Consider the following 113,994-nt stretch of genomic DNA (forward strand, 5'->3'; position numbering starts at 1 on the left):
ATACCAGGTTTCAAAAACATCGGGGGTCATTGGTTTGGCAAAAAAATAGCCCTGAACTTCATCGCAGCCCAGCTTTCTTAAAATATCAACAGTACTGGCTTCCTCGACTCCTTCGGCCAGAACGATATAGTCGAGTTGCTTGAGGAGGGTGATAACGTTGCGAACAACGATGCGGCTTGCCTTGTCGTGGGCAACCTTACTCACAATAGAGCGGTCAAGCTTGATGATGTCCATCGGGATTTGTCGCAGGTAATTAATGTTGCTGTATCCCGATCCAAAGTCATCCAGAGAAATTTTAAACCCGCGTTTTTTGAGCATGTTTAGTCCGTTTAGCGCGGTCGGACTTTCAAGCATCTTCTCTGTTTCCAGACACTCCAACCCCAGCAGCGCCGGGTCAAGAGACGCATTCCGCAGTTTCTGTTCAAGCTCCTCAGCGAAATCGGGCCGAGAAAAGTCACTGGCGGCCAGATTAATTGACACTGGCAGAGTAAGTCCCTGGTCCCGCCACTCGCTCAGCTGCGCGATAGTACGATCGATAACCCAGGCCGTGAGCTCACGCATCAGGCTGGTTTTTTCGACCAGCGGGATAAATTCGCCGGGCAGGACTTCGCCGTTGGTCGGATGCTTCCATCTGACCAGCGCTTCAGCACCCGTCACGCGCCCGGTCGCCAGTGAGATTTTCGGCTGATAGACCAGATATAAGCCCTGGTTTCCCTTCAGCGTTTGTCTGAGTTCGGTCAGCAGGCTGAAATCTCTCTTTTTGCGGGTATCCAGGGCGTCATTATAGGTGGTAAAACGATGCCCCTGGCTTATCGCCTCATGCAATGCGCTCACCGCACGACGCAGAATTTCATTCGGCGTCAGGGTGCTGTCGCAAAGCCCGGAGTCACCCATGTGAATATCCAAATCCAGGGGAACTTCCGGGCCAATCCTGGCCTGGGTTCCCTGAAGGTTTTGTGCAATGTTTTTCAGTGACAGGGCCGTAGGTTCAGGCGTAAAAAAAGCAAATCGTCCGACCGCCACGGCGTAAAGCTGGCCCGCCATGGGAAGACGTGCCTGCAGTTCGACGGTCATGTCCCGAAGTAAGTTTTCTACGGCAATCATCCCCAATGAGCGGGCCATCTCGTAGGCAAAGGGCATATCAATGCAGTCAATGATGACCAGCCGGAAGGTGCTCGCCGCCGACACCTCAATGTCCTTCAGCAGGCGCTGACGATTGGGTAATAGTGTGACGACATCGGTATAGCCTACCGAGTGCCAGGAGGCCAGGAAATCTGATATAAGCCCTGCCATCTTTTCAAAAAGATCGAGCTGCTTGTCTGAAAGTTCCCTGGGTTGAGTATCGAAGATACACAAGGTTCCTATCGGTACTCCATCCTGAGTTTTAAGTGGACACCCTGCATAAAAGCGAATGAATGGATCTTCTTTTACCGCCTGATAGTCATGAAAGGTAGGGTGCTGATGAGTGTCATGACAAATGAATGTTTTACTCTGTTTCAGGGGCTGTACGCAAAATGCCTCGCTCAGGCGGGTTTCCGTGGTGGCGATATTTTGAGCGGATTTGATATATTGCTTTTCTTCATCGAGAATAGAAACAAAGCTCATCGGCATGTTCAGCAAGTGGCATATTAGATGAGTATATTTTTTTAACGCATCATCCCGACCTTTGTCAGGATTTTTCAACAAGTCGATAGCCGCAAGTCTTTTACTTTCATCTCTACTGAGATTAGTCAACATGGTAAGACATCCTCCGGTGCAGTAGGCTTTTGGTTGTTCCACACTCGCAGGTGGCATGGATCATTCTTCCAATGGCATGTGGTAATACATACTCAGTGACCCGCCTAAACTCTCACATTAAAATGTTTCCCATTGATTGTCTCCCGGAAATGTCTCCCCAGGGCTGTCCGGTAATTCTGCCCATCAGTCAGACACTGTCATCTCACATGCTTAATGCGAGATATTTGACTAGCAGCTATGAGCGAAAAGACGAAATGAACACTTCGTATCACCAGACTACGTCGTACTAGTCAGACTCACTTTAACAGTAATCGTATTCCCAAAAAGGCCATAAAGCCTCCGCTGAGTTTATCTATAAAATGACGATATTTAATGTAAGCCTTACGTGGCCGTCAGTTGATAATAAGCATGCAACGACTGCATACCAGAGCACATCAATAACGAATGCCATTGCGGGCAGGATGATGTACATAACAGGCTGAATATTTTTGCTCAACGCTGCGGAAAAAATACTGGCAAATACCAGCGCAGTATGGGGATTGCTGATTTGCGTAAAAAAGCCAGTCATAAAAGCTTTCGAAACGCTTACTTCCTGTGTACCGGCAGAATTATTAAAATGATTTGAAGGACGACGAAACATTTTCAACGCCAGCCATAAAAGATAGCAACCGCCTGCAACCTTAAGTCCTGTGTAAAGTGATGGGATCAGAGTCAACAGGGTGTGGAGACCTGCTAGCGCTATTGCAGCAAAAACAGACGCACCAAAACCCATACCTGCAGCAACAGATAAAGCCGTCCGTCTCGAACTGGACATTGCCATTCGGGCAACGAGAAGAAAGCTAGCTCCCGGGCTTATTGCACCAAACAGGATAGCTACGCCAATAGCAGAAACCGCGATCAAATCACCGGTCATTCATGTTTCCATCTTTAATCAGTGCCAGACAGCCCCTCATTGTGCGAACCGCATACCTAATGAACTGCTACTGGGAACAATATAACACTGTGCAAACAAAGTCCGCTATTGGCACAGACTGTGTGAAAACCCTACCTAAAAACCGAAGTGCGTGAGGTTATGCAAAATCTGGAGTCGATCGACTGGTCAACCTGCGTCAAATTTACGTAGGAGCGCATTTTTCGACTCTGTTCTACACTCTTTCTACGATCATTAACGTTTTCACACAGCCTGGGCACGAAGCGGACGAGTTTGCAGGGTTGAAAGTCCGCTGTGAGCGCAGGCTGTGTGAAAACTCATAGCTTTGAGTAGCCAAAAAATATTTCTCATCTGTGTTTTGAGAATGCTGTTTAAGTTGACGAGTTAATCTGTGATTTTATTCGGGTGTTTCAGAGATTTTTATTGCGGGAAAGAGCCTAATATTTGTTTCTGGAGGATAAAACGGCCGGAACCGTTAGCCGTATTGTTCCTGAAGCTGAAATATCAATCCTGTAGTACCCCATATCGATATCATCCTTTTCTGGTTATAAGCCAATATATGTAGACTTATTTCCGTACTGACATTTTTAAATTTCCGCATCAGGAAGTGCGTTGCACCCATCCACATTTTAATTGTCCCAAACGGATGTTCTACCGTTTGCTTTCGCATGACTACCGCCTGAGGAAATGACTCAAGCCTCGCATGCATTTCTTCCATTTCAGCTTCATGAACCCAACGGCGTATACGCCTTGGATCGCGTTTCGATGTAGTGCACCTGGAGCGCTGGCTGCAATCGCGACAGGCAATATTGTTAAAGTATAAATGTTGCTCCAGTCCGTCCTCTATTGAGATAAATCGATTCTGAAGCTCATTGCCCATTGGGCATACATAAACATCTTTTTCCCTGTTATATCTGAATATTGAGCGATTATAGAGCCCCTTACGTTCAGCACCAGAGGTATCTCCTTTTGGCACTAACGCCACGGCTCCGCTATCCAGAACTGTTTTAATATCGCTGCGACTGTAATACCCTTTGTCGGCAAGTACTGTTATGTCCTTCCGGCCAACAGCTTTCTGAGCCAGTGTTGCTACTGAACCAAGTTGCCCATTATCTGTTGTGTTGGTAACTTTATGCGCAACAATCAAGTGGTTCTTCGTATCCACAGCTGTCTGAACGTTGTAGCAAACTTGCCGATTCATATTATTTGTTTTCATCAACCGGGAGTCAGGGTCGGTTAAAGAGAGTTGTTTATCTGGCTGTTGTGCGACTGCTTGTTGGATCTCCTGAAGCTCACGTAAACGCTTTTTTAGCCAGGCCAGTTTAGTGGCAGTTAACTTTGTGTTTGCATCTGGCTCAGTATTCTTGTCGGCTTCATCCAGCTTGTTTAAATAATAAGTAATACTTTGCTCAACGCGCTCAATATGGTCTTTGGCTTTCTGAGATGTGAAGTTGTTGGGTTTGCTGTTTACTGCTTTAAATTTGCTGCTGTCGATGGCAACAACGACATCAGTGAACATTTGCATTTGCCGGCACAGGCCAATAAAGGCCCTACAGGCATTCCTGATACCTTCACCGTTATCTTTTCTGAAGTCTGCAATGGTTTTAAAATCAGGCGTTAATCGTTCAAGTAACCACATCAGTTCAACGTTCCGATGGGCCTCTTTTTCCAGTCTGCGGGAGGACTGAATTCGGTTGAGATATCCGTAAATGTACAACTTCAGTAGGGTTGCAGGGTGATATCCGGGTCATCCGGTTCGCTTTGCATCAACTCTTCTGAAACCAAGAGAATCGAGCTTTAGTCCATCAACAAAGATATCAACGACTCTGACGGGGTTATCTTCAGTGACAAAATCATCCAGTGCATCAGGGAGTAATGTCACCTGGTGCCTGCCTTGTCCTTGAATGTGATTGGCCATGTCGGTATCCGCAGTATTCATTCGTATATTTCTAATTTTAATGAAAAAGTCAGTTCGTCGCATGGGTTTATCAAGAATGGTTGATCATATGAAACCATCGCTTAGACCAAGAAGTGATCAGGAGTTTTCACACAGCCTGAGCGAGGTGCGGACATTACATCCCCGATAAAGCCAAGGATCAGGGTTGTCCCATTATCTGTTCCAATGTGGTGATTTTTCAGGCAGCATACTTTATTCTGGTTAAACTCCCTTTGCAGGATATAACCATGATAACAGTAGAGAAATCAGATCCATTTTCTTCAGAATCCCATCGCTTAATCGAAATGCTGTCAGCTGAACTTGCCGCTATTACTGGCGATAATGGCAAAACCAACTTCACCGTTGAAACTATGAACAATGACAAAGCATTATGGGTATTGGCAAAAAATGCACATGGCGATGCGATAGGATGTGGTGCAATCCGCCCATTAACACAAAACATAGCTGAGCTTAAAAGAATGTTTTCGGACCGAAGCGAGCCAGGCGTGGGTAGTGCATTACTTACTTTTCTGGAAACCTCTGCAAAGCAAATGGGATATCGAGAACTTAAGCTGGAAACCCGACATATCAACCTCCGGGCCGTCAATTTTTACGAGAAAAATGGATATGTTCGTATTGATAATTATGGCCCATACGTAGGCCGGGAAGAGGCTGTCTGTTTCTCAAAGGTATTGTGCTGATTTTATTTATCAGACCTCACTTCCGCTCCTGGCACATAGCAGAAGCGCCACCAAACACTTCATGAGCCACGGGTGTGAATCCCGGCGTCGCTTTGCTCGGCCGGGCTACGACCATCGCTAGAGTTTACCGCCCAACTTCCTGCGCTTAATAGCCGGAATCTCTCCGGTATCATTCAGCGCCCCCGGAAAGGTTTTCAGCCATGCCTTTACTTTTCGCTGATTGATATAGGTTGCGCTCATACCTTCAAGACAGCCCCAAAGCTCGCGAGTATTTTGCGGGGTAATCACAATACAATCTTTCATCACGCGAATTTTAACCGGCATCCCGTTAACAAATCCGGCTTGAGCCATCCACTCGCCGTATAAAGGGATCGCGCGTGCTTCAACATGGGAATAAAACTCGCAGTCGGTAAAATCTGGAACGGTGTCTGGGGTGAGGGGTGTTGCCATGGGGCAGCCTCCGATGAGTAGGGTGTTATTACCACCACCGGAGAGGCTAATCTCGTGGGTGGTGGAACCGAACAGAGTTAGCCTTACCGGCCTCATCGCACCGGCGCATCTTGCGATGCCCCCGTCCGGCCCACCATTGAGGTGTAGCAGTACGCACGACACAAAAAAAGCGCTAACGCGCAAGTGTCGCCGATGAAGTTAGGTCAGGAGGCTAATCCCGGTACCTGATTTTGCAGGTACAACAATACGATACAGCGCTTACCTACGCTGGGCAATACCGTTTGCTGGAAGGCGGCTCGCAGAAATGAGCGAAATACAACGGTAACGCAGCGGTCTTTGAACTATTGAGGTGTTTTAATCAACGGGGACAGGTCAGGGATGCTGAGGACATAAAAAAACCGCCGCAGCGCTGAGGTATCCCCAGTAAATTTTTATAATTTAACGAATAGGCTAATGTATTGCTCTGAAAGGGAAATTCGCACTGTTCGGTTCCCTCGCCCCTTTGGGGAGAGGGTTAGGGTGAGGGGCTGGCTGGATCTGAAAAGGAAATAAAATTCACTTTAATAACCGTGCATTAACCCTCACCCCAGCCCTCTCCCTTAAAAAAGGGAGAGGGGGCACGCCGTGCCTGACCTTATTTCAGGGGATACCTCAGCGCCGCAGCGGGTCATCGAAATCTTTCATTAACGCAACAGGCTTTGCGGAACGTTTATGCAAAGTTCCTTCTCTGCTGGCACGCTCAAAGGAGGCTTTAAGTTGGCGCATGGCTTCTTGCTTGCCCTCTGCAACAGTCATTTTCTTAAGTTCGGAAACATTGGGTTTGTATGGCATAACCTCGCTCCTCCTCTCCAACATCTTTGATTACTCTGGATACTATATTAGCCAGGGGAGATCCCCAAACATACCTCGCCCCCCTAAAACAAAAAAAACGGCGCTAAACCCGGGGGGATTTATCGCCGTTCAGCCCTCAAATCACCTTACTTCTTCTTCTCCCCCAGCGTCGGCGTCTCGTCAAAGAAGTTCCACGGTTTCAACAACGCATGCGCCCACTCGGTTGGCATAATCGGCCACTCTTCGGCGCGCGCCACGTGGGTAGTGCCGGTAGTGATCCACACCACGTCATCATGGTTGTCCAGTGATTCGTCATCTTTCGCGTACTGGCCGAGGCCGGTGTCGTGAATCGAGCGGTTAGGATATTTACCTTCCGGGAAGCGCTCGGTTGGATGGTAGCGGGTGACCCACAGCTGTTTATCCATAAAGCTCAGGCGATGGTAGATCCACTCGTCAGGGGCAAATTTCGCGCCGGTCGCCACCGGGTGCGTGCCGCCTGCGTAAGGGATAATTTGATACGACACCGGGTTGCCCACGCGGTTTTCTTTCGTGGTATTGCTCAGCAGGCGAATGGTGCCGGGGTCAAATTTCTGCGCCGCTTTCTGCTCGCTATCAATGGTGTACTGATTGATCTGCATGGTGCTGGTGCGCGGGCCTCCGGCGGTATTCGGCTTCACTTCCGGGTCCATCGCCACCAGGCTGTTATTTTCGCCATCGACGTCAAGGTCCAGGCGGAAGTTGTAAATGTGCTGGTGGGTGGTGCCGACGATATTATGGTCGATAAGCGTACCGTAGCGGGTATCGTCTTTGGCGCTCGGGTCGTGCATGGTTTTCGCCAGCACGCCTTTCACCGCTTCAATGCCGGTAGCGCCGGCGTCGATGCCGATGGTGCCGTTCTCGTGGAATACCCAGTCAAAGATATAGTCGTAGTTGCCGACGGTGCTTATCCAGCGTACCACCAGTTCACGGCGCTCGGTGCTGACGTTCGGCTTGCCCATCTCCTGGTGTTTATACTCAGGCCCAGCGTAGCGCTCAAAGATGGCGATGGCGCGCGGAATAGTCGAGGGCGCGCCGGTGTAATCGGCGATGGTTTCATCCAGCAGCACGGCGTTAGACGGCGCATCTTTACCGCGCACGATTGGCGAGGTCAGGGTGCCCATACCGTAATCGCCGGAATCCAGATACGCTTTGAAGTACCAGCCCACGTCCGGGTCGCCGTAAGGGACGATCATCCCGCCGAGCGATCCTTCGTACATCACCTGACGTTTTTTGCCGTTGTCGTTATAGGTGACGGTTGAGAGAATCGGCCCGACGCGTGAGTTCAGACGCAGGTGGAAATCCCAGTTCTGCCAGTGCACCATATCGCCGGTGATGGTGTAATTTTTGCCTTCAGGTTCGATGATTTCCAGCGGTTTCACCGATTTTGCCACGCGGTCGCGGCCATCGTATGGGCGGGATTGCATCGGCACCGGGATCACCGGGCCTTCTTCAATCTTGATGATTTTCTTCTGCTCAAGATCAACCACCGCAACAAGGTTTTCAATCGGATGTGCCCAGTAGTTGCCATCGCCGGTATCGAGGTAGCTGACCACTTTCAGCAGGCGCGCGTCTTGCTTGAGGCCATCTTTACCGTCGAAATAACCGACGGTCAGCGGGGTGGTGACCACTTTGGTAGTGTCCTGAATGCCGTGTTTTTTCAGCACGTCAGCAAATTCGGTGCTGGTGTTAATGATGTTCTGTACGCTGACGAAATCGTCAATCAGCACCATGCCGTGCGCGTCTTTAATCGGCGTCCAGGAGAGGATCTTTTTATTTTGCAGATCGACCACGGCTTCAATCACGTGCTTGCCGTCGAGCATCACCACGTCGGCGGTGCGCGGGGCGTTAACCGGCGTGCCGTTGAGGGCAAAATCCCACACCGCTTTTTTATCCGGTTCGTGCAGGGAAATTTCGGTGAAGCGCGTGTTGGCCTGGAACTCTGGCGCGGCTTTAACAATAGTGACCGCTTCGCCAATCTCTGCTGATGACAGCGAGTTCAGCGGGTGAGGGACTTTTTCGACCTGGAAGGTCTGATCAAGGCCGGACTGGAAAACGTCGTTGATAAAGGTGTCAGAAATCCACGCTTTGCCGTCTTTCATCACCACCGGCACCTGTAAGCTCAGCGACTTGCCGTTGAGGATCGCGGTTTTCGCGCCCGGCTTCACCTTCACATAGGCACCGTCTTTAATCAGCGTAAACACCTGCGCGTAGTCGTCCCATTGAACATCAGCGCCAAAGTCTTGCAGCGTTTTGTCCATCGGGACCATATGCGCTTCGCCACCGTGGGCGAACGCCGGGCCAGTCCCGACGCAACACAGGGCGATAGCCAGCGCCAGTGCGGTTTTGCGTGTCTTTTGAATCAAAGCGTTAGACATTGTGACCTCATCTTATCGTTATGTTGTGCCGTGCCAGGCTTTTCGGTTCCAGTCTCTTAACCTAACAGCCAAACGTCACGACACGTTTGCTCACGCTTGCCAGGTTATTGGTCAGTTATGCCAGTTACAAAAAATGCCTCCGCAGAGGCATTCAGGTGATTGTGTCGATGTTTCTGCCGGATAAGGCGCTAGCCGCCACCGGGCAATCGCACGGAGCTTACGCCGGGAAATCCCCTTTCTGACGCGTGACTAGTGTCAAAATGGAGTACAGCGCCACCGCCTGCTGGTGCTGGTTGAAAATCTCCACCGCCCATTCCACCACGCCGGTGGCTTTCTCCTCGGCGCTGCGCTGGCGTTTCACCGTTTTGCGCTTGCAGGTCAGGCGCACCTGGATGGTATCGCCCGGCTTCACCGGCTCGATAAAGCGCAGGTTTTCCATGCCGTAGTTGGCGATCACCGGGCCGACGCCCGCGTCAACAAACAGCCCGGCGGCGGCAGATATCAGGAAGTAGCCGTGCACCACGCGTTCGCCAAAAATCGACTCGGCGGCGGCAATTTTGTCCATATGGGCGTAGAAGTGATCGCCGCTCAGGCAGGCAAAATTGACGATATCCGCTTCGGTCAGCGTGCGGCGCGGGGTCAGCAGGCTGTCGCCCGGCTGGATCTCTTCAAAGTATTTGCGGAACGGGTGAATGCGGTCTTCCGCCACCTGCGCGCCGCGCACCCATTGCTGGCCGACGGCGGCGAGCATAGTCGGGCTGCCCTGAATCGCGGTGCGCTGCATGTAGTGTTTTACCGCCCGCAGACCGCCCAGCTCTTCGCCGCCGCCCGCGCGTCCCGGGCCGCCGTGCACCAGCTGCGGCAGCGGGGAACCGTGGCCGGTGGACTCTACCGATGACTCTTCGTTCAGCACCTGAATACGCCCGTGGGCACGTGCGGCACCGAGAATAAACTGGCGGGCCAAATCACCCTTCGCCGTCACTAAGGTTCCCGCCAGGCTACCTTCACCGGCACGTGCCAGCGCCATCGCGTGCTCGCAATTCTGATACGTCATCAGCGTGGCGACCGGGCCAAAGGCTTCAATGGCGTGTACCGCCGGAGTCTCGTCCGGCTGCGGGCAGAACAGCAGGGTCGGCGGGAAGAATGCGCCGACAGCGTTGAGATCCGCGCGACCTCCCAGCAACACTTCACATCCGGCTTCGATCAGTCGATTTACATTATCCTGTACGTCCTGACGCTGCTCGCTATTGACCAGCGCGCCCATCTTCACGCCTTCCTGCGCCGGGTCACCGACTACCACTTTTTGCAGGCGAGTAACCAGCGCCTCGCGCACCGCGTTGACCTGCGCCTGGGGCACGATAATGCGGCGAATAGCGGTACATTTTTGTCCGGCCTTGGTGGTCATCTCGCGCACCACTTCACGAACAAATAGCGTAAATTCAGGCTGTTCCGGCGTCACATCTTCGCCCAGTACGCAGCAGTTCAGCGAATCCGCTTCCATGGTGAAGGGAACCGACTTTTTGACCAGATTTGGATGCACCCGCAGCTGCTGCCCGGTTTTTGCCGAGCCGGTAAAGGTCACCACGTCCTGATGGTCAAGCTGGTCGAGCAGGTCGCCCGCGCCGCCGCAAATCAGGCTAATCGCGCCGTCCGGCACCAGCCCGCTGTCGACAATGGCTTTGACCATTGCCTGGGTGAGCTGCGCGGTGGCGGTGGCCGGTTTGATAATCGCGGGCATCCCGGCAAGCCAGGTGGGCGCCAGCTTTTCCAGCATGCCCCAGCAGGGGAAGTTAAAGGCGTTGATATGCACCGCCACGCCGGATTTTGAGGTCAGCACGTGACGTGCGGCAAAGCCGCCCTGTTTGGACAACGGGATCAGCTCATCTTCCGGCCACAGGGTGTCGTCCGGCAGCTCGCGGCTGCCGAGGCCTGCGTAGGTGAAGAGGGTGCCAATACCGCCTTCAATATCCACCCAGCTATCCGCACGCGTCGCGCCGGTCTCGGCGGAGATGGCATAAAAATAGGCCTTCAGTTCCAGCAGATGTTTCGCCACCGCTTTTAACATCGCGCTACGTTCAATAAAGGTCATCGCCTGTAATGCTTTGCCGCCGCGATCGATGGCGAAGCGGCGCGCCTGCGCCATATCCAGCCCCTCGCTTGTGACTTCCCACAGCGCTTCGCCGCTGATGGCGTGATGAATGGTGCGGGTGCGGCCCCGGCCGGTCTGCCAGGCGCCGGATAAATAGCTGGCTAACTGCTGCATGGTTATTCTCCAGATATGTTACGTAATCTCGCTATAAATAGTTCTTTTCTGAATCATAAAATGCAAGCCTGATTTTAATAATTTATTAACAATGTGATCGCGGGTGAGTTGCGTGATCGTTATATTGATTTGATTTAATTGATTTTATTAAAAGTATTTGCGGTATGCATCACAAAATACACAAACAAAATTTGTGGTTTTATTTAACTTGAATGTAACTTTTATAAAACAAAGTGATTCGCAAAAATTGATTTGTTGAATTTATCGGAATCATAAGGTGATGACGTGACAGAAGAAAAACGCTTTGACCAACGCATTGCGCAGGAGACGGCCATCGAACCGCAGGACTGGATGCCGGATGCCTACCGCAAGACGCTAATCCGCCAGATTGGCCAGCACGCGCACTCGGAAATCGTCGGCATGCTGCCGGAGGGCAACTGGATCACTCGCGCCCCAACGCTTCGCCGCAAAGCGATTCTGCTGGCGAAAGTGCAGGATGAAGCCGGGCACGGCCTGTACCTCTACAGCGCCGCCGAAACCCTCGGCTGCGCCCGTGAAGATCTGTATCAAAAGATGCTCGACGGGCAGATGAAGTACTCCTCCATTTTTAACTACCCAACCCTGACCTGGGCAGATATCGGCGTTATCGGCTGGCTGGTCGACGGTGCGGCGATCGTCAATCAGGTGGCGCTGTGCCGCACTTCCTATGGCCCGTATGCCCGGGCGATGGTCAAAATCTGCAAAGAAGAGAGCTTCCACCAGCGCCAGGGTTTTGAAGCCTGCATGGCGCTGGCGGTAGGCAGCGAAGAACAACGTCAGATGTTGCAGGACGCTATCAACCGCTTCTGGTGGCCTGCGCTGATGATGTTCGGCCCGAGCGACGACAACTCGCCGAACAGCGCCCGCAGCATGGCGTGGAAAATCAAACTGCACTCCAACGACGAACTGCGTCAGCGCTTTGTCGACAACACGATTCCGCAAGTGGAAATTCTCGGCATGACCGTACCGGACACCGACCTGCAGCTTGATGAAGCCGCGGGCCACTATCGCTTTGGCGCTATCGACTGGCAGGAGTTTAACGAGGTCATCGCCGGGCGCGGAATTTGCAATCACGAGCGTCTGGCAGCTAAACGCAAGGCCTGGGAAGAGGGGGCATGGGTGCGTGAAGCCGCGCTGGCTCATGCCGAAAAACAGCAGGCCCGCAGCGCCGCCTAAGGAGAATAAAGATGAACAAAACATACTGGCCGTTATACGAAGTGTTTGTCCGCAGCAAACAAGGTTTGTCTCACCGTCACGTCGGCAGCCTCCACGCCGCCGATGACCAGATGGCGCTGGAAAACGCCCGCGATGCCTACACCCGCCGCAGCGAAGGTTGTTCGATTTGGGTGGTGAAGGCGAGCGAAATCGTCGCCTCGCAGCCGGAAGAACGCGGCGCGTTTTTCGACCCCTCTGAGAGCAAAGTCTACCGCCATCCGACGTTCTACACCGTGCCGGACGGCATGGAACATATGTGAGGCAACGATGAATAACCTGAATCCCGTTGCAACCTATGCCCTGCGCCTCGGCGATAACGGTCTGGTGCTGTCCCAGCGTTTAGGCCAATGGTGCGGTCATGCGCCGGAGCTGGAGATTGATCTGGCGCTGACCAATATCGCCCTCGATCTGCTCGGTCAGGCGCGCAATTTTCTCAGCTATGCCGCCGAGCTTAACGGCAGCGGCGACGAAGACACGCTGGCCTTTGGTCGCGATGAACGCCAGTTCCGCAATCTGCTGCTGGTGGAACAGCCGAACGGCAACTTTGCCGACACCATCGCCCGCCAGTTCTTTATCGACGTCTGGCACGTGGCGCTGTTCAGCCGCCTGGTCAACAGCCGCGACGCGCAGCTTGCCGCCATTGCCGCCAAAGGGTTGAAAGAAGTGCGCTATCACCAGCGCTTTAGCCGCGGCTGGCTGGAGCGTCTGGGCAACGGCACCGAACTCTCGGCAAATCTGATGCAGCAGGCGGTTGATAGCCTGTGGCGTTTTACCGGCGAGCTATTCCTGGCCGATGAGCTGGAGATCGCACTGATTGAGCAGGGGATCGCCGTCGATCCGCGTGAACTACAGGCCCAATGGCAGGCGACGGTACACACCGCGCTGCTCGATTCCGGTTTGCAGATCCCGCAAGAAGCGGCGTTTCGCAGCGGCGGCAAACAGGGCCTGCACAGTGAACATCTTGGGCCAATGCTGGCAGAGATGCAGTACCTGCAGCGTGCTTACCCCGGTCAGCAGTGGTAAACGGAGGTCGCTATGAAACGTCTTGCCGCCATCGCGCCCGCTGAGGTGCATACCGTTTGGGGATTGCTAAGCGCTATCCCCGACCCGGAAGTCCCGGTGCTGAGCATTACCGACCTCGGCATGGTGCGCAGTGTGGATCGTCGCGGTGATGGCTGGGTGATTGGCTTCACGCCAACCTATTCCGGCTGCCCGGCAACCGAACATCTGCTGGGTGAGATCCGCGAGGTGATGAGCGAACACGGTTTTACGCCAGTGCACATTGTGCTGCAGCTTGATCCACCGTGGACCACCGACTGGATGCGCCCGGACGCCCGCGAACGCCTGCGTCAGTACGGCATCAGCCCGCCGCAGGCCCACGCCTGTCACGCCGACGAGATGCCGAAGGATGTGCTCTGTCCGCGCTGCGGCAGCACCCACACTTCGCTTATCAGCGAATTCGGTTCTACGGCCTGCAAAGCGCTGTATCGCTGCGACAGCTGCCGTGAACCCTTTGATTACTTTAAATGTATTTGAGGCTGCGATGACAACATTTCATTCGCTTACCGTGGCAAATGTTGAGCCGGAAACCCGTGATGCGGTGACCATCACCTTTGCCATTCCCGACGCGTTGCGTAATGAATACGCGTTTCGTCCGGGCCAGCATCTGACGCTGAAAACTCGCCTTGGCGGCGAAGAGCTGCGTCGCTGCTACTCCATCTGCCGCAGCCGCTCGCCGTCTGAAATCAGCGTGGCGGTGAAAGCCATCGACGGCGGGCGTTTCTCGCGCTTTGCCCAGAGCGATATCCAGCAGGGTATGGCATTTGAGGTGATGGTGCCGCAGGGCCACTTCGGCTACCAGCCACAGGCTGAACGTCAGGCCGAATATCTGGCCATTGCCGCCGGTTCCGGCATCACGCCGATGATGGCGATTATCGACGCGACGCTCGCTACCGAAGCAGCCAGCCGCTTCACCCTGATTTACGGCAACCGTAGCAGCCACAGCATGATGTTCCGCCAGGCGCTCGCTGACCTGAAAGACCGCTATCCGCAGCGTTTACAGGTGATTCATCTGTTCAGCCAGGAATCAATGGACAGCGACCTGCTACAGGGGCGCATCGACGGCGACAAACTTCGCGCGCTGTCTGAACATCTGCTCGATTTCAGCCGCTTTGACGATGCCTTTATCTGCGGCCCGTCGGCGATGATGGACGAAGCCGAAGTGGCGCTGCGCGAACTGGGCGTGCCGGAAAAAGCCATTCACCTCGAGCGCTTCAATACGCCGGGAACCAGCGTCAAGCGCGCCACCGGCGTACAGGCTGAAGGACGCACGGTGACGATTCGCCAGGACGGTCGCGAAAGAACCATTGCCCTGAGCGCGCAAGACGACAGCATTCTCGACGCCGCGCTACGCCAGGGTGCCGACCTGCCGTTTGCCTGCAAAGGCGGCGTCTGCGCCACCTGTAAATGCAAAGTGGTACGTGGCGAAGTGGCGATGGCAGCCAACTACAGCCTCGAAGCCGATGAACTGGCGGCGGGTTATGTGCTGAGCTGTCAGGCGCTGCCGACCAGCGGCGATGTGATAGTCGACTTTGATGCGCGGGGGATGGCATGAGCGAACTGCTGATAACCCGTCACGACCGCGTTTTACAGCTAACCCTGAACCGTCCGCAGGCGCGTAATGCGCTGAATAACGCGCTGCTGACGCAGATTGCCGAGGCGCTGGAGAGTGCTTCTGCAGACACAAGCGTTAGCGTCTGCGTGATAAGCGGCAATCCGCGCTACTTTGCCGCCGGTGCCGATCTTAATGAAATGGCGGAAAAAGACCTGGCCGCCACTTTCGACGATATTCGCCCGCGCTTATGGGCGCGGATCGATGCCTTTAACAAGCCGCTGATTGCGGTGGTCAACGGCTACGCGCTGGGTGCGGGCTGCGAGCTGGCGCTGCTGTGCGACCTGGTGATTGCCGGGGATAACGCGCGCTTTGGTCTGCCGGAAATCACCCTTGGCACCATGCCGGGGGCGGGCGGCACCCAGCGCCTGATTCGCAGCGTCGGGAAAGCGCTGGCCAGCCGGATGGTGCTGAGCGGTGAAAGCATCGACGCGCTGCGGGCACAGCACGCCGGGCTGGTTAGCGATATCCATCCGGCCAACCTCTCTGACGAATACGCGCTGAAGCTGGCGGCGACCATTGCCCGTCACTCACCGCTGGCGCTGCGTGCCGCCAAACAGTCGCTGCGTCTGGCGCAGGAAGTGAGCTTGCAGGCCGGGCTAATGCAGGAGCGCCAGCTGTTTACCCTGCTCAGCGCCACCGAAGACCGTCGCGAAGGCATCGCTGCCTTTTTAGAAAAACGCACCCCAGCTTTCAAAGGACGTTAACCGTGGACGCATTCATTCTTAGCGATATCGACCAGGGCGTGATGACCATCACTCTGAACCGCCCGGACAGGCTCAACAGCTTTAACGACGCCATGCACCAGCAGCTCTCCGAGTGCCTGAAGCAGGCTGAACGCGACGATACCATTCGCTGCCTGCTGGTAACCGGTGCCGGACGTGGTTTTTGCGCCGGACAAGATCTGAACGACCGCAACGTCGACCCGAGCGGTCCCGCGCCGGATTTAGGCATGTCGGTGGAGCGTTTTTATAACCCGCTGGTGCGTCGCTTAGCCGCGCTGCCCAAGCCGGTGATTTGCGCGGTCAACGGTGTGGCGGCAGGTGCCGGTGCCACGCTGGCGCTGGGCTGCGATATCGTGCTGGCGGCGCGCTCCGCCAAATTCGTAATGGCTTTCAGCAAGCTCGGTCTGGTGCCGGACTGCGGCGGTAGCTGGGTGCTGCCGCGCGTCACCACCCGCGCCCGCGCCATGGGGCTGATGCTGCTGGGCGACAGCTTAAGCGCCGAGCAGGCCGCGCAGTGGGGCCTGATCTGGCAGTTGGTTGACGATGCCGAACTGAAAGACACCAGCCTGACGCTGGCGCGCCATCTGGCTTCCCAGCCCACCTACGGTTTAGGGCTTATCAAAAAAGCGTTGCAGCTGGCGGAGACCAACACTCTTGATGATCAGCTTGACGTTGAGCGCGATTTCCAGCGCCTTGCCGGGCGCAGCGACGACTATCGCGAGGGCGTCAGCGCCTTCCTCGGTAAACGTCCTCCACAGTTCAGCGGGAAATAAGCCATGACGCAAACACTCCACACCGTGGCCGTAATTGGCGGCGGCACCATGGGCGCGGGCATTGTTGAAGTGGCCGCCAGCGCCGGGCATTCGGTGCTGCTGTATGACATTTCCGCCGACGCGATTACCCGTGCAATCGACGGTATCGCTCAGCGTCTGGATTCCCGCGTCAACCGTGGAAAACTCCGCGCTGAGCAGGCGCAGACGCTGCTGGCGCGCATTACGCCTGCTGCCGAGCTGAATCAACTTGCCGACGCACAGCTGGTGATTGAAGCCGCGTCCGAACGCCTGGAGATCAAACAGGCGCTGTTTAGCCAGTTGGCGGAGATCTGCTCCCCGTCGACGCTGCTGACCAGCAACACCTCGTCCATTTCTATTACCGCCATTGCCGCAGGCATCAAACATCCTGAACGTGTTGCCGGGCTGCACTTTTTTAACCCGGCGCCGGTGATGAAGCTGGTCGAAGTGGTCAGCGGGCTCGCCACCTCAGCCGAAGTGGTTGAGCAGCTGTGCCTGTGCGTGAGCGCGTGGGGCAAACAGCCGGTGCGCTGCCGTTCAACGCCGGGCTTTATCGTCAATCGCGTGGCGCGTCCTTATTACGCCGAAGCCTGGCGGGCGCTGGAAGAGCAGGTGGCAACGCCTGAAGTGATTGACGCCGCGCTGCGCGACGGCGGCGGTTTCCCGATGGGGCCGCTGGCGCTGACCGACCTTATCGGCCAGGACGTCAATTTTGCCGTGACCTGTTCGGTGTTTAACGCCTTCTGGCAGGACCGTCGTTTTCTGCCGTCGCTGCTGCAACAGGAGCTGGCTATTGCCGGGCGTCTGGGTAAGAAGAGCGGTCATGGCGTTTACCGCTGGCCTGCTGAAAATCAATCAGAAGTAGCGCTGGCTGCGGTGTCAGCTGCGAGTGCTGCAAAGCGCATTAGGCGTGACGTTGTCACTGAATTGGATGAGGTGCTGCTGCTGGAAACCGCTGGCGAAACCGCGCTGGCCTTAAGCGTGCAGCACAACCGCCCGGTAGTGGTGTACGACTACACGGCGGGCGACACGGTGGTGCTGGCAAGTGCCGCCACCAATCCGCAATCCGCCACCGACAAAGCGGTTTATTTCTTCCAGCAGCAGGGCAAAAAAGTGCTGCGCATTGCCGACTACCCAGGACTGCTGGTGTGGCGCACGGTGGCGATGCTGGCGAATGAAGCGCTGGACGCGGTGCAAAAAGGTGTCGCCAGCGCCGAGGATATCGATACCGCCATGCGGTTGGGCGTCAACTACCCGCACGGCCCGATTGCCTGGGGCGAAACGCTGGGCTGGGGGCGCGTGCTGCGCCTTTTAGAAAACCTGCAACAGCACTACGGTGAAGAACGCTATCGCCCGAGTGCGCTGCTGCGTGAAAAAGCGCTACTGGAGATGCGTCATGAGTAATGAAGCCTGGCGCAACGCCCGCGCCATGTACGAGAACGATACCTGTGCCAAAACGCTGGGCATCAAGATTATCGAAATGGATGAAGGCTATGCGCAGATGACTATGGCCGTGACGCCGGACATGCTTAACGGTCATCACACCTGCCACGGTGGACAGCTGTTTTCACTCGCCGATACCGCGTTTGCCTACGCCTGCAACAGTCAGGGGCTGGCGGCGGTGGCGTCTGCCGCCAGCATTGATTTCCTGCGTCCGGCCTTTGTTGGTGAGCTGCTGACCGCCACCGCGCGGGTCAAGCAGCAGGGTAAGCTGACCGGCGTCTATGACATTGAAATTATCAACCAGCAGCAAAAAATCGTGGCCCTGTTTCGCGGCAAATCGCACCGCATCGGCGGCACTATTACAGGAGAAGTCTAATGCGTGACGCGTTTATTTGTGACGGCATTCGTACCCCGATTGGCCGCTACGGCGGGGCGCTGGCCGGTGTGCGCGCCGACGATCTGGCCGCTATCCCGCTGCGCGAGCTGCTGAGTCGTAATCCTAAGTTCGACCCGGCATCGATTGATGATGTGATTTTGGGCTGTGCTAATCAGGCCGGGGAAGACAACCGTAACGTCGCGCATATGGCGACGCTGCTGGCGGGCTATCCGCACTCTGTGCCGGGCACCACTATCAACCGCCTGTGCGGTTCCGGTCTGGACGCGATTGGCTTCGCGGCCCGGGCGATTAAAGCCGGTGATGCGGACCTGCTGATTGCTGGTGGCGTGGAGTCCATGTCCCGTGCGCCGTTTGTGATGGGCAAAGCCACTACGCCATTCCAGCGTCAGGCGGAGATGTTTGATACCACCATCGGCTGGCGTTTTGTGAACCCGCTCATGCAGCAACAATTTGGTACTGACAGCATGCCGGAAACGGCGGAGAATGTAGCTGAATTGTTAAATGTCAGCCGCGAAGACCAGGACGCCTTTGCTTACCGTAGCCAGCAGCGTACTGCCAAAGCTCAGCGCGACGGTATTCTGGCGCAGGAGATCGTGCCGGTGCAGATTACCGGTAAGAGGGGAGCGGTGAGCACGGTACGTGATGATGAGCACCCGCGTGCGGAAACCACTCCCGAACAGCTTTCTCAACTGAAAACCCCGTTCCGCAAAGGCGGCGTGATCACCGCCGGGAACGCGTCCGGCGTGAACGACGGTGCCGCCGCGCTGATTATCGCCAGCCAACAGCAGGCGGTGGCGCAGGGCTTAACGCCGCGGGCGCGTATTGTCGCCATGGCGACCGCGGGCGTTGAACCGAAGTTTATGGGGCTCGGGCCGGTTCCGGCGGTACGTAAGGTGCTGGAACGCGCCGGGCTGAACATTAACGATATGGACTTGATTGAGCTGAATGAAGCCTTCGCCGCTCAGGCGCTGGGCGTGCTCAGGCAACTGGGGCTGGCGGATGACGCCCCGCACGTAAACCCCAACGGCGGCGCCATCGCTTTAGGCCATCCGTTGGGCATGAGCGGCGCGCGGCTGGCTTTAAGCGCCAGCCTGGAGCTGCAACGACGCAACGGGCGCTATGCGCTGTGTACGATGTGTATTGGCGTGGGTCAGGGCATTGCCATGATCCTTGAGCGAGTGTGAGCTAATTGACCTGCGAGTACCCTAAAATGATAACTACTACAAAATTAGATCCGATTGAAACCGCATCGCGTGATGAGCTACAGGCCCTGCAAACCCAGCGTCTGAAGTGGACCCTCAAGCATGCGTACGACAATGTGCCGATGTATCGCCGCAAATTCGACGCTGCGGGCGTTCACCCTGACGATTTTCATGAACTGAGCGATCTGAGCAAGTTTCCCTGCACCACCAAGCAGGATCTGCGCGACAACTATCCTTTTGATACTTTCGCGGTGCCGATGGAGCAGGTAGTGCGTATCCACGCCTCATCAGGCACTACCGGCAAGCCGACGGTGGTGGGCTATACGCAAAACGATATTGATAACTGGGCCAATATTGTTGCCCGCTCCCTGCGTGCGGCGGGCGGCTCGGCGAAAGATAAAATTCACGTCGCCTACGGCTACGGCCTGTTTACCGGCGGCCTCGGCGCGCACTACGGCGCGGAGCGTTTAGGGGCGACGGTCATTCCGATGTCCGGCGGGCAAACGGAGAAACAGGCTCAGCTTATCCGCGATTTTAAGCCGGATATGATTATGGTGACGCCGTCCTATTGTCTGAACCTGATTGAAGAGCTGGAGCGCCAGATGGGCGGCGACGCCAGCGGCTGCTCCCTGCGCGTGGGCGTATTTGGCGCGGAGCCGTGGACGCAGGCGATGCGGGCGGAAATCGAGCGTCGTCTGGGGATCTCTGCGCTGGATATTTATGGTCTGTCAGAAGTGATGGGGCCGGGCGTGGCGATGGAGTGTCTGGAAACCGCCGACGGTCCAACCATCTGGGAAGATCATTTCTACCCTGAAGTGGTGAATCCGGATAACGGTACGCCGCTGGCGGACGGTGAACACGGCGAGCTGCTGTTCACGACCCTGACTAAGGAGGCGCTGCCGGTGATCCGCTACCGTACTCGCGACCTGACGCGCCTGCTGCCGGGCACCGCCCGCACCATGCGCCGGATGGACCGTATCAGCGGGCGCAGCGACGATATGCTGATTATCCGCGGCGTCAACGTCTTCCCGTCGCAGCTGGAAGAAGAGATCCTTAAATTCGAACATCTGGCGCCGCACTACCAACTGGAAGTGAACCGCCGGGGCCATCTTGATTCACTTTCGGTGCGCGTGGAGCTTAAAGAGAGCGGTCTGGCGCTGAACCACGAGCAGCGCTGCCAGATTTGCCATCAGCTGCGCCACCGAATCAAGTCGATGGTGGGGATTTCCACCGACATCAGCATTGTTAACTGCGGCAGCATTCCACGCTCAGAGGGTAAGGCCTGCCGGGTGTTTGATTTGCGTAAAGCTGCCGCCAACGGTTAGCACCTTCCCCCGGAGGCGGCGCGTTGCGCCTGTCCGGGCTACCCGATGTCTCAAGCCCGTAGCCCGGACAGGTGCGTAGCACCGCCTCCGGGATTTCCTGTGCTATGATTCAAAAAGGATATAAATAACAACAGAATGAATCAGATGAGTAAACTCGACACCTTTATTCAACAGGCCACCGAAGCGATGCCCATTAGCGGCACTTCGCTTATTGCTTCTTTATACGGAGACACCCTGCTCCAGCGCGGCGGAGAGGTCTGGCTCGGTAGCGTGGCGGCGCTGCTGGAAGGGCTTGGATTCGGCGAAAGATTTGTACGCACCGCGCTGTTCCGTCTGAATAAAGAAGAGTGGCTCGATGTGGTGCGCATTGGCCGTCGCAGCTTCTATCGCCTGAGTGATAAAGGTCTGCGCCTGACGCGCCGCGCTGAGAATAAAATCTATCGCGCCAGCGCCCCGGAGTGGGATGGTACCTGGCTACTGTTGTTATCGGAAGGGCTGGAGAAAGCCACCCTCGCGGAGGTCAAGAAACAGCTGTTGTGGCAGGGCTTTGGCGCGCTGGCGCCGAGCCTGCTGGCTTCGCCATCGCAAAAGCTGGCGGATGTGCAATCTCTGCTGCACGAAGCGGGCGTGGCGGAGAACGTTATCTGCTTTGAGGCCCATTCTCCGCTGGCGCTCTCCCGGGCGGCACTGCGCGCTCGCGTTGAGGAGTGCTGGCATCTTACCGAACAGAACGCGATGTATGAGACGTTTATCAATCTGTTTCGTCCGCTGCTGCCACTGCTTCGCGACTGCGAACCCGCAGAACTTACGCCCGAGCGCTGTTTTCAGATCCAACTACTGCTGATTCACTTTTATCGCCGGGTGGTGCTGAAAGATCCGCTGTTACCTGAAGAGCTGCTCCCCGCGCACTGGGCCGGGCAAACCGCGCGCCAGCTGTGCATTAACATCTATCAGCGCGTTGCGTCCGGTTCGCTGGCTTTTGTCGGTGAGAAAGGCGAAAGCTCGGTGGGGGAACTTCCCGCGCCGGGGCCGCTCTACTTCCAACGCTTCGGCGGGCTGCCGGGCGTCTAAGGAGACTCCATGCCCATTTATCAGATTGACGGTATGACGCCGGTGGTACCGGACGAGAGCTATGTTCATCCCACCGCCGTGCTTATTGGCGATGTGATCCTCGGCAAAGGGGTTTACGTTGGCCCGAATGCCAGCCTGCGCGGCGATTTTGGCCGCATTGTGGTGAAAGATGGCGCAAATATCCAGGATAACTGCGTGATGCATGGCTTTCCCGGCCAGGATACGGTGGTGGAAGAGGACGGGCACATCGGCCACGGTGCCATTTTGCACGGCTGCGTTATTGGTCGCAACGCGCTGGTAGGAATGAGCGCGGTGATTATCGACGGAGCAGTCATCGGTGAAAACAGCATTGTCGGCGCGTCGGCATTTGTGAAAGCGAAAGCGGAAATGCCTGCCAATCATCTGATTGTCGGCAGTCCGGCGAAAGCGATCCGCACCTTAAGCGAGCAGGAAATAACCTGGAAGAAGCAGGGGACGCGGGAGTATCAGGTGCTGGTCGAACGCTGCCAGCAGACTCTGCATCAGGTGGAGCCGTTGAAAGAAGCGGAACCCGACAGAAAACGGCTGGTGTTTGATGAAGACCTTAAGCCCAAATCGCAGAGTTAAAAAACATCCACGCCGGGCAAGGGAAATGCCCTGAAAACATGGAGTAATTCTGAAACTGGCGTTGTTGCAGCAAGTAGAGTGGCGGTCAGATACGGGTCTGATGCAGTATGACCTTTTGCATTTATCAGGGAATGATAATGACGCTCTACGACATAAAGCCCCTGTTCCAGGCGCTGTTGCGTCCGCTAATGTTTTGGCTGGCGAAGAAGCAGGTTACCCCTAACCAGATTACCCTGGCCGCGCTGATATTCTCATTGCTCACCGGTGGCCTGCTGTTGCTGTTTCCTCGACCTGAATTGTTCTGGCTCCTGCCGGTTGTGCTGTTTATCCGTATGGCGCTAAATGCGCTGGACGGCATGCTGGCCAGGGAATGCCATCAGAAGACCCGGCTCGGCGCGTTGCTAAACGAGTTTGGCGATGTCTTATCCGATATCGCGCTCTATCTTCCCTTTATATTATTGCCTGGCAGCAGCCCGCTGCTGGTGCTGTCGATGTTATTTTTCACCGTTTTCAGCGAATTCGCCGGGGTTCTGGCGCAGGCGATTAACGGCGTGCGCAGCTATGCGGGCCCCATGGGTAAGAGCGATCGCGCGTTGGTGTTCGGTGCCTGTGGGCTGGCGCTGAGCGGCTGGCCAGGGTTGATCGCGTGGTGCAATGTCGCGTGGGGGATTGTCACGCTGCTATTGATCTGGACCATCATCAACCGCTGTCGCAGCGTGCTACCGGGGAATCACCCATGATGCTGCTGGAAAAATCGTTGGTCGCGGTCTTCGCCGTGCTGCTGCTGGCGACGCTGATTAACGGCCTGCTGGTTTGGTGCAAACCGAATAAAGACTGGCGTGAGCTGACCCTACGCATCCGCACCTGGTGGGTGATTGTCGTTCTCTTCTCTCTGGCGCTCATCAGTCCCCGCTGGCTGGCGTTAACCTTCTTTGCATTGGTGAGCGTGCTGGCATTAAAGGAGTTTCTGACGCTGGTGCCTGCGCGCGATGCCGACCGGATGCCCGTACTGTGGATGTTTATCGCTATCCCCATTAACTACGGGTTAATCGGCATCGACTGGTACGGACTGTTCATTATTTTTATTCCGGTTTATGCCTTTCTCTTTTTGCCTGCCCGGATGGTGCTGGTGGGCGAGACTCAGGGCTTCTTACACAGTGCGGCTCAACTGCACTGGGGATTGATGACCACCGTTTTTGCCGTGAGCCATGTCGCTTTTTTGCTAATACTTCCCGCCGACGGCCTGCAAACCGGCGCGCTGCTGGTGCTATTTCTTGTTGGGCTCACCGAATTTAACGATGTCGCGCAGTATCTGTGGGGCAAATCGCTGGGGCGCATTAAGGTGATGCCAAAAGTGAGCCCGAATAAGACGCTGGCCGGGCTGCTGGGCGGGATCGGCTCTACGATGCTGGCCGCGCCGCTGTTGGGGCCGCTAATGACTCCGCTCGGCTGGGGGATGTCGCTGTTAGCGGGGGTAATCATCGGCGTCACCGGTTTTTGCGGTGATGTGGTGATGTCGGCCGTGAAGCGCGATATTGGCGTGAAAGATAGCGGCACGCTGCTGCCGGGCCACGGCGGCATTCTTGACCGACTTGATTCACTGATTTTTACCGCACCGGTGTTTTTCCACTTTATTCGCTATTTCTGCTACTAACGCTACGGCACTCACAAGGAAAAAAATCTCATGGTTGAGACTCGCATTGCGCAGGAACACTACTTTGCTACCAGCGACAACACGTCGCTGTTTTATCGCTACTGGCCGGCCCTTGCTGCGGGAGCGCCGCGCAAAGTTATCGTGCTGTTTCACCGCGGGCACGAACACTCCGGGCGTTTGCAGCATATTGTTGATGAGTTAGCCATGCCTGAGGCCGATTTTTACGCCTGGGACGCACGCGGTCACGGGTGCTCCCCAGGTGCGCGCGGGTTCAGTCCCTCGCTGGCGCGCTCGGTGCGCGATGTCGATGAATTTGTTCGCTTTGCGGCGGCGAATTCTCAGGCTGACATGCTGGACGTTACGGTGATCGCGCAAAGCGTTGGCGCGGTGCTGGCCGCCGCCTGGGCCCATGATTATGCGCCGCATATTCGCGCCCTGGTGCTGGCTTCGCCCGCGTTTAAGGTCAAGCTCTACGTCCCGTTCGCGCGCGGGTCTGGGATTGATGCACAAGCTGCGCGGCCTGTTTTTTGTTAATTCCTATGTAAAAGGAAAATACCTGACGCACGACCCGCAGCGCGTGGCGAGTTTTAATCAGGACCCGCTGATTGCGCGGGCGATTGCGGTCAATATTTTGCTCGATCTCTACCGCACGGCGGAGCGGCTGGTGAGCGATGCGGCGGCAATCACCTTACCGACGCTGATGCTGGTTTCCGGTGCGGATTATGTGGTTCACCGTAAGCCGCAGCGTGATTTTTACCAGCGTTTGCGTCACCCGCTGAAAGAAATGCATGTGCTGCCCGGTTTTTATCACGATACCTTGGGTGAGCGCGACCGCGCGCTGGCATTCGACAAAATACGCGCGTTTCTTGACGTGCTGTACGCGCAGCCGCCGCAGCCTTTCGATTACTCTCAGGAAGATCGCTGGAGTCCGGGGGCGGATAGCTGGCGGCAATTGAACGGCGGCCCGGAGCCTTACTCTTTCGACGATTTTGCTTACCGTGGTCTGCGTTATGTGATGAGGATGCTGGGGACTCAATCCGACGGTGTACGTCTGGGTTTTACAACCGGTTTTGACTCTGGCAGCACCCTCGATTACGTCTACCGTAACCAGCCGCAGGGCAGCAGTTGGCTGGGGCGAAACATCGACAAAAATTACCTGAATAGCGTTGGCTGGCGCGGTATTCGTCAGCGTAAGGTCCATCTCCAGCAGTTGATTCAGCAAGCAGTGGCGCAACTCTCAGCACAAGGCATGCCGGTGCGAGTGGTGGATATCGCCGCCGGACATGGGCGCTACGTGCTCGATGCGCTGGAGGCAGAAACGACTGTAAGCGACATTTTGCTGCGTGATTACAGCGAGCTAAACGTTGAGAAGGGCCAGCAGATGATCGCGGAACGCGATATGTCAGCCCGCGCGCGCTTTGAGCAGGGCGATGCCTTTAACCGCGCGGAGCTGGCGGCGCTGGAGCCGAAACCGACGCTGGGCATTGTCTCCGGGCTGTACGAGCTGTTCCCGGAAAATGCGCCGGTGCGTGAGTCGCTAAAAGGCCTTGCGCAGGCTATCCCGCCTGGTGGGGTGCTGATTTACACCGGACAGCCGTGGCACCCGCAGTTAAAAACCATCGCCTGGTCGCTGACCAGCCATAAAGATGGTAAAGCGTGGGTGATGCGGGTGCGTACCCAGGGCGAAATGGATGCACTGGTGCGCGAAGCGGGCTTTGAGAAATGTACGCAGCTGATTGACGAGTGGGGGATTTTCACCGTTTCCATGGCGGTGCGCCGTGATGACTGAACGTCGTAAGGTCATGCTGCAGGCGGTTGGCTGGTTACTCTTTTTGGCTCCGTTTTTCTTCTTCACCTACGGCAAGCTGAATCTATTTACCGCCTTTCGCGATGCTCAGCATCATGACGTGGGTAGCATCGTGTTTGGTTGGGAGTCGGCGATCCCCTTTATTCCGTGGAGCATTATTCCTTACTGGAGCCTGGATCTGTTTTACGGGCTGTCGCTGTTTGTCTGTGCGACGCGTTTTGAGCAGCGGCGGCTGGTGCATCGCCTGGTGTTAGCTTCGGTACTCGCCTGTGTCGGATTTGCACTTTTCCCCTTGCAGTTTAGCTTTACGCGTCCGCCGGTTTCCGGCGCGGCGGGCTGGTTGTTCAGCCAACTTGAGCAGTTTGACTTACCGTATAACCAGTCGCCATCGCTGCATATTATTCTCTGCTGGCTGCTGTGGCGTCATTTCAGCCGCCACCTTTCCGGCGGCTGGCGCAGGCTATGTAGTGGTTGGTTTTTACTGATTGCGGTTTCGGTACTGACCACCTGGCAGCATCATTTCATTGATATTGTGACCGGGCTTGCGGTGGGGATGTTAATCGACTGGATGGTGCCTTATCAAAGCCGCTGGCGCTGGCAGCAGCCGGATATAGCCCACTTCAGGCTGCTGCGGTATTACGTGCTGGGGGCAACCTTTTGCATGGTTGTCGGGGCGCTGCTGGGACCGTGGTCTTTTTGGCCACTACTGGTGCTGTTCTGGCCGGTGCTGGCGCTGCTGATTGCCGGACGCGGTTATGGCGGGTTTGGCGCGGCGACCATGGGTAAAGATGAAAAGGGGCGATTGCCGCCAGCTGTGTACTGGTTGACGCTCCCGTGGCGCGCTGGCATGTGGTTGTCGATGCGTTGGTTCACTCGGCGTCTGCCGCCGGTGAGCGCCATCGCTGCGGGCGTTTACCTCGGCAGCTATCCGCGTCGCCCGCCTGAACAACATGCGGTGCTGGATCTGACCTGCGAATTTCCGCGCAGCCGCGCCACGTTATCGCGCACCTATTACTGCGTACCGATGCTGGATCTGGTGCCGCCGGAGGAAGCCGAGCTGCGGCTGGCGGTGGCGATGCTGGAAACGCTGCGCGAGGAGCAAGGCTCGGTGCTGGTTCACTGCGCGTTGGGATTGTCGCGTAGCGCGATGGTGGTCGCGGCATGGCTCTTGAGCTACGGCCATGCGGCGACGGTAGAGCAGGCGGTTTCGTTACTGCGCAGAAGTCGGCCGCAGGTCGTGCTGACGGAGGAACATCTGAAGAGGCTACAGCAATGGCAGCAGAAAGTGACGGCGTAACAAATTCGCAAGTTCTTCGGCGTGATTTACTTCAACACACGTTGGCCAGTTGGCGCTACTTCTTACTGTTTGCCATTCCGCCTCTGCTGTGGGCGATATTTATCGCGCCGCCGGGGGTAATGCGCGGCGTTATTGTATTGCTCTGCGGTAGCGTCTTTTTTGGCTGCTGGCGGATATGGCTGGATGCGCGCTATTTCACGCTCATTACGCAAGAGAACAACGACCAGGCCGGGGAGGCGCTATTTTTTATCTGGCGGCGCGCAAGGTTGCGCGAACTGACGTTAACCGAGCGCCAACAGGGCGCACTTAAACAGCTTCGCCTTACGTTGGTGGCTGTCGCCGCAACGTGGGTGATGTTGATACTGGCATTAGTAGCTTGATATAACAATCTGGTTGGGAATGAATCCCGGAGGCGGCGCGTTGCGCCTGTCCGGATTACGGATCGGTGCGCTGGTTTTGTAGCCCGGACAGATGCGCAGCATCGCCTCCGGGGAAATACCTGCTGACCATCGCCAAAAGATGGCGGCGGTGGCGTGGTGGGGGATTTGCGCGACGAGAAAAGGTGAAACGTTCCTCCCGCCGGGAAGCGGGAGGAGTACGGTCTTATGCTGCAACCACGCTATCGATAGCTGCTTTAGCGTCAGACTGCGCTTTAGATGCCACTTCCGGACCGTAGGCGATACCTTCAGCGAACACGAAGTTCACGTCGGTGATGCCGATAAAGCCCAGGAAGGTAGACAGGTATGGCGTCACCAGATCGGTCGGGGTATCTTTATGGATACCGCCACGGCTGGTGACAACCACCGCACGTTTACCTTTCACCAGACCTTCCGGTCCTTTCTCGGTGTAACGGAAGGTCACGCCAGCGCGCGCCACCAGGTCGAAGTAGTTTTTCAACTGGGTCGGGATGTTGAAGTTGTACATCGGCGCGGCGATAACAATCACATCGTTAGCCTGCAGTTCAGCAATCAGTTCGTCAGAAAGCGCCAGCGCTTCCTGCTGACGAGGAGTCAGCGGCGCATCGCTCGGACGCAGAGCACCAACCAGTTCGCCATCCAGTACCGGAATCGGATTTGCTGCCAGGTCGCGCACGGTGATAACGTCTTCAGCGTGCTTTTCACGCCATTGTTCAACAAAATAGTCGGACAGCTGACCGGATTGCGAGTACCCTGCCAGAATACTGGATTTAAGAACTAATACTTTGCTCATGGGTGTTTCCTTTTTAATGTGATTGACGGGCCTGTGCCCTGGTGCTTGATGACACTGTATTCACAATCATGCCACAGAGAAAGCGCAATAAATCGAACTCTGTGTTCAGTTTTTTTGAACAAGGCACGAAATGCGCGGATGTGATACTCTAACGCGATACTTCAAAAGAGATTTTTCCCGGCAGTGCACTGCCCGATAACGCTATGACAGAACAACAAAAATTCACCTTCTCACAGCTCTTTCAGCAGCTTGATGGCTTGATGCTGCGCGATAAGCCGCGCTTCGCCCGTCGCCTGCACGGCGTGAAGAAGGTTAAAAATCCTGAATCCCAACAGGCCATTCTGCAGGAGATGGCGCAAGAAATTGAACAGGCGGCAGGGAGAGTCCTGCTGCGCGAAGCCGCTCGGCCTGATATCACTTATCCGGAAAACCTGCCGGTTAGTCAGAAAAAACAAGAGATCCTCGAAGCCGTGCGCGACCACCAGGTGGTGATTGTGGCGGGGGAGACCGGCTCCGGTAAAACCACTCAGTTGCCGAAAATCTGTATGGAGCTGGGGCGTGGAATCAAAGGGTTAATTGGCCATACGCAGCCGCGTCGTCTGGCGGCGCGTACCGTTGCCAACCGTATTGCCGAAGAGCTGCAAACGGAGCCTGGCGGCTGCATCGGCTATAAAGTTCGCTTTAGCGATCACGTCAGCGATAACACCATGGTGAAGCTGATGACCGACGGTATCCTGCTGGCAGAGATCCAGCAGGATCGGCTGCTGATGCAGTACGACACCATCATCATCGATGAAGCGCATGAGCGCAGCCTGAATATCGACTTCCTGCTCGGCTATTTGCGTGAGCTGCTGCCGCGTCGTCCGGACCTGAAGGTGATCATCACCTCGGCGACCATCGACCCGGAACGCTTCTCGCGCCACTTTAATAATGCACCGATTATTGAAGTGTCCGGGCGTACTTATCCGGTGGAAGTGCGCTATCGGCCCATCGTTGAAGACGCCGATGACACCGAGCGCGATCAGCTGCAGGCGATTTTCGACGCCGTTGATGAACTGGGGCGCGAAAGCCCCGGCGATATCCTGATCTTTATGAGCGGTGAGCGGGAAATTCGCGATACCGCCGATGCGCTCAATAAGCTGAATCTGCGTCATACGGAAGTGCTGCCGCTGTATGCGCGGCTTTCCAATAGCGAACAGAACCGCGTGTTCCAGGCTCATAGCGGGCGGCGGATCGTGCTGGCGACCAACGTCGCTGAAACTTCGCTGACCGTGCCGGGCATCAAGTATGTCATCGATCCCGGTACCGCGCGTATCAGCCGCTACAGCTTCCGTACCAAAGTGCAGCGTTTACCGATCGAGCCGGTTTCACAGGCCTCCGCTAACCAGCGAAAAGGCCGCTGCGGTCGCGTGTCGGAAGGGATCTGCATTCGCCTTTATTCGGAAGATGATTTCCTGTCGCGCCCGGAGTTTACCGATCCGGAAATTCTGCGTACTAACCTGGCGTCGGTTATTCTGCAAATGACCGCCCTCGGGTTGGGCGATATCGCTGCCTTCCCGTTTGTCGAAGCGCCGGATAAGCGCAATATTCAGGACGGCGTACGCCTGCTGGAAGAGCTGGGGGCGATTACTACCGACGAGCAGCAGACTGCGTATAAGCTGACGCCAATGGGCCGCCAGCTCAGCCAGTTACCGGTCGATCCGCGTCTGGCGCGGATGGTGCTGGAGGCGCAAAAACACGGTTGCGTACGCGAGGCGATGATTATTACCTCGGCACTCTCTATTCAGGATCCGCGCGAGCGGCCGATGGACAAGCAGCAGGCGTCCGATGAGAAGCATCGCCGCTTCCACGATAAAGAGTCCGACTTCCTGGCGTTCGTTAACCTGTGGAACTACCTTGGCGAGCAGCAAAAAGCCCTCTCGTCGAATCAGTTCCGCCGCCAGTGCCGGGTCGATTTCCTTAACTACCTGCGCGTGCGCGAGTGGCAGGATATCTACACTCAACTGCGTCAGGTGGTCAAAGAGCTGGGGCTACCGGTCAATAGCGAACCCGCGGAGTATCGCGAAATTCACGTTGCGCTGCTGACCGGCTTGCTGTCGCATATCGGCATGAAAGACACCGATAAGCAGGAGTTTACCGGCGCGCGTAATGCGCGCTTCTCCATCTTCCCCGGCTCCGGGCTGTTTAAAAAGCCGCCGAAATGGACGATGGTCGCCGAGCTGGTAGAAACCAGCCGCCTGTGGGGGCGCATTGCCGCGCGTATTGAGCCAGAATGGGTCGAACCTGTCGCCCAGCATTTGATTAAGCGCTCATACAGCGAGCCGCACTGGGAGCGTGCGCAGGGCGCGGTGATGGCGACCGAAAAGGTCACCGTTTACGGTTTGCCGATTGTTGCGGCGCGCAAGGTGAATTACAGCCAGATTGACCCGGCGCTGTGCCGCGAGTTGTTTATCCGCCACGCGCTGGTGGAGGGCGACTGGCAGACCCGCCACGCCTTCTTCCGCGACAACCTGAAACTGCGCAACGAAATCGAAGAGCTGGAGCATAAATCGCGTCGCCGCGACATTCTTGTCGATGACGAAACGATGTTTGAGTTCTACGACCAGCGCATCAGCCATGACGTTGTCTCCGCGCGCCACTTTGATAAGTGGTGGAAGCTGGCGAGTCGCGAGACGCCGGATCTGCTCAACTTTGAGAAGAGCATGCTGATTAAAGAGGGGGCGGAGCAGGTCAGCAAGCTGGACTACCCGAACTTCTGGCATCAGGGCAATCTTAAGCTACGCCTGAGCTATCAGTTTGAACCAGGAGCAGATGCGGACGGCGTAACCGTGCATATTCCGCTGCCTTTATTAAATCAGGTCGAAGACGCCGGGTTTGAATGGCAAATCCCCGGTTTGCGTCGCGAGCTGGTTATTGCGCTGATTAAATCGCTGCCGAAGCCGGTTCGCCGCAACTTCGTCCCCGCGCCCAACTATGCGGAAGCGTTTTTAGGCCGCGCGACGCCGCTGGAGCTGCCGCTGCTCGACTCCCTGGAGCGCGAGCTGCGGCGGATGACCGGGGTGACTATCGACCGCGAGTCCTGGCAGTGGGATCAGGTGCCCGATCACCTGAAAATCACCTTCCGGGTGGTGGACGATAAAAACAAGAAGTTGCAGGAAGGGCGCTCGCTCCAGGATCTGAAAGATGCGCTGAAGGGCAAAGTGCAGGAGACGCTGTCTGCGGTTGCCGACGACGGTATTGAACAGAGCGGGCTGCATATCTGGAGCTTTGGCACGTTGGCTGAGAGCTATGAGCAGAAGCGCGGCAACTACAAGGTGAAAGCCTGGCCCGCGCTGGTGGACGAACGCGACAGCGTGGCGATTAAGCTGTTCGATAATCCGCTGGAGCAGCAGCAGGCGATGTGGCGCGGCCTGCATCGTTTACTGCTGCTGAACATTCCGTCGCCAATTAAGTATCTGCATGAGAAGCTGCCGAATAAAGCCAAACTGGGGCTCTACTTCAATCCGTATGGCAAGGTGCTGGATCTGATTGATGATTGTATTTCCTGCGGCGTCGATAAGTTGATCGATGAAGCGGGGGGGCCGGTGTGGACGGAAGAGGGCTTTGCCGTACTGCATGAAAAAGTGCGCGCCGAGTTGAACGAGACGGTGGTGGAAATCGCCAAACAGGTCGAGCAGATTCTGACCGCGGTATTTAACGTCAACAAGCGTCTGAAAGGCCGCGTGGATATGACCATGGCGCTGGGGCTGTCGGATATCAAATCGCAGATGAGCGGGCTGGTCTATCGCGGTTTCGTCACCGGCAACGGTTTCCGCCGTTTGGGCGACACGCTGCGTTATTTGCAGGCGATTGAAAAACGCCTGGAAAAAATGGCAATCGACCCGCATCGCGATCGCGCGCAGATGCTGAAGGTCGAAAGCGTTCAGCAGGCGTGGCAGCAGTGGCTGAATAAGCTACCGCCGAATCGCCGCCAGGATGACGACGTGCAGGAGATCCGCTGGATGATCGAGGAACTGCGCGTCAGCCTGTTCGCCCAGCAGCTTGGCACGCCGTACCCGATATCTGACAAGCGAGTGCTGCAGGCGATGGACGCAATCGTGGTCTGATGTCGTGATAATGGCGTTTTCATTCTCTTTTCGGGGAGTGAAAACGCCATGCCGACCTGATATTATTTTTTATTACATCTATTAATGTGACTGCAAGAAGCAAAATTACGATATTAGATCATTGATTTTATCTATAAGGAAATAGATTACATATGAATAATAAATTAATAGGGCTTATTACAAGTTTAGCCGCCGCATTCTGTGCACCAGCCTTAGCCGGGCCCGGTTGCCCGGCAGAACTGCTGGCAATTAATAATTCAAATTATATTATTCTGACAAAAATGCCGCCAATGATGCCAGACAAAGATTCTCTTACCGTGCAGTTTTCTGGCCGTGGAAAGCTTTATGATTATGAGTCATCCGGCTCCATGTCTCTCTCCCGCTGCGGAAGATTGGAAAATCGCGCTGAAACGGAAGAACGTGATATTGGTGATAATAAAACAATGCGAACGACAATTCATATTACGCGTGATAAACGGCAGGGATGGCTAATGGAGATAGCGCTTAACGGTTTCTATAAAGACAGGTCTAGTGTCGATACCCGGCATTACTATACCGATAAATTAGGCAGGATCATTCGTGCAGAAGGCCAATATCGCACGGGTGAAGATCTAGCGCCGCCCACGACCTGGCAATATCTATATGATGATCATAATCGCGTGATTCGCGAAGTGATGAAACATGCAGATTTCCCGGCTGATATCCTCATCGACTATTACTACGATATCAATGGGCGCTTAGCGCATATTACCGAAGGGTCCCGCACCCGCTTGCTGCGCTGGGATGAACAAGGGCGCTGGTTGTCCAGTATGCTTCAGGGGAATGCGGCCAGTAATACGATGCGGTTTGAGGATAAATGCACAAGGTGGGATGTTGTAGGAAACTGTACGGTAATCAATATGTGGGAAGCGGATGCAAATCGCGCAGGAAGTGAGCGGGAAATGCAGGTGAATTATCAAATTCACTATCAGCCGAATAGCGCTGAATAATATTTTTACAACTAACAGGGAGGTGGACATTTTATGCGAAAAAAAACACTCACTATTGTGACGACGCTGGTCGTCGTAGCCTGCGCTGGGGCATACACGCTATGGAAATGGTACAACAACTCCGACTGCAATAAGGCGCAACTGGCCATCAACGAAACGAACTTTTTTATTTTGACCAGAATAGCGGCGTTTACGGGAGAGCTGCGTAGCGTGCAGATTTCCGGCGAGGATAATCAGTATCACACCAAGATGATCTTTTCCCGCTGCGGTATGTTGGAAAGTCGTGTATCTACACGGGAGAGTGATTTTGGTGGTGGTATGACATCAAGCAGTAAAATCAAACTTAGCCGAAAGAGCGAGGGTGATGGCAAAGGGTGGGTACAGGAAATCATGATTGTCATTGATAGCGATAAAAAAGAGACTACCTTAACGACAAACCGTTATTTCCATACCGATGAATTGGGGCGGATCGCCTGGTCAGAGGAACACAGGACGGGGAAGGGGAAACCGAACGACATAACAACCTGGCGCTACCGCTATGACGACCAGCATCGACTGGTTCGGGAATATGACGTTGATTCACCGCAGAAGGTTTTCACCGATTTTAGCTATAACGAAAATGGTCGCTTAAATCGCGTTGCTTCCACTGCTTACGTCCGTCAGTCTCGCTGGGACCGTAAAGGACGCTGGTTATCTGATGAGGCTGAGTACGGCAATGCCAAACTGATTCTGGAAAATGTGTGTACAGCATGGGACAACATCGGAAACTGTACGCTGACTGATATTATTACGAAAATACGTTCAGCGGATGGGGGATATGTGGAAAATGGGCAACGGCTACAGCGGAAATATCAGTATGAGTATCAATAAAAGTTTCATCTATAGAAAACTGGTGATTGATGATAAAACTCAGCAGGTGTTGGCCGCGCATGGCTGTGATTGTTATGGCTATGGGAAGAATACCGGACCTTACTATGTGCCTGTTAATAATTTGCAGGGTAGCATTCACCCGAAAAATAAAACGCAAAACAACAGCGCAATTTTGTTCTTCGATAAACCGTTTGCCGTTAAATTTTATAAAAAAAATGGTCTTTCAGCGGCCCGTTTCCTTTACCCGGTCACCGTCGCCGTCGATGTTGTTACATCTCCCCTGCAATTACTGACCCTCGCAATAATGGACCCGAAATTGCGCTGAGAACACCCCAGAATTTTTTCATTGTGAGTTTTCCCCGGAATCGCCTTTACCGTGGCGATTCCGGGGAAAACTCTCCCGATACTACGCGTTCACCCACGCTAGCGTAAAGCCATCCCAGCCTTTGCTGCCTACCGTTTGCAGCGCCGTGACCGTCAGGCGCGGATCGCTGCCCATCATCTCGATGAACGCTCTGACGCCCTGAACGCGATCGTCCGTGCTGTCCGGGTTAGTCACTTCACCGTCGCGCACGACGTTATCGCCAACAATCAACGTCCCCGGACGGGAATAATGCAGAGCCCAGCGCAGATAGTTTGGGTTATTCGGCTTATCCGCATCAATAAAAATCAGGTCAAACGGCGGGCAATCGCCCAGCTTTTCGAGGGTTTCCAGCGCCGGGCCTTCCAGTACCTTAACCTTGTTATCAACGCCCGCCAGCCGGAGGTTTTCCCGCGCTACGGCGGCATGATGGGCGTCGGCCTCCAGAGTGAGTAATTCGCCATCAGTGGGTAATTCTCGGGCCATCCAGATGGTGCTGTAGCCGCCGAGGGTGCCGATTTCCAGCACTCGTTTTGCGCGGGTCATTCGTACCAGTAGGGCCAGAAACTGCCCCTGGTTGGCGGCGACATCGATAGCCGGAAGCCCGGCGCGCTGGTTGTTAGCGAGAACCCGCTCCAGTATCGGATCGCTGGGGATTAATGCTTCAACGAGATAATTATCTACTGCCGTCCACTTTTGCTGCATGTCAGACTTCCCGTATTACATCCCTGATGAATCAGACCAGCCGCCTCCCAGCGATCGGTACAAATCAATTTGTGCCAGCAGCAGGTTATTTTTCACCTGTACCACGCTGAGCTGGGTGGAAAACAGCGTACGCTGGGCGTCCAGCACGTCTAAATAGGATGAATAGCCGTTGCGATAGCGGTTCTGGGCGATACGCAGCGTCTCCTGGGCGACTTTTTCCTGCTCTTGTAGCTCCGCCAACTGCTCGCCGTAGCGGCCAATCGCATCGAGGCTGTCGTTCACCTCCTTAAACGCACTGCGCACCGTTTTCTCATAGCCGTACAGCGCCTGATTGCGCTGGGCCATCGACACATCCACCTGAGCATTTAGCGCCTGGCGGTTGAGGAGCGGTGCCAGAATACTGCCGCCAATGCTCCATAAGCGTAGCGGATTATCGAGCAGATCGGGGAGGGTGCGGTCCTGCAGGCTGCCGGAGGCGATAAGGTTAATTGACGGCAGCAACTGCGCCTGCGAGGACGCCAGCGTGGCGTCGGCGGCCACCAGTTGACGCTGGGCCTGAACGATATCCGGGCGGCGGTTAAGCAGCGTTGACGGCAGCTGTGAGGGGAGTGCCAGCGGCGTGAGTTGAGCAAACTCGTTACGCTTAACGGCTCCTGGGTTAGACCCGATCAGCAGGCTAAGCGCATTTTCTTGCTGGGCGATTTGGTGCTGTAAGGGTGGGATCTGCGCCCGCGTAGAGCGCAGTTCCGAATCCGCCTGCATCAGTTCAAGGCGCGAGGTGTAGCCGGTCTCAAACTGACGTTTTGCCAGATTAAACGCGTCTTCCCGCGATTTCAGAGTTTGCTGCGTCACCCGCAGCTGTTCATCCAGGGAGAGCAGGGTAACGTAGCCAACCGCCACCGAAGAGGCGACGGTCAGATTCGCCGCAGCGGCAGCGGCCTTTTGCGCTTCCAGGCTGGCCTCCGCCGCGCTGGCGGCGCTGCGGTTTGCCCCCCAGAGATCAACATCGTAGCTGGCGGTTAGCGCGCCTTTATACACCGTACTATGGACAGGAAGGCCGGTCGCTGCCGACTGCGAGCGCGCGCGGGTGCCGGTTAGTCCGGCGTCAAGAGAGGGAAACAAGCTGCTGTCGGCGGCATAAACCCGCGCCTGATACTCGTTGACTCGTTCACGGGCGATCAGTACGTCGCTGTTATAGCGCAGCGCCTGGTCGACATATTGATTAAGGTTACTGTCGTGAAAGTTGCGCCACCACACGCCCTCGACCGGGCTGGTGGGGCCAATATCCGCACGCCAGGCTGCGGGGATTTGTAACGTGGGGGCGGCTTGCCGGATGTCGGCAGACTGACAGCCAACCAGCACGAGAATGACGGCGAGGGTGAGCGGGCGGATCATTGTTTCTCCTCCCCGCGCGTATCAATGGTGACCTGCACTGACATTCCCGGGCGCAGGCGCTGGCTGTTTTTCTGTCCCTCATCCACGGCGATACGCACCGGAATACGCTGGGCAATTTTAACGAAGTTGCCGGTGGCGTTATCCGGCGAAATGGCGCTGAACTCAACGCCGGTCGCCGGGGAGATACTTTGTACGGTACCGGTGAATTTTTCGCTGTTCAGCGCATCGACGGTGAAAGTCACCTGCTGTCCCACACGCACCTGCGCCAGCTGGGTCTCTTTGAGGTTGGCGATCAGCCAGTGTTGTGGCGGCACCAGCGAGGTCAAATGCGTCCCGGCGGTGACGTAAGCACCCAGTCGGACGGAAATCTGTCCCAGTTGGCCGTCAGTCGGAGCGACTATACGGGTGTTTTGCAGATCGATCTGCGCCAGCTCCAGCGCCGCTTTGGCACTGGCGACGTCGGCCACCAGCGAATCACGGTTAACGATGGTCGATTGCAGATCCTGGCGCGACATCTCAAGCGTTGCCTTTGCCTGTTCAATATCCGCATTGCCCTGCGCCGCGCTGGCGCGGGCAGAATCGCGTTCACGAATGGAAAGGGAACCGTCGGCGGTCAGTTCCTGAACGCGTTTCAGATCCGCCTGGGTTTTAAGATTCTGCGCGCGGGCGTTTTGCAGCGCCGCTTCGTTACGCGCGATCACCGCCTCGGCGCTTTTACGCTGTTGCTGGTTATTCTTCAGCGCCGCCTCTTTCATCGCCACCTGAGCTTCTGCCTGGTGAACGCGCTGGTGATAAATGCGATCGTCAATCTGAAACAGCACGTCCCCGGCTTTTACCTGATTGAAGTCCTGCACCTTTACCTGAGTGATATAACCGTTAACCTGCGGGCTGATAAAGGTGGTCTGCCCACGCACATAGGCGTTATCGGTAAACTGGCTTTGACGGGTAAACGGCGGCAGCTGCCAGGCGTAGAGAATCACCAGTACGCCGACGATACCAATCGCTGCTGCGGTAAAGATGGAGACGACGCGAATATTGTTACGGGTGTTGGCCTGCTGTTTGGCCGCATCCTGCTGACTCATAAGAACTCCAGAGTGAAAATTTTATTTGCTGCCCGTGGCGCGTTTCAGCGCGATACGGGCGGTAATACGCAATCTTATTAAGCGCCAGAAAACCCAGACCAGCGTGGCGGCAGAAATCGCCGCCGTCAGCAGATACGTGTCATTGTAGGCGAGAATATTGGCTTGTAGCGTGGCGGCGTTTTGCAGCAGCGTGGTGGCCTGAACGTTCAGCAGCGTGCTGTCGCCAATCTGGCTTTGGTACATCTGGCTGTATTGCTGTAAGCGTTCGGTGATCAGCGGATTAAGCGTGGTGAGCTGGTCGGCAAGCTGGCTGGAGTGAAACTTCTCCCGCCAGGTCTGGAAGGTGCCGAGAATGGCGGAACCCAGCAGGCCGCCAATATTCTGGCTCATGCCGAACAGCACCGAAAAACTGACCAGGTTGCGCTGATCGGCAATCACGCCACCGATCCCCGCCAGCATCGCCGGGGCGAGGAAGAAGGCGCTGCCGAAACCGAGCAGGAACTGGCTGAACATCAGCTGTTCCGGGCGCGTGAGGATCGTTGACTGACTGTCGAGCAGCGAGGCAACCATAATTAACGCCAGCGCCGTGGCGGTGGGCCAGTAGAGGCGCTGCGGATTGAGCGTCAGGCAGCTGGCGACAATCCCGCAGACGATCCCGGCAAAAATAGACCACGCCAGATTGGTCATCTGCTCATTTTGCAGCCCGACGTACTGCAACCAGCCGATCACCCCCGTGTTCTGTTCCGCCAGTACAATACGGATCAGCAGCATGATTAATCCGAGGCGTAAAATACTGCCGCTGGAGAGCCATTTGGTGTTGAGCAGCGGGTTGCTGCGGTTGTGCTCAAAAGCGATAGCGGAAACAATCAATACCACCGCACCCGCCAGCGCCCAGCCAATCCACGGCGCTTCAAACCACCAGTCCAGACGCCCCAGCGACAGCACCGCACAGACCAGCGCCATCCCCGGCGCCAGCAAGCAGAAGGTGAGGAAATCTTTCTTCTCAAACACTTTTTTACGATCGCTTGGCGGCAGCTTCAGCGCCATTACGCAGGCCAGCGACACCAGCGCCAGCCCTAGCTCAAAAAAGTATAGCCCGCGCCACTCATCAATTTGCAGCAATTCGGTAGAGAAAAGGCGGGCAAGCGGGATCGCCAGCGAGGAGCCGGTGATGCCGATAGTTAACGCCTTTAGCCGATGGCGGGCAGGCCAGGCCTGCACCTGGTAATAAATCCCTAATGAGCTGAGTGCTGCCGCCACCATGCCGTGGGCCGCGCGCACCATCAGGGCTGAGCTGAGGTCGTTAACAAACAGGTGGAAAAAAGTCACCAGCACGTAGAGCACCAGAAAACCTTCGGTAAAGGCGCGCAGGCCAAACTGCTGGCGGAATTTTACCAGCAGCAGGTTGATGGAGACGTTGGTCATCACGTAGACCGCCGGTAGCCAGGCGATCTCTGTCGACCAGGCGGCAAAGGTCCCCTGCAACAGTTGCAGATTGGCGGTCACTACCGCATTGCCTAGCGCCCCGGTCAGGCACACCAGCAGCCCGACGATTCCGTAGGCAATACGTTTTGGCGTGCTGTGAATAGGCGTTGAAGGTGAGCCGAGAATGGCCGGTTTTTCGTGCGGAGCCCAGTCATGGGGAACGTAGGGGTTACTTTTACGGCGAGGCATTATTTTTTCTCCACCTCGCGCAGCAGTTTTTCCAGCACCCGCTGGGTCTGCCGTTGTTCCTCAGGCGTGATGACGGTGAGGATTTCTTCACGCAAATCATCGGCTACCGTTTTGACTTGCTCATAAACCTCAAGACCTTTAGCGGTGGCGATGAGCAGCCGTTTACGCTTATCGTGCTCGGTTTTTACCCGTTCAACCAGGCCGAGATCGACCAGCCGATTGAGCAGCGGCACGAGGGTGGCGCTTTCGACGCCCAGCTCCTGGGCCAGTTCGCTTTGCGACAGCGGCTGTTCATTGCGCGCAATGGCGGCAACGGCGACCCAACTGGCCTGGCTCATGCCAAGGTTTTTGAGGCGACGGTTGACCGCCAGCCGCCAGTGGTGGGCGGTCAGATATAAAAGATGGGAGAAGTTAAGCTGTCGGTTATCCATAGGCCAGTCTGCAATATCGTTAGAGCTCTAACGATTTTATGCCTGACAAAAACGACAATTCAAGCCTGATTGATAAAAACAGGTTAACAGTATGTGCGTTTATTGTAGGGGGATAAAAACAGAACCGGTTAGGCTAAGAAGGTGTTGCATTGCCCGGCGCCGCTGCGCTTGCACGGGCCTACGGGAGGATGCATAACATGTTGATACCGTGGGTTTGTAGGCCGGGTAAGGCTTTAGCCGCTACCCGGCGGAAATACCACCAGCAGATTCAAGCCCGGCATAAACCGGGCTGAGAAGGTCAGGTTATCCGGGATAGATACCGCGATCTTTACGCGCCATCAGGATTCGCTCACAGGCCACGATATAGGCGGCGGTACGTAAAGAGCACTCTTTCTCGACCGCTTTTTCGTACACGTGAACGATAGCATCGGTCATGATGCGGTCCATTTTGGCGTTGATCTCCTCTTCGCTCCAGAAGAAGCTGGCCATATCCTGTACCCATTCGAAGTAGCTCACGGTGACGCCGCCGGCGTTACAAATTACGTCCGGCACCACCACGATGCCGCGCTCGGCCAGCACATCATCTGCTTCCGGATAGGTCGGGCCGTTCGCGCCTTCTAGCACCAGTTTGCAGCTGATGGTTTCGGCGCGTTCACGGGTGATCTGACCTTCCAGCGCCGCCGGGATCAGAATATCCATCTGCGTGGTCCAGAACTCCTCTTTGGCAATTTCGCGCGCGCCAGGGAAACCGGCAATCTGTTTATTTTCTGCCTGCCAGGCGGTCAGCGCGGCCATATCAATACCGCCTTCGTTAAACAGCGTTGCGGTATGATCCTGAATCACCACGATACGCGCGCCGACGCCCGCGAACAGGCGGGCCGCTTCGCTACCGACGTTACCAAAACCCTGCAGCGCGACTTTCGCGCCTTCAATTTCGATCCCGCTGCGGCGAGCCACTTCGCGCCCGGTAACGAATACGCCGCGACCGGTGGCTTTTTCACGGCCCAGGGAGCCGCCGAGATGGATCGGCTTGCCGGTCACCACCCCGGTAATGGTGGTGCCGTGGTTCATGGAGTAGGTATCCATCATCCAGGCCATCACTTTACCGTTGGTGCCGACGTCCGGTGCCGGAATATCTTTTTGCGGCCCGATAATAATGCCGATTTCGCTGGTGTAGCGACGGGTCAGACGCTCCAGTTCACCTTCAGATAATGAGAACGGGTCGACGCGGATCCCACCTTTCGCGCCGCCGTAGGGAATATTGACTGCGGCGCACTTAATGGTCATCCAGGCGGAGAGCGCCATGACTTCATTCAGGTCGACATCCGGATGGTAGCGCACGCCGCCTTTACCCGGCCCGCGCGAAAGGTTGTGCTGAACGCGATAACCTTCGAAATGACGGATAGTGCCGTCATCCATTTGTACCGGAATATCAACAATCAGCGCGCGTTTCGGGTGGCGCAGGGTTTCAATCCAGTAGGCGAGATCGCCGAGGTAGGGCGCGACGCGGTCGATTTGGCGCAGGTAGGTGGTCCATGGAGATGTACTACTTTCAGAAGCGTAAGATAACTTTTCCATAAGAGTCCTGTTTTGCAGTGATAATTATTTTGTTAACCGTGGAAAGAGATAGCGATAAACTCTGTAACGAGAATGTTATCACCAATTTAATGGGCCGGTATTTGGCAAAAATGCAGAATATGCTGTCGTTACCGTTGGGTTTGAGTTTTTTATGAATAAAAAAACGAAAAATAACGCTGACTGTGGATGAATATGCACCTTTGCGCATTAAAGCCGTAGTTGCGACTATTTCCTCCTATTTATTAGAATCTTGAACCTCTTCAAAAAGTGAATAAAACGCTGCGTTTGTGTGTTGACTTTGTTGCTTAAAAAGCATCGATAATCCGGTCGCACTTTATTACCCAAAATAAGATGCACAGTCTAAGATAGGCACCGGTAACTTAAGGCTGAGAATGCCAACAGGAGAGAGCATGTCAGAACATTTTCCATCGCTGCCGGAGGCGACATTAGACGCGGCAAATCGGCTGGGGGCCTGGCTGGCACAGGATGATTTGCCGCAGGATCCGCAACCAGATGTGGTGGTGCTGGCGGGCAATGCGGTGATCCCGACCATTGATTTTGCCTGCCAGTTGGCGGCGCGTCAGGCTGTTCCGCTGCTGATCAGCGGCGGTATCGGCCACTCCACCTCATTTTTATACGACGCAGTGTTGAGCGACTCTCGCTATCGCACGCTGACGGTATCGGGGCGCGCCGAGGCGCATATCCTCGCCGATATCGCCCAGCAATTCTGGCATATCCCGCGTGAACGTATTGTGGTGGAAGACCGTTCCACCAACTGTGGCGAGAACGCGCGCTTTACCCGACAAATGCTGGAGGAGAGGGGCATTGCACACCGTACGGGCGTGGTGATTCAAGACCCGACGATGCAGCGCAGAACGATGGCGACGTTTGCCCGCGTCTGGCAAGGGGAGGAGACCGCTGCGCCGCAATGGTACAGCACGCCGGGCTGCTCGCCTGTGCTGTGCAATAGTGATAACGGTTTAACCTTCAGTGGTGAGCAAGAGGGTCTGTGGCCGGTTGGGCGCTATCTGGCGCTGATCCTCGGCGAGCTGCCGCGGCTGGCGGATAATCCGCAGGGATACGGTCCGCTGGGTAAAGGGTTTATCGCTCATGTGGATATTCCGCCGAAGATTGTGCAGGCGTGGGAGACGCTGCGCGATGACCGACTGCTGTCCGACGCGCTGAACGCGCGAACGCTGTCCTGAATCAGCAAAATTGCCCGTTTGAGTCAGAGTTATCGCAAACGGGCATGTTTTGTTATCGGATTGTGATTTTTATGCGTAAAAACCATCTATTTTTATGAAATATCTCACAAAAACAAGCACCCGGACTGTCACTTTGCCTTGCAGAAGATAGTTTTTAACATCTAGTTCACTTGCTAAAAACAATAATCCTACAGGAGCAAACCATGACGGCACCCGTTCAACACCCTATGTATATTGATGGCCAGTTTGAATCAGGCCGCGGTGATGCATGGATTGACGTAATCAATCCCGCGACAGAAGCGCTACTTTCGCGCATTCCCGATGGCAGTGCAGAAGACGCGCAGCGGGCGATTCAGGCCGCTGAACGCGCACAGCCAGGTTGGGAAGCGCTACCGGCGATTGAGCGTGCGGGATGGCTACGCAAAATTGCCGCCGGTATTCGCGAGCGGGCTGATGAGATTGCCGCGCTGATTGTCGCTGAAGGCGGGAAAATCCAGCAACTGGCGGCGGTGGAAGTCTCATTTACCGCTGATTACCTCGACTATATGGCCGAATGGGCACGCCGTTATGAAGGTGAAATCGTACAGAGCGACCGCCCGGGTGAAAATATACTGGTATTTAAGCGTGCTCTTGGCGTAACGACCGGTATTTTGCCGTGGAACTTCCCGTTCTTCCTGATTGCCCGCAAACTGGCTCCGGCGCTGATTACCGGCAATACCATTGTGATTAAACCGAGCGAGTTTACGCCGAATAACGCTATCGCCTTTGCACAAATCGTCCATGATATCGGCCTGCCGAAAGGGGTCTTTAATCTGGTGCTGGGCCGCGGCGAAACCGTAGGCCAGGAGCTGGCAGGTAATCCGAAAGTGGCGATGGTCAGCATGACCGGCAGCGTGGTGGCCGGTGAGAAAATCATGGCGGCGGCGGCGAAAAACATCACCAAAGTGTGTCTGGAACTGGGCGGAAAAGCGCCAGCCATCGTGATGGATGATGCGGATCTTGAGCTGGCGGTAAAAGCGGTCGTCGATTCACGGGTGATCAATAGCGGGCAGGTGTGCAACTGCGTTGAGCGCGTCTATGTACAAAAAGGGATTTATGACCGTTTCGTTAACCGACTGGGCGAAGCGATGAAAGCAGTACAGTTTGGCGACCCGGTGTCACGTGACGATATCGCCATGGGGCCGTTGATTAACGCTGCCGCGCTGGCGCGCGTCGAGGAGAAAGTCGCTAAAGCGGTTGCTCAGGGCGCACGCGTTGTCCTTGGTGGTAAGGCGGTATCGGGCAAAGGCTATTTTTATCCACCGACGCTGCTGCTGGACGTGCGCCAGGAGATGGATATCGTTCATGAAGAGACCTTTGGCCCGGTACTGCCGGTGGTGGCGTTTGATACGCTTGAAGAGGCGCTGGCAATGGCCAACGACAGCGATTACGGGCTGACTTCATCAATCTATACCCGCGATCTGAACGTCGCCATGAAGGCGATTAAAGGGCTGAAGTTCGGCGAAACCTACATCAACCGCGAGAACTTCGAAGCGATGCAGGGCTTTCACGCCGGATGGCGTAAATCGGGTATCGGCGGTGCTGATGGACGTCATGGTCTGAATGAATACCTGCAAACCCAGGTGGTCTATTTGCAGGCTTGAGTTAGCAGAGGATGAACGCGTTTCCCGGAGGCGATGCTGCGCATCTGTCCGGGCTACCCAACCTTCCGACCGCACGAATTTGTAGCCCGGGCAAGGCGCTTTGCGCCGCCCCCGGGGAACGTTCAATGCTATGGGATACCCCGTGAGGCTGATCCCTGCCTGGTGGGCACAATAGAAGGCGGGAAACGAAGTGGGCCGCTATTTTGGCCCACATTATCAACGGTCAGGCACCCGCTGTTCCAGACTCAGCAAACGCGGCTAAGGCCTCGCCATCCATGCGATAGCGTACCCATTCGCTCTGGGGAAGCGCGCCAATGCTCAGATAAAAATCGATGGCTGGCTGGTTCCAGTCGAGAACGCTCCATTCCAGACGACCGCATCCTCTTTTCACCGCTAGCTGGGCGATGGTTCTCAGCAGCGCTTTTCCAGCGCCATTGCCGCGAAAATCGGGGGAGATATACAGGTCTTCCATATAGATACCATTGCGGCCAAGCCACGTTGAGTAGCTGGTAAAGAACACCGCGTAACCTGCAACCTGGTTATCAATTTCACATATCAATGCTTCCGTTTTGCTGTCGTTGGCGAAAAGCGATGATTTGATTTCATCTACCGTAGTGACGACCTGTTCCGGCGCTTTTTCATAGACTGCAAGCTCGTAAATCATGTCGTAAATTGCTTTTGCGTCTGCCGGAGTGGCCTGACGAATGGTCATACTCATTTGATTACCTGTTGTGCCATCGTGAATTGATACCGCCAAGCATAAACGTTAAGGTTAGAAGAATTAAGTGCAATGAACTCACTAAATGATGAATATTATGCATCCGGTGCTTCGCCGTCTTGATTTGAACCTCCTGCCGGTGTTTGACGCTATCTATCGATATCGCTCGGTTCGCCTGGCGGCGGAAGAGCTGGCGATGAGCACGTCGGCGTTAAGCCATGCGTTATCGAGATTGCGCACGGCGCTCAATGATCCGCTGTTCTATCGGGAAGGGCATCGTATGTGTCCCAGCGTGTACGCCACCCAGCTCGCCCCTTCGATTGCTTCGGCATTAAAGTTTTTAAACCAGGAACTCGCCCCGCAGCCGAGGTTTGTAGCCTCTGCCAGTACCGACTGCTTACAAATAGCCATTACGGATTTCACCGCCCTGTGCGTATTCCCGACGCTCATGCAAAATCTGCAGCATCAGGCGCCCGGTCTTCGTTTCGAGCTGCGTTACCTGGCGCATAGTCCGGCGCTGACGGAATTACTGGCCGGGGAGGTGGATCTTGCTTTGGGCTTTAGCGCCATGGATGAAGCAGAGCACCCTGAACTGGATGAGATTAGCTGGCTGAAGGATGATTATGTCGTTATCAGCAATATCAACCGGACCCGGCTCACGTTGGCTGACTATCTTGCAGCCCGACATCTGGTGGTGACACCGTGGAATGAAAGGCAGGGTGTTCTCGACGTTCAGCTTGAGAAAATGGGCTTTTCTCGGCATATCACCATCAAAACCCCATCGATGCTGAGTGCGCCGTTTATCATTGCAGAGAGTGAGCTGCTGATGGCAATACCGCGCTCTGCTGCTGCAAAAATGGCCGGGTCGGTGAAGCTAAAGGTATTTGAATTACCGTTTGCGGTTCCGCCTTTTGAGGTGAAAATCTATTCGCACAAGAGAAGCGGCCAGCGCGGGGCGAGCCAGTGGTTGAAAGAGACGTTGCGGGAATGGGCTGCGTCAGAATAAATCGTCAATAGCCCAGTTTGACGAGCCAGTGATATCTGCTTAACTCATGAGATAACGCACGGAAATCGTCTGCCAGCAGAATAAAACGTGCATTCATCGTATGTGCTCTCCGATTCATCCATGCAAGGTAAGAGAGGAAAATTGAAATTAGCCGGGCTTCATCCAGACGAGCAGCGTCGCCTGCAATCGCTGCGGGCATCCGGGTTGTTGAATAGTGGGAAAGAGGAGCGTTTCGATCGTCTCACCAGGCTTGCGCGTTCTCTCTATAATCTGCCCGTGGCGTCCATTAGTCTCGTGGGCGAGAATACCCTGCATGTAAAATCCTGTGCTGGACTTGAAGTGGATACGCTGCCTAGGGACATCACTTTTTGCGCGCACACTATCCTGCAGACCGACCCTTTAGTGGTGAATGATATGCAGCGGGACGTGCGTTTTCATGATAATCCCTTGGTTACACAAGCACCTTTTATCCGCTTTTATGCCGGTTATCCGGTTCAACTGCCGGATGGGGCTACGGTCGGCGCGTTTTGCCTGATGGATCATAAACCGCGCGCCTTTACCGTTCATGAGATGCAAATATTAAGCGATCTGGCTGCCATCGTTGAGGATGAATTCAAAGTGCTGGACGCCGCGACCGCTGATGAACTGACGGGGCTGTTTAACCGTCGGGGCTTTATCGCGTTAGCTGACTATGCGCTGCTGACGGCCCGGCGGCGAAGTGAACCGGTGAGTCTGGTGTTTATCGATCTTGATCGCTTTAAGCTTATTAACGATAACTGGGGCCACGAACAAGGTGATAAAGCCTTGAGGGCAATTGCCGATTTAATGAAAGCGGTGTTCAGGGAGTCGGATTTGATAGCCAGGCAGGGGGGCGATGAATTTATTGCCCTGTTGACGAATACCTCTCAGCAGGCCGCAGGCAGGACGATGGAGCAGCTCAGTAAGAATGTTGCCGATTATAATCAGCAGGCGGGCAACCCCTGGCAACTGGCATTCTCATGGGGCTGCGTTGAATATGATCCCCATACGCACCACAACCTCAACGAGGTCATCGCCGTGGCGGATCAGCGTATGTATCAGGTGAAGACGAGTCATCACGAAGCTCGGCGTTAATATTAAGGACAGTTATTAAGCACAAATATCTGCTCACCGTCCTCCAGGCCTGCATAAGAGAACCCAAGCTTGTTAAGTAAGTTTTTGGAGGGGATATTGTTTACTTCAACACCGGCTTTAATCGCTGAGCATCCTTGCGTTTTTATCCAGCAAATCATGGCAGCGGCGGCCTCGAAGGCATAACCCTGTCCAGCGTGCTGCGGACTAACGGTGTAACCGAGCCAAAATATCTCGTTTTCCTGTTTTAAATAAATGTCGCCGATTAAGGTATTAGTGGCTTTGCTGACCACGGCAAGCTGAATACCCTCGGAAAGGGAAGACGTTCCCAATAGCGCTTTTTCATAGACTTCTTTGGTTAGCCCCTTAAATCCCTGATACTTCATCCACTCAGCATCGTTGCGATAAGCCATAAAAGGTTGAACTTCATCTGCACGAAAAGGGCGTATAACACAGCGGGACGAATAAATTTCCAAAATAAATCCTGTCAATAATAGGCCATCGGGTGTCCCCTTTATAAGCAAGCCATAGCGTTATATCCAGAGAAAAATCCATAATTGGCGAGACAGTGGAGGGCGGTGTTTACTATTTGATTATGGAGTCTCCTGTTGAGAGAGTGCCGTCCCGGCGCCGTTTACCGGGCTGCTGGAACCTGTCCGGATTTATGTCAGCCGACGCCGCAGCGGCATTCACATCCTTAGTGGAAACCAAGCCGGATCAGTTCAACCGGTTCGAACTTACCCTCATTACCTTCAACTTCAACCGTCTTGTTACGACGCAATTGCGCCGGAGTTAACCCATTGGAATGAATGGCAATAATCTTACCCGTTCTCCCCGTCCCATTAATCATCACCTGGCTACCATTAGTAATAGGGTTGCGGTTACGATCGTAAGTGACCATGGTTTTGTCCTCTTAAAATTTTGGTATCAAATAATCCGCTTAACAATCCGGGCTACAAGCCGGTAACGGACGTACTACAAATACGCCTCTGTGCTCGTCTTTTTTTTGTTTTTGATCAACATCACACTTTTTAACTGCCTGGAAAGGGAAATTTTCCACAGATAAAGTGGTCAGGATGCGCAGATTGCCGTTGCTGCTAAACTTTTTTGCGGACACAACGGAGCGGAACGATGAAGAATAAAGATGAGCAAACTGGACTGGTTGGTCTTGCTATCGGCGCTGCGGTTATTGGCCTGGTCTCAGCGCAGAAACCCATTAACCGGGACAGTATTGTCGAAGAGCTGGTGAGGCTGGGTAGACAGAAGGGCGATGGCGTCGAGGACGAGATTTTCAAACAGGCGGCAATACTGGTGCGTAAGGGGATGTAATTCCACTGCGCTGATGAACACTCAATAAAACCCTGGCATCTAAAAAACCAGGGTTAAACAGGGAGAATACTCATCATCAGATACGCTATTACGATGCATATCAGCGTCATATACCAAACAAAACTCATTACTTTACCGGGCCTTATAGCGACAAGCCAATCACCGCGTTCACCACCGTCGAGGCCATAAAAACGCCGCCAACGATAAAACAGGTGCGGTTTTTTCGGGTGGCTCCCAGCGTCAACAGAACGACAGAAACGGCAAAAAAGGGGATAGCGATAATGCTGAATGTATTCATTTTTCCCTCTGTAATCACGCGTGATTTGCGTCAAGGCGACTTAATGACTGCACTGTGATTTGACGTAATTATTACTCTTCCACTAGCCACATATCGGCTTCTTCAAACATCTCCTGTACGGCACGGCTGATCTGCTCCTTTTCGTGCTTGCTGGCATCAGTGTTGATTGACGCTAAAGTCATCATCGGCTTAACGCGAACATCGGCATCAGGAAAAATTCGCTGAACTCGCTTCGTCAGCTCGGCATGAATGATCTCTTTTGCGCCAGCCAGTCCTTCAAAATTTCTCTTGTCATAAATCAGTTCTACGAACATGTCTAATCTCTTTTGGGGTAATGATATGTCGCATCTTACTGGTGTTATATACAGTGTCAACGCTAAGGTTAGAAGTGTATGACTTAAAACCAACCATTGATACCCCTTACATTTGGCTGAAATATATAATTAACAGCAAATGTTTTTTATAAGTACGTAAAAGTTAATGAATTTTTAATAAAAGGTAGTTATGTTGACGTCATTACAGTTTTCTTAAGGGTTTTCCATGCGTGATAAATACTCCGGCCTACAGATAGGCATCCACTGGCTGGTTTTCCTGCTGGTAATCTGCGCTTACGCGGCGATGGAGCTGCGGGGATTTTTCCCGCGCAGCGCCCGGCCAGTGATTAATATGATTCACGTCTCCTGCGGTATTTCTATCTTTGTCCTGATGGTGGCGCGTCTGTTAGTGCGCCTGAAATCTCCGGCACCGCCGATTGTACCTAAGCCGTCGCCGATGATGACCGGCTTCGCGCACCTTGGGCACCTGGTTATCTACCTGCTGTTTATCGCGCTGCCGGTGATTGGCATGGTGATGATGTACTACCGCGGCAATCCTTGGTTTGCTTTTGGTCTGACCATGCCCCATGCGGCGGAAAGCAATTTTGAGCTGGTGGACACGCTGAAAGGTTGGCATGAGCTGCTGGCCAATACCGGTTACTTTATTATTGGCCTGCATGCGCTGGCGGCACTGATGCACCATTATTTCTGGAAGGACAACACGCTGCTGCGGATGATGCCGCGCAAACGCTAAAAAATCCTCACACCCGCTTCGGCGGGTTTTATTTCTCACGGTCCTCAAGCTCGATTAAGCGCAAATTTTCGCCGCTATGCTACGGTTAAAACAGCGAGTTGATTTGCCTCTTTGAACGAATAAATATAGTATACCCCCCTATATAATATTGAGGGCGGAATCATGCCACATTCACCTGAAGATAAAAAACGCGCGCTCAGCCGGGTACGGCGCATCCGCGGCCAGGTTGAAGCGCTCGAACGGGCGCTGGAATCTGGCGAACCCTGCATGACCATTCTGCAACAGATTGCCTCTATTCGCGGCGCCGCAAACGGCCTGATGGGGGAGATGGTTGAGATTCACCTGCAAGATGAACTGGTTAGCGGCGAAACGACGCCGGACCAGCGCGCCGCCAGAATGGCGGAAGTCGGCCATCTGCTACGATCCTATTTAAAATAAAATCACCACGAGGAAGAGAGATATGAAATCACGTGCAGCCGTCGCGTTTGGTCCAGGCCAGCCGCTGAAGATCGTTGAAATTGACGTCGCGCCGCCGAAAAAAGGCGAAGTGCTGGTCAAAATCACCCATACCGGCGTATGCCATACTGATGCCTTCACCCTCTCTGGTGACGACCCGGAAGGCGTTTTCCCGGCGGTGCTGGGCCACGAAGGCGGCGGTATTGTGGTCGAAGTGGGGGAAGGCGTGACCAGCCTGCAACCGGGCGACCACGTTATTCCTTTGTATACCGCCGAATGTCGCGAGTGTAAGTTCTGTAAATCAGGTAAAACGAATCTTTGTCAGGCGGTTCGCGCCACCCAGGGTAAAGGCCTGATGCCAGACGGCACCACCCGTTTCTCTTACAACGGCGAGCCGATTTATCACTATATGGGCACCAGCACCTTCAGCGAATACACCGTGGTCGCCGAAATTTCTCTGGCGAAAGTTAACCCACAGGCGCCGCTGGACAAAGTGTGTTTGCTGGGCTGCGGCGTGACGACCGGCATTGGCGCGGTTCACAATACGGCGAAAGTGAAAGAGGGCGATACCGTGGCGGTCTTCGGTCTAGGCGGGATTGGCCTGGCGGTTATTCAGGGCGCGGTGCAGGCGAAAGCCGGGCGCATTCTGGCGGTTGATACCAACCCGGAAAAATTCAAACTGGCCGGTGAGATGGGCGCGACCGATTTCATCAACCCGAACGACTACGACAAGCCGGTGCAGGATGTGATTGTTGAACTGACCGACGGCGGCGTGGACTTCAGCTTTGAGTGTATCGGTAACGTGAACGTGATGCGCGCGGCGCTGGAGTGTTGCCATAAAGGCTGGGGCGAAAGCGTGATTATCGGCGTTGCTGGCGCAGGCCAGGAGATCAAAACCCGTCCGTTCCAGCTGGTCACCGGACGCGTCTGGCGCGGCTCGGCGTTCGGCGGCGTGAAAGGGCGCACCCAACTGCCGGGAATGGTTGAAGAAGCAATGGCGGGCAAAATCCGCCTCGACCCGTTTATTACCCACCGTATGCCGCTGGATCAGATCAACGAAGCTTTTGACCTGATGCATGAAGGTAAATCCATTCGTACCGTTATTCACTTCGGCGAAAATTGATTTTTTAGTAAATAATAACCCGGGCATGCCCGGGTTATCGCTAAAGCAGAGTTATTCCCGCCACATTTTGTCATAACCGTTTTGCCACCGTCGCTGCTCCCTACGCTCCCGCTCGCGCTGAATATCCGATTTCTGATCTTCCCAAAGCGTCACGCAGTCCGGGCTGCTGAAAACTTCGCAGGGCTGCTGGTTTTCGCTGAGCGGATTTACCGTTTTCTCTTCCCATACCTTCGGATCGCGCAGGTCCACTTCCGGGGCTTTTAGCGCTTGAGCCGATGTGGCTGCTATCGACATGATGGTGCCCGCAAGCAGGCGGCAGGTTGAACTTTTCATCCATTATCCTTGTTCAGTTGTTATTATTGATAACCATTCGCAATAATAACATAGCTGAATAAAGAAAGGGCCCCGTTCGGGGCCCTGATGGTTACTTCTGCTCCGGGAGAGCGTAGGCGATAATGTAATCGCCACGGTCCGGTGACTGGCGAGCGCCGCCTGCGTTAATGATGATGTACTGTTTGCCTGTTTTCGGCGATACGTAGGTCATCGGGCCGGACTGGCTACCAACCGGCAGACGGGACTTCCAGATCTCTTTACCGTTGGCGGTATCAAACGCGCGCAGGTAGAAATCCTGGGTGCCCGCGAAGAACAACAGACCGGATTGGGTGGACAGCGAAGCGCCCAGCGTTGGCATACCGATAGGGATGGGCATATGCATGCGGATCCCCAGCGGACCGGTGTCTTCAACGGTGCCGACCGGAACCTGCCACACCAGCTTGCCGCTCTTCAGATCCACCGCTGACATGGTGCCAAACGGCGGTTTCTGACACGGAATACCCAGCGGTGACAGGAAGCGTTCGCGCATTGCCCCAAACGGTGTGCCTTCCATCGGCACAATACCCATCTCGATACCGCTGGCGTCCTTCGCCACTTTGGCACGCGGTACCATATAGTTGGCGAGGCCAAGGCGCATGTCGTTGACGAACATCAGACCGTTATTCGGATCAACCGATACGCTGCCCCAGTTCATTCCGCCCAGCGAACCCGGATATTGCAGCGAACGGTCTTCGCCCGGCGGTGTGAAGACGCCCTGATGGCGCATCTCTTTAAACTGGATACGACACAGCAGCAGGTCGACAGGGGTTGCGCCCCACATATCGGACTCTTTCAGCGTCTCGTTGCCGATCATTGGCATGCCAACGGAGTAAGGCTGGGTCGGGGAGTAACGTTCACCTTTAATATCACCAGCGGGTACCGGGCGCTCTTCAACTTTTGCTACCGGTTCACCGGTGGCGCGGTTGAGCATAAAAATCATGCCCTGTTTACTGGTTTGCACCAGCACCGGAGTTGTGCCGCCTTTACCGTCAGGCAGATCGTACAGCAGCGGCTGAGAAGGCAGGTCGAAGTCCCACAGATCGTGGTGGGTCGTCTGATAATGCCAACGCATCTGGCCGGTAGTCGCATCAACGGCCACGATAGAAGAGCTGTATTTATCGTCCAGCGCGGTACGTTCGCCGCCAAAGAAGTCAGGGGTGGCATTACCGGTAGGCAGATAAATCAGATTCAGCTTTGCGTCATAGGACATGGCTGACCAGACGTTCGGCGTGCCGCGAGTGTAGGTTTGGCCTGCCGGTGGTTCACCGGTCAGATTCGGGTTACCGGGATCCCATGCCCACGCCAGTTTACCGGTGTGAACATCATAAGCGCGGACCACTCCCGGAGGCTCGCCGGTGGAGAAGTTATCCGCCACGCGACCGCCAACCACGACCACATTACCCGCAACCAGCGGTGTGGAGGTTTGTTGATAGTAACCCGGTTTGATTTCGCCCATGCCAACGCTGAGATCAACGATACCGTGGTCGCCGAAGGCGTCACACAGTTTGCCGTTATCGGCATCAATGGCGATCAGGCGAGCATCGGTGGTTGGCAGGAACAGGCGGCGGGAGCAGGCCGCAGGCTGTACATCAGCGGTTGGTGTGGCCTGAACCAGGCTGTCCTCGTAATAGCCTAAACCGCGGCAGCGCTGCCAGTTCGGGGCGGTGGCTTTGGAATCATAGCGCCATTTCTCTTTGCCGCTATCGACATCCAGTGCCAGTACTTTGCTGTAGGGCGTACAAACATAAAGGGTATCGCCAATCTGCAGCGGGGTGTTCTGGTCTTCTGCACCGGAGCCGTTACTCTGCGGAATATCACCGGTATGGGCGACCCATGCGATCTGCAGCTGGTCAACGTTCTGTTTGTTAATCTGGTCGAGGGCGGCGAAACGATCGCCGTGGGTGGTATTACCCCAGTGCTCCCAGTTTTTTTGCTCTTCGCCGGCAGCGACCGGTTTAACCGGTACTTCTTCGCTGGCGCTGACCAACGGCTGGGATTTGAACATCCAGCCGAAACTGACCAGCAGCACGACAGCAAGCACGGCAGCCAGGCCAAACGCTGTTCCTTTTTTCGCTGACGAACCGGAAAGGTACGGCCAGACAAGCGCCGAAAGGAAGGCCAGCACGCCGAGGGCAAACAGGCGCGAGAACAGCGGCCAGTAGGTCCAGCCCGCGTCGCTAATCGCCCAGACGATTGATGCAATAAACGCAATCGCGTACAGCACGATGCCGCCGCGACGGCTGCGGAAAATGAGCACCGAGGCGATGATCATCACCAGACCCATAATCGCAAAATAGTAGGTGCCGCCGACGGAAGCGAGCTTTGCACCAAGAATACCGATAGCCAGGCCAATGATAAGCATCAGCCCGGCGAGAAGCCACTGCAGGATTCTGGGGAACCCTCGCGGCGCGTTGTCAGTTGCCATTTTTTCTCCTTAACCACCCCTGTGCAGGTGTGAACCAGATGAATCAAGTTTTCAAGTGAACTCTTTTGAATGAAGTGATAGTGGCCTTCATAAAAGCGGTTTTTTTTCTGTTATTGATTTCAAGTGAACCATTTGGTGAAATCCTGGATATGATAGATCTGTTAAAGAAATTAACGCAATTGTTAATGAATGATTTCGCACTAATTGATTATTGTGGCGAATAAGACAAGTAACCTGAAGGAAGAACAGGCGAGAAATATCTCCCCAGCACAAGACAAAACTGCCGGGGAAATCATCATCAGACGGGCATGGATTTACGAATGGCGCTGAGCAAGGTTTGCGTGCCTGCGGTGAGGGTCGCATCAACGCGGGTCAGAATACCGATGGGTTCGCCCGCGCCCTGAGTAGGTACCGGCAGCGCGGCCAGCAGTCCGCGACGAAGATCGTCTTTAACCGCACCGGATGGTACAAACCACACATAGTCATAATCAACGGTTAACTGACGCGACAGCGATGCCGAGAGCGTTTCGATACAGCCCGGCGGGATTTTGCACCCCTGACTTTGGAGTAAGGTTTCGGCGTTCTGCCGCGGCAGCGTGCCTTTCGGCGAGACCACGACCGGCCACTCCATGACCCGGCTAAGCGTGACGGTTTCCTGCAGCAGCGGATGCCCCGGACGAACTACCAGCTTCAGGGATTCGAGGAACAACAGCTCATAGTTTAAACCGCTCATCAGCTCCGGGTCGGACATTCGTCCGATACCAATATCGATTTCTCCTGATTTCAGTCCCGCCAGCAGCATGGTGTTATTCATGGTAGCGACCTGTAGGGTGATGTCCTTCTGCTGCTGATGAAACTGGCCAATCACCGAAGGCAGGATCCCCAGCGCGGCGGTAGGGAGTGCCCCGATGCGCACAATGTCGTTGCTGAGGCCTTCTTTACGGTTTAGCGCCTGGCCGGCGGTATTCAGCGCGTCGAGCACTTTAACCGCATGGGTGAGAAATTGTTCGCCGACCAGCGTGAGCTGTGCGCCCAGACGCCCGCGTTCAAACAGCCGCGTGCCGGTGAGCTGCTCAAGCTCGTTGAGGGTTTTGGATAACGCAGGTTGGCTAAGGTTTAAGGTTTCAGCCGCACGCCCAAGGGTTCCTTGTTGAGCGACGGCCACGAAGGTATGTAGATGGCGCAAGCGAATGCGCTGACTGAAAAGACCATTTTTTTGCATAATCAATGTTAAAAACAGAGGTGCGCCGGTGACAAGTTAGGTTGATTAAATTTGTTAACCTCATAGCAAAATATTATTAACATTTTATATTATTATTTTACAAGTTGATTTTCTTGAGATTGTCAAAATGAGACGCCCCCGGCAAACAGGGGCGGAAAAGAGAAGAGAAAACTCAGATATCGAAGAAGACGGTTTCGTTCTCGCCCTGCAAATGAATATCGAAGCGATATACGATTTCAGTGCCGCGGACTTCACGTTGAGCGATCAGGGTTTGTCGGCGCACTTCCCATTCAATCAGATTGAGAACCGGGTCAGCCTGGTTGGCATCCTGTTCATCAGAGAAGTACATCCGCGTGTTAAGGCCAATATTAATCCCGCGCGCCACCACCCATAAGTTGACGTGCGGTGCCATTACGCGACCATCGCGACCCACGACGGCGCCGGGTTTAATCGTTTCAAAGCGCCAGATACCGCTAGTGAAGTCCGAGCAGGTTCGCCCCCAGCCGCGAAACTCCGCATCCAGTTTCTTGCTCTGCTGTCGGTCGTCAGGATGGTTGTAGCGCCCGGCAGCGTTGGCCTGCCAGATTTCCAGCAGTACGTCGCGCACGGGGGTTCCTGAGCCGTCAATGACTCGACCCTCGATAGTAATACGTTCGCCCTCGGTGGCTGGCGTTGTCAGCGTGGGGCCAAAGTTCTTCTCAAAGATATGAAAACCGGCGGCCTCCGGCGCCAGCCCAATATGCACATAAGGGCCTGCGGTTTGTGATGCGGTTTCAGGTAAGAAATCTTTCATCGGGCGGCTCCCTGAGTACGGTTTTCAAATAGCGTTGCGCGATGGCCCCGCAGCACAAGGTCAAAACGGTAGGCCAGAGAGTCCAGCGGCACGGCGGCGTGGGTATCCAGCTCGGCGATTAACGTCCGAATAGCGTCGTCATTATTGATAGTTTTGACGATAGGGCACTGTTTAATCAGCGGGTCGCCTTCAAAATACATTTGAGTGATTAAGCGCTGCGCCCAGGCTTCGCCGGAAAGAGAAAAGTGAATATGCGCCGGACGCCAGTCGCTTACCTGGTTACGCCACGGATAGGGGCCGGGCTTAATGGTGCGGAAGCAGTAATAGCCGTTTTCGTCGGTCAATACCCGGCCACAGCCGCCAAAATTAGGGTCGATGGGGGCCAGATATTGATCTTTCTTATGACGATAGCGACCGCCCGCGTTAGCCTGCCACACTTCGACCAGCGTGTTTTTCATTGGACGACCAAACCCATCGCGGACATAACCATGCACGATAATACGCTCGCCAATGGGCAGGCCGTCTTTGGCATAATTCAGGATCAGGTCGTTATCCAGCGCGCCCAGATCATCGCTGCTGAAGACCGGTCCGGTGATTTCTGAAAGAGAATTTTGCAATGAGATGAGCGCATTGCGCGGCGAGCGCAGAACGCTGGTTTTGTAGCCCGGCGCGTAAGCGGGAGGGTGGCTACTGTAGTCGCGATGCAGGACTTCGCGCGGTGACCATTTATCGTTCATCGGGTACTCCGTTTTATCGGTAGAGGGGCATATATACACCTCATCCTTCACGCTGCCTCTTTGTTGGCTGCTCTCATTCACCCCAGTCACGTACTACTTGTACGTGACTGGGGCTTCATTCACTTGCCGCCTCGATGCATCTTGAATGATTGTGTGTATGGTTGTAATGTTGCCACAAACACTGTGTGTAAATATTTTGTTAATTTAAAGTGAAATTAAAAGGTGTTTAACATAACCATTGGTTATGAAGCGTTCAGGAGGGAGAGGGCGCTCAGCTATCGGCATCACAGTTTGTAAATTCTTCCCGCCGCCTTCAGGCAGCTTTCCTACACTCCAGGGAGTATTCACTGGAGGTAAGACATCATGGCGAACACCATCACGGCTGATGAGATTCGGGAGCGCTTTTCGCAGGCGATGTCGGCGATGTACCAGCAGGAAGTTCCGCAGTACGGAACGTTACTGGAACTGGTGGCCGACGTTAATCTGGCAGTACTGGAAAATAACCCGAAGCTGCATGAACAACTGGCCAATGCTGATGAACTGGCGCGGCTTAACGTTGAACGCCACGGCGCGATCCGCGTCGGAACGGCGGAAGAACTGGCGACTTTACGCCGCATGTTTGCCATTATGGGAATGTATCCCGTTAGCTATTACGATCTGTCGCAGGCCGGGGTCCCGGTTCACTCGACCGCGTTTCGGCCCATTGACGACGCGGCGCTGGCGCGCAATCCGTTTCGGGTTTTTACTTCGCTGCTGCGCCTGGAGCTTATTGCTAACGTTGAGCTGCGCAATCGGGCGGCGAAAATTCTCGCCCGCCGCGATATTTTCACTCCTCGCTGTCGTGAACTGATTGCGCTTCATGAACAGAAGGGGGAGTTCACCTCCGCTGAAGCGCGTGAGTTTGTGGAGCAGGCGCTGGAAACCTTTCGCTGGCATCGCCATGCCACTGTCGATGAAGAAACCTATCATGCGCTGCACGAAGAGCATCGGCTGATTGCCGATGTGGTCTGTTTTCCCGGCTGCCACATTAATCACCTGACTCCGCGTACGCTGGATATCGATCGGGTGCAGGCGCTGATGCCGGAGTGCGGTATCGCTCCCAAAGCGTTGATTGAAGGGCCGCCGCGTCGCGATGTGCCGATTTTACTGCGCCAGACCAGTTTTAAAGCGCTTGAAGAGCCGGTGATGTTTGCCGGAGAACATAAAGGTACGCACACCGCTCGCTTTGGCGAAATTGAGCAGCGCGGTATGGCGCTGACGCCAAAAGGGCGCGCCCTTTACGATCGATTACTTAGCGAGGCCGGGGTAGGCAAAGATAACCTTAATCACCAGCGCCATCTGCAGGAGGTCTTTAGTCAATTCCCCGACAGCGAATTCTTGCTGCGCCAGCAGGGTCTGGCGTACTTTCGCTTCCGCCTGACTCCCGCGGGAGAAGCGCACCGCCAGGCGTTTCGTCCGGGCGATGACCCGCAGCCGCTAATTGAACGCGGCTGGGTTATTGCGCAACCCATTATTTATGAAGACTTTTTGCCGGTCAGCGCCGCCGGGATTTTTCAGTCGAATCTGGGCAATGAGATTCAGTCACGCAGCCATGGTAATGCTAGCCGTGAAGCCTTTGAAGAAGCGCTGGGGTGCCAGGTTTACGATGAGTTTATCCTCTATCAACAGGCGGAAGAGCGCAGTAAACGACGTTGCGGTCTGCTGTAAAATCAGTACTCTGCTGGCATAAGTTGTTAAAGGAAGCAGGCCATGCAGAACCCGTCTACTCCGCTGGTAAAAACCCGGCAGGGAACCCTCTCCGGCACCGCCGAAGAGAATATTCACATTTGGCGCGGAATTCCCTATGCCGCGCCGCCCGTCGGCTGCCTGCGCTGGCGTGCGCCGCAGCCTGCCGCCCGCTGGCAGGGTGTTCGTCGGGCAGATACCTTCTCGGCATCAAGCTGGCAGGATATTGAGTATTGCCGCGAACTTGGCGGTGGCGATCCCGGTCGCTTTTCAGAGGATTGCCTTTATCTCAACGTCTGGTCACCCGCCGCGCGCGTACAGCCGCTGCCGGTGATGGTCTGGCTGCACGGAGGCGGTTACACCATCGGCGCGGGAAGTTTACCGCCCTACGACGGTAAAGCGCTAGCTTCCCGCGACGTGGTGGTGGTGACGGTAAACTACCGGCTGGGGCATCTGGGATTCTTTGCTCATCCAGCACTGGAAGGGGAAGACGGCGAGCGCATTTATAATTTTGCGCTACTTGACCAGATTGCCGCTCTGCAATGGGTCCAGGAGAACATTCATGCTTTCGGCGGTGATGCGGCTAATGTGACGCTGTTTGGTGAGTCTGCCGGGGCGCGAAGCGTGCTGTCGCTGATGGTTTCGCCAAAATCCAGAGGACTATTCCATAAGGCGATTATCCAGAGCGGTTATACCTTGCCAGATCTGCCACGGGAAAAGGCGCTGGCTAAAGGGCAACTGATCGCTGAGCATTTCTCATTGCCGCAGGCCAGCGCTGAACAACTGCGGGCTATTCCGGCGGAGGCATTCTGGTCGCTAACCGCACCGCTAACGATTGGCCCGGCCCCTGTGGCTGGTGATGCCGTGCTGCCACAGCCGATGCTGGAGACCTTTTTTAGCGGGCGTCAGCACCCATTACCGGTCATGATTGGCTCTAACAGCGATGAGGCCAGCGTAATGGCGGTATTTGGCGTCGATATTGCCGGGCAGATTCAGAAACTTCGCCGCGAACGTCGATTTGGTCTTGGGTTAATTAAGCTGCTCTATCCCGGCGTGAAGGGCGATGAAGCGCTGGGGCGAGAAGTGTGTCGCGATATGGCCTTCACAACTCTGGGCTATGTCGTGATGCAGGCGCAGCAGCGGGTAGGGCAACCGTGCTGGCGCTACTGGTTTGACTATGTTGCCGAGGCTGAACATGAAACGTATCCGCATGGCGCGTGGCACGGTAATGAAGTGGCGTATGTTTTTGACAACCTGGACCTTGCCGAGCCGGTACGAAATTATGCCAACGACCGCGACAGGTCATTTGCCGCCCACGTTGCCGACTATTGGGCTAACTTCGCCCGTCTGGCCGGTAACGACTGCCATGAACTCTCCGGACCAGTACGCTGGCCCGCCTGCGCGCGCGGGCGGGACCGTTTGCTACGAATCGGCTTGCACAAGCAGGCTGGTTTTAAAGTGGAAAACCGTTTTATGCGCGCGCGTCTGGCGTTGTTTCGCCGGGTGATGAAGCATCATGTGACGCTGGATTAACCCCTTCCAGCACGTAGCTTTGCGGGAGATTAACCGGTCGCCAGGCGCTCTTTTCCATTCTCCGCTGAACGGAAATGTGGACTAACGCGCCTTCTGGGATCAACCGGGGTTCTCCGGCTGGAAGATACCAACCCAACCAGGACCGACGCCCGGGCCACTCTCTGGCTTTGACCCTTTTCGGTAGCCATTCGGCTAGCGTCCAGGCGGGCGTAAGGGAGCGATGCATCTCTGCGGTCTCATCCGGTATGCAATAGCGATATTGACTGCCCTGACGCGGCTTGCCAAACACCATTTGGTTGATGTTGGCCTGATTCACCTGCAGGCCGCGCGTCCGCGCTTCCTCTATCATCCAGGCAAGCGGGAATTTTGACAGCCCGCTCTCCGCTTCCGGGTATCCGCCGCCAATATCGGCATGCACGCCGGCAAACCATACTTGTTTAATATCCTGGGCAATATCGCTCTCAGGTTTAAACGCTTTGACTCTGAAAGGCTGCGGCTCGAACCAGCGATGCAGGCGGAACATTCGACGCCGTTCATCAATGGCCATGGCCTGACGGAAGCATTTCACGATCGGATTTTTCTGGGTATAGCGCAGTTTTTCAACGTCCAGTAGCAGACCGAGTTTTTTCGGGATCAGCACTGAAGAGACGGTGTCCCACACGCCGATAAACTCGATTTGAATCATTCGCGTTCCCGCGACTCGCGAGAAGTGCCACGCATCGGCTAGCGCAGAAGAGGGCCGCTTTTCATCACCGCGAGGGACATCGCCTGAACTGGCGCGTTTATAGGCGGCTAAAGCATAGGCGGCGAGATTAAGCTGATCTTTGTTCAGGAGGCCAATCATATTCACCAGCGCCGCCAGTACGCGAACGGTGTAAGCTCCGCGGCTAAAGCCGAAGAGCCAGACTTTGTCGCCGCGGGCGTAGTTTTCACAAAGAAAGCGATAAGCGTTAAGAATGTCGTCATCCAGGCCGAAACCGGTGGCGAGCTCAAACCAGCCGCGAACTTTTTGTCGCGCCTGTTGCCAGGCATTATGCTGACCGATGGTGCCGATACCGGGGTTATAATAGACGCACTGCGTGGTGTTTTTACTGATGACGCGATACAGCTTTAGCACGTTTGAGAGTTCGGCCTTCACTTCATTACCGGTACCATCACAACAAATCACAATGTTTTTGCTCATTATTTTCTTCCTGAAAAAAGCAGAATCTATATCCATAGTTTTTACGATGATTTTATCAGTATGCCACGGTGCGTTCTGTAAATGGGACAATGCGTCACACTTTCGACGGCTAATCCTCAGCCAGTGATTACACTATGATCAGCCTTGTTAACCATACCTCCGCAGAATCTGGATTCTGACGGAAAACTTGCTGTTGAAATGAGGAAGAAACCATGGCCAAACCGTATGTTCGTCTGGACAAAAATGATGCTGCCGTGCTGCTGGTGGATCATCAGACCGGATTGCTCTCTCTTGTGCGCGATATCGATCCTGATAAATTCAAGAACAACGTCCTTGCCCTTGGCGACCTGGCGAAGTATTTCGGTCTGCCGACCATCTTAACCACCAGCTTCGAAAACGGCCCGAACGGTCCGTTGGTGCCGGAGCTGAAAGAGCAGTTCCCCGACGCGCCCTATATCGCACGTCCGGGCAATATTAATGCCTGGGATAACGAGGATTTTGTTAAGGCCGTTAAAGCAACGGGCAAGAAGCAGTTGATTATTGCTGGCGTGGTGACGGAGGTTTGTGTGGCATTCCCGGCGTTATCGGCGATTGAAGAGGGTTTTGATGTCTTTGTGGTAACTGACGCATCCGGTACTTTCAACCCGATTACCCGCGATGCCGCCTGGGACCGTATGTCGCAGGCAGGGGTGCAGTTGATGTCGTGGTTTGGCGTGGCTTGCGAGCTGCACCGCGACTGGCGTAACGATATTGAAGGTCTGGGAACGCTGTTCTCTAACCATATTCCGGATTATCGTAACCTGATGACCAGCTTTAACCTTTTAAATCAGAAATAATTATCTTTGCGGCCAGCATCAGTCTGGCCGCTTGCGATCTTATTACCGCTAATATCCGACGTTCTGGAGGCCGCTAATTCGGTCTGGTCCGGTGGACATATTTTTTTCATGCATTTCTGCCGTCAACAATTGGATTATCAATCGTTTTTGTCTAGAGTGAGCGACATTCACGACGCATGAGTTTGTTACGTCGCGTCTCAATTCACATATGAAGAAGGATGCTTTCTCAGGCATGAACCGCAGACGTTTTCTCAAATCATCCATGGCTGTTGCCGCCGTATGCGGAACGTCAGGAGTCGCCTCTCTATTCTCTAAAGCCGCATTCGCCGAGGATTCGGGAATTGCCGACGGACAGACGCGTCGCTTCGACTATACCGTGCTGCAATCGATGGCCCACGATCTTGCTCGTCAGCCGTGGGGCGGAGCGCCTCGCGACCTGCCGCCGACGCTGGCGAACCTGACCCCTCAGGCCTACAACAGCATTCAGTATGATGCAGCGCATTCTCTGTGGAGCAATATTGAAGAGCGCAAGCTGGATATCCAGTTCTTCCATGTGGGAATGGGGTTCCGCCGTCGCGTGCGGATGTTCTCGCTGGATTCACAAACTCAGCAGGCGCGGGAAATTCACTTCCGCCCCGAACTGTTTAAATACAATGATGCCGGCGTCGATACTAAACAACTGGAAGGCCAGAGCGATCTCGGTTTTGCCGGGTTTCGCGTATTTAAGGCCCCGGAGCTGGCGCGTCGCGATATTGTGGCCTTCCTCGGCGCGAGCTATTTCCGTGCGGTAGACAGCACTTATCAATATGGGCTCTCCGCGCGCGGCCTGGCTATCGACACCTTCACCGATACACCGGAAGAGTTTCCGGACTTCACCTCTTTCTGGTTTGAGACCGTCAAGCCAGGGGCGACGGTCTTTACCGTGTATGCACTGCTCGACAGCCCAAGCGTCACTGGTGCTTATAAGTTTGTCGTTAATTGTCAGGAAACACAGGTGATTATGGATGTGGAAAACCACATCTATGCGCGTAAAGACATCAAACAGCTGGGCATTGCGCCGATGACCAGCATGTTCAGCTGCGGTAATAACGAACGCCGGATGTGCGATACGATTCATCCGCAGATCCACGACTCTGACCGATTGTCGATGTGGCTGGGTAACGGCGAGTGGATTTGTCGTCCCCTGAACAATCCGCAAAAGCTGCAGTTCAATGCTTACCAGGATAAAAACCCGCGCGGTTTTGGTCTGTTGCAGTTGGATCGCGATTTCTCCCACTATCAGGACATCATGGGCTGGTACAACAAGCGCCCAAGCCTGTGGGTCGAGCCGCGTAACCAGTGGGGCAAGGGCGCCGTTAGCCTGATGGAGATCCCGACTACCGGCGAAACGCTGGACAACATCGTCTGCTTCTGGCAGCCAGCGAAACCGGTAAAAGCCGGGGACGAGTTGGACTTCCGCTATCGTCTCTACTGGAGTGCGCAGCCGCCGGTTCGCTCTCCGCTGGCGCGCGTCATGGCAACGCGTACCGGTATGGGCGGCTTCCCGGAAGGTTGGGCACCTGGCGAGCACTATCCGGATAAATGGACCCGCCGTTTTGCTATCGATTTTGTTGGGGGCGACCTCAAAGCCGCTGCGCCAAAAGGTATCGAGCCGGTGATTACTCTCTCGAGCGGCGAAGCGAAGCAAATTGAGATCCTCTACGTCGAACCGTTTGATGGCTATCGCATCCAGTTTGACTGGTATCCGACCTCTGACTCGACTGACCCGGTTGAGATGCGCATGTTCCTGCGCTGCCAGGGGGACGCGATCAGCGAGACCTGGCTGTATCAGTATTTCCCGCCAGCGCCGGATAAACGCAACTATGTTGATGACCGGGTGATGAAGTAATTGCTCGTTATTCCGCCCGCTGGGGTGACTCAGCGGGCGTTTTTCTTTTTTTATTGGAGTAGGCCATGACTGCTGAAACCTTATCTGAGCCAGAAAAAATCCCCGTTACGGAAGTGCTCTCCCTGCGCGCGGTGGATGAGCGTCACGTAACGGAGCTGCATCAACTGGTGATAAAGAACCAGCACTGGCTTCAGCAATCGTTGAGCTGGCCTGCTGACGTCCGTCACGAAGATGAAACCCGCCGCCATGTGCAGGGTAACGTGATGCTGCATCAGCGCGGCTATGCCAAAATGTTTTTGCTCTTTCTGCACGAAGAGATCATCGGCGTGCTGTCGTTTAACCAGATTGAGCCAATCAATAAGACCGCATACATCGGATACTGGATTGATGAAAGCCATCAGGGGCAGGGGCTGCTTTCTCAGGCGCTGCAGGCGTTTATGGACTATTTTGCCCGTAATGGTACGGTGCGGCGCTTTGTTATCAAATGCCGTGTGGCGAATCACAAAAGCAATCAGGTGGCGCTGCGCAACGGTTTTAGCCTTGAAGGCTGTCTGAAGCAAGCCGAGTATCTCAACGGTTCGTATGATGATCAGAATATCTACGGGCGCATTATTGATTCTGGCGCTGAGTAATCCCCGGGCTACAACACCAGCAGATCATGGGGACCCGTAACCCGGGCAAGGCGCTGTGCGCCGCCCCCGGGAGCATGGCTTACAGAAAACCGACGATGGGCGTGCGGATAATATGCTCGTCGCCGTTAATGACTCTTGCGCCTCTGATATGAATGATATCGCCAGCGCTCGCCTCAATTCGCGCTGCATCGCTGATAGTCACCTGATGCTCAATCACCACATCGCCACGAATAACCGCGTTGCCTTCAATCAGCACGTTATCATCCAGCAGAATTGGCCCGCCGAACAGGTGAGCGCTTCCGCCGACCATAACCCGATGCTTTAGCAGGCAATTTCCTTCGACCACCGCGTGCTCCGCCACCTGTGAGCTGTAGCGCAGGGTTGGGATAGCGTCTTCCTCACGACCGGCGATAATCCGCGCATTACCGTATACTCTGGCGTTGTCGCAAATCCAGACGTCGTTTTCTTCATTACCTTCAAGTCGTGCGTTTTCGAAGATTTCCGCCCGGTGCTCGACAAACGCGTGTTCAACAAAAGCGTTTCCGTAAACCTGCGCCTGATGAACAATCCGCGACGCGCTGACCGTCGCCTGCTGGTAGATACGCAGAATTTTATCGTTATCAGCGGTCAACCCCTGAGCGGCAACGATCAGGCAATGAGGAAGGATCCGCGCGTTGTCTGCAAGGTGACAATAGCCGCGAATCTGTGATTGCCTGACAGTGACGTTGTCACTTATTATCGCATGATAACTGACGTGAGTATTGTCCAGACGGACGTTGTCGCTGATATTTACGTTATGGCTGATAATGCACTCGCCGGTCAATCGGGCATTGCCTTCAATCTTCGCACCGGCGAAAACGGCGCTATTGGCATCATAAATCCAGCACTCGCCGCTGTGGCTCAGCGCGGCTTCATCGTCCAGCCAGCCGCCTTCGTCCCCGGTTTTCACGTCGGCAAAATCACGCAAGGCGACAATTTGCCGCAGATTTACGCTATGTTTGATCCCGTCTGCTTCATAGTGAAACTGGCGAACCTTCTCGCTGAGGCAATATTTGCGCATCGGTCTTTCTCATTACTTATGGTTAACATAAACATAGCAAAAAACTCCGTAGCGCGTTTTTGAAGGTTCTTTTAAAATGCAACTTAAAATAAATTGAATTATTAAACAAAATGAATAAAAACCAGAACGGAAAGCAGGTGCTGAACCTACCGGCGGGTTATTTTGGTATGGTGCTGGGTATCATTGGGATGGGTTTTGCCTGGCGCTATGCCAGTACGATATGGCCGGTGAGTCGGGCAATCGGCGATGGACTGGTTATTCTGGCGACCACCATTTGGGCGCTACTGGCGCTAGCGTTTATCTCCCGCTCAATTCGTTTCCCGCATAGTGTGCTGCAGGAGATGCGCCATCCGGTTGCCAGCAGTTTTGTTAGCCTGTTTCCGGCGACCACCATGCTGGTCGCTATCGGCTTTATCCCCTGGCTGCGCCCGCTGTCGCTGGTTTTATTCAGTATTGGTGTTGTGCTGCAACTGAGCTATGCGGCCTGGCAGAGCGCCGGGCTATGGCGCGGAAAACATCCTGGCGATGCGACTACGCCGGGCCTCTATCTGCCAACGGTGGCGAACAACTTCATTAGCGCGATGGCCTGCGGTGCGCTGGGTTTTAACGATGCCGGGCTGGTGTTTCTTGGCGCCGGAATCTTCTCCTGGCTCAGCCTTGAACCGGTGATACTGCAACGCCTGCGCAGCGATGGCGAGCTGCCGACGGCCATGCGCACCTCGCTGGGTATTCAACTGGCTCCGGCGCTGGTGGCGTGCAGCGCCTGGCTGAGCGTTAACGGCGGGGAGGCGGATACGTTCTCCAGGCTGCTATTTGGTTACGGCCTGCTCCAGCTACTGTTTATGCTGCGCCTGATGCCGTGGTATCTGCGTCAGCCGTTTAACGCGTCGTTCTGGAGCTTCTCGTTCGGTATTTCCGCGCTGGCGACGACCGGGCTGCATCTTGGCCACACTCATCCTGACGGCTTTTTCCACACACTGGCGATCCCATTATTTATTTTTACCAATCTGATCATCGGAATACTGCTGATACGAACCTTTCTGCTGCTGATGCGCGGCAAGCTGCTGATTCGCGTCGAACGCGACACGTTATTAAAAAATAAGGATTAATCATGACTCTTCGTGACGAAAATTACTTCACTGACAAATACGGTATGACCCGCACCCACTCTGAAGTGGTGCACGCCGCAACGCTGATTGCACCGGGCAAGGCGCTGGACCTGGGCTGTGGTAATGGGCGTAACAGCCTGTACCTCGCAGCCAATGGTTTTGATGTTACGGCGTGGGATAAAAACCCGGCAAGCGTCAGTAACCTTGAAAGCATTCGTCAGGCGGAAGGGCTGGAGAATCTGCAGACGGCGATTAAGGACCTTAATGCCCTGAGCTTTGACGGTGAGTATGATTTTATTCTCTCTACCGTGGTGATGATGTTTCTTGAAGCGAAGACGATCCCGGGTCTTATCGCCAATATGCAGCGCTGCACCCGGCCTGGTGGCTACAACCTGGTTGTTGCCGCGATGGATACGGAAGATTTTCCGTGCACAGTGGGCTTCCCGTTCGCCTTTAAACCCGAAGAACTACGCAACTATTACGCAGGCTGGGAGTTCCTCAAGTACAACGAAGACGTCGGTGAGCTGCACCGCACCGACGCTAACGGGAATCGCATTAAGCTACGTTTTGCCACGATGCTGGCGCGCAAACCCGCTTAACGGGCAGCCAACAGGCAGAGCTGTAACGCGGTCTGATAAGAAGCCTCAAAGGCGTGCAGCGGCAAAAATTCGAATTTCGAATGGAAGTTGTGCGCGCCGGTAAAGAAGTTTGGTGTTAAAACGCCTTTTGCCGACAGGGCCGCGCCGTCGGTACCGCCGCGCATCGGCGTCGGTTTTGGCGTAATCCCTAAGCTTTCCATTGCTTCAAACATCAGGTCGATGGCGCGACGGTCTTCGCCAACCGCATTGCTGATGTTGCTATAGGTATCGCTGACGTGGAATTCGACCTTGCCGGTGGGATACTGCGCGGCGATTTTCTGAGCCACTTCGCCCATCTGCTGTTTACGGTGATTGAAACCAGCAAGATCAAAGTCGCGAATGCTGGCCTGCAGCAGAGTACTGTTCTGATCTCCCTGAATCCCGTTAAACCAAACGTAGCCTTCGCGTCCGGCAGTATGCTCAGGGGTTTGTAGGCGATCAAAATGGCTCATGTAGTCGGTGGCCATCAGCAGCGGGTTTACCAGCACGCCTTTTGAGGACATCGGGTGGGCGGTTACGCCGGTAAAGCGGATTTCTGCGGCGGCGGCGTTGAAGTTCTCATAAACGATTTCACCCAGCTCACAGCAGTCGATAGTCCAGGCAAAATCGACGGCAAAGCGCGAGAGGTCGAGCGCTTTCGCACCGCGCAGACCCACTTCCTCATCTGGCACAAACGCGACAACGATATCGCCGTGGCGATGTTCCGCCGTCAGGTTTTCCAGCACCGTCATCACCACCGTAACGGCGGCCTTGTTATCGGCGCCGAGTACGCTGGTACCGTCGCTAAAAATAATCTCTTCATTAGGATATGCGAGGATTTCCGGATGCTCCGCGACGCGCAGCCAGATATCTTTGTCTTTGTTCAGGCAGAGATCTTCACCAGTAAAACGCAGGATTTGCGGATGAATATCCGGCGATAAGCCAACGTCAACAGTATCGATGTGGGTAATAAAGCCAACCCGCGGCGCGCCGGGCACGTTGCCTTTTTTTACTGCTGTGACGGTGGCGTGCTCATCAATCACGATCTCATCCAACCCTAGCTGTCTTAGCTCATCGGCAAGCGCCTGCGCCATCGCGTGTTGCCCCGCAGTGGTCGGCAGCGTGGTTGCTCGCGGGTCGCTTTGGCTGGTTATCGCCAGGTAGCGAAAGAAGCGTTGGGTTAATTGACTGGCCAGAGATGATGACATAGTGATTCCTTCTTTATTCGTGTTTTCAGGTGTTTGCAATCATGCTTTAGTGTTATGTATGAAAGGGAAAACAACAAGCTATTCATTAGCTGACAAATTAAAAAGGAAAGCATATGCAACGCAGATTCACGACGCTTGCCCTGGCGTTAGCGGCCCTGACCGCCAGCTCGACTATCAGTGCAAAAACGCTGGTCTACTGTTCTGAAGGATCGCCGGAAAACTTTAACCCTCAACTCTATACCTCGGGGACCAGCGTCGATGCCAGCGCTGTACCCATCTATAACCGTCTGGTCGATTTTAAAGCCGGTACCACGGAATTGTTGCCGAGCCTGGCCGAAAGCTGGGAGGTTAGCGATGATGGTAAAGTTTATACTTTCCATTTACGCAAAGGTGTTAAATTCCAGAGTAATAAATATTTTAAACCGACCCGCGATTTTAATGCCGACGATGTGATTTTCTCATTTATGCGGCAAAAAGATCCCAAGCATCCTTATCATAATATCTCCAGTGGTAATTATTCTAATTTTGAAAGTTTAGAGTTTGGTCAATTAATTACCGGAATAGATAAGCCTGATGAATATACTGTTCGTTTTACTTTAGCCCATCCTGAAGCGCCATTTGTTGCCGATCTTGCCTGGTATTTCGCCTCTATTCTGTCGGCGGAATATGCGGATGCGATGTTAAAAGCCGGTACGCCAGAACGTGTTGATATGGACCCGATTGGTACCGGTCCTTTTAAACTCGCGCAATATCAAAAGGATTCACGCATTCTTTTCACTGCTTTCCCGGAATACTGGCAGGGGAAAGCTAATATTGACCGCCTGATTTTCAGCATCACCCCTGACGCCTCGGTGCGTTACGCTAAGCTGGAGAAAAACGAATGCCAGGTGATGCCGTTCCCCAATCCGGCAGATCTGCCGAGAATGAAAGAGAACAAAGACATCAACCTGATGAGCAAAGCGGGCCTTAACACCGGTTTCCTGGCGTTTAATACGCAAAAAGCGCCGCTGGATAATGTTAAAGTACGCCAGGCGCTGGCGATGGCGATTAATAAACCGGCGATTATTGAGGCGGTGTTCCACGGAACCGGAACGGCGGCAAAAAACCTGCTGCCGCCCGGCGTATGGAGCGCGGATAGTAATCTGAAGGATTATGACTACGACCCGCAAAAGGCCAAAGCCCTGCTGGACGAGTCGGGCGTGGCGGGGCCGATTACCATCGACCTGTGGGCGATGCCGGTTCAACGCCCTTATAACCCGAACGCCAAACGTATGGCTGAGATGATCCAGGCCGACTGGGCGAAAATCGGCGTGCAAACCAAAATCACGACCTATGAGTGGGGTGAATATTTAAAACGCGTGAAGGATGGCGAGCATCAGGCGGCGCTGATGGGCTGGACGACGGCAACCGGCGACCCGGATAACTTCTTTGGCCCGTTATTTACCTGTCAGTCGGCTAACGGCGGGTCCAACTCGGCAAAGTGGTGCTATCAGCCGTTTGATAAAATTATTGCTGAAGCAAAATCGATAACCGATCGCCAAAAACGTGAAGCCTTATATATTGAGGCGCAACAGATGATGCACGACCAGATGCCTGCGGTCATGATTGCCCATTCGACTATTTTTGAACCAGTACGTAAAAACGTCTCTGGCTACGAAATCGATTCCTTTGGCAAGCATATTTTTTACCAGGTTGATATAAAATAATAAGGTATGAGAGCCCGCTGGCAACGGCGGGTTTATTTTCTTCAGGTACTTGACGAGCCACCACTTTTGCAACAAAACTTACCCCTGTATTTTGTTATAACTCTTGCCGATAGATTGCATTCACAGGGATTAACCTATATGCGTACTCAGTTATTTTTCAAGGTTGCCGCGCTTGCGGGCCTGCTGGCCTTGGCTGGCTGCTCATCAAAAATTGCTCAACCGGAACAATATTCCGGATTTTTAAAAGATTACTCCAGCTTAAAAGAAACCACCTCTGCTTCCGGCAAACCGGAACTACGCTGGATTTCACCGGATTACAATCCGAGTAATTATGATAACGTTGTTTATAACCCGATCACCTACTACCCGGTTCCAAAGCCGTCTACTCAGGTTGGCGAGAAGGCGCTGAGCGATATCCTGACTTACACCAATAAAGAGATGAAGCAGGCTATTTCTGAACGTAAACCGTTGGCGACAACTGCTGGTAAGCGCAGCCTGATCTTCCGCGGCGCCATCACCGGCGTGGACTCCAGCAAAGAAGGCCTGCAGTTCTACGAAGTGATTCCGGTAGCGATGGTTATCGCGGGCACTCAGGCAGCAACGGGTCACCGTACCATGGATACCAATCTGTACTTTGAAGCCGAACTGATCGATGCGGCGACCCAAAAACCGGTGATGAAAGTTGTGCGCAAAGGCGAGGGGAAAACGTTATCCAACGAAAGTACGCCGCTGACCGTCGACACGCTGAAGCAGGTCATTGATGATATGGCGATTGATGCGGTGAAGTTCGACCCAAGTAATCGCTAAGTCAGTTTTATCAGTTAAGAAGGGCGCTATGAGTTGATAGCGCCTTTTTTATTGGTAGTCAGACATACGCATCGGGTTCAGGTTTTGTAGGTCAGGTAAGGCGTTAGCCGCCACCTGACATAAACTGACCCGATAAAACCTAAGCCAGCTTACGCCGTAAAAACCACTGCTCAGGACGTGCAAACATCACCAGATTCCCGACCAGAATCAGCGCCAGCCCGGCTACGGCATTGCTATGCCAGACATATCCCTCATAAAACGTCGAGATTGTCAGCGCGACCAGCGGAAACAACAGCGTACTGTATGCCGCTTTGCTCGCGCCAATTCTGCCGACCAGAGTGAAATAGGCACCGAAAGCAATCACCGAGCCAAACAGGGCCAGATACAGCAGCGCTCCCATATAGCTTAGCGTCCACTGCGGCATAAAATTATCACCACGTACCAGAGCGATCGCGCCCATCACCAGCGTGCCGTAAAGCATGGCCCAGCTGTTGGTCGTTAACGTCTCCAGACCTCGGCGCTGGTGGCGGATGCTGAGCATATTACCCAGAGAAAAACCGTAAGTCCCCAATGCGCTGAGTGCGATGCCCAGCAGGAGTGACGCATTCAGACCGTTAGCCCATAAATCATCCCAGAAGAGCGTCACAATGCCCGCCAGACCAAGCGCGGCGGCCAACCAGAAACGTCCCGGTGGCTGCTGGCGGAAAAAGAGAAAGCTGTTAATCGCGTTGAACAACACCGCCATGGAGAAAATCACTGATTCAAGCCCGGTATTGATATATGCGGCGGCGGTGTAGAAGCACCAGAAATTAAAACAGAAGACGCAGCAGCCTTGCAGCAGGCAGAAAAAATGGTCGCGAGCGGCCAGTGGACGCAGGCGGCGGGTGATCAGCAGAATGGTCAGCATCGTGACGCTGGCTACGGCAAAACGCCAAAAAATGGACACCGGCGCGGCGACCGGTCCTTGCTGCAAAAAAATAGCAATCCAGGTCGTGCCCCAGATAACGACGACCAGGGCGTAGAGTAATGCGTTCAAAATGTCTCTCCTGTGAGTGTTGTACCGATCATTCTGACGCCTGTGCCCACGCCGCGCTGTCATCAACTTGTTACCGACTTGCAAATTCTTGCGCTTATTTTTAATTGCCGGTGAGTGAAGGCTGGTATCTGCCCGTGACTCTTCATAGACTGGATGCCTGTGAAATCGGAAATGTGAAGGCTATGGCTTACGGGACTTTCGAAACATTGCGTCAAAAAAATGCCGTGCTGCGGGAGACGGTGAAGCTCAACTCCGGTATTCAGCTGGCTGCCTGGTATAACAATCTTGATACCATCACCGTTCAAAGCGACCACCATACGCTGAGCCTGTATATTGCCGATGGTTACGAAAGCTACCAAAAAACGCCTCATGGTTGGAAAAATGGCGGCGGACCGGATCGTTTTTGCCTGATGCCGAAAGGAGATGAGAGCACCTGGGATATTCGCGGCGACCTTTCATTCGTGCATCTTTACTGCACGGACGAACATTTGCGCCGGGTCGGTGAGCAAATTTGGGATCGCAGCCCGGCCTCGTTTACCTTGCAGGAAAAAACCTTCTCCAGCGATGACAAAATTACCGCCGTCTATCGCCAGTTTCTCCTGAATAACGACTGGCAGCAGCAGGCTAATCAGCTCATGCTGAGTTCGGCCAGCACGCTGCTTCTCACGCACTTGATCCAGAATTACTCTAACGTTCAGTGGCGTTTACCCACCGTGACAGGCGGGCTTGCGCCACACGTCTTACGCAATCTGCTGGAATGGATTGAGGAGAATCTGGATCAGCCGTTAACCCTCGCTGATTTGGCTCTGGAAGCGGCACTGAGCGAATATCACTTCGCGCGAATGTTTCGCCAATCGATGAAGATGGCGCCGCATCAGTACGTGATGCAGCGCCGTATGATCAAAGCGCAGGAGTTGATTTACCATAGCCAACTGCCGTTAACCGACATTGCAATGGCCTGCGGTTTTAGTTCCGCCAGCCATTTTAGCAACCGGGTCAAAAGCGCGACCGGTCTGACGCCATCGCAGCTACGCGCGGCGCAGCGTTGATTGCAGCATATAGCTGATGCCGCCCAGAACCAGTCCCCAAAAAGCCGACCCGATACCCGCCAGCGCCACGCCGCTGGCGGTGACCAGAAACGTCACCACTGCCGCATCTCGCTCATTCTCATGGCACAACGCCTGACACAAACTACCGCCGATGGTGCCGAGCAGCGCCAGTCCCGCGAGCATCTGGATCCAGGCTATCGGCAGCGCCGACATCAGGGAGGTAATGGAGCCGCCAAATATTCCAGCCAACAGATAGAAAACGCCCGCCGCCGCCGCTGCGAGCCAGCGCTTTTGCGGGTCCGGATGGGCTTCCGGGCTTTGGCAAATAGCAGCGGTAATGGCGGCGATACAGATAGAGTAGACGCCAAACGGGGAAAGCAGCAGCGCAAGGCCGCCGGTAGCGACAACCAGCGATGAAGCAGGCACCTGGTAACCTGAAGCCTGTAGGGTGGCGAAACCGGGGGCGTTTTGCGAAGCCATGGTGACAAGAAAGAAGGGAACTCCCACGCTGAGCAGCAGCGCAGGCGAAAATTCCGGAGCGGTCCAGTAAGGGGTGACAAAACTAAAACTGATTTGTGACGTTGTCACGTTACCGTTTAACCCGGCAACGACACCTCCCGCCAGCAGAGCGGCTACCACGGCAAACCGTGGAAACCAGGTTTTGCACAGCAACCACGCGGCCAGCATGCTGCCACATAACAGCAGATTCCCTTGCAGACTGGCGAAAGCCTGCATGCCAAAGCGCAGCAAAATCCCGGCCAGCATTGCTGCCGCCAGCGAATGGGGAATGATTTTCATCAACCGGGCAAACAGGCCGGTGACGCCGCACAGTACGATTAAGGCGTTGGCAAAAATAAAAACGCCAACTGCCTGCGCCAGCGTAACCCCTTGTAGACCGCTAACTAACAGCGCTGCGCCGGGCGTTGACCAGGCGGTAAGAATCGGGACCTTCCGCCACAAGGTTAGCGCCAGGGTACTGACGCCCATTCCCAAGCCTAATGCGGTCATCCAGCCCGCGATTTGTGTGGCATTCGCGCCCGCCACGGCGGCTGCCTGCCAGATGATAGCGGCGGAGCTGGCATAGCCAACCAGCACGGCGACAAAACCGGCAAGTAGGGTTGGGAAAGGAAGAGTAAAAGAGCGCATGGGACTACCTTGTGCGTTATAACGGTCGATGTAATTTAACATCGTATGCTATAGCGCACAACTGGCTTGCCTGGCGCTCCCGGATGGTCATAAAAATGTGATCGTCATCGCCTCCCGATTGCGATAGCAGATTACTCTATGTTGCTAGCAGCTAATTTCATCCGTACTGCAATTTTCTGCGTTATGTTTCCGGTAACACAGAGGAGCGTTAAATGGATAAGATTTGGTACGGTGCGGCTTATTATCGTGAATATTTACCGATGGAACGTTTGCAGAAAGATATTGCCTTAATGAAAGAGGCGGGTATTAACTATGTCCGTATTGCAGAAAGTACATGGAGTACATTTGAGCCCCAGGAAGGAGATTTTAACTTTAACTCAGTATTCACGGTACTCGACGCGATGCATGCTAATAATATCGCGGTTATTATTGGCACTCCGACTTATGCGATCCCCGCATGGCTGGCAAAAAAACACCCTGAAGTTATGGCAACGACCAGTCAGGGGAAAAATATATATGGTCACCGACAAAAAATGGATATTACGCATCCGGCATTTTTGTGGTATGCCGAACGTATCATTCGCCAACTATTAAAGGCGACGGCCAATCATCCTGCGGTAATAGGCTTTCAAATTGATAATGAAACAAAATACTATGATACCTGTTCTGATAATGTGCAGATGGAGTTTATAAAATATCTTAAGAAACGCTTCAATAATAACCTCGATGCGATGAATGCCGCTTTTGGTCTGGATTACTGGAGTAACCGTATTGATGCCTGGGAAGATTTTCCGCCAATTACTGGGACGATTAACGCCAGTCTGGGCTGCGCGTTTAAAACATTTCAGCGTTCGCTGGTGACGCGATTTTTAGGTTGGCAGGCCGCCTTGGTTAAGGAATATAAAACCGACGCGCAGTTTATTACGCATAACTTCGATTTTGACTGGCGCAACTGGTCATATGGTATACGCGCTGAAGTTGATCATTTTAAAACATCGTCAGTGTTGGATGTGACCGGGGTTGATGTTTATCATCCCGGCCAGTTTAAATTAACCGGCGCAGAGATTGCATTTGCCGGTGATGTTGCGCGGACAACAAAAGACGATCGCTATATGGTACTGGAGACTCAGGCCCAGGCCTTTAAGGACTGGACGCCGTTTCCTGGCCAGTTACGCTTACAGGCATGGAGCCATATTGCCAGCGGGGCGAATCTGATTGGGTACTGGCACTGGCACTCGCTGCATAACGCTTATGAAACCTACTGGAAAGGGATACTGAGCCACGACCTGCAACCCAATCCTGTTTATCAGGAGGTGTGTCAGACGGGTCATGAGTTACGTACTTATGCCCCTGAAGTAATGTGCTATTCCCGGAAAAGCCGTATCGCCCTGGTGGTGAGCAATGAGTGTCTGACCGCGATTGACTGGCATCCGTGGCGTGGGCATCAGTTCAGTCGTGACCCGCTTCATCAATATAATGATATTTTCCGCCTCTATTATGACGTGTTGTACAGAATGAATATTGAAGTGGATATTTTGGCCGTAGACGATCCGCGAATTTTCCGCTACGAAATGCTGATTTTCCCTTTGCTTTACACCGTCAGTGATGAACGCCTCAAGGAAATCAATGAATATGTTGAAAAGGGCGGTCATGCCATATTTTCCTTCAAATCTGGATTTGCCGATGAAAACATGAAGGTTCGAACCTGCGCACAACCGGGTATCATCTCTTCTACGGTCGGGGCCAGCTATCAACTATTCGTTGAGCCGGAGCGCGTAGCGCTGGAGTCGGATTATTTAGAACTGACGGAGCTTGATACCACAGTTAATGACTGGATGGAGTTGCTGGTTCCGGAAACCAATGCAACCGTGCTGGCTCGATATCAGCATCCTTATTGGGGGGAATATGCGGCAGTGACTTTTCATCGATGTCAACAGGGTAGCGCAACCTATATTGGTTGCCATTTATCCTCACAGGTTTTAGGTGAAATATATCGTTATGTGCTAACTGAGAATACACTTGTCGAATCTTTCGCAATGCAAAATGTTTTTCCGATCGTTCTTCGCCGTGGATTTGATGATCGTGAAAATGAACTGATATATATCTTCAATTACAGTTGCGAACCACAGGTCTTTAAATTTGATTATCCACAGGGGCGTCTGATTTTTTCTAACAAGACCATTTATGCCGGCGATGAGGTCTGTCTGCAGGATTGGGATGTGCAAATAATTACACTGGAGAAACTACAATGAGTTCGGTACTGATAGCAGATGCAAATTCAGAAAGCGATCAGCCGGGATTTCGGGAGCGTCTGGCATTTGGTCTCGGAGATTACGGCACTAATCTTACCTATACGATGATGGTGACGTTTCTCGCCTGGTTTTACACTGATATTGTGGGTATTTCTGCAGCACTGATCGGCTCGCTTATGTTTTTTGCCCGTGTGGTTGATGGCGTTATCTGCGTATTTGTCGGTATTCGAATCGATAAAACGGATACCCGACTGGGGAAAGCCCGGCCTTGGGTTCTGTGGACCGCGGTGCCTTTTGGTTTATCCGCATTTTTAATGTCGACGGTACCCGGTATCGGTAATAACGGTAAAATTATCTACGTCTGCGTGACCTACTTATTAGCCAATATTTTCTTTACTGCTAATAATATTGCCTACGGTTCATTGCTCGCGTTGATTACCCGTGATACATGGCAGCGCGGAGTGCTCAGCGTATTCCGTAAAGGCTTGTCCACCTGTGGCTCGTTAACCGTTGGGGTATTTACCTTACCGATGGTGGCTGCCTTTGGTAACAGCCATACCGCCTGGGTCATTGTATTTGCCATTTTTGGTTTCTTTACCGCGTTGTGCCTTCTGCTTACTGGTGCCTGGACGCGCGAGCGCATTAAACCGGTTAATAAGGAAAACCGCAACAACATACGGGCACGTGAGGTGATACGTTCGATTATCGGCAACCGTTACTGGCTTATGATTTTCTTTTATCTGCTGATTACGTTTACCAGCCTGACGGCGTTATCGACGGTAAGCGTCTATTACTCACGTTATATTCTGCAAGATATCTCGTTAATGTCATGGATCAGTTTGGCGCAATACACGCCGGGATTGATTACGCTGCTGGTTATTCCCTGGCTCATTAGGCGTTTGGGGAAACGTAATCTGGCCCTGCTGGGCCTGACGGTGTGCAGCGTTGCTTATTTACTGCCGCTTTTAGACAGAACTAACTCCTTGTATATCATTCTGGCGACAGCGGTGCGTAGCGTAGGGTTTTGCGGGATTGGCGCGACCATGTTCGCCTTTCTCGCGGACACCATCGATTACGGAGAATGGAAAACAGGCCTGCGCATTGAGGGGATCTTATTTAGCGCCGGTACGTTAGGCCAGACTCTGGGAATGGGACTGGGGAGCGCCAGCGTCGGTTGGATGCTCGGCGCTGCGGGCTTCGTGAGCGGTGGTAATGCGGTTCAGTCTCCGCAGGTTATCACAATGATTGAGTTCCTGTTTATCGTGTTTCCCTTCGCCCTGGCGCTGATCAATATGGTGATTATGTATTTTTACCGGCTGGATAAGCTCTACGAGAAGGTCTCAGACGATCTTTCGCATGGGAAATTTGCGCAATAATCGTTATGGCGCAATCTGCGGGTTGCGCCATTTCTTAATCCAGGCACAATGGGCGAAATGAGTCAGACAGCAATGTGGTTACCGACGATGAATACGAATTCAGTGGATGATGATTTAGTTATCTACTCACCGCTGATGCGCAGTTTTACTTTTAATGCCTGGCTGGTTGCTGGCTATACTCCGATTATTCAGGGAAATAAGCTGGATAAGTTCATCGTTCGTGAACAGGGAATGAAAGGGTATGTCATAAATATTACTCTTCGTGGCGAAGGGATAATTCATCGCAACAATGATACTTTTATTTGCCATCCCAACGACGTGTTGCTATTTCCACCCGGCTGCCCTCATCATTACGGGCGTCAGGCGAAAAGCGATTGCTGGGAACATCTGTGGATCTATTTTATGCCGCGCCCATACTGGATTGATTGGCTTAAATGGGACCATTTATGGCACCAGGTGGGCATCACGCAAAGTCGTGATGAGGATTTTCTCCATCGGCTAAAGGATGATTTCAAAGAGGTCATTCGCCTCTATTCATCTGTCGATCGGTTGGATTCAATTTTAGCCATGAATTGCCTGGAAAAAATTTTATTAAACTGCTTTAAGCTGCAGCCTGGCAGCAACCGCGCTTCGGTTGACCCGCGTATTAATGCAATCTGCCAGTATGTCGATGAAAATCTGGCGGAAAAAATAACCATTAATACCCTGGCGGCAAGAGCGTTTCTTTCTCCATCCCGGCTGGCGCATCTGTTTCGTCAGGAGACCGGAATGACCATTTTTGCCTGGAGGGAAAAACAGCGCATGAATCGTGCGTCTCTGCTGCTACAACACGCTCAGTTGACGATTGCGCAAATTGCACAGCTGGTCGGGTATGATGATGCGCTCTATTTTTCACGCTTATTTCACCAGCAGTTTGGCGTCGGGCCGCGCGAATATCGCAAACGCTTTTCACAGCTAAACGCCCTGTAGAATCAGGTGAATGTGCGTATAATTCCCTCAGATATTATTGGGAGGTTGAATGAATATTGCGCAACACCTGTCGGCAACGTTAAAAACGCTGCGCCAGCAGCGCGGCTGGAGCCTGTCGCGACTGGCGGAAGAAACCGGCGTTTCGAAGGCGATGCTGGGCCAGATTGAACGTAATGAATCCAGCCCAACGGTGGCGACGTTATGGAAAATTGCCACCGGGCTTAATGTGCCGTTTTCCGCCTTTATCGTTGCCGATGAGGCTGCTGAACCGGCAGCCTTTGATCCGCAGCAGCAGGCGATGGTGGTAACGCCGATATTCCCCTGGGACCCGGTGCTACGTTTCGATCACTTCTCCATCACCCTGGCCCCCGGCGCGCTGAGTGAGTCAACGCCCCATGAACAAGGGGTTATCGAACATGTGGTGGTGATTAGCGGCGTGCTGGATCTTTGCCTGCAGGGCGAGTGGCGCTCTCTTCAGCCTGGAGAAGGGCGACGTTTCGCTGGTGATTTAGCTCACGCTTATCGCAACAGCGGCGTGCAGACCGCTCATTTCCATTCGCTGATCCATTACCCGAAAGAAAAATAAAAAAGCCGCGAGAAAACTCACGGCCAGGCAAATGACTGAGACAGCAAATCACAACGTGACGAGGAAAATCCGGAATACGTGACAACTGTATCCTCCGGTGCTTTTTCTGGGAAATACCTTTTCCTTCAATGCTTTGCTGAAAAACGAAAATTCCCCCTGCGGCGGCGGCGGAAAATGTTTTAGTCTGCGCGTAGTTCTGACTACAATAGCCGCCATTTCGACCCCCCTATAATGGATAACGACGAGCGTATGCGCCTGCAAAACCATCATCTTGAACTACTGAGTCCTGCCCGCGATGCCGGGATCGCCCGTGAAGCGATTTTACACGGTGCCGACGCGGTCTATATTGGCGGGCCGGGCTTCGGCGCACGCCACAATGCCAGCAACAGCCTGAGCGATATCGCCAGCCTGGTGCCGTTTGCCCATCGCTATGGTGCAAAAGTGTTTGTGACCCTGAATACCATTCTTCATGATGATGAGCTGGAACCAGCGCAGCGTTTGATTACCGACCTGTATGAAACCGGCGTGGACGCGCTGATAGTCCAGGACATGGGGGTGATGGAGCTGGATATCCCGCCGATCGAGCTACACGCCAGTACCCAATGCGATATCCGCAGCGTCGAGAAAGCAAAATTTCTCTCTGATGTTGGTTTCAGCCAAATCGTACTTGCTCGCGAGCTGAACCTTCAGCAGATCAAAACGATTTACGATAACACCGATGCGACCATTGAATTCTTTATTCACGGCGCGCTGTGCGTGGCTTATTCCGGCCAGTGCAATATCTCCCATGCTCAGACCGGCCGCAGTGCTAACCGAGGCGACTGCTCGCAGGCCTGCCGCCTGCCTTATACCCTGAAAGACGATCAGGGCCGCGTCGTGGCCTATGAAAAGCATCTGTTGTCGATGAAAGATAACGACCAGACCGCCAACCTGGCCGCGCTGATTGATGCCGGGGTGCGCTCCTTCAAGATTGAAGGTCGTTACAAAGATATGAGCTACGTGAAGAACATCACCGCGCATTATCGCCAGATGCTCGACGCAATTATCGAAGATCGCGGCGATCTGGCCCGCTCATCGTTGGGCCGCACGGAGCACTTCTTTGTTCCGTCAACGGATAAAACCTTCCATCGCGGTAGCACCGACTACTTTGTCAATGCGCGCAAAGGCGATATTGGCGCCTTTGACTCGCCGAAGTTTATTGGTCTGCCGGTGGGCGAGGTTCTTAAAGTCGGTAAAGATTTTCTTGATGTTGATGTGACTGAAGCGCTGACCAACGGCGACGGTCTTAACGTGATGATCAAACGTGAAATCGTCGGCTTTCGCGCCAATACGGTAGAAAAAACCGGCGAAAATCGTTATCGCGTGTGGCCGAATGAAATGCCTGCCGATTTATATAAAGTGCGTCCGCACCAGCCGCTGAACCGTAACCTCGATCACAACTGGCAGCAGGCGTTGCTGAAAACCTCCAGCGAGCGTCGAATTGCGGTTGATATCGAACTGAGCGGATGGCAGGAACAATTGGTCTTAACCATGACCAGCGAAGAGGGCGTGAGCGTGACTCATACCCTTGACGGCGAATTTGCGGAAGCGACCCAGGCGGAGAAAGCGCTGGCGAACCTGCGCGACGGCGTAGCGAAGCTGGGGCAGACGATTTACTATTCGCGCACTGTGCAGATTAACCTGCCCGGCGCGCTGTTCGTGCCGAACAGCCTGTTGAACCAGCTGCGTCGTGAAACGGCTGAAATGCTGGATGACGCGCGCCTGAAAGCCGTGGTGCGCGGCAGCCGCAAGCCGGTTTCCGTCCCGCCGCCGGTCTATCCGGAAACACATCTATCGTTTCTGGCGAACGTCTACAACCACAAAGCCCGCGAGTTTTATCAGCGTTACGGCGTACAGCTGATCGATGCCGCCTATGAAGCGCACGAAGAGAAGGGCGACGTGCCGGTGATGATCACCAAGCATTGTCTGCGCTTTGCCTTTAACCTGTGTCCAAAACAGGCAAAAGGATCAATTAAGAGCTGGAAGGCGACGCCGATGCAGCTGATTCACGGCGATGAAGTACTGACCCTGAAGTTTGATTGCCGTCCGTGCGAAATGCACGTGGTTGGTAAGATAAAAAATCATATCCTGAAAATGCCGCTGCCGGGCAGTATCGTTGCGTCCGTCAGCCCGGACGATCTGCTGAAAACCCTACCAAAACGCAAGGGCGCCTGATAACGGTAAAGCCTTTGTCAGTAGAGCGTGACGGATGGTGAAAAAAAGCCCGATAGGGTTGCTATCGGGCAGGAAAACTTATTGGTTTTTCGGCGGTAACGGCTTGCCGTCCTGATTACCGTTTTTATGCTCACCCTTTGGCGGCTGCTTGCCGTCATTGTGGTTGCCTTTCGGCTGGTGTTTACCGTCTTTTGGCGGCTGTTTACCATCCTGACGATCGCCCTTCGGTGGCTGTTTACCGTCATGCTGTTCGCCTTTTGGCGGTTGCTGGCCGTTGTGCTGCGGCGCTTTGCTATCGTGGCCGTGGTTACTCTGCTGAGCAGACGCTTTTTCCGGCGGCGGCGGTGGGTTATCTGCGGCAAAAGCGAACGATGACAGCCCAAGCGACATCACAGCAGACAGTAAAAGAACCTTTTTCATAACAACATCCTTTATTTTTATATGCTCAAATATTTCAACAGAGAAAAGTGAAGACAAAATGGAGATGCCGTGTATCAGATTATTATCTCCGCACGGCTAAACTTTCAGTCCGGCGGCCGTCATCAGTAGCCTGAACCCCATGCTCACCGCTGCCAGCGCCAGCACGCTGCCTCCCCACAGGGCGACCATCCATAACGTCCGTTTAAGCCATAATCGTTGCATCAATGATACCCCTCACCATGTTGAACTTTGCCGCGAAAAACGTAGTAGCTCCAGAAGGTGTAGCCGAGGATCACGGGGAGTATCAGCAGCGCGCCAACCAGCATAAAGCCCTGGCTTTGCGGCGGCGCGGCGGCCTGCCAGAGGGTGATACCCGGTGGAATAATATGCGGCCAGATACTGATCCCCAGACCGCTAAAACCAAGGAATATCAGCCCCAGCGTCAGGACAAAAGGCAACAGGTGACTCGTGCTGTTGCCCAGTGTTCGCCACAGCCAACTGCTTATCGCCGCGACCAGCAACGGCACCGGCAGTAAGAAGAAAAGGTTGGGCAAGCTAAACCAACGTTCGGCAATAGCTGACTTTGCCAGCGGGGTCCAGATGCTGATGGCGACAATCACTATCAGTAGCGCCAGTAGCAAGCCGCGCGCGGTTACGCGCATATTTCTGTGCAGCGCATTATCGCTTTTCATCACCAGCCAACTGGCACCCAGTAGCGCATAGGCAATACACAGACCCAGGCCACAAAACAGGGTAAACGGCGTGAGCCAGTCAAACATTCCGCCACTGAAGCTGCGGCCGCTGACCGCGAAGCCGTTGATCACCGCGCCAACCACCATGCCCTGCGTGAAGGTTGCCAGAATTGAACCTCCCATAAAGGCTCTGTCCCAGAACGGACGGTGTGATGGCGTAGCGTTAAAGCGGAATTCAAAGGCAACGCCGCGAAAAATAAGGCCAATCAGCATCAGGGTGAGCGGGATTGCCAGCGCATCAATAATCACCGCGTAGGCCAGCGGAAACGCGCCAAACAGGCCCGCGCCGCCGAGCACCAGCCAGGTTTCATTGCCGTCCCAGACCGGTGCGACGCTGTTCACCATCACATCGCGGTCTGCAGCATCTCGTGTGGTACTGAATAAAATGCCAATCCCCAGGTCGAAGCCATCCATCACGATATACATCAAGGTGGCGAAGACGATAATGACAAACCAGATAACCGATAAATCGATACCCATTAGTGGGACTCCTTCTGCTGTAAACCTTCTGCCGCGGCGGAAAGCGGTCGCGCTGGCGTACCGGATGCGGGCGGCTGCGCTTCCTGAGGCCCTTTACGAATCAGGCGCAGCATATAGCTATAGCCGACGCCAAATACCGAGCTGTAAACCACAATAAAGGTCAGCAGGCTGATGGACATATGCAGGTCGCCGTGAGCGGAAACGGCATCGGCGGTGCGCTGTACCCCGTAAACTACCCACGGCTGGCGGCCTACCTCGGTGGTGACCCAGCCTGCGAGGATGGCGATAAGCCCGGACGGCCCCATCCACAGCGCAAAGCGCAGAAACGGCCTGGAGTGATACAGGCGACCGCGATAGCGCAGCCACAGTGCCAGCGCGCCGAGCAGGATCATCAGCATGCCTAGCCCGGCCATCAGGCGGAATGACCAGAAGACGATGGTGGAGTTAGGCCTGTCTTCCGGGGCGAACTCCTTGAGCGCGGGCACCTGTTTGTCCAGACTGTGAGTGAGGATCAGGCTGCCGAGAGCCGGAATTTCCAGACCGTAGCGAGTGCGCTCCTGCTGCATATCCGGCCAGCCGAAGAGCAATAGCGGGGTGGGTTCTCCAGGAGTATTCTCCCAGTGTCCCTCAATAGCGGCAATTTTCGCGGGCTGGTGCTTGAGCGTATTCAGTCCGTGCATATCCCCAATCATTGCCTGAATGGGGGCGACAATTAGCGTCATCCACAGCGCCATAGAGAACATCGCGCGAACGGCGGGGGTATTGTTGCCGCGCAGCAGGTGCCATGCCGCCGATGCGCCGACGAATAGCGCGCTGCTGAGAAAGGCCGCCACCGACATATGCAGCAGGCGGTAAGGGAACGACGGATTAAAAATCACGGCGAACCAGTCCACCGGCACCACCTGCCCATTGACGATTTCAAACCCCTGCGGCGTTTGCATCCAGCTATTGGAGGCCAGGATCCAGAAAGTGGAGATAATCGTCCCCAGCGCCACCATGCAGGTGGCGAAGAAGTGCAGGCCGGGCCCGACGCGGTTCCAGCCGAACAGCATCACGCCGAGGAATCCGGCCTCAAGGAAGAAGGCGGTCAGCACTTCATAGGTCAGCAGCGGGCCGGTTATGCTCCCGGCGAACTCGGAGAACCCGCTCCAGTTGGTGCCGAACTGGTAGGCCATCACCAGGCCGGAGACCACGCCCATCCCGAAGTTAACGGCGAAGATTTTCGACCAGAAGTGGTAAAGCGAGCGCCAGGTTGGATTTCTGGTTTTTAACCATAACCCCTCCAGTACCGCCAGGTAGCTGGCTAATCCAATGGTGATGGCGGGGAAGATAATATGAAATGACACGGTGAAGGCGAACTGGATCCGCGCCAGGTGGAATGCATCAAGACCGAACATGCAGAACTCCGCAACAAAAATGATTCAGCGCAATTCTAGGCCTCGTTCCTGACAGGTTGCAGAAACAGAAACGCTGTATTTCCCTATAACAGTTGGGTTCTGTTATGACGTTTTGGCAAAACGCAGGATAGATGTCTCCCGGCTCGCCGGGCTACGGATTTACAGCCGCCTCCGGGAATGTGTTGTTTCACTACATACCATAACAGTTTTTATAAACTGCCATTATTTTTCATCTGATATATCATTGGTTACAAGAATGATAAACCGGACCCGACGATGAAAAAGTACCAGCAGCTGGCGCAGCAACTTACCGAACAGATCGCGCTTGGGGTGTGGTTACCTGGCGACAGGTTGCCATCACTGCGTGAGCAGGTGGTGAGCAGCGGGATGAGTTTTATGACCGTCAGCCATGCCTATCAGTTGCTGGAAAGCCAGGGGCGGATTATCGCTCGCCCGCAGTCTGGTTATTATGTTGCGCCGCAGCCCATCAAACAGCGCCAGCCCGAGCCGCCCGCCCAGGTAACGCGCGATGAAGCGGTGGATATCAACACCTACATTTTCGAGGTACTGCAGGCCAGCCGTCGCGCGTCGATGCTGCCTTTTGCCTCCGCCTTTCCTGACCCGCGCCTGTTCCCATTACCGCAGCTTAACCGCTCGCTGGCGCAGGTGAGCAAAACCGCTACCGCCATGAGCGTGATTGAAAACCTGCCGCCGGGGAACGACGAGCTGCGTCATGCCATTGCCCGACGCTATGCGCTGCAGGGGATGAATATCTCCCCGGACGAAATCGTTATCACCGCCGGTGCGCTGGAAGCGTTGAACCTTAGCCTGCAGGCGGTCACGGAGCCGGGTGATTGGGTGGTGGTGGAAAATCCCTGTTTTTACGGCGCGTTGCAGGCGCTGGAGAGACTGCGTCTGAAGGCGCTGTCGGTGGCGACCGATGTGAAAGAGGGGGTTGATCTCACCGCGCTGGAGCAGGCGTTGCAGAACTATCCGGTCAAGGCCTGCTGGCTGATGACCAACGGTCAGAATCCGCTCGGCTTCACCCTCAGCGCGGAGAAAAAAGCCAAGTTGATTGCGCTGCTGACGCGCTACAACGTGATGTTGATTGAAGATGATGTTTACAGCGAACTCTATTTCGGTCGCGAGAAACCGCTACCGGCCAAGTACTGGGATCGTGATGATATGGCGCTGCACTGCAGCTCCTTCTCCAAATGCCTGGTGCCGGGGTTTCGCATCGGCTGGGTGGCGGCGGGCAAACATGCCCGACGTATCCAGCAATTACAGCTCATGAGTACGCTTTCCACCAGTTCACCCATGCAGCTGGCGCTAGTGGATTATCTTTCGACCAAGCGCTACGATGCGCATTTACGGCGGTTGCGCCGACAGCTTGCCGAACGTAAGCAGCAGGCCTGGCAGGCATTGCTTCGTCATCTTCCTGCCGAGGTGAAAATCCATCACAGCGATAGCGGCTATTTTCTCTGGCTTGAGCTGCCCGCCGGGGCCGACGCGGGTGAACTGAGCGCCCGAGCGCTGGCGTATAATATCAGCATCGCACCGGGGAAAATGTTTTCTACTACCGCCAACTGGACCTCATTTTTCCGCTTTAATACCGCATGGGGCTGGGGCGAAAAAGAGGAGCAGGGGGTGAAACGGCTGGGGGAGCTGATCCGCGAGATGCTGGTGTAACTTTATTTATTTCCAGTCGACTATCCCGGCCCGTTAAATAAGCCGGGCATTATGCTGGTTAATATTTTACCGCGACTAACCATAGGAAATTCGCATAATCGTATTACCCCGCTAACTCCTTGTCTATAATCCACAAAGTTATCTAGTGTTAATTAATTGTTGCGTAATGCGCCCTTTGTCACAACCTGAATAAATTTCCCCGGGGGCCCTAAGCGCGCCGTCTACTGTTATTAAGGGAGATATTTTTACGGCACGGCTGCCGCTAATTTTCTTGTGACAGGAGTAAGACCCGATGAGCAAAAAAATTGCCCGTGGCAGCCTTTGTGTGCTGGGTATGGCCTTCCTGACGGCGCAGGCCGCCGAGCCGCCGACGTCTCTGGATAAAGGAGAAGGGCGTCTCGATATTATTGCCTGGCCGGGATATATCGAACGCGGCCAGACGGATAAAAGCTACGACTGGGTAACCCAGTTTGAAAAAGAGTCCGGCTGCCAGGTGAATGTGAAAACCGCCGCCACCTCCGATGAGATGGTCAGCCTGATGGCCAAAGGCGGTTACGATCTGGTGACCGCTTCCGGCGATGCGTCCCTGCGCCTGATTATGGGTAAGCGCGTACAGCCGATTAACACTGCGCTGATTGCCAACTGGAAGACCCTCGACCCGCGAGTGGAAAAAGGCGCGTGGTTTAACGTCGGCGGGAAGGTTTACGGCACTCCGTACCAGTGGGGGCCCAATCTGCTGATGTATAACAGCAAAACCTTCCCGACACCGCCGGATAGTTGGGGCGTGGTATTTGTGAAACAAAACCTGCCGGACGGCAAAACCAACCAGGGTCGCGTGCAGGCCTACGATGGTCCGATTTATATTGCCGACGCTGCGCTGTTCGTCAAAGCGACCCAACCACAATTAGGGATTGATGACCCCTATCAGCTTACCGAAGCTCAATATCAGGCGGTGCTGAAAGTCCTTCGCGATCAGCACGGGCTGATTCACCGTTACTGGCACGACACTACCGTACAAATGAGCGACTTTAAAAACGAAGGCGTGGTGGCCTCCAGCGCCTGGCCTTACCAGGCCAACGGACTGAAGGCGGAAGGCCAGCCGATTGCCACGGTATTCCCGAAAGAGGGCGTTACCGGCTGGGCGGATACCACCATGCTGCATAGCGATGCCAAACATCCGGTTTGTGCCTACAAATGGATGAACTGGTCGCTGACGCCGAAAGTCCAGGGCGACGTTGCTGCCTGGTTTGGTTCTCTGCCGGTGGTTCCGCAGGGCTGCAAGGCCAGTGCGCTGCTGGGTGATAAAGGCTGCGAGACCAATGGTTACAACGAGTTCGCCAAAATTGCGTTCTGGAAAACGCCGGTGGCCGAGGGCGGAAAATTTGTCCCCTACAGCCGCTGGACCCAGGATTACATCGCGATTATGGGCGGTCGTTAAGTCGCCGGAGGCGAAGAACATGTACGCAGTTGAGTTTGATAATGTTTCGCGCCTGTACGGCGACGTGCGCGCGGTAGATAGCGTTAGCATCGCCATTCGCGATGGCGAGTTTTTCTCCATGCTGGGGCCGTCTGGCTCCGGCAAAACCACCTGCCTGCGCCTGATTGCCGGGTTTGAACAGCTTTCCGGCGGGGCAATTCATATCTTTGGCAAACCGGCTAGCGAACTGCCGCCGTGGCAGCGCGATGTGAATACCGTATTTCAGGATTACGCGCTGTTTCCTCATATGTCGGTGCTGGATAACGTCGCCTACGGGCTGATGGTCAAGGGGATCGGCAAAAAGGAGCGGCACGCCCGCGCACAGGAGGCGCTGGAGAAGGTGGCGCTCGGTTTTGTCTATGCGCGCAAGCCATCCCAGCTCTCCGGCGGTCAGCGCCAGCGGGTAGCGATCGCCCGGGCGCTGGTCAATCAGCCACGCGTTCTGCTGTTGGATGAACCGCTCGGCGCGCTGGATTTGAAGCTGCGTGAACAGATGCAGGTCGAGCTGAAAAAACTGCAGCAGGCGCTGGGCATCACCTTTATTTTTGTCACCCACGATCAGGGCGAGGCGCTGTCGATGTCCGATCGCGTTGCGGTGTTTAATAACGGGCGAATTGAACAGGTTGATGCGCCGCAGGACCTCTATTTGCGGCCCAAAACTGCGTTTGTTGCTGGTTTTGTCGGGACCGCCAACGTCTTTAGCAGCGAGCGTGCGCAAAAACTGTGTGCGATGGCCGGGGCATGGTCGCTGCGCCCGGAACATATTCGGCTGAACGCTGCCGGGGAAATCCAAACGCAGGGAGTGGTGCAGGCGGTGCAGTATCAGGGGGCGGCGACGCGCGTCGAACTGAAGCTGGTCGATGGCGAAAAACTGCTGGTGAGCCAGGCGAATGTCGATGGTAACGCTGCGCTAAACGCGCCGCCGGTGGGACAAACGGTCTTGGCTTCCTGGTCGCGCGCGGCGATGGTGCCTCTGGCGAACGGAGGCTGATATGACGATGCTCATTCCCTCAGCCTCTACCGGGCGCTTGTCGGGGCTATTCTGGCGTAAACCGTCGTTGGCCCTGTTTTTGCTCCTGCTCGGCCCGCTGATGTGGTTTGGCATTGTCTATCTTGGGTCGTTACTGACGCTGTTATGGCAAAGCTTCTACACCTTTGATGATTTTACTATGTCGGTAACCAGCGACCTGACGCTGGCTAATCTGCGGGCACTGTTTAACCCGGCAAATTACGACATTATTGTACGTACGCTGGTGATGGCGTTATCGGTGACGGTCGCCAGCGCCATTCTGGCATTACCGATGGCCTGGTATATGGCACGCTATACCCACGGCAAGATGAAGGCGTTTTTCTATATCGCCGTGATGCTGCCGATGTGGGCGAGCTATATCGTCAAGGCCTATGCGTGGACGCTGCTGCTGGCGAAAGATGGCGTAGCGCAGTGGTTTCTGCGCCATCTCGGGCTGGAAAGTGTGCTAAGTCTGGTGTTGGCGATCCCGGCAGTAGGGGGCAATACGCTGTCGACTTCCGGCCTGGGGCGCTTTCTGGTCTTTGTCTATATCTGGCTGCCGTTTATGATCCTGCCTGTGCAGGCGGCGCTAGAACGTCTGCCGCCGTCGCTGCTTCAGGCCTCAGCCGATCTTGGCGCACGTCCGCGTCAGACCTTTCGCTACGTGGTGTTGCCGCTGGCGATCCCTGGCATTGCGGCAGGGTCCATTTTTACCTTCTCGCTGACGCTGGGCGATTTTATTGTGCCGCAGCTGGTGGGGCCGCCGGGGTTCTTTATCGGCAATATGGTCTATTCCCAGCAGGGAGCCATTGGCAATATGCCGATGGCAGCCGCCTTTACCCTGGTGCCCATTGTGCTGATTGCCCTCTATCTGGCGTTCGTGAAACGTCTGGGAGCGTTCGATGCACTCTGAACGGGCACCACTGTTCCTGAAAGTGGCCACCTGGGGAGGCGTAATCTTCCTCCATTTCCCGCTGCTGATTATCGCGCTCTATGCGTTTAATACTGAAGATGCCGCTTTCAGCTTTCCACCGCAGGGCCTGACGCTGCGCTGGTTTAGCGAGGCTGCGGGGCGCAGCGATATCATTGAGTCAGTGACGTTGTCACTAAAAATTGCCGCACTCTCTACCGCTATTGCTCTGGTACTTGGCACGCTGGCTGCAGGAGCACTATGGCGCAGCACCTTCTTTGGCAAAAATGTGGTGTCGTTGCTGCTAGTGTTGCCGATCGCGCTGCCCGGCATTATTACCGGGCTTGCTCTGCTCACCGCGTTTAAGGCGGTCAACCTTGAGCCGGGACTGCTGACTATCGTTGTAGGTCACGCGACCTTCTGCGTGGTGGTGGTGTTTAACAACGTGATTGCCCGCTTTCGCCGGACCTCATGGAGTCTGGTGGAAGCCTCAATGGATTTAGGCGCGACGGGGTGGCAAACCTTCCGTTACGTAGTGTTGCCCAATCTGGGATCGGCGCTATTGGCGGGCGGGATGCTGGCATTTGCCCTCTCGTTTGATGAAATTATTGTTACCACGTTTACTGCCGGACACGAGCGCACGCTACCGCTCTGGTTGCTTAATCAGCTCGGACGGCCTCGTGATGTCCCGGTGACCAACGTGGTCGCGTTGCTGGTGATGCTGGTGACGATGATTCCGATTCTGGGGGCCTGGTGGCTCACCCGTGACGGCGAATCCAGGGCTGAAAACGGAAAATAAAAGACCGATACAGGATAAATGCTATGCAAAATAACCTTTTGATTAACGGAAAGTTAGTGGCTGGGGAAGGCGAGACGGTGCCGGTGTTTAATCCTGCCACAGGTGAAGAGATTTTATCGATTGCCGAAGCCACCGCGGCACAGGTGGATGCTGCGGTGGATGCCGCTGACCAGGCATTCTCAATCTGGAGCCAGACCACGCCGAAAACTCGCGCAGAATGCCTGCTCAGGCTGGCGGACGTGATTACCGATCATGCGCAGTCGCTGGCTGAACTGGAGTCATTTAACTGCGGCAAGCCGCTGCACTGCGTCGTCAACGATGAACTCCCGGCGGTCGCCGATGTGTTCCGTTTTTTTGCCGGGGCGGCCCGCTGTCTGCCGGGGATGGCGGCAGGAGAGTATCTTGAAGGACACACCTCCATGATCCGCCGCGACCCGATCGGGGTTGTTGCTTCCATCGCGCCGTGGAACTATCCGCTGATGATGGCGGCCTGGAAGTTGGCCCCGGCGCTGGCGGCGGGCAACTGCGTGGTGATCAAACCTTCTGAAATTACCCCGTTAACCGCGCTGAAGCTGGGGGAACTGGCCAAAGATATTTTTCCTGCCGGGGTGCTTAACGTACTGTTTGGCCGCGGGGCAACCGTTGGCGATCCGCTGACGGCTCACGCTAAAGTCCGCATGGTATCATTGACCGGTTCAATTGCCACCGGGGCGCATATCATCGGCCATACTGCCTCGTCGATTAAACGCACCCACATGGAGCTGGGCGGCAAAGCGCCGGTTATTGTCTTTGATGATGCGGATATCGATGCCGTGGTGGAAGGCGTGCGGACCTTTGGCTTTTATAACGCCGGCCAGGACTGTACTGCAGCCTGTCGCATTTACGCCCAGGCCGGTATTTATGATCAACTGGTGGAGAAGTTGGGCGCGGCGGTCGCCAGCCTGAAGATGGGGTCCCCGAATGATGAAACGACCGAGCTGGGGCCATTAAGCTCACTGGCGCATCTGGAAAGAGTCAGCGCTGCTGTCGATGCCGCTCGCGCGCTGCCGCATATTCAGGTGGTCACCGGCGGTAGCAAAGCGCCGGGTAACGGCTATTACTATCAGCCCACATTGCTGGCTGGGGCGAAGCAGGAAGATGCGATTGTGCAGCGCGAGGTTTTTGGCCCGGTCGTCAGCATCACCTCGTTTGCGGATGAAGAGCAGGCGCTCAGTTGGGCCAATGATTCTCAATATGGTCTGGCGTCGTCGGTATGGACGAAGGATGTCGGCAGAGCGCACCGCCTCAGCGCGCGCTTGCAGTATGGCTGTACCTGGATCAATACCCACTTTATGCTGGTGAGCGAAATGCCGCACGGCGGGCAGAAACTCTCTGGGTATGGCAAAGATATGTCGATGTACGGTCTGGAGGACTATACCACTATCAGGCACGTGATGATTAAGCATGGCTAGAAAACGGCAAGCGATAGTTGCCAGTGTCTAAATTAGCTTGCTAATAGTTGCTATGGCAGCGAAAGCTAAAACAGAAGGAGGTATTTATGAGAATATTCTCATGCCCCTTCAAGAGCTAAGCCATAATGAGTGCCGGAGATAAGCGCCGGGTGGGGTTGGTTAACCCTCTACATCGAGGGTTCATTTACACCGCGTAATGACGATAATATTTCACCAGCCCCGGCATTGATTTGCAGGGGCTTTTTGTTTTACTTAACTATCAACTTGCTGCTGTGATTTGACCTGCATGACGCCTTACGAAATTTATTATGTGCAGAATAATTTATTTTATGAGAAATGATTATCAGGCTAACGTTTTGTTTTTTTGCTCGGTAAACTCGACTGCCGACGGTCGCGAACATAAGAAATAAGATTGTAAATTGCAGCTACCAGCAAAATTAGCGCCACAATGAGAACGGCGATTCCGGACATGTCCCACCCCAAAATTAAATGAGCAAAAAACAAGCTTCGCATAACTTGTGATTATGAATGTATGGTTTTATCTAAATTAACGCAAATGATATTTTTTATCATTTATAGGGGGGTGTAGGTCTCATGTAATTTTTAATTATTTTAATTTATTGATATTTTATGTGTTTTTACGCATCGTTCTTTTCCCGGTACTCCTGTTTGGGGCAAGCTCACCAGCACTCAATCACATAAATGGATAAATTAGCATTAGAAAGAATGAACAATGACCCGCTATCACCAGAGGCGTATTGGCGTCAGTAGATGAAGGGGGGGATTTGACATTCTAAGCCCGCTCATGCGAACATCCGGCGCAATTTGTTGCCTTGAAGTTGAAATTGTTTTGAAAAAAATAGCGTGTTTTCTTTTTGTGGCGGGTGCCACAGTCATTCTCTACGGAAATATTCCCGCCAAACATATTATCGGATGTGAAAAACAGGGCGTTCCAGAATCTGTCTGCGTTGCTGCTGAGTGGGATAGTGAAAAAGTCGATCTGCTACCGGCCTGGAATCCTGACGTCAGGAAGCTGATTGTCGCGCAAAAGAGCGTATCTGCTGCCGGTGAGGACTCTTTCAAATTGTAAAAAAGCAGCCTTTAAAGGCTGCTTTTTTAGGTTTCATTGCTGAATAAGATCAGTAAAACCAACCAAAACGAACGGATAACAGGCCGATTAGCGCAAGTGCTGCGCCGACATTAATCAGAATAACGGTTTTGCTGGAAACATCCATAACGCCACCTTTATGAGTAAGCCTCTACAGGTATAGTACGAGGTCAAAGGTTGCGCTATCGGACAAAGCCGAATCAGGCTCTTTTCTGAAAATTAACCCTGGTAACCGTTTTATAATGCCATAATCTCTGACGTACTCTGGGGTGCGAAAAAAGCATCGCGTTACGCGAAAATGCTTATCAGGGAAGGAAGAAGAAAAATGACTTTATACCAGAAAATGCTTGTTTTTTATGCGGTTATGGGTTGTATCTGCGCCGTAATAAGCTGGTTCTTAACTAAAGAGAGCCGCTGGGTCCGCCTGCTGGCGGCGTTGCTGATTGGTGCAACCTGGCCGTTCAGTTTTCCGATGGCGCTGCTGGTCTCGTTGTTCTGATTTAAAAATGGGTAGTCAAGGTTACGTGATGACTGTATAAAAAAACAGTTATCACTAACGGATGCTATTCGATGAACAGTTTTTATTCCTCTGAGGCTGGCGCTACCGTGCGTTGGCTCGATCTGCCCGGTGAGGGTGAACCCATCGTGTTTATCCACGGTCTGGGCTGCGCCTCTACCTATGACTATCCTCGCGTTGCCGCGGACCCGGCGCTGGTTGGGCGGCGCACGATTCTTGTCGATTTACCCGGTTACGGATACAGCGATAAACCTCAGCCCTTCGGCTACCGCACAAGCGATCAGGCCAAAGTAGTGGTCGAGCTGCTGGATCACTTATCGCTGACACGCTGCTATTTATATGGTCACAGCATGGGCGGCAGCATTGCGATAGAAGCGGCGGAACTCCTCGCTGAACGAGTGCTGGGATTGTTGGTGGCCGAGCCTAATTTGTATCCTGGCGGCGGAATGTATAGCAGGCGCATCGCCGAGCAAACGGAAGAACGCTTTATTCATTGTGGCTATGCACAGATGTTGTCGTCAGAAACCTCTCCGTGGGCAGGCTGTTTGCAAAATAGCGCCCCCTGGGCGGTATGGCGCGGTGCGACCTGTCTGGTGAAGGGCGTTAATCCCGGCTGGTTTACGCGATTTATCAATTTATCCTGCGCGAAAGCCCTGATTTACGGCGAGCTTTCTCTTCCGGCCCGTGAGGCGAGTGATGTTTCGGCCCGAGGGATCCCGCTGTTTATCGTGCCCCTGGCAGGGCACTCAATGGCATGGGAAAACCCATCAGCGCTGGCCCGAACGGTGGCCGAATTTTACTTTAGCGCTGAGGCAGAACGTCAGATTAACGATGTGGTCTTCAATAAGCCGTGAGGCTTAAAACGGTAGCTCACGCGCGAGCGTTTGCAGCGTTATCCAGCGTAATTCGGTAAATTCGGCAATCCCCGCGCGTCCGCCAAAACGGCCATAGCCTGACGATTTGCAGCCGCCGAACGGCATTTGAGCTTCATCGTGCACTGTGGGGCCGTTGATATGGCAAATGCCGGTTTGTAGATTTTGCGCCAGGTTCCATGCCCGGGCGCTGTCCCGACTGTAGACCGCTGATGAGAGACCATATTCACTTTCGTTGGCGACGGCCAGCGCTTCCGTTTCATCCTGAACGCGAATAATCGATTTCACCGGGCCAAAGGACTCTTCACGCCAGATGCGCATCTCTCGGGTCACACCATCCAGCAGCGTGGCGCGCATTTGCGTTGAACTGGCCGTGCCGCCGGTTAACAAGCGCGCGCCTTTTGCCAGCGCATCTTCAATTAACGCGTTGCAGCGGGCTACGGTTTTCATATCCACTACCGGGCCGAGAAGGCCGGCGGGCAGGGCTGCGGCCCGCCTGGCCAGCAGAGAGACAAATTCGTCAGCGATGGCGTTATCAACGATGATTCGCTCGGTCGACATACAGATTTGCCCGGCATTGGCGAATGCGCCAAAAATTGCGCCTGCCGCTGCCTGCTCGAGGTCGGCGTCATCCAGTACCAGCAGCGGCGCTTTGCCACCCAGCTCAAGCACCGCCGGTTTCAGATGTTCGCCGCAGGTGCGGGCGATAATTCTTCCCACCGGCGTCGAACCCGTGAAGTTGATACGGCGCACGGCGGGATGGGCAATCAGTGATTCTACCAGCGCAGGCGCGTCAGCGGGGGCGCAGGTCAGATAGTTAACCACCCCTGCGGGAAAGCCCGCCGCCGCCAGGGCATCGATAATCAGCCCCTGGCTTGCCGGTGAGAGTTCTGCGCCCTTGAGAATCACCGTATTGCCGCAGGCCAGCGGCGTGGCGATAGCGCGGGTCGCGAGGATTAACGGCGCGTTCCACGGCGCGATACCGAGCACCACGCCAGCCCCCTGACGGATCCCCATCGCCAGGTTTCCCGGCAGGTTGGATGGGATAACTTGTCCCTCGATTTGCGTGGTCAACGCGGCGGCTTCGCGCAGGATATCGGCGGCCAGATGAACGTTAAAACCGGCCCAGTGGGCGGTAGCACCGGTTTCTGCCGCCATCGCGGCAATAAATTTAGCCTCACGGCGCAGCATCTCCTCTGCGGCTTCCAGCAGCAAGCGTCGCCGCTCGGCGGGTACCGTTTCCCGCCATTGCAGGAAAGCCGCGGCCGCTGTATCTGCGCAGTGCCGGGCGTCATTCTGGCTTGCGGCACTGGCAACGGAGGCCGTCTCTTCCGTTAGCGGGTTGCGGCGGGTAAAGGTGGCGTGATTTTCGGCATCGTGCCACTGACCATTGGTGTACAGATTGCAGGTTATTGTCATTGTAAGCGTCTCCTGACGTTGCGTTTTTTCCGAGTGTATCGGTTTCCATCGCCTCCAGGAGGGCACGGGGCGGTTATCGCCCTCTTTTTTCCTAACCTTTCGCAGTCCTCACATTTATTGGTGAAATTGATGATGAAAAAAACGGCTGATGTTGAATTAATCGGCTAAAACGCAGTATTTAGCATAACCTGATAGCAATTGATTATTTGCCGGTTGAATGTACCTGTGCTGTTATTAAGGCTCTTATAACAATATTCATAAGGCTTATAACCATGTCTACAGGGAAAACGCTTCTTGCGCTGGCGTTGAGCGCGCTATTGCCAGCGGCAAGTGCCTGGGCGGCGGGGAACGATACGCTTGTTTATTGCTCCGAAGCTTCACCAGAATCTTTCAACCCGCAGATTGCCAGCTCCGGCCCATCCTTCGTTGCCAGTTCACAGGTGCTTTATAACCGCCTGATCAACTTTGATCCGGTCAAAAATACGCCGATTCCGTCACTGGCGACCGAATGGACCGTTTCCCCGGATGGTAAAACCTGGACTTTCACCCTGCGCAAGGGCGTACAGTTCAACAGCAACAAATACTTCAAGCCGACCCGCGATTTCAACGCCGATGATGTGCTGTTCTCGGTACTGCGTCAGAAGGATGAGAAACACCCGTACCATAATGTTTCTCAAGGGAGTTATGAATATTTCCACGACGTTGGGCTGGATAAGCTGATTAAAGAAGTCAAAAAGATCGATGACTACCACGTTCAGTTTGTGCTGAACGAGCCAAACGCGGCCTTCCTCGCCGACTGGGGAATGGATTTTGCGTCGATTCTTTCTGCCGAATATGGCGAGGCGATGCTGAAAAAAGGCACGCCGGAGTATGTTGATACCTGGCCAATCGGTACGGGGCCTTACGCGCTACAACAGTATAAAGTGGACTCGTTGATCCGCTATATCGCCAATCCGCATTACTGGGATGGCGAAGTGCCGACTAAGCACCTGATTTTCTCCATCACGCCAAACGTTGAGACGCGTCTGGCGAAGCTGCAAACCAATGAATGCCAGATTATTCCCGCGCCGTCGCCGGTACAGTTCCCGGTGATTAAAAGCAATAAAGACCTGGCCCTGCACTCGGTGGAGGCGCTCAACGTCGGCTATCTGGCGTTTAATACGGAGAAAAAGCCGTTTGATAATGTCCTGGTGCGTCAGGCGCTAAATTATGCAACAGACAAACAGGCGATCGTTAAAGCGGTTTTCCTGGACTCCGGTAGCGTGGCGAAATCACCAATTCCGGCCAATATGCTCGGTTACAAGAAAGATCTGCCGGATTACGGCTATGACCCGCAAAAAGCGAAAGAGTTGCTCAAGCAGGCCGGACTGGAAAAGGGCGCGGAAGTGACCTTGTGGTCGATGCCGGTGCAGCGTCCGTACAACCCCAATTCACGTCGTATTGCCGAGATGATCCAGAATGACTGGAGCAAGGTCGGCATTAAAGCCAAAATCGTCACTTACGAGTGGGGTGAATATCTTTCCGGGATGCGTAAAGGTGAGCACGACGGCGCGCTATTTGGCTGGATGTCTGACAACGGCGATCCGGACAACTTCGCCGGTACCTTGCTAAGCTGCGACAACATTAAAACCGGCTCTAACGTCGCCCGCTGGTGTGATAAATCCTACGATGCGCTGGTGAAAAAGGCTATCCTGGTGAGCGACCCGCAGGAGCGCGCGAAGCTGTATGGTCAGGCGCAGGAGATTTTTTATCAGCAGGCCCCGTGGATAACTCTGGCGACCGGGAAAACCTTCTACGCAACGCGCAGCAACGTCAGTGGCTATAGCGTGAGTCTGATGGGCAGCGATTTTTCCAAAGTAAAACTGAATTAAGCCGCAAGGAGAAAAGAATGCTACATCTGGATGAAGTGATCGCCCGCGTGGATGCCACGATTGCGGAAGGCGTCATTACCCATATGAATGAACTGCTGATCGCGCTGAGCGATGACGCTGAGCTGGGACGCGAAGAGCGCTATGCTCAGCAGCAGCGTCTGCGAAATGCTATCGCTCATCATGGTCGCCAGCAGCATGAAGAGCAGGAAGCGCGCCGCGAGCAGTTGACCCGTGGCGGCGAAATTCATTAAATCGCTGTTAAAACTGGCGTCTGGCCACCAGCCAGGCGCCTATCACCAGCATTACCGCGCCGCACAATGGGCCAATCAGGGCGCGAACCGGCACGTCGTGCGCACGGATCAGATCAATCACCAGCCCGCCAACCAGCTGGCTGGCAATCAATACCGCAATGGTGGTTGCCGCCCCGACGTTTTGGTAGCCGCTGATGCTGGCAAAAACAAAGAACGACCCCAGAAGGCCGGGAATGAGTGTCCACCACTTCACGCTGCCCGCCAGCTCCTGAAAGCCCGCAGCGCCGTGCTTCAGCATCAGAATCGTCACAAAAATCACGATACCGACCAGCGAGTTAAGCAGCATAGCGATAAGAATGGTAGAAGCGGATTGGGTAATCCGCACCATCAGCGTGTTTTGTAGCACCAGCCCAACACCCGCGGCAATTAAACAGGCCAGGGTCAGCGTCTGATTCATGCGCTACCGTCCGGATCGCGGCGATCGTCGAGCTGCAATTGCATAAACGTCAGATCCAGCCAGCGGCCAAATTTAGTCCCTACCTGCGGCATGCGTCCGGTGGTGATGAAGCCCAGGGTTTCATGCAGATGCAAAGAGGCCTGATTCTGTGCTTCGATGCCGGCCACCATGACGTGTTTATTTAATCGTTTGGCTTCCGCGATTAACGCAACCAGCAGGCTGCGGCCCAGACCTTTACCCTGATGCTCGGGATGAACATAAACCGAATGCTCGACGGTATGGCGGAAGCCGTCAAAGGCGCGCCAGTCGCCAAAGGAAGAGTAGCCGGTAATAACGCCGTTTTCTTCACTGACCAGCACCGGATATCCGGCAAACTGCCGGGCTTCAAACCAGGCAATGCGGTTGTCGGTATCGACGGTTTTGTCGTTCCAGATAGCGGCAGTATGAACGACCGCATGGTTGTAGATTTCAGCGATTGCGGCGCAATCGTCTTTGCTGGCATAGCGGATGCTCATGGCAAACCTCAAACGTTTGTACACTATAGTAGTACGATATTATTACAATAATGTACGCAGGGCTGTCATCTGCTTTGGTCATAATATTTTATTATGTCGCGCTATACCGCTCGCTGCGACCCGCTTGTTGCTGCCAGATTCATACACTATAGTGTCACGATATGAATACTTTAGAAGACAACCTTAACCAACGCATCAGCGCGCGCATCCGCATCGAACGGGAATCCCGTGGCTGGTCGCTGAGTGAACTGGCCGAACGAGCGGGGGCATCGCGGGCGATGATCCACAAGATCGAGCGCGGTGAAAGCAGCCCCACGGCGTCAATGCTCGGGCGATTATCCGGCGCATTTGGCATCAGCATGTCGACGCTGATCGCCAGGGCTGAGATGCAGGAAGGCAAACTACTGCGTTTTGCTAATCAGCCGGTGTGGCACGATCCGCAGAGCCACTATCTGCGCCGTCACGTTTCACCGCGCAGTGATTTGCCTATCGACCTGGTGCAGGTTGAGCTTCCCGCCGGAAGCGATATTCCGATGCCTGCGGCGTCTTACGCGCTGGCCAGGCAGCTTATCTGGCTACAGCAAGGTGAACTGGTGTTTGTCGAAGGCAACACGCGCCACGAGATGCAGGCGGGGGATTGCCTGGAACTGGGGCCACCTAACGACTGCCGCTTCATTAACGAAACAACGCAATCTTGCGTTTATCTGGTTGTTCGACTTAATCAATCTGCCTCTTAGATAGGCTCTTAATGTCAATGCGCGTTGCCGGGAAAACAGCTAGCCTCAGTACAGACTTGTCAAAAGAGGAGTTTGTTATGGCTTTTAATCTGCAACGCCATCGCCGCTGGCTGTTGGCGTCTCGCCCGCACGGCGAGCCAACCGGGGAAAACTTCCGCCTGGAAGAGGGCGAGGTCGCATCTCCGGGCCCCGGACAAATACTGCTGCGCACCGTCTTTCTGTCATTAGATCCCTATATGCGCGGACGCATGAGCGATGCGCCATCTTACTCACCGCCGGTGGCTATTGGCGCGGTGATGGTGGGCGGTACCGTGAGCCGCGTCGTGACCTCTCATCATGCTGATTTTCAGCCCGGCGACTGGGTGCTGGGCTACGGCGGCTGGCAGGATTATGAACTTTCTGACGGCAGCGGGCTGGTGAAGTTAGGCGCTAATCCTGAACATCCTTCCTGGGCGTTAGGTATCCTCGGAATGCCGGGCTTTACCGCCTATATGGGCCTGCTGGATATTGGTCAGCCGAAAGCGGGTGAAACGCTGGTGGTCGCCGCCGCGACCGGGCCGGTCGGCGCGACGGTCGGGCAGATAGCGAAGCTGAAAGGTTGCCGCACGGTGGGCATTGCCGGCGGCAGCGAGAAGTGCCGCTATGCGGTTGAAACCTTAGGGTTCGACGTGTGTATCGATCACCGGGCGCCTGATTTTGCCGTCAAGCTGCTCGAAGCCTGCCCGCAAGGGATCGACATCTATTATGAGAACGTCGGCGGGAAAGTTTTCGATGAAGTTCTGCCGCTGTTAAACACCTCTGCGCGCGTCCCGGTTTGCGGTCTGGTCAGCGGCTACAACGCCACCGCGCTGCCCGACGGCCCGGATCGTCTGCCGCTGCTGATGGCAACAATCCTGAAAAAGCGCATTCGGATGCAGGCCTTTATTATCGGCCAGGATTACGGCCACCGCATTGCGGAGTTCCAGCAGGAGATGGGGCGCTGGGTGCAGGAAGGCAAAATCAAATACCGTGAGCAGGTCGTCGACGGCCTTGAGCACGCGCCGCAGGCGCTCATCGGCCTGCTGAAGGGCGAGAACTTCGGTAAAGTGGTGGTTCGCGTTTCGCCTGACGAGTAACGTATTTCCCGGCGGGCAGTAGTGCCCACCGGGATTTATGATGACGATTTACGCGTAGAATTCCAGCCGTTCGGCCAGCAGGTCAACAAACGCCTGGCGGTCAACGTCGAGCATCACCGTAGCATTTGGTTTCTTACCGGTCAGGTTGTAGAAATCGACCACCGTCATCCCTTGAGTGTATTTCCCCTGCGTTTCCACGCCGACCCAACGTTCAACGGTGGTGAAAATCTCCGGCTTAAGCAGCCAGGCAACGGTGCAGGGATCATGCAGCGGCGCACCGACGAAGCCCCATTTTTCATCCTTATGGTACTCAAGGAAGAAATCGAGCAGTTCGGCAACGATAGTGGATATCGGGTTGCCGATACGGCGGAAACGCTCAATATCTTCAACATGAATTTGCGCTTTATGGGTGACGTCTAATCCCGCCATCACGACCGGAATGCCGGACTGGAAAACAATCTCCGCTGCTTCCGGGTCGACGTAGATATTAAATTCGACAGCCGGTTGCCAGTTACCCAGCACCATCGCGCCGCCCATAATCACAATACGGGCGATTTTGGCATGCAGCTCAGGATGACTGTTAAGCAACAGAGCAACGTTGGTTTGCGGTCCGGTGGCGACAATAGTGACCGGCTCGGCGCTTTCGCGCAGCGTTTTGGCCATCAGCTCGACGGCGGTACAACGTTGTGCGGCAAAGCCAGGCTCCGGCAGCGCCGGGCCATCAAGTCCGCTTTCACCATGCACGTTATCGGCGATGATAAGCTCCCGCATCAATGGCTTCAGCGCGCCACCGGCTACCGGAATATCCGAGCGTTTAAGCAGGGTGAGCATCCGCAGCACGTTGCGCAGCGTTTTGTCCGGCGTCTGGTTTCCGGCGGAAGACGTTACGGCTTTCACATCAAGCTCGGGTGAAGCGAGGGCAAGAACGAGGGCAATCGCGTCATCATGACCCGGATCGCAATCGATAATCACTGGCAGTGCCATGGCAGCTCCTTATTGGCGTTATTTTGTGAGAAGGGTAACGCTATAAAGCGAGATAAACGAGACAGAGCGCAGAATAGTGTGATGGTGTGCACGATTGATCGCGGTGGCGTGAGATTTTACCGACGCAGTGTTTTATCAACGCGCAATCGCGATTTCGCTATGCGAGGGCGCAAGGAGATGATTCACTCGGCGGTATATAATTCCAGCTAACTAATCCATACGAATTTTAATGGTTTGCTTTTCCGTTAACGGATTCTTATCCTGATAGAAACTCAAGAGGTTATCGTTATGAAAGATGTTGTAGATAAATGCAGTACCAAAGGTTGCGCCATTGACGTTGGATCTATCATTGATAATGAAGATTGCGTTTACCATGTGGCTAAAAATTTCCCTTCGCGGGAGGATGCGGAATCAATTGTCGCACTCTTGCGTGAACGCGCTACCGCCGCTACGCCCGCCAGCGAGCCGCCGCAGGTCGATTACAGCATTGAGGCCGCAGGTGATGAGGTGAAGCTGGACGCTTCTATTGCCTTCTCCTGCCAGGCGGAAAAGATTATTTTCGAGTTGTCCTTGAGAAACGTTATTTAAGACAAACTGCGCGTTTCTGAAATTGCCCGGTAGCGGCTAGCGCCTTACCGGGCCTACGCGCCGGGTTTGACTTTCGTAGGTCGTGCAAGGCGTCAGCCGCCTCCCGGCAGAAACGCAGAATTTTGTTGAGGCAGCAAACTTACGCGTTACTCAAATCGCCATGCCAGATTCAAGCCGATACCGTAATTGCGGCCCGGTGCCGGTTCGTAGTAACGACCGTTGGATTCGTTAACGATAACCGAGCCCGCGTAGCGACGGTCAAACAGGTTATCAACGCGGCCAAACAGATCCATATCCATCTTACCATAGCTCCACTTATAGCCAGTCGTCAGGCCGACCACCGTCCATGAAGGCGCTTTGGCGGTGTTTTCGTCGTTAGCCATAATATCGCTCATATAGCGAATATCGCTGCCTGCGTACCAGCCTTTTTCGGGCTGATAGCCGAAGGACGCGTAGCCCATGTTGCGGGCGATCCCCGGAATACGATTGCCTTTACAACTACTCTCGTCGCAGACGTTAGTGCGATAGGTCGCATCCAGCCAGGTCCAGGCGGCTTTTAAACGCCAGCTGTCGCCAAACTGCTGATCCAGCCCCAGTTCCATCCCCTGACGACGCGTTTTACCGGCGTTTTTATAGCTGGTACGTCCGCCGCTGCTGGCGTCGACGACAATCTCATTATCGGTATCGGTCTGGAACAGCGCGGCGGTTAGCAGACCGTTGCCAATACGCGCCTTGCTGCCAATTTCAACGGTTTCGTTGGTCGATGGTTGCAGGCCAAAGTTCAGGCCACCCTGGTCGCCGGAACGGTAGGAGAGTTCATTAATTGTCGGCGTTTCGAAGCCGCGACCGGCGGAAACGTAAACATTCCACGCGTCGGTTAACGCATACTTTAAGGAGCCCGCCGGTAACCATTTGTGATAGCTGGCGTCTCCGCTGTCATCGCCGTTACCAGGAGTAATGTAGTAATCGTTTGAATCGAACCACACCGAGCTATAGCGAACCCCTGCATCAAGCGAGAGTTTCCCGGTGAGCTGCCACTGGGTTTGCAGATAGGGATCGATGTTCCACATCAGATTACGTTCATTGCGGCGCAGGTCACCTTTTTCACCGTACTGCGGCGCGCCGTTGCTCATCACAAAGTTTTCATAACCTTTGCGGCGCTCGCTCATGGTTTCGTAATCAAGACCGGTCGTAAAGGTCACCGGCACCAGCAGCTCGCCGCGATGGGTCCAGCGGGTATCAATCCCCTGATAGTGGCGCGTCAGGTCTATCACGCCACCGGCATGAGTTGGTTTGAGCTGCGGGGCGCGGGGAATCGACTGGTACTGCGTGGTTTCACGCTCGCCGGCGTACATCATCACGCTCAGATCGTCCTGCTCGCTTAGCTGTCGCTCATAGCGTAAACCGGCCTGAGTCTGTTTAATGGTTTTACGGGTATTGTATTGATCGCCCCTTGGCGACTGGCGCGGATTATTTTGCCACTCGTCATAGCTCAGGCCACCCGCGTCATTAGCTTTAATATCCACGCTATTAAATAGCAGGGTCAGCTTGCTAACGTCGTTAATACGCACGCCCAGCTTAGCGTTAGCCAGATTCTTACGTGCGCCGCTGTGGTCGCGAGAGCCGTGGGTGGTGAAGCGGTTGGTCGAAACGACATAGTCCACATCGCCAGCATGGCTGCCGTCGCCGACCGCGCCGGTCGCCTTCATGCCGTAATGCCAGGTGCCGAAACTACCGTAATAGCTGCTGGCTTCAATGGTCGGCGGCTGGCTGCCGGTCTGGCTGGTGGCGTTAATCACTCCGCCGGAGGAGTTTCCGTACAGCGCGGAAAACGGTCCGCGCAATACTTCGAGTGAGTCGAGGCTGCCAATGTCAATATTCGAGGTTTGCCCCTGACCATCGGGCATAGTGGCCGGAATACCGTCGACGTAAATTCGCAGCCCGCGTACGCCGTAGGTGGAGCGGGAGCCGAAGCCGCGAATAGAAAGCTGCAGGTCCTGCGCATAGTTTTGTCGGTTCTGTACCTGAAGCCCAGGTACCGCGCCCAGCGATTCGGAAAGGTTTACTCGCGGCGCGGCCTGGCGCATCTCATCGCCGTTAACCACGCTGACGGCGGCAGGGGTATCGAGTTCAGAAACCGCAGATGGTACGGCGGTGACCACCATGGTTTGTTCAGCGGCGATAGCGGTTGGCGCAGTGGAAATAAGCGGCAGAAGCAGGGCGGGGAGTGCGACGGCGCGCACGGAAAGGATTTTCATCAAAGTTACTCGCAAAACGAACCAAACGGAACATATGTATATATGTTAACTCTTTTGTAAATTTTTTGAAAAGATTTAACGGAACTTGAGTTAACAAATAGCAAGAATTGCGTGATCGCCGGGCCACTAAACGCAATTAACTCTCCACATTGCGATAAATAATGATTACTATTCGCATTCCAAGAGTAGCGCAAAGCAATGATTTTGCGCCACGGAAGCACTGTCGAGCAGGCATATACTGTTTTATCAAAGGGAGTCGTCATGTCATTACGTCATCTGTCCGCGCCGCGTTTGCGCCGTTCACTGTTGTTAACTTCGTTGCTGCTGGCGGGGAGCTTCAGCGCTCACGCGGCGGAAGAAATGCTGCGCAAGGCCGTTGGCAAGGGCGCATACGAAATGGCTTATAGCCAGCAGGAGAATGCGTTGTGGGTAGCCACTTCGCAAAGCCGTTCGCTGGATAAAGGCGGCATTGTTTACCGTCTCGATCCGATGACTCTTGAAGTGACCCAGATTATTCACAACGATCTGAAACCGTTTGGCGCCACTATCAACAATGCAACCCAGACTCTGTGGTTTGGTAACACTACCGACAGCACCGTGACGGCTATTGATGCCAAAACCGGCAAAGTGAAAGGGCGCCTGGTGCTGGATCCTCGCGAGCGTAGTGAAACCGTGCGCCCGCTGGCTCCGCGCGAGCTGGCGGTCAACGAGAAAACCAATACCGTCTATATCACCGGTTTGGGTAAAGAGAGCGTGATCTGGGTGGTGGATGGCGACAAGCTGACCCTGAAAGACACCATTGCCAACACCGGTGCGATGGCGACGGGGCTGGCGGTAGACGCGGAAGCCAACCGTATCTACACCACCAACGCCGATGGTGAGTTGCTGACTATCGACAGTAGCAGCAACAAGATCCTGTCGCGCAAAAAGCTGCAGGATGATGGCAAAGAGCACTTCTATCTGAACCTGAGCCTGGACACTGCGGGTCACCGCGCCTTTATCACCGATGGCAAACAGCCGGAAGTGCTGGTGGTTGACATTCGCGACGGCAAAGTACTGGAGAAAATCGCCGCGCCGGAATCTCTGGCCGTGCTGTTTAACCCGACCCGCAATGAAGCTTACGTGACCCACCGTAAAGCCGGTGAAGTGAGCGTGATTGATGGCAAGACCTATAAAGTGGTCAAAACCTTCAAGACTCCGACTCACCCGAATAGCCTGACGCTTTCCGCAGATGGTAAAACGCTGTACGTCAGCGTGAAGCAGGAGTCGACTCGTCAGAAAGAAGCAACCCAGCCGGATGACGTTATTCGTATCGCGCTATAATCTTCTCAGGAGGGGGCAACCCCTCCTGCTTGCCTGTATCACCCTCTGTTACAAACACTTATTAGCCGGATAAATGTAATGGCTATACACTTAAGACTTTCCTGCATTAGCGGGACGGTGGCATTAATCCTGGAGAAAAGATGAAAAAATCATTAATGGTCGTGTGTGCTGGCGCGATGCTGGCTCTTCTGGCGGGCTGTAGCTCGAACTATGTGATGACGACGAAAAGTGGGCAAACCATTGTGACGCAGGGCAAGCCGAAGCTGGATAAAGATACCGGCATGACCAGCTATACCGATGAGTCAGGCAACCAGCGCCAGATCAACAGCAGCGATGTCGCTCAACTGGTGGAAGACAACTAAGGGTTGTCATCGCGGTTTGCCCGCTGGGGCAAACCGCAAAGTGATTTACAGCTGTTTTTCGATATTCGGCGCGGTGCTATGAATATCATGCACGCGTTTACGCACGCCAAACCAGCCGGCTACCAGCAGCACGGCAATCAGCGGAATCGAACCGATGGTATAAGTGCCATTGGGATAGTCGAAAGCCATTAACACCAGCACGCTCAGCAGGAACAGCAGAGTCAGCCACGACGTGAATGGCGCGCCCGGCATCTTGAAGCTGACGTCCGCCGCTTTCCCTTCCTTGATGGCCTTACGCAGGCGCATCTGGCACACCACGATAAAGCCCCACGAAGCGATAATCCCCAGCGAAGCAACGTTCAGGACAATCTCGAATACCTGCGAAGGTACCAGATAGTTAAGGAATACTCCGACCACATACACTGCCAGCGTCGCCAGAATCCCGGCATAGGGCACGTGATGACGGCTCATTTTCGACATAAACTTTGGTGCGGAACCGCCCATCGACATGGAGCGCAGAATACGCCCGGTGCAGTAGAGCCCGGAGTTAAGGCTGGAGAGCGCGGCGGTTAACACCACAATATTCATCATGCTGCCGATATACGGTACGCCCAGCTTCGAGAAGAAGGTAACGAACGGACTCTGACCTGCCTGATAGGCATTCCACGGCAGCAGCAGAACCAGCAGCAGCACCGAGCCCACATAGAACAGGCCGATACGCCAGATAACGCTGTTAATCGCGCGCGGCACCATGGTCTGCGGGTCTTTACACTCGCCTGCGGCGGTACCAACCAGTTCGATAGAGGCGAAGGCGAAGACTACGCCCTGCACCAGCACCAGCGCGGGCAACAGGCCATGAGGGAACAGACCGCCGTTGTCGGTAATCAGGTGGAAACCGGTGGTATTGCCGTCCAGCGGCTTGCCGCTGCCGAGGAAAATCGTCCCCACCACCAGAAACGCCACGATCGCCAGTACTTTTATCAGCGCGAACCAGAACTCCATCTCGGCGAACCATTTTACGCCAATCATGTTCATGGTACCGACAATCGCCAGCGCGCCGAGGGCAAAGACCCACTGCGGAACGTCGCCAAACGCGCCCCAGTAGTGCATATACAGCGCGACGGCAGTGATATCGACAATCCCGGTCATCGCCCAGTTGATAAAGTACATCCAGCCCGCGACATAGGCCGCTTTTTCGCCGAGGAATTCACGAGCGTAGGAGACGAAGCTACCGCTGGAAGGGCGGTGAAGCACCAGTTCGCCCAGCGCGCGTAAAATAAAGAACGAAAAGAGGCCGCAGACCAGATAAACCAGCGCCAGGGCAGGCCCGGCCATCTGTAAGCGCGCGCCCGCGCCGAGGAACAAACCGGTACCGATGGCGCCGCCGATGGCTATCATCTGCACCTGACGATTGCCCATCGCTTTGTGATAGCCGGACTCCTGCGAGTTTAGCCAGTGGCGCTTTGCAGCATGCTGCTCCGCCACGCTAGAGTGTTTCGTATTCATTGATGTCGCTATTTTCCTGTCAATGTCCATGAGTGGTTCGTCATGCCGGTTCTCCCATCATTCTGATGAATGAGATAAACGGGCATGGCGGAGAATCCTACACGTATCGCAAAATGGACGCACGTAAAACATTAGTGGACAGCACTTGCTTAAATATCAATGAGATCGGTTGATTTATGGCGCAGAATAATAACCAAAGAATTTTGCTCATTATTTTTACCGTTATTACGCTATGATCCTCAGCCCGCGTTTCGCCCGAGAGACAACGATGAAAATCAACGTAGTAGGGACCAGCGGCGTCGGCAAATCTACCCTTGCGCGTCGCCTGGCCCAGGAACTGTCACTGCCTTATATTGAAATGGACGTGCTCTACTGGATGCCCGAGTGGCAAGGGACGCCGGATGAGGCGTTCTACGCTAAGCTTGCCGCCGCGCTTGCCGCACCCGGCTGGGTGCTGGATGGCAACTATAACCGCAGCCGCCCGGTCAAATGGCGCGACGTGGATATGGTGGTGTGGGTGGATTACAGTTTCTGGCGCACTTTCCGCCAGGCGGTATGGCGTGCTGCATCCCGCGCAAGCCGACGGCAGGAGCTGTGGCCCGGCACCGGTAATTGCGAAACCTTCCGTCGCTCTTTCTTTAGTCGGGAATCCATTATTCTCTGGACCATGAAAACCTGGCGTAACAATCGTCGCCGTTACCTGGCAGATATGCACGATCCGCAGTATCAGCACATTCGCTTTGTGCGTTTGCGCAACCAACAGCAGACCGAGTCGTTAGTGCGAGAACTTCGACAGCACAGCCGATAACCCCGGCTTGCGCTGCGCTTAGCCAGGCTACCGGGCCGCAGATTGCCGGTAACCCGTAGCCCGGACAGATGCGCAGCATCGCCTCCGGGGACATTTACCTCACCGTATATCTAATTTTCAGCAGAGCACATGTAAATAAATTGTTTCTCAGTGGCCGCGACCGCTTCTAATAATGCAGACATGTTAATTCACATGAGCCTGCGAAATGTCTTATCGAATCAGTATCCTGGATAAAAGCCCGCTGGCGACCGCTGAAACGGCCGCCCAGGCGCTGGCGCGTACATTAACGCTTGCGCAACAGGCGGAAGCCTGGGGCTATCATCGCTTCTGGATAGCCGAACACCACAATACCGACCAGCTCGCGAGCCCCTCTCCAGAGCTGGCGATCGCCTGGATCCTCGGCCAGACCCGCAAGATTCGCGTCGGCTCCGGCGGCGTCATGCTGCAACACTACAGCCCATATAAGGTGGCGGAAAATTTCAATATGCTCGCCGCCATTGCGCCGGGGCGCGTTGATCTTGGCGTCGGCAAAGCACCCGGCGGCCTGCCGCTCTCCACTCGCGCTTTACAACAAGGGCTTAATCCACAGGGAAAAGGCTCATTCGCTGATCAACTTGCGCAACTGGATAACTGGCTATCGCTGACCGAAGCCGATGGCGAGGAGAGCGTACGCGCAACGCCGATCCCGCCGCGTCGCGCCGACGGTTTTCTTCTCGGCGCCAGCCTTGAAAGCGCGCAGCTGGCGGCCCATCTGGACTGGAACTTTGTCTTCGCTGCGCATCTTAACGGCGATAAAAACCTGCTGCGCGACGTGCTAACCCGCTGGCGTGAACTTAGCCGCCGCGAAGCGATTGTCGCCGTTCAGGTCATCGTGGCTGAAGATGCCGCGACGGCGGCGGAGCTGGCAAAAACAGTGGAAGTGTGGGGCGTTGAGCTGGATAACGGCCAGCGGGTGACCGTCGGCAGCGAGGCTCAGGCGGCAGCGTTTGCTCGTCAGGCGGGCAGCAGGCCAACGCGCATCGCCCGGCGGGAATCTGCCGTGGTGTTTGGTACCGCGGAAGGGGTGAAAGCGCAACTCGATGCGCTCCAGTCCGCCTGGAGCATTGACGAATTTATTATCGATACGCCCATTAGCGACGGTGCGGCGCGTCTTAACTCCTTACGCCTGCTGGCCCAGGCGCATCTGAGCGCGGAGGTGCAGCCATGAGCTTTGACGAGCAGTTAATTCGCTGGCGGCGCGAGCTGCATCAGTACCCGGAACTGTCGTTGCAGGAGGTTGATACCACCGCGCGCATTCGTGACTGGTTGCAGAGCGGCGGCATTAGCTTACTGCCTTATGACCTGAAAACCGGCGCGGTCGCCGAAGTCGGTTCCGGTGATAAGGTGATTGCTCTGCGTGCCGATATCGACGCATTGCCCATCGAAGAGGCAACCAGCGTACCGTTTCGCTCGCAAAATGCCGGGGTGATGCACGCCTGCGGGCATGATATCCATACCAGCGTCATTCTTGGCGCGGCCCTTTTGCTTAAACAACGCGAAGCGCAGCTTGCGGGGCGAGTCCGCATTCTGTTCCAGCCAGCAGAAGAAAACTTCGGCGGCGCGAAGACCCTGATCCGTGCGGGCGTGCTGGAGGGCGTATCGGCGATTTTCGGTATGCATAATGAGCCGGGCCTGCCGGTTGGTGAATTCGCCACCCGCGGCGGCACGTTTTACGCCAACGTCGATCGTTTTGTCCTTAAGGTGACCGGTAAAGGTGCGCACGCCGCACGGCCCCATGAAGGCAAAGACGCCATCCTGCTGGCCAGCCAGCTAGTCACTCTGCTGCAAAGCGTTGCCAGTCGCGAAGTGAATACCCTTGATTCCGTGGTGCTTAGCGTGACGCGTATTCAGGGCGGCAATACCTGGAACGTGCTGCCGGAAAGCGTTGAGCTGGAAGGGACGCTGCGCACCCACAGCAGCGAAGTTCAACAGCGGGTAAAAGCCCGGGTTAGCGAAATTGCCGCCGGGTTTGCCAGCGCCTTCGGCGCGCAGATAGATGTATTCTGGTATTCCGGCCCGACCGCACTGGTGAATGACGAACGCTGGGCTGCCTTTGCCAGCGACGTGGCCGATAAATCCGGCTACCGCACGCACCATGCGGATTTACACCTCGGCGGTGAAGACTTTGCCGTCTATCTCCAGCATATTCCCGGCGCGTTTGTCAGCATCGGCAGCGCCAGCGAATTTGGTCTCCACCATCCGGCGTTTAATCCGGATGAGCGTTTAATTGCCCCGGCGGCGCACTATTTTGCCAGCCTGGCGGAACAGGCACTTCAACAACTGTAGATTTTGACAAGGGAAGGGTTAACGATGTCTGAACAACGGCAACTGCGCATTGGTACGATATTACATGGCGCATCGGGAAATATGTCAGCATGGCGTCATCCGGCTGCGCTAGTGGACGCCAGTATTAATTTCGATTTTGTTAAGCAAACGGCGCTAAAAGCAGAAGAGGGCAAGCTAGACTTTATTTTTGTTGCCGACGGTTTATATATTAATGAAAAATCGATCCCACATTTTTTAAATCGCTTCGAGCCGCTGACGGTATTATCCACTCTGGCGGCAGTGACCTCGCATTTAGGTCTGGTCGGCACCCTGTCGACCTCCTACAGCGAGCCTTTTACCACCGCGCGCCAGTTTGCCAGTCTCGACCACCTGAGCGGTGGCCGCGCAGGCTGGAACGTCGTGACCTCGCCGCTGGAAGGCTCGGCGAAAAACTTCTCCCGCGCGCAGCACCCGGATCACGCGTTACGCTATCGCATCGCCGACGAATATTTACAGGTGGTGAAAGGGCTGTGGGATTCCTGGGAACAGGACGCTTTCGTGCGCAATAAACAGAGCGGGCAGTTCTTTGATAAAAATAAACTGCATACGCTTAACCACCACGGCTATTTCTTTAAAGTTGCCGGGCCGCTGAATATTTCCCGCACCCCGCAGGGGCGTCCGATTATATTTCAGGCCGGTGCTTCCGATGACGGTAAAAAGCTGGCGGCGACCCATGCTGACGCTATTTTTACTCATCAGGAATCGCTGGCGGAAGCGCAGGCTTTTTATCGTGATGTGAAAAGCCAACTCGCAGCTCATGGTCGTCATGATAATACGCTACATATTTTCCAGGGCGTCAGCGTGATCGTTGGCGATAGCGCCGACGATGTAGAGCAGCAATATCAAACCACCGCCGCGCTGGTATCAATTGACGATGCGCTGAATTATCTCGGCCGCTATTTTGAGCATCACGATTTTGCTCAGTATCCGCTGGATGAACCCTTCCCGGATATTGGCGACCTCGGGCAGAACAGCTTTCGCAGCACGACCGATGAGATTAAACGCAACGCTCGCGAAAAAGGCCTGACGCTGCGCCAGGTGGCGCTGGAAGCCGCCAGTCCGCGCCCGCGTTTCGCCGGGACCGCCGAAGAGGTGGCCGATGGTCTGCAACAGTGGTTTGAACAGCATGCAGCGGACGGTTTTATTATCCAGGGCGGCACGCCGGATACCTTCCCGCGCTTTGTGGATCAGGTGGTGCCGATTCTTCAGCAGCGTGGGCTATTTCGCCGCGATTATCCCGGCACCACGTTGCGCGAAAGCTTAGGGCTGGCTGAGCCCGTTAATCAATTCCAAAAACAATAATAGAGAACAACCGCTATGCAGAAAACGCAGAAAAAATCGCTATTACTGGCGCTTGCGCTTGCGCTGGCCGTTAGCGCCTCATCCTGGGCGCAGAACGTGAATATCAACGGCACCGGCGTGAGCCTGGAAGCCAACAAAACGCCGATTCATACGGCGAAAAATCCGCAGGCCATCGCGCAGTTGCCGAAAGGTCTCCACCTGGCCGTGCCGGGCAAACTGACCGTCGCGGTAGCGGCGCTGAACTCGCCGCCGTTGACCGTGTTCTCCGACGATAACAAAACCCTGCTCGGCAGCGAGGTGGACATCGCCCGCCTGGTGGCCGATAGCCTCGGGCTGGAGCTGAACGTGGTCCCCACCTCATGGGAAGACTGGCCGCTTGGCGTCGCCTCCGGCAAATATGATGCCGCAGTCAGCAATATTACCGTCACCAAAGAGCGCAAAGAGAAGTTCGACTTTGCCACCTACCGCAAAGATTCGCTCGGCTTTTACGTGAAGAGTACCAGCCCGCTGAACAAAATTGAAAAAGCGGAGGATATTGCCGGGCTGCGGATCATCGTCGGATCCGGCACCAATCAGGAAGCGATCCTGCTGGCGTGGAATGCGGAAAACGTCAAGAAAGGATTGAAGCCGTTTACCCCGGTGTATACCAAAGATGACGCCGCCCAGACTCTGGCGCTGCAATCCGGGCGAGCCGATGCCTTCTTTGGCCCCAACGTCATTGGCGCGTGGAAAGCGGCGCTGACCGGCAAAACCAAACTGGTGGGCAGCGTTGACGGCGGCTGGCCGAAGGCGGCGCATATCGCGGTAACGGTGAAAAAAGGCAGCGGCCTGGTGGAGCCAGTACAGACGGCGCTGAACGGCGCAATTCAGAGCGGCGACTACGCCAAAGTGCTGAACCGCTGGGGCGAAG

At 54.6% G+C, this 113,994-nt stretch carries 105 protein-coding genes and 3 pseudogenes (1 of these 108 only partly in view); 67 read left to right on the forward strand and 41 right to left on the reverse strand.

The window, feature by feature from the left end:
- The 3 genes and pseudogenes from FN082_RS17855 to FN082_RS17865 form a co-directional block, all read right to left on the reverse strand.
- Nucleotides 1-1,737: sensor domain-containing phosphodiesterase (locus tag FN082_RS17855; RefSeq protein ID WP_142982040.1), on the reverse strand; the 1,737-nt coding region annotated here is incomplete at its 3' end.
- A gap of 352 nt (nucleotides 1,738-2,089) precedes the next feature.
- Entirely contained in the window at nucleotides 2,090-2,650 is a 561-nt protein-coding gene (locus FN082_RS17860) for a LysE family transporter (RefSeq protein ID WP_235892134.1), read from the reverse strand.
- 493 nt (nucleotides 2,651-3,143) lie between these two features.
- Nucleotides 3,144-4,586 (reverse strand): annotated as a pseudogene (locus FN082_RS17865) (IS1182 family transposase).
- A 266-nt stretch (nucleotides 4,587-4,852) separates the two neighbouring features.
- Between FN082_RS17865 and FN082_RS17875 the strand changes: the two are divergent.
- Nucleotides 4,853-5,305 (forward strand): GNAT family N-acetyltransferase, encoded by a 453-nt coding sequence (locus FN082_RS17875; protein ID WP_142982041.1) that lies wholly within the window; start codon nucleotides 4,853-4,855, stop codon nucleotides 5,303-5,305.
- Between the two features lie 117 nt (nucleotides 5,306-5,422).
- On the opposite strand, the gene FN082_RS17880 is transcribed toward FN082_RS17875, so the two are convergent.
- The 4 genes from FN082_RS17880 to paaZ form a co-directional block, all read right to left on the reverse strand.
- Entirely contained in the window at nucleotides 5,423-5,755 is a 333-nt protein-coding gene (locus tag FN082_RS17880; RefSeq protein ID WP_142982042.1) for a SymE family type I addiction module toxin, read from the reverse strand.
- Nucleotides 5,756-6,406: 651 nt separating this feature from the next.
- Nucleotides 6,407-6,586, reverse strand: a complete 180-nt coding sequence (locus FN082_RS17885) for a hypothetical protein (protein WP_142982043.1) — start codon at nucleotides 6,584-6,586, stop codon at nucleotides 6,407-6,409.
- 146 nt (nucleotides 6,587-6,732) lie between these two features.
- The gene (tynA, locus tag FN082_RS17890; protein WP_142982044.1) at nucleotides 6,733-9,000 is read right to left on the reverse strand and encodes a primary-amine oxidase; all 2,268 of its coding nucleotides are present in this window, start codon (nucleotides 8,998-9,000) and stop codon (nucleotides 6,733-6,735) included.
- A gap of 217 nt (nucleotides 9,001-9,217) precedes the next feature.
- On the reverse strand, nucleotides 9,218-11,263 hold the full coding sequence (gene paaZ / locus FN082_RS17895) for a phenylacetic acid degradation bifunctional protein PaaZ (protein WP_142982045.1): 2,046 nt from the start codon (nucleotides 11,261-11,263) through the stop codon (nucleotides 9,218-9,220).
- Between the two features lie 285 nt (nucleotides 11,264-11,548).
- Here paaZ and paaA point away from each other — a divergent pair, with 285 nt between their 5' ends.
- From paaA to FN082_RS17985, 19 genes and pseudogenes are all read left to right on the forward strand, one after another.
- Nucleotides 11,549-12,478: a 1,2-phenylacetyl-CoA epoxidase subunit PaaA gene (paaA, locus tag FN082_RS17900; protein WP_142982046.1), complete on the forward strand. Its 930-nt coding sequence runs from the start codon at nucleotides 11,549-11,551 to the stop codon at nucleotides 12,476-12,478.
- Between the two features lie 11 nt (nucleotides 12,479-12,489).
- Entirely contained in the window at nucleotides 12,490-12,777 is a 288-nt protein-coding gene (paaB, locus tag FN082_RS17905) for a 1,2-phenylacetyl-CoA epoxidase subunit PaaB (protein ID WP_139538082.1), read from the forward strand.
- A gap of 7 nt (nucleotides 12,778-12,784) precedes the next feature.
- On the forward strand, nucleotides 12,785-13,540 hold the full coding sequence (gene paaC / locus FN082_RS17910) for a 1,2-phenylacetyl-CoA epoxidase subunit PaaC (protein WP_139538083.1): 756 nt from the start codon (nucleotides 12,785-12,787) through the stop codon (nucleotides 13,538-13,540).
- A gap of 12 nt (nucleotides 13,541-13,552) precedes the next feature.
- Nucleotides 13,553-14,053 carry a 1,2-phenylacetyl-CoA epoxidase subunit PaaD gene (paaD, locus tag FN082_RS17915; RefSeq protein WP_142982047.1) on the forward strand — a complete coding sequence of 167 codons (501 nt, stop codon included), beginning with the start codon at nucleotides 13,553-13,555 and terminating at the stop codon, nucleotides 14,051-14,053.
- A gap of 7 nt (nucleotides 14,054-14,060) precedes the next feature.
- The gene (gene paaE / locus FN082_RS17920) at nucleotides 14,061-15,131 is read left to right on the forward strand and encodes a 1,2-phenylacetyl-CoA epoxidase subunit PaaE (RefSeq protein WP_142982048.1); all 1,071 of its coding nucleotides are present in this window, start codon (nucleotides 14,061-14,063) and stop codon (nucleotides 15,129-15,131) included.
- A complete protein-coding gene (paaF, locus tag FN082_RS17925; protein WP_142982049.1) occupies nucleotides 15,128-15,895 on the forward strand; it encodes a 2,3-dehydroadipyl-CoA hydratase PaaF in 768 nt (255 codons plus the stop codon). The genes paaE and paaF overlap by 4 nt, the downstream gene beginning before the upstream one ends.
- Before the next feature lie 2 nt (nucleotides 15,896-15,897).
- The gene (gene paaG / locus FN082_RS17930) at nucleotides 15,898-16,686 is read left to right on the forward strand and encodes a 2-(1,2-epoxy-1,2-dihydrophenyl)acetyl-CoA isomerase PaaG (RefSeq protein ID WP_142982050.1); all 789 of its coding nucleotides are present in this window, start codon (nucleotides 15,898-15,900) and stop codon (nucleotides 16,684-16,686) included.
- Between the two features lie 3 nt (nucleotides 16,687-16,689).
- Nucleotides 16,690-18,108 (forward strand): 3-hydroxyacyl-CoA dehydrogenase, encoded by a 1,419-nt coding sequence (locus FN082_RS17935; protein WP_142982051.1) that lies wholly within the window; start codon nucleotides 16,690-16,692, stop codon nucleotides 18,106-18,108.
- Entirely contained in the window at nucleotides 18,101-18,523 is a 423-nt protein-coding gene (paaI, locus tag FN082_RS17940) for a hydroxyphenylacetyl-CoA thioesterase PaaI (protein ID WP_139538089.1), read from the forward strand. Before FN082_RS17935 ends, paaI begins: the two co-directional genes overlap by 8 nt.
- Entirely contained in the window at nucleotides 18,523-19,728 is a 1,206-nt protein-coding gene (pcaF, locus tag FN082_RS17945) for a 3-oxoadipyl-CoA thiolase (protein WP_139538090.1), read from the forward strand. Before paaI ends, pcaF begins: the two co-directional genes overlap by 1 nt.
- Before the next feature lie 26 nt (nucleotides 19,729-19,754).
- Nucleotides 19,755-21,071, forward strand: a complete 1,317-nt coding sequence (gene paaK, locus FN082_RS17950; protein WP_142465864.1) for a phenylacetate--CoA ligase PaaK — start codon at nucleotides 19,755-19,757, stop codon at nucleotides 21,069-21,071.
- A 144-nt stretch (nucleotides 21,072-21,215) separates the two neighbouring features.
- Nucleotides 21,216-22,142 (forward strand): phenylacetic acid degradation operon negative regulatory protein PaaX, encoded by a 927-nt coding sequence (gene paaX, locus FN082_RS17955; protein ID WP_180349537.1) that lies wholly within the window; start codon nucleotides 21,216-21,218, stop codon nucleotides 22,140-22,142.
- Nucleotides 22,143-22,151: 9 nt separating this feature from the next.
- Entirely contained in the window at nucleotides 22,152-22,748 is a 597-nt protein-coding gene (paaY, locus tag FN082_RS17960) for a phenylacetic acid degradation protein PaaY (RefSeq protein WP_142461659.1), read from the forward strand.
- A 137-nt stretch (nucleotides 22,749-22,885) separates the two neighbouring features.
- Nucleotides 22,886-23,488 carry a CDP-alcohol phosphatidyltransferase family protein gene (locus FN082_RS17965; protein WP_142461660.1) on the forward strand — a complete coding sequence of 201 codons (603 nt, stop codon included), beginning with the start codon at nucleotides 22,886-22,888 and terminating at the stop codon, nucleotides 23,486-23,488.
- On the forward strand, nucleotides 23,485-24,402 hold the full coding sequence (locus FN082_RS17970) for a phosphatidate cytidylyltransferase (protein ID WP_142982052.1): 918 nt from the start codon (nucleotides 23,485-23,487) through the stop codon (nucleotides 24,400-24,402). Before FN082_RS17965 ends, FN082_RS17970 begins: the two co-directional genes overlap by 4 nt.
- Before the next feature lie 30 nt (nucleotides 24,403-24,432).
- Nucleotides 24,433-25,174, forward strand: a pseudogene (locus tag FN082_RS30220) (alpha/beta hydrolase); the annotation flags it as partial.
- A 12-nt stretch (nucleotides 25,175-25,186) separates the two neighbouring features.
- Nucleotides 25,187-26,191, forward strand: coding sequence for a class I SAM-dependent methyltransferase family protein (locus FN082_RS30225; RefSeq protein ID WP_235892138.1), 1,005 nt, complete (start codon nucleotides 25,187-25,189; stop codon nucleotides 26,189-26,191).
- Nucleotides 26,181-27,506, forward strand: a complete 1,326-nt coding sequence (locus FN082_RS17980; protein WP_185932129.1) for a phosphatase PAP2/dual specificity phosphatase family protein — start codon at nucleotides 26,181-26,183, stop codon at nucleotides 27,504-27,506. The genes FN082_RS30225 and FN082_RS17980 overlap by 11 nt, the downstream gene beginning before the upstream one ends.
- Complete coding sequence (locus FN082_RS17985) at nucleotides 27,482-27,886, forward strand: hypothetical protein (RefSeq protein ID WP_139538097.1); 405 nt, start codon at nucleotides 27,482-27,484, stop codon at nucleotides 27,884-27,886. Before FN082_RS17980 ends, FN082_RS17985 begins: the two co-directional genes overlap by 25 nt.
- A 223-nt stretch (nucleotides 27,887-28,109) precedes the next feature.
- On the opposite strand, the gene azoR is transcribed toward FN082_RS17985, so the two are convergent.
- Complete coding sequence (gene azoR, locus FN082_RS17990; protein ID WP_139538098.1) at nucleotides 28,110-28,715, reverse strand: FMN-dependent NADH-azoreductase; 606 nt, start codon at nucleotides 28,713-28,715, stop codon at nucleotides 28,110-28,112.
- 203 nt (nucleotides 28,716-28,918) lie between these two features.
- On the opposite strand from azoR, the gene hrpA reads away from it, so the two are divergent.
- The 4 genes from hrpA (at nucleotide 28,919) to FN082_RS18010 (ending at nucleotide 35,005) form a co-directional block, all read left to right on the forward strand.
- Nucleotides 28,919-32,821, forward strand: coding sequence for an ATP-dependent RNA helicase HrpA (gene hrpA, locus FN082_RS17995; RefSeq protein ID WP_142982053.1), 3,903 nt, complete (start codon nucleotides 28,919-28,921; stop codon nucleotides 32,819-32,821).
- Between the two features lie 152 nt (nucleotides 32,822-32,973).
- On the forward strand, nucleotides 32,974-33,810 hold the full coding sequence (locus FN082_RS18000) for a hypothetical protein (RefSeq protein ID WP_142982054.1): 837 nt from the start codon (nucleotides 32,974-32,976) through the stop codon (nucleotides 33,808-33,810).
- 33 nt (nucleotides 33,811-33,843) lie between these two features.
- Nucleotides 33,844-34,680: a hypothetical protein gene (locus tag FN082_RS18005; protein WP_142982055.1), complete on the forward strand. Its 837-nt coding sequence runs from the start codon at nucleotides 33,844-33,846 to the stop codon at nucleotides 34,678-34,680.
- The gene (locus FN082_RS18010) at nucleotides 34,667-35,005 is read left to right on the forward strand and encodes a YidX family protein (RefSeq protein ID WP_142982056.1); all 339 of its coding nucleotides are present in this window, start codon (nucleotides 34,667-34,669) and stop codon (nucleotides 35,003-35,005) included. The genes FN082_RS18005 and FN082_RS18010 overlap by 14 nt, the downstream gene beginning before the upstream one ends.
- An 81-nt stretch (nucleotides 35,006-35,086) precedes the next feature.
- On the opposite strand, the gene FN082_RS18015 is transcribed toward FN082_RS18010, so the two are convergent.
- The 6 genes from FN082_RS18015 to FN082_RS18040 form a co-directional block, all read right to left on the reverse strand.
- Entirely contained in the window at nucleotides 35,087-35,746 is a 660-nt protein-coding gene (locus FN082_RS18015) for an O-methyltransferase (RefSeq protein ID WP_142982057.1), read from the reverse strand.
- A gap of 15 nt (nucleotides 35,747-35,761) precedes the next feature.
- Entirely contained in the window at nucleotides 35,762-37,141 is a 1,380-nt protein-coding gene (locus FN082_RS18020) for an efflux transporter outer membrane subunit (RefSeq protein ID WP_142982058.1), read from the reverse strand.
- Nucleotides 37,138-38,223, reverse strand: coding sequence for an HlyD family secretion protein (locus tag FN082_RS18025; RefSeq protein WP_139538106.1), 1,086 nt, complete (start codon nucleotides 38,221-38,223; stop codon nucleotides 37,138-37,140). The genes FN082_RS18020 and FN082_RS18025 overlap by 4 nt, the downstream gene beginning before the upstream one ends.
- 21 nt (nucleotides 38,224-38,244) lie before the next feature.
- Complete coding sequence (locus tag FN082_RS18030; protein ID WP_142465877.1) at nucleotides 38,245-39,897, reverse strand: MFS transporter; 1,653 nt, start codon at nucleotides 39,895-39,897, stop codon at nucleotides 38,245-38,247.
- Nucleotides 39,897-40,328, reverse strand: coding sequence for a MarR family winged helix-turn-helix transcriptional regulator (locus FN082_RS18035; RefSeq protein WP_142982059.1), 432 nt, complete (start codon nucleotides 40,326-40,328; stop codon nucleotides 39,897-39,899). Before FN082_RS18035 ends, FN082_RS18030 begins: the two co-directional genes overlap by 1 nt.
- 303 nt (nucleotides 40,329-40,631) lie before the next feature.
- Nucleotides 40,632-41,906, reverse strand: coding sequence for a Glu/Leu/Phe/Val family dehydrogenase (locus FN082_RS18040; RefSeq protein ID WP_112215748.1), 1,275 nt, complete (start codon nucleotides 41,904-41,906; stop codon nucleotides 40,632-40,634).
- 410 nt (nucleotides 41,907-42,316) lie between these two features.
- On the opposite strand from FN082_RS18040, the gene FN082_RS18050 reads away from it, so the two are divergent.
- Together FN082_RS18050 and aldA are read left to right on the forward strand one after the other, a co-directional pair.
- Complete coding sequence (locus FN082_RS18050; protein ID WP_142982060.1) at nucleotides 42,317-43,111, forward strand: YdcF family protein; 795 nt, start codon at nucleotides 42,317-42,319, stop codon at nucleotides 43,109-43,111.
- A gap of 203 nt (nucleotides 43,112-43,314) precedes the next feature.
- A complete protein-coding gene (aldA, locus tag FN082_RS18055; RefSeq protein ID WP_142461672.1) occupies nucleotides 43,315-44,754 on the forward strand; it encodes an aldehyde dehydrogenase in 1,440 nt (479 codons plus the stop codon).
- A 223-nt stretch (nucleotides 44,755-44,977) separates the two neighbouring features.
- On the opposite strand, the gene FN082_RS18060 is transcribed toward aldA, so the two are convergent.
- Entirely contained in the window at nucleotides 44,978-45,472 is a 495-nt protein-coding gene (locus FN082_RS18060; RefSeq protein ID WP_139538113.1) for a GNAT family N-acetyltransferase, read from the reverse strand.
- Nucleotides 45,473-45,560: 88 nt separating this feature from the next.
- Here FN082_RS18060 and FN082_RS18065 point away from each other — a divergent pair, with 88 nt between their 5' ends.
- Both FN082_RS18065 and FN082_RS18070 read left to right on the forward strand, forming a co-directional pair.
- The gene (locus FN082_RS18065; RefSeq protein ID WP_185931834.1) at nucleotides 45,561-46,478 is read left to right on the forward strand and encodes a LysR family transcriptional regulator; all 918 of its coding nucleotides are present in this window, start codon (nucleotides 45,561-45,563) and stop codon (nucleotides 46,476-46,478) included.
- A 141-nt stretch (nucleotides 46,479-46,619) separates the two neighbouring features.
- Complete coding sequence (locus tag FN082_RS18070; protein ID WP_142982061.1) at nucleotides 46,620-47,591, forward strand: sensor domain-containing diguanylate cyclase; 972 nt, start codon at nucleotides 46,620-46,622, stop codon at nucleotides 47,589-47,591.
- A 2-nt stretch (nucleotides 47,592-47,593) separates the two neighbouring features.
- Here FN082_RS18070 and FN082_RS18075 read toward each other — a convergent pair whose 3' ends face one another.
- Both FN082_RS18075 and ydfZ read right to left on the reverse strand, forming a co-directional pair.
- Entirely contained in the window at nucleotides 47,594-48,064 is a 471-nt protein-coding gene (locus FN082_RS18075) for a GNAT family N-acetyltransferase (RefSeq protein ID WP_208436571.1), read from the reverse strand.
- Nucleotides 48,065-48,285: 221 nt separating this feature from the next.
- Entirely contained in the window at nucleotides 48,286-48,489 is a 204-nt protein-coding gene (gene ydfZ, locus FN082_RS18080) for a putative selenium delivery protein YdfZ (protein WP_139538116.1), read from the reverse strand.
- 230 nt (nucleotides 48,490-48,719) lie between these two features.
- Between ydfZ and FN082_RS18085 the strand changes: the two genes are divergently transcribed.
- On the forward strand, nucleotides 48,720-48,917 hold the full coding sequence (locus FN082_RS18085) for a hypothetical protein (protein ID WP_139538117.1): 198 nt from the start codon (nucleotides 48,720-48,722) through the stop codon (nucleotides 48,915-48,917).
- Between the two features lie 142 nt (nucleotides 48,918-49,059).
- Here FN082_RS18085 and FN082_RS30000 read toward each other — a convergent pair whose 3' ends face one another.
- Nucleotides 49,060-49,215, reverse strand: a complete 156-nt coding sequence (locus FN082_RS30000; RefSeq protein WP_180349540.1) for a hypothetical protein — start codon at nucleotides 49,213-49,215, stop codon at nucleotides 49,060-49,062.
- 71 nt (nucleotides 49,216-49,286) lie between these two features.
- Nucleotides 49,287-49,529, reverse strand: a complete 243-nt coding sequence (locus FN082_RS18090) for a DinI-like family protein (protein ID WP_139538118.1) — start codon at nucleotides 49,527-49,529, stop codon at nucleotides 49,287-49,289.
- 226 nt (nucleotides 49,530-49,755) lie between these two features.
- Here FN082_RS18090 and cybB point away from each other — a divergent pair, with 226 nt between their 5' ends.
- From cybB to FN082_RS18105, 3 genes are all read left to right on the forward strand, one after another.
- Entirely contained in the window at nucleotides 49,756-50,283 is a 528-nt protein-coding gene (gene cybB, locus FN082_RS18095; RefSeq protein WP_139538119.1) for a cytochrome b561, read from the forward strand.
- A gap of 162 nt (nucleotides 50,284-50,445) precedes the next feature.
- Nucleotides 50,446-50,721, forward strand: coding sequence for a metal/formaldehyde-sensitive transcriptional repressor (locus tag FN082_RS18100; RefSeq protein WP_004101746.1), 276 nt, complete (start codon nucleotides 50,446-50,448; stop codon nucleotides 50,719-50,721).
- A gap of 22 nt (nucleotides 50,722-50,743) precedes the next feature.
- Complete coding sequence (locus tag FN082_RS18105; protein WP_139538120.1) at nucleotides 50,744-51,862, forward strand: S-(hydroxymethyl)glutathione dehydrogenase/class III alcohol dehydrogenase; 1,119 nt, start codon at nucleotides 50,744-50,746, stop codon at nucleotides 51,860-51,862.
- 51 nt (nucleotides 51,863-51,913) lie between these two features.
- On the opposite strand, the gene FN082_RS18110 is transcribed toward FN082_RS18105, so the two are convergent.
- From FN082_RS18110 to pcaH, 5 genes are all read right to left on the reverse strand, one after another.
- Nucleotides 51,914-52,195, reverse strand: coding sequence for a hypothetical protein (locus tag FN082_RS18110; protein WP_142461676.1), 282 nt, complete (start codon nucleotides 52,193-52,195; stop codon nucleotides 51,914-51,916).
- A 91-nt stretch (nucleotides 52,196-52,286) separates the two neighbouring features.
- Nucleotides 52,287-54,659 (reverse strand): membrane-bound PQQ-dependent dehydrogenase, glucose/quinate/shikimate family, encoded by a 2,373-nt coding sequence (locus FN082_RS18115; protein ID WP_142982062.1) that lies wholly within the window; start codon nucleotides 54,657-54,659, stop codon nucleotides 52,287-52,289.
- A gap of 298 nt (nucleotides 54,660-54,957) precedes the next feature.
- Complete coding sequence (locus FN082_RS18120; protein WP_142461678.1) at nucleotides 54,958-55,881, reverse strand: LysR substrate-binding domain-containing protein; 924 nt, start codon at nucleotides 55,879-55,881, stop codon at nucleotides 54,958-54,960.
- 172 nt (nucleotides 55,882-56,053) lie between these two features.
- Complete coding sequence (gene pcaG, locus FN082_RS18125) at nucleotides 56,054-56,674, reverse strand: protocatechuate 3,4-dioxygenase subunit alpha (RefSeq protein ID WP_139538124.1); 621 nt, start codon at nucleotides 56,672-56,674, stop codon at nucleotides 56,054-56,056.
- Complete coding sequence (pcaH, locus tag FN082_RS18130; protein WP_004120877.1) at nucleotides 56,671-57,411, reverse strand: protocatechuate 3,4-dioxygenase subunit beta; 741 nt, start codon at nucleotides 57,409-57,411, stop codon at nucleotides 56,671-56,673. Before pcaH ends, pcaG begins: the two co-directional genes overlap by 4 nt.
- A 363-nt stretch (nucleotides 57,412-57,774) precedes the next feature.
- Between pcaH and hglS the strand changes: the two genes are divergently transcribed.
- The gene (gene hglS / locus FN082_RS18135) at nucleotides 57,775-59,118 is read left to right on the forward strand and encodes a 2-oxoadipate dioxygenase/decarboxylase HglS (protein WP_142982063.1); all 1,344 of its coding nucleotides are present in this window, start codon (nucleotides 57,775-57,777) and stop codon (nucleotides 59,116-59,118) included.
- A 42-nt stretch (nucleotides 59,119-59,160) separates the two neighbouring features.
- Entirely contained in the window at nucleotides 59,161-60,669 is a 1,509-nt protein-coding gene (locus FN082_RS18140) for a carboxylesterase/lipase family protein (RefSeq protein WP_142982064.1), read from the forward strand.
- Here the strand turns inward: FN082_RS18140 and FN082_RS18145 are convergent.
- On the reverse strand, nucleotides 60,608-61,852 hold the full coding sequence (locus tag FN082_RS18145) for a T6SS phospholipase effector Tle1-like catalytic domain-containing protein (RefSeq protein WP_142982065.1): 1,245 nt from the start codon (nucleotides 61,850-61,852) through the stop codon (nucleotides 60,608-60,610). The two genes, FN082_RS18140 and FN082_RS18145, sit on opposite strands and share 62 nt — an antisense overlap.
- A gap of 212 nt (nucleotides 61,853-62,064) precedes the next feature.
- Here FN082_RS18145 and ycaC point away from each other — a divergent pair, with 212 nt between their 5' ends.
- The 3 genes from ycaC to rimL all read left to right on the forward strand — a co-directional run bounded on the left by ycaC (nucleotide 62,065) and on the right by rimL (nucleotide 65,208).
- A complete protein-coding gene (gene ycaC, locus FN082_RS18150) occupies nucleotides 62,065-62,688 on the forward strand; it encodes an isochorismate family cysteine hydrolase YcaC (RefSeq protein WP_004101775.1) in 624 nt (207 codons plus the stop codon).
- Nucleotides 62,689-62,920: 232 nt separating this feature from the next.
- Nucleotides 62,921-64,576, forward strand: coding sequence for a glucan biosynthesis protein D (locus tag FN082_RS18155; protein WP_142461683.1), 1,656 nt, complete (start codon nucleotides 62,921-62,923; stop codon nucleotides 64,574-64,576).
- A 65-nt stretch (nucleotides 64,577-64,641) separates the two neighbouring features.
- Complete coding sequence (gene rimL, locus FN082_RS18160) at nucleotides 64,642-65,208, forward strand: 50S ribosomal protein L7/L12-serine acetyltransferase (protein ID WP_139538129.1); 567 nt, start codon at nucleotides 64,642-64,644, stop codon at nucleotides 65,206-65,208.
- 79 nt (nucleotides 65,209-65,287) lie between these two features.
- Here the strand turns inward: rimL and ydcK are convergent, their stop codons facing one another.
- The gene (ydcK, locus tag FN082_RS18165; protein ID WP_142982066.1) at nucleotides 65,288-66,268 is read right to left on the reverse strand and encodes a YdcK family protein; all 981 of its coding nucleotides are present in this window, start codon (nucleotides 66,266-66,268) and stop codon (nucleotides 65,288-65,290) included.
- Between the two features lie 110 nt (nucleotides 66,269-66,378).
- Between ydcK and tehA the strand changes: the two genes are divergently transcribed.
- Both tehA and tehB read left to right on the forward strand, forming a co-directional pair.
- Nucleotides 66,379-67,377 (forward strand): dicarboxylate transporter/tellurite-resistance protein TehA, encoded by a 999-nt coding sequence (tehA, locus tag FN082_RS18170; protein WP_139538131.1) that lies wholly within the window; start codon nucleotides 66,379-66,381, stop codon nucleotides 67,375-67,377.
- A gap of 2 nt (nucleotides 67,378-67,379) precedes the next feature.
- Nucleotides 67,380-67,976: a tellurite resistance methyltransferase TehB gene (gene tehB / locus FN082_RS18175; protein ID WP_139538132.1), complete on the forward strand. Its 597-nt coding sequence runs from the start codon at nucleotides 67,380-67,382 to the stop codon at nucleotides 67,974-67,976.
- Here the strand turns inward: tehB and pepT are convergent.
- Entirely contained in the window at nucleotides 67,973-69,202 is a 1,230-nt protein-coding gene (gene pepT / locus FN082_RS18180; RefSeq protein WP_139538133.1) for a peptidase T, read from the reverse strand. The two genes, tehB and pepT, sit on opposite strands and share 4 nt — an antisense overlap.
- Nucleotides 69,203-69,315: 113 nt before the next feature.
- Between pepT and FN082_RS18185 the strand changes: the two genes are divergently transcribed.
- Both FN082_RS18185 and FN082_RS18190 read left to right on the forward strand, forming a co-directional pair.
- Nucleotides 69,316-70,908, forward strand: coding sequence for an ABC transporter substrate-binding protein (locus FN082_RS18185; protein ID WP_185932130.1), 1,593 nt, complete (start codon nucleotides 69,316-69,318; stop codon nucleotides 70,906-70,908).
- 138 nt (nucleotides 70,909-71,046) lie between these two features.
- Nucleotides 71,047-71,715 (forward strand): DUF3313 domain-containing protein, encoded by a 669-nt coding sequence (locus FN082_RS18190; protein WP_139538134.1) that lies wholly within the window; start codon nucleotides 71,047-71,049, stop codon nucleotides 71,713-71,715.
- Nucleotides 71,716-71,854: 139 nt separating this feature from the next.
- On the opposite strand, the gene FN082_RS18195 is transcribed toward FN082_RS18190, so the two are convergent.
- Nucleotides 71,855-72,751 carry a DMT family transporter gene (locus tag FN082_RS18195; protein WP_142461685.1) on the reverse strand — a complete coding sequence of 299 codons (897 nt, stop codon included), beginning with the start codon at nucleotides 72,749-72,751 and terminating at the stop codon, nucleotides 71,855-71,857.
- Nucleotides 72,752-72,933: 182 nt separating this feature from the next.
- Here FN082_RS18195 and FN082_RS18200 point away from each other — a divergent pair, with 182 nt between their 5' ends.
- Nucleotides 72,934-73,800: a helix-turn-helix transcriptional regulator gene (locus FN082_RS18200; protein ID WP_139538136.1), complete on the forward strand. Its 867-nt coding sequence runs from the start codon at nucleotides 72,934-72,936 to the stop codon at nucleotides 73,798-73,800.
- Here FN082_RS18200 and FN082_RS18205 read toward each other — a convergent pair.
- Nucleotides 73,780-74,946: a benzoate/H(+) symporter BenE family transporter gene (locus FN082_RS18205; protein WP_142982067.1), complete on the reverse strand. Its 1,167-nt coding sequence runs from the start codon at nucleotides 74,944-74,946 to the stop codon at nucleotides 73,780-73,782. The two genes, FN082_RS18200 and FN082_RS18205, sit on opposite strands and share 21 nt — an antisense overlap.
- A 212-nt stretch (nucleotides 74,947-75,158) precedes the next feature.
- Between FN082_RS18205 and FN082_RS18210 the strand changes: the two genes are divergently transcribed.
- The 5 genes from FN082_RS18210 (at nucleotide 75,159) to FN082_RS18235 (ending at nucleotide 82,343) form a co-directional block, all read left to right on the forward strand.
- Complete coding sequence (locus tag FN082_RS18210; protein ID WP_142982068.1) at nucleotides 75,159-77,198, forward strand: beta-galactosidase; 2,040 nt, start codon at nucleotides 75,159-75,161, stop codon at nucleotides 77,196-77,198.
- Complete coding sequence (locus FN082_RS18215; RefSeq protein WP_139538139.1) at nucleotides 77,195-78,574, forward strand: MFS transporter; 1,380 nt, start codon at nucleotides 77,195-77,197, stop codon at nucleotides 78,572-78,574. The genes FN082_RS18210 and FN082_RS18215 overlap by 4 nt, the downstream gene beginning before the upstream one ends.
- A gap of 87 nt (nucleotides 78,575-78,661) precedes the next feature.
- Entirely contained in the window at nucleotides 78,662-79,543 is an 882-nt protein-coding gene (gene araC, locus FN082_RS18220; protein WP_139538140.1) for an arabinose operon transcriptional regulator AraC, read from the forward strand.
- A 49-nt stretch (nucleotides 79,544-79,592) separates the two neighbouring features.
- Nucleotides 79,593-80,129 (forward strand): helix-turn-helix domain-containing protein, encoded by a 537-nt coding sequence (locus FN082_RS18225; protein ID WP_142465899.1) that lies wholly within the window; start codon nucleotides 79,593-79,595, stop codon nucleotides 80,127-80,129.
- 249 nt (nucleotides 80,130-80,378) lie between these two features.
- Entirely contained in the window at nucleotides 80,379-82,343 is a 1,965-nt protein-coding gene (locus FN082_RS18235; protein ID WP_139538142.1) for a peptidase U32 family protein, read from the forward strand.
- Nucleotides 82,344-82,421: 78 nt separating this feature from the next.
- Here the strand turns inward: FN082_RS18235 and FN082_RS18240 are convergent, their stop codons facing one another.
- From FN082_RS18240 to FN082_RS18255, 4 genes are all read right to left on the reverse strand, one after another.
- Complete coding sequence (locus FN082_RS18240) at nucleotides 82,422-82,763, reverse strand: hypothetical protein (protein ID WP_139538143.1); 342 nt, start codon at nucleotides 82,761-82,763, stop codon at nucleotides 82,422-82,424.
- 96 nt (nucleotides 82,764-82,859) lie between these two features.
- A complete protein-coding gene (locus FN082_RS18245) occupies nucleotides 82,860-82,985 on the reverse strand; it encodes a DUF2474 domain-containing protein (RefSeq protein WP_139538144.1) in 126 nt (41 codons plus the stop codon).
- Nucleotides 82,985-83,995: a cytochrome d ubiquinol oxidase subunit II gene (gene cydB, locus FN082_RS18250; protein WP_139538145.1), complete on the reverse strand. Its 1,011-nt coding sequence runs from the start codon at nucleotides 83,993-83,995 to the stop codon at nucleotides 82,985-82,987. Before cydB ends, FN082_RS18245 begins: the two co-directional genes overlap by 1 nt.
- Nucleotides 83,995-85,392 (reverse strand): cytochrome ubiquinol oxidase subunit I, encoded by a 1,398-nt coding sequence (locus tag FN082_RS18255; protein ID WP_142465901.1) that lies wholly within the window; start codon nucleotides 85,390-85,392, stop codon nucleotides 83,995-83,997. The genes cydB and FN082_RS18255 overlap by 1 nt, the downstream gene beginning before the upstream one ends.
- 276 nt (nucleotides 85,393-85,668) lie before the next feature.
- Between FN082_RS18255 and FN082_RS18260 the strand changes: the two genes are divergently transcribed.
- The 6 genes from FN082_RS18260 (at nucleotide 85,669) to patD (ending at nucleotide 92,727) form a co-directional block, all read left to right on the forward strand.
- Nucleotides 85,669-87,081 (forward strand): aminotransferase-like domain-containing protein, encoded by a 1,413-nt coding sequence (locus tag FN082_RS18260; RefSeq protein WP_139538147.1) that lies wholly within the window; start codon nucleotides 85,669-85,671, stop codon nucleotides 87,079-87,081.
- Nucleotides 87,082-87,373: 292 nt separating this feature from the next.
- Nucleotides 87,374-88,519, forward strand: coding sequence for a putative ABC transporter substrate-binding protein YdcS (gene ydcS / locus FN082_RS18265; RefSeq protein WP_139538148.1), 1,146 nt, complete (start codon nucleotides 87,374-87,376; stop codon nucleotides 88,517-88,519).
- A gap of 19 nt (nucleotides 88,520-88,538) precedes the next feature.
- Nucleotides 88,539-89,549 (forward strand): ABC transporter ATP-binding protein, encoded by a 1,011-nt coding sequence (locus tag FN082_RS18270; RefSeq protein WP_139538149.1) that lies wholly within the window; start codon nucleotides 88,539-88,541, stop codon nucleotides 89,547-89,549.
- Between the two features lies 1 nt (nucleotide 89,550).
- Nucleotides 89,551-90,480 (forward strand): ABC transporter permease, encoded by a 930-nt coding sequence (locus tag FN082_RS18275; protein WP_142982069.1) that lies wholly within the window; start codon nucleotides 89,551-89,553, stop codon nucleotides 90,478-90,480.
- Nucleotides 90,470-91,276: an ABC transporter permease gene (locus FN082_RS18280; protein WP_142982070.1), complete on the forward strand. Its 807-nt coding sequence runs from the start codon at nucleotides 90,470-90,472 to the stop codon at nucleotides 91,274-91,276. The genes FN082_RS18275 and FN082_RS18280 overlap by 11 nt, the downstream gene beginning before the upstream one ends.
- Before the next feature lie 23 nt (nucleotides 91,277-91,299).
- Nucleotides 91,300-92,727, forward strand: coding sequence for an aminobutyraldehyde dehydrogenase (patD, locus tag FN082_RS18285; protein WP_142982071.1), 1,428 nt, complete (start codon nucleotides 91,300-91,302; stop codon nucleotides 92,725-92,727).
- Nucleotides 92,728-93,075: 348 nt separating this feature from the next.
- Here the strand turns inward: patD and FN082_RS18290 are convergent, their stop codons facing one another.
- On the reverse strand, nucleotides 93,076-93,198 hold the full coding sequence (locus FN082_RS18290) for a small membrane protein (RefSeq protein ID WP_139538153.1): 123 nt from the start codon (nucleotides 93,196-93,198) through the stop codon (nucleotides 93,076-93,078).
- Between the two features lie 334 nt (nucleotides 93,199-93,532).
- On the opposite strand from FN082_RS18290, the gene FN082_RS18295 reads away from it, so the two are divergent.
- Nucleotides 93,533-93,817 (forward strand): hypothetical protein, encoded by a 285-nt coding sequence (locus FN082_RS18295; RefSeq protein ID WP_139538154.1) that lies wholly within the window; start codon nucleotides 93,533-93,535, stop codon nucleotides 93,815-93,817.
- A gap of 49 nt (nucleotides 93,818-93,866) precedes the next feature.
- On the opposite strand, the gene yncL is transcribed toward FN082_RS18295, so the two are convergent.
- Entirely contained in the window at nucleotides 93,867-93,962 is a 96-nt protein-coding gene (gene yncL / locus FN082_RS18300; protein ID WP_139538155.1) for a stress response membrane protein YncL, read from the reverse strand.
- Between the two features lie 198 nt (nucleotides 93,963-94,160).
- Between yncL and FN082_RS18305 the strand changes: the two genes are divergently transcribed.
- Both FN082_RS18305 and FN082_RS18310 read left to right on the forward strand, forming a co-directional pair.
- The gene (locus tag FN082_RS18305; protein ID WP_139538156.1) at nucleotides 94,161-94,334 is read left to right on the forward strand and encodes a GhoT/OrtT family toxin; all 174 of its coding nucleotides are present in this window, start codon (nucleotides 94,161-94,163) and stop codon (nucleotides 94,332-94,334) included.
- A 71-nt stretch (nucleotides 94,335-94,405) separates the two neighbouring features.
- Nucleotides 94,406-95,206 carry an alpha/beta fold hydrolase gene (locus FN082_RS18310; RefSeq protein WP_139538157.1) on the forward strand — a complete coding sequence of 267 codons (801 nt, stop codon included), beginning with the start codon at nucleotides 94,406-94,408 and terminating at the stop codon, nucleotides 95,204-95,206.
- A gap of 3 nt (nucleotides 95,207-95,209) precedes the next feature.
- Here FN082_RS18310 and FN082_RS18315 read toward each other — a convergent pair whose 3' ends face one another.
- Complete coding sequence (locus FN082_RS18315) at nucleotides 95,210-96,643, reverse strand: aldehyde dehydrogenase (protein WP_142982072.1); 1,434 nt, start codon at nucleotides 96,641-96,643, stop codon at nucleotides 95,210-95,212.
- Between the two features lie 272 nt (nucleotides 96,644-96,915).
- Between FN082_RS18315 and FN082_RS18320 the strand changes: the two genes are divergently transcribed.
- A complete protein-coding gene (locus tag FN082_RS18320) occupies nucleotides 96,916-98,514 on the forward strand; it encodes an ABC transporter substrate-binding protein (RefSeq protein WP_142982073.1) in 1,599 nt (532 codons plus the stop codon).
- A 17-nt stretch (nucleotides 98,515-98,531) separates the two neighbouring features.
- A complete protein-coding gene (locus FN082_RS18325) occupies nucleotides 98,532-98,765 on the forward strand; it encodes a DUF2526 family protein (protein WP_142461700.1) in 234 nt (77 codons plus the stop codon).
- A 7-nt stretch (nucleotides 98,766-98,772) separates the two neighbouring features.
- Here FN082_RS18325 and FN082_RS18330 read toward each other — a convergent pair whose 3' ends face one another.
- Nucleotides 98,773-99,222 carry a DMT family transporter gene (locus FN082_RS18330; protein WP_139538161.1) on the reverse strand — a complete coding sequence of 150 codons (450 nt, stop codon included), beginning with the start codon at nucleotides 99,220-99,222 and terminating at the stop codon, nucleotides 98,773-98,775.
- A complete protein-coding gene (locus FN082_RS18335; protein ID WP_139538162.1) occupies nucleotides 99,219-99,737 on the reverse strand; it encodes a GNAT family N-acetyltransferase in 519 nt (172 codons plus the stop codon). The genes FN082_RS18330 and FN082_RS18335 overlap by 4 nt, the downstream gene beginning before the upstream one ends.
- Nucleotides 99,738-99,898: 161 nt before the next feature.
- Here FN082_RS18335 and FN082_RS18340 point away from each other — a divergent pair, with 161 nt between their 5' ends.
- Together FN082_RS18340 and FN082_RS18345 are read left to right on the forward strand one after the other, a co-directional pair.
- Nucleotides 99,899-100,474 (forward strand): helix-turn-helix domain-containing protein, encoded by a 576-nt coding sequence (locus FN082_RS18340; RefSeq protein WP_139538163.1) that lies wholly within the window; start codon nucleotides 99,899-99,901, stop codon nucleotides 100,472-100,474.
- 77 nt (nucleotides 100,475-100,551) lie between these two features.
- Nucleotides 100,552-101,589: an NADP-dependent oxidoreductase gene (locus tag FN082_RS18345; protein WP_142982074.1), complete on the forward strand. Its 1,038-nt coding sequence runs from the start codon at nucleotides 100,552-100,554 to the stop codon at nucleotides 101,587-101,589.
- 48 nt (nucleotides 101,590-101,637) lie between these two features.
- Here FN082_RS18345 and rihA read toward each other — a convergent pair whose 3' ends face one another.
- Nucleotides 101,638-102,573, reverse strand: coding sequence for a pyrimidine-specific ribonucleoside hydrolase RihA (gene rihA / locus FN082_RS18350; RefSeq protein WP_142461702.1), 936 nt, complete (start codon nucleotides 102,571-102,573; stop codon nucleotides 101,638-101,640).
- A gap of 288 nt (nucleotides 102,574-102,861) precedes the next feature.
- Here rihA and FN082_RS18360 point away from each other — a divergent pair, with 288 nt between their 5' ends.
- Nucleotides 102,862-103,161: a DUF406 domain-containing protein gene (locus FN082_RS18360; RefSeq protein ID WP_139538167.1), complete on the forward strand. Its 300-nt coding sequence runs from the start codon at nucleotides 102,862-102,864 to the stop codon at nucleotides 103,159-103,161.
- A 146-nt stretch (nucleotides 103,162-103,307) separates the two neighbouring features.
- On the opposite strand, the gene pqqU is transcribed toward FN082_RS18360, so the two are convergent.
- Nucleotides 103,308-105,419, reverse strand: a complete 2,112-nt coding sequence (gene pqqU / locus FN082_RS18365; protein ID WP_185932131.1) for a TonB-dependent receptor PqqU — start codon at nucleotides 105,417-105,419, stop codon at nucleotides 103,308-103,310.
- Between the two features lie 261 nt (nucleotides 105,420-105,680).
- On the opposite strand from pqqU, the gene yncE reads away from it, so the two are divergent.
- On the forward strand, nucleotides 105,681-106,742 hold the full coding sequence (gene yncE / locus FN082_RS18370; protein ID WP_142982076.1) for a 7-bladed beta-propeller protein YncE: 1,062 nt from the start codon (nucleotides 105,681-105,683) through the stop codon (nucleotides 106,740-106,742).
- Nucleotides 106,743-106,882: 140 nt separating this feature from the next.
- The gene (locus FN082_RS18375; protein ID WP_112216843.1) at nucleotides 106,883-107,104 is read left to right on the forward strand and encodes a YgdI/YgdR family lipoprotein; all 222 of its coding nucleotides are present in this window, start codon (nucleotides 106,883-106,885) and stop codon (nucleotides 107,102-107,104) included.
- A 45-nt stretch (nucleotides 107,105-107,149) separates the two neighbouring features.
- Here FN082_RS18375 and ansP read toward each other — a convergent pair whose 3' ends face one another.
- On the reverse strand, nucleotides 107,150-108,610 hold the full coding sequence (gene ansP, locus FN082_RS18380; protein WP_142461703.1) for an L-asparagine permease: 1,461 nt from the start codon (nucleotides 108,608-108,610) through the stop codon (nucleotides 107,150-107,152).
- Nucleotides 108,611-108,878: 268 nt separating this feature from the next.
- Between ansP and FN082_RS18385 the strand changes: the two genes are divergently transcribed.
- The 4 genes and pseudogenes from FN082_RS18385 to FN082_RS30235 all read left to right on the forward strand — a co-directional run.
- Entirely contained in the window at nucleotides 108,879-109,418 is a 540-nt protein-coding gene (locus FN082_RS18385; RefSeq protein WP_142982077.1) for an AAA family ATPase, read from the forward strand.
- Nucleotides 109,419-109,623: 205 nt separating this feature from the next.
- On the forward strand, nucleotides 109,624-110,625 hold the full coding sequence (locus FN082_RS18390; RefSeq protein WP_142982078.1) for an LLM class flavin-dependent oxidoreductase: 1,002 nt from the start codon (nucleotides 109,624-109,626) through the stop codon (nucleotides 110,623-110,625).
- Complete coding sequence (locus FN082_RS18395) at nucleotides 110,622-111,743, forward strand: M20 peptidase aminoacylase family protein (protein ID WP_142982079.1); 1,122 nt, start codon at nucleotides 110,622-110,624, stop codon at nucleotides 111,741-111,743. Before FN082_RS18390 ends, FN082_RS18395 begins: the two co-directional genes overlap by 4 nt.
- A 24-nt stretch (nucleotides 111,744-111,767) precedes the next feature.
- Nucleotides 111,768-113,994: pseudogene (locus FN082_RS30235) on the forward strand (NtaA/DmoA family FMN-dependent monooxygenase) (it continues 53 nt past the right edge of the window).

Source organism: Klebsiella spallanzanii (assembly GCF_902158555.1).
Classification (GTDB): domain Bacteria; phylum Pseudomonadota; class Gammaproteobacteria; order Enterobacterales; family Enterobacteriaceae; genus Klebsiella; species Klebsiella spallanzanii.

What these genes read in the sequence shown, in the direction of transcription:
- FN082_RS17860 (WP_235892134.1), bottom strand. Translation starts at nt 2,650, where the DNA reads ATGACCGGTGATTTGATCGCGGTTTCTGCTATTGGCGTAGCTATCCTG.
- FN082_RS17875 (WP_142982041.1), top strand. Translation starts at nt 4,853, where the DNA reads ATGATAACAGTAGAGAAATCAGATCCATTTTCTTCAGAATCCCATCGC.
- FN082_RS17880 (WP_142982042.1), bottom strand. Translation starts at nt 5,755, where the DNA reads ATGGCAACACCCCTCACCCCAGACACCGTTCCAGATTTTACCGACTGC.
- FN082_RS17885 (WP_142982043.1), bottom strand. Translation starts at nt 6,586, where the DNA reads ATGCCATACAAACCCAATGTTTCCGAACTTAAGAAAATGACTGTTGCA.
- tynA (WP_142982044.1), bottom strand. Translation starts at nt 9,000, where the DNA reads ATGTCTAACGCTTTGATTCAAAAGACACGCAAAACCGCACTGGCGCTG.
- paaZ (WP_142982045.1), bottom strand. Translation starts at nt 11,263, where the DNA reads ATGCAGCAGTTAGCCAGCTATTTATCCGGCGCCTGGCAGACCGGCCGG.
- paaB (WP_139538082.1), top strand. Translation starts at nt 12,490, where the DNA reads ATGAACAAAACATACTGGCCGTTATACGAAGTGTTTGTCCGCAGCAAA.
- paaC (WP_139538083.1), top strand. Translation starts at nt 12,785, where the DNA reads ATGAATAACCTGAATCCCGTTGCAACCTATGCCCTGCGCCTCGGCGAT.
- paaD (WP_142982047.1), top strand. Translation starts at nt 13,553, where the DNA reads ATGAAACGTCTTGCCGCCATCGCGCCCGCTGAGGTGCATACCGTTTGG.
- paaE (WP_142982048.1), top strand. Translation starts at nt 14,061, where the DNA reads ATGACAACATTTCATTCGCTTACCGTGGCAAATGTTGAGCCGGAAACC.
- paaF (WP_142982049.1), top strand. Translation starts at nt 15,128, where the DNA reads ATGAGCGAACTGCTGATAACCCGTCACGACCGCGTTTTACAGCTAACC.
- FN082_RS17935 (WP_142982051.1), top strand. Translation starts at nt 16,690, where the DNA reads ATGACGCAAACACTCCACACCGTGGCCGTAATTGGCGGCGGCACCATG.
- paaI (WP_139538089.1), top strand. Translation starts at nt 18,101, where the DNA reads ATGAGTAATGAAGCCTGGCGCAACGCCCGCGCCATGTACGAGAACGAT.
- pcaF (WP_139538090.1), top strand. Translation starts at nt 18,523, where the DNA reads ATGCGTGACGCGTTTATTTGTGACGGCATTCGTACCCCGATTGGCCGC.
- paaK (WP_142465864.1), top strand. Translation starts at nt 19,755, where the DNA reads ATGATAACTACTACAAAATTAGATCCGATTGAAACCGCATCGCGTGAT.
- paaX (WP_180349537.1), top strand. Translation starts at nt 21,216, where the DNA reads ATGAGTAAACTCGACACCTTTATTCAACAGGCCACCGAAGCGATGCCC.
- paaY (WP_142461659.1), top strand. Translation starts at nt 22,152, where the DNA reads ATGCCCATTTATCAGATTGACGGTATGACGCCGGTGGTACCGGACGAG.
- FN082_RS17965 (WP_142461660.1), top strand. Translation starts at nt 22,886, where the DNA reads ATGACGCTCTACGACATAAAGCCCCTGTTCCAGGCGCTGTTGCGTCCG.
- FN082_RS17970 (WP_142982052.1), top strand. Translation starts at nt 23,485, where the DNA reads ATGATGCTGCTGGAAAAATCGTTGGTCGCGGTCTTCGCCGTGCTGCTG.
- FN082_RS30225 (WP_235892138.1), top strand. Translation starts at nt 25,187, where the DNA reads ATGCATGTGCTGCCCGGTTTTTATCACGATACCTTGGGTGAGCGCGAC.
- FN082_RS17985 (WP_139538097.1), top strand. Translation starts at nt 27,482, where the DNA reads ATGGCAGCAGAAAGTGACGGCGTAACAAATTCGCAAGTTCTTCGGCGT.
- azoR (WP_139538098.1), bottom strand. Translation starts at nt 28,715, where the DNA reads ATGAGCAAAGTATTAGTTCTTAAATCCAGTATTCTGGCAGGGTACTCG.
- hrpA (WP_142982053.1), top strand. Translation starts at nt 28,919, where the DNA reads ATGACAGAACAACAAAAATTCACCTTCTCACAGCTCTTTCAGCAGCTT.
- FN082_RS18000 (WP_142982054.1), top strand. Translation starts at nt 32,974, where the DNA reads ATGAATAATAAATTAATAGGGCTTATTACAAGTTTAGCCGCCGCATTC.
- FN082_RS18005 (WP_142982055.1), top strand. Translation starts at nt 33,844, where the DNA reads ATGCGAAAAAAAACACTCACTATTGTGACGACGCTGGTCGTCGTAGCC.
- FN082_RS18010 (WP_142982056.1), top strand. Translation starts at nt 34,667, where the DNA reads ATGAGTATCAATAAAAGTTTCATCTATAGAAAACTGGTGATTGATGAT.
- FN082_RS18015 (WP_142982057.1), bottom strand. Translation starts at nt 35,746, where the DNA reads ATGCAGCAAAAGTGGACGGCAGTAGATAATTATCTCGTTGAAGCATTA.
- FN082_RS18020 (WP_142982058.1), bottom strand. Translation starts at nt 37,141, where the DNA reads ATGATCCGCCCGCTCACCCTCGCCGTCATTCTCGTGCTGGTTGGCTGT.
- FN082_RS18025 (WP_139538106.1), bottom strand. Translation starts at nt 38,223, where the DNA reads ATGAGTCAGCAGGATGCGGCCAAACAGCAGGCCAACACCCGTAACAAT.
- FN082_RS18030 (WP_142465877.1), bottom strand. Translation starts at nt 39,897, where the DNA reads ATGCCTCGCCGTAAAAGTAACCCCTACGTTCCCCATGACTGGGCTCCG.
- FN082_RS18035 (WP_142982059.1), bottom strand. Translation starts at nt 40,328, where the DNA reads ATGGATAACCGACAGCTTAACTTCTCCCATCTTTTATATCTGACCGCC.
- FN082_RS18040 (WP_112215748.1), bottom strand. Translation starts at nt 41,906, where the DNA reads ATGGAAAAGTTATCTTACGCTTCTGAAAGTAGTACATCTCCATGGACC.
- FN082_RS18050 (WP_142982060.1), top strand. Translation starts at nt 42,317, where the DNA reads ATGTCAGAACATTTTCCATCGCTGCCGGAGGCGACATTAGACGCGGCA.
- aldA (WP_142461672.1), top strand. Translation starts at nt 43,315, where the DNA reads ATGACGGCACCCGTTCAACACCCTATGTATATTGATGGCCAGTTTGAA.
- FN082_RS18060 (WP_139538113.1), bottom strand. Translation starts at nt 45,472, where the DNA reads ATGAGTATGACCATTCGTCAGGCCACTCCGGCAGACGCAAAAGCAATT.
- FN082_RS18065 (WP_185931834.1), top strand. Translation starts at nt 45,561, where the DNA reads ATGAATATTATGCATCCGGTGCTTCGCCGTCTTGATTTGAACCTCCTG.
- ydfZ (WP_139538116.1), bottom strand. Translation starts at nt 48,489, where the DNA reads ATGGTCACTTACGATCGTAACCGCAACCCTATTACTAATGGTAGCCAG.
- FN082_RS18085 (WP_139538117.1), top strand. Translation starts at nt 48,720, where the DNA reads ATGAAGAATAAAGATGAGCAAACTGGACTGGTTGGTCTTGCTATCGGC.
- FN082_RS30000 (WP_180349540.1), bottom strand. Translation starts at nt 49,215, where the DNA reads ATGAATACATTCAGCATTATCGCTATCCCCTTTTTTGCCGTTTCTGTC.
- FN082_RS18090 (WP_139538118.1), bottom strand. Translation starts at nt 49,529, where the DNA reads ATGTTCGTAGAACTGATTTATGACAAGAGAAATTTTGAAGGACTGGCT.
- cybB (WP_139538119.1), top strand. Translation starts at nt 49,756, where the DNA reads ATGCGTGATAAATACTCCGGCCTACAGATAGGCATCCACTGGCTGGTT.
- FN082_RS18100 (WP_004101746.1), top strand. Translation starts at nt 50,446, where the DNA reads ATGCCACATTCACCTGAAGATAAAAAACGCGCGCTCAGCCGGGTACGG.
- FN082_RS18105 (WP_139538120.1), top strand. Translation starts at nt 50,744, where the DNA reads ATGAAATCACGTGCAGCCGTCGCGTTTGGTCCAGGCCAGCCGCTGAAG.
- FN082_RS18110 (WP_142461676.1), bottom strand. Translation starts at nt 52,195, where the DNA reads ATGAAAAGTTCAACCTGCCGCCTGCTTGCGGGCACCATCATGTCGATA.
- FN082_RS18115 (WP_142982062.1), bottom strand. Translation starts at nt 54,659, where the DNA reads ATGGCAACTGACAACGCGCCGCGAGGGTTCCCCAGAATCCTGCAGTGG.
- FN082_RS18120 (WP_142461678.1), bottom strand. Translation starts at nt 55,881, where the DNA reads ATGCAAAAAAATGGTCTTTTCAGTCAGCGCATTCGCTTGCGCCATCTA.
- pcaG (WP_139538124.1), bottom strand. Translation starts at nt 56,674, where the DNA reads ATGAAAGATTTCTTACCTGAAACCGCATCACAAACCGCAGGCCCTTAT.
- pcaH (WP_004120877.1), bottom strand. Translation starts at nt 57,411, where the DNA reads ATGAACGATAAATGGTCACCGCGCGAAGTCCTGCATCGCGACTACAGT.
- hglS (WP_142982063.1), top strand. Translation starts at nt 57,775, where the DNA reads ATGGCGAACACCATCACGGCTGATGAGATTCGGGAGCGCTTTTCGCAG.
- FN082_RS18140 (WP_142982064.1), top strand. Translation starts at nt 59,161, where the DNA reads ATGCAGAACCCGTCTACTCCGCTGGTAAAAACCCGGCAGGGAACCCTC.
- FN082_RS18145 (WP_142982065.1), bottom strand. Translation starts at nt 61,852, where the DNA reads ATGAGCAAAAACATTGTGATTTGTTGTGATGGTACCGGTAATGAAGTG.
- ycaC (WP_004101775.1), top strand. Translation starts at nt 62,065, where the DNA reads ATGGCCAAACCGTATGTTCGTCTGGACAAAAATGATGCTGCCGTGCTG.
- FN082_RS18155 (WP_142461683.1), top strand. Translation starts at nt 62,921, where the DNA reads ATGAACCGCAGACGTTTTCTCAAATCATCCATGGCTGTTGCCGCCGTA.
- rimL (WP_139538129.1), top strand. Translation starts at nt 64,642, where the DNA reads ATGACTGCTGAAACCTTATCTGAGCCAGAAAAAATCCCCGTTACGGAA.
- ydcK (WP_142982066.1), bottom strand. Translation starts at nt 66,268, where the DNA reads ATGCGCAAATATTGCCTCAGCGAGAAGGTTCGCCAGTTTCACTATGAA.
- tehA (WP_139538131.1), top strand. Translation starts at nt 66,379, where the DNA reads ATGAATAAAAACCAGAACGGAAAGCAGGTGCTGAACCTACCGGCGGGT.
- tehB (WP_139538132.1), top strand. Translation starts at nt 67,380, where the DNA reads ATGACTCTTCGTGACGAAAATTACTTCACTGACAAATACGGTATGACC.
- pepT (WP_139538133.1), bottom strand. Translation starts at nt 69,202, where the DNA reads ATGTCATCATCTCTGGCCAGTCAATTAACCCAACGCTTCTTTCGCTAC.
- FN082_RS18185 (WP_185932130.1), top strand. Translation starts at nt 69,316, where the DNA reads ATGCAACGCAGATTCACGACGCTTGCCCTGGCGTTAGCGGCCCTGACC.
- FN082_RS18190 (WP_139538134.1), top strand. Translation starts at nt 71,047, where the DNA reads ATGCGTACTCAGTTATTTTTCAAGGTTGCCGCGCTTGCGGGCCTGCTG.
- FN082_RS18200 (WP_139538136.1), top strand. Translation starts at nt 72,934, where the DNA reads ATGGCTTACGGGACTTTCGAAACATTGCGTCAAAAAAATGCCGTGCTG.
- FN082_RS18205 (WP_142982067.1), bottom strand. Translation starts at nt 74,946, where the DNA reads ATGCGCTCTTTTACTCTTCCTTTCCCAACCCTACTTGCCGGTTTTGTC.
- FN082_RS18210 (WP_142982068.1), top strand. Translation starts at nt 75,159, where the DNA reads ATGGATAAGATTTGGTACGGTGCGGCTTATTATCGTGAATATTTACCG.
- FN082_RS18215 (WP_139538139.1), top strand. Translation starts at nt 77,195, where the DNA reads ATGAGTTCGGTACTGATAGCAGATGCAAATTCAGAAAGCGATCAGCCG.
- araC (WP_139538140.1), top strand. Translation starts at nt 78,662, where the DNA reads ATGAATACGAATTCAGTGGATGATGATTTAGTTATCTACTCACCGCTG.
- FN082_RS18225 (WP_142465899.1), top strand. Translation starts at nt 79,593, where the DNA reads ATGAATATTGCGCAACACCTGTCGGCAACGTTAAAAACGCTGCGCCAG.
- FN082_RS18235 (WP_139538142.1), top strand. Translation starts at nt 80,379, where the DNA reads ATGCGCCTGCAAAACCATCATCTTGAACTACTGAGTCCTGCCCGCGAT.
- FN082_RS18240 (WP_139538143.1), bottom strand. Translation starts at nt 82,763, where the DNA reads ATGAAAAAGGTTCTTTTACTGTCTGCTGTGATGTCGCTTGGGCTGTCA.
- FN082_RS18245 (WP_139538144.1), bottom strand. Translation starts at nt 82,985, where the DNA reads ATGCAACGATTATGGCTTAAACGGACGTTATGGATGGTCGCCCTGTGG.
- cydB (WP_139538145.1), bottom strand. Translation starts at nt 83,995, where the DNA reads ATGGGTATCGATTTATCGGTTATCTGGTTTGTCATTATCGTCTTCGCC.
- FN082_RS18255 (WP_142465901.1), bottom strand. Translation starts at nt 85,392, where the DNA reads ATGTTCGGTCTTGATGCATTCCACCTGGCGCGGATCCAGTTCGCCTTC.
- FN082_RS18260 (WP_139538147.1), top strand. Translation starts at nt 85,669, where the DNA reads ATGAAAAAGTACCAGCAGCTGGCGCAGCAACTTACCGAACAGATCGCG.
- ydcS (WP_139538148.1), top strand. Translation starts at nt 87,374, where the DNA reads ATGAGCAAAAAAATTGCCCGTGGCAGCCTTTGTGTGCTGGGTATGGCC.
- FN082_RS18270 (WP_139538149.1), top strand. Translation starts at nt 88,539, where the DNA reads ATGTACGCAGTTGAGTTTGATAATGTTTCGCGCCTGTACGGCGACGTG.
- FN082_RS18275 (WP_142982069.1), top strand. Translation starts at nt 89,551, where the DNA reads ATGACGATGCTCATTCCCTCAGCCTCTACCGGGCGCTTGTCGGGGCTA.
- FN082_RS18280 (WP_142982070.1), top strand. Translation starts at nt 90,470, where the DNA reads ATGCACTCTGAACGGGCACCACTGTTCCTGAAAGTGGCCACCTGGGGA.
- patD (WP_142982071.1), top strand. Translation starts at nt 91,300, where the DNA reads ATGCAAAATAACCTTTTGATTAACGGAAAGTTAGTGGCTGGGGAAGGC.
- FN082_RS18290 (WP_139538153.1), bottom strand. Translation starts at nt 93,198, where the DNA reads ATGTCCGGAATCGCCGTTCTCATTGTGGCGCTAATTTTGCTGGTAGCT.
- FN082_RS18295 (WP_139538154.1), top strand. Translation starts at nt 93,533, where the DNA reads ATGCGAACATCCGGCGCAATTTGTTGCCTTGAAGTTGAAATTGTTTTG.
- yncL (WP_139538155.1), bottom strand. Translation starts at nt 93,962, where the DNA reads ATGGATGTTTCCAGCAAAACCGTTATTCTGATTAATGTCGGCGCAGCA.
- FN082_RS18305 (WP_139538156.1), top strand. Translation starts at nt 94,161, where the DNA reads ATGACTTTATACCAGAAAATGCTTGTTTTTTATGCGGTTATGGGTTGT.
- FN082_RS18310 (WP_139538157.1), top strand. Translation starts at nt 94,406, where the DNA reads ATGAACAGTTTTTATTCCTCTGAGGCTGGCGCTACCGTGCGTTGGCTC.
- FN082_RS18315 (WP_142982072.1), bottom strand. Translation starts at nt 96,643, where the DNA reads ATGACAATAACCTGCAATCTGTACACCAATGGTCAGTGGCACGATGCC.
- FN082_RS18320 (WP_142982073.1), top strand. Translation starts at nt 96,916, where the DNA reads ATGTCTACAGGGAAAACGCTTCTTGCGCTGGCGTTGAGCGCGCTATTG.
- FN082_RS18325 (WP_142461700.1), top strand. Translation starts at nt 98,532, where the DNA reads ATGCTACATCTGGATGAAGTGATCGCCCGCGTGGATGCCACGATTGCG.
- FN082_RS18330 (WP_139538161.1), bottom strand. Translation starts at nt 99,222, where the DNA reads ATGAATCAGACGCTGACCCTGGCCTGTTTAATTGCCGCGGGTGTTGGG.
- FN082_RS18335 (WP_139538162.1), bottom strand. Translation starts at nt 99,737, where the DNA reads ATGAGCATCCGCTATGCCAGCAAAGACGATTGCGCCGCAATCGCTGAA.
- FN082_RS18340 (WP_139538163.1), top strand. Translation starts at nt 99,899, where the DNA reads ATGAATACTTTAGAAGACAACCTTAACCAACGCATCAGCGCGCGCATC.
- FN082_RS18345 (WP_142982074.1), top strand. Translation starts at nt 100,552, where the DNA reads ATGGCTTTTAATCTGCAACGCCATCGCCGCTGGCTGTTGGCGTCTCGC.
- rihA (WP_142461702.1), bottom strand. Translation starts at nt 102,573, where the DNA reads ATGGCACTGCCAGTGATTATCGATTGCGATCCGGGTCATGATGACGCG.
- FN082_RS18360 (WP_139538167.1), top strand. Translation starts at nt 102,862, where the DNA reads ATGAAAGATGTTGTAGATAAATGCAGTACCAAAGGTTGCGCCATTGAC.
- pqqU (WP_185932131.1), bottom strand. Translation starts at nt 105,419, where the DNA reads ATGAAAATCCTTTCCGTGCGCGCCGTCGCACTCCCCGCCCTGCTTCTG.
- yncE (WP_142982076.1), top strand. Translation starts at nt 105,681, where the DNA reads ATGTCATTACGTCATCTGTCCGCGCCGCGTTTGCGCCGTTCACTGTTG.
- FN082_RS18375 (WP_112216843.1), top strand. Translation starts at nt 106,883, where the DNA reads ATGAAAAAATCATTAATGGTCGTGTGTGCTGGCGCGATGCTGGCTCTT.
- ansP (WP_142461703.1), bottom strand. Translation starts at nt 108,610, where the DNA reads ATGAATACGAAACACTCTAGCGTGGCGGAGCAGCATGCTGCAAAGCGC.
- FN082_RS18385 (WP_142982077.1), top strand. Translation starts at nt 108,879, where the DNA reads ATGAAAATCAACGTAGTAGGGACCAGCGGCGTCGGCAAATCTACCCTT.
- FN082_RS18390 (WP_142982078.1), top strand. Translation starts at nt 109,624, where the DNA reads ATGTCTTATCGAATCAGTATCCTGGATAAAAGCCCGCTGGCGACCGCT.
- FN082_RS18395 (WP_142982079.1), top strand. Translation starts at nt 110,622, where the DNA reads ATGAGCTTTGACGAGCAGTTAATTCGCTGGCGGCGCGAGCTGCATCAG.